Here is a 110539-nt window from a genome sequence, read left to right as displayed (position 1 = left end):
TCGCCGTGGCCCGGCGCGTCGAAGGCGACGGCGCTCAGCCCGAGCGCCCGCAGCCGGGGCACGTACGGGGCGAACCGGGAGGCCCGGGAGCGCCAGCCGTGCAGCAGCAGGACCGGCCGCTCGCCGCTCCCCCAGCGGTAGCCGACCACCGGTTTGCCGCCCACGGCGAGCCGCTCGGTGACCGCCCGCCCGTGCACCTCCCGCTCCGAGTCGCGCACCCGGCTGCGCCGCACCGGGTGCGTGAAGAGTTCGAAGGCGGCCCGCCCGGCCAGGCCGGGAGCGATCCGGGCCGTGGGGTTGAGGGTCGTACGGATCAGTGCCTGAACCGGGTCCATCGGATCTCCCTGCTCTCCGCGCTCCTTGTCACGCCTCGCTCGCGTCGAGATATTAGCACGATCGTTCGTGCAGTTTTCAGAGGCTTTCCGAGGCCCCCGAGGTCCACGCACTACCCTGGGCGGCACGCACGACGAGCAGAACAGGGGCGGACGATGGCCGGACCGACCACCGACGGACGGGTCCTGCGCGGCGAGGAGACCCGCCGGGCGGTGCTGCGCCGCGCCGTCTCCATCGCCTCCGTCGAGGGCCTGGACGCGCTCTCCATCGGCCGCCTCGCCACCGACCTCGGGCTCAGCAAGAGCGGCGTCTTCGCCGGCTTCGGCTCCAAGGAGGAGCTGCAGCTCGCCACCGTCCGGGCCGCCCGCCGGATCTTCGCCGACGCCGTCGTCGCCCCGGTCGCCGACGTCCCGCCCGGCCTCGCCCGGGCCCGCGCCCTCTGCGAGAGCTGGCTCGCCTACTCCCGCGCCCGGGTCTTCCCCGGCGGCTGCTTCTTCTACGAGGTCACCGCCGAGTTCGACGCCCGACCCGGCCCCGTCCGGGACGCCCTGGCCGGCTGCGCCCGGGAGTGGTCCGACACCGTCGTCGAGGCCCTCGACGCCGCCCGGGCCACCGGTGGCCTGCGCCCCGACACCGACCTCGGGGACCTCGCCTTCGCCCTGATCGCGGTCCTGGAGACGGCCAACTCCCAGGCCGTGCTGCACGACGAGGACGCCCCGTACGAGCGGGCCGGCCGCCTGCTGCTGCGCCTGCTGCGCGCCGAGGCCACCGACCCGGCCGACCCGGCGCTCGCCTAACGCCCCGCCAACACCCCTTCGATGAAGGCCGCCTGGGCCAGCAGCCGCTCGTCGCCGCCCGCCGCGCCGACCACCTGGAGCCCCAGCGGCAGCCCCTCCGCGGTCCGCCCGGCCGGCAGGCTCAGCGCGGGCCGCCCGAGGAAGCTCCACGGCAGCGACATCACCGCGTCCCCGGTGCTGTGCAGGCCCTCCGGCGCCCCGCCGGTCGCCGAGGGCGCCAGCCACAGGTCCACCCCGGCCGCCGCACCCGCCGCGGCCACCCGTTCGACCAGCCGCTCCCGGAACCGCAGGGCGGCCTCCCGGTCCTCGGCCGCGACGGCCCGGCCGGCCCGGATGCCCGCCACCGTCTCCGGCCGGTAGAGCCCGCCGAAGCGGGCGAACCAGTCGGCGTGGCCGCGGGCCAGCTCGAAGCGGTTGACCGTCTGCAGCCGCCGGGTGATCCCGGCGAAGTCGGGGAACAGCTCGACCCGGCGCACCGTGAACCCGGCCCGCGCCAACCGCGCCAGCTGCTCCTCGAAGGCCTGCAGCGCGGCCGGTTCGGCGTACTCCAGGTACGTGCCGTCCGGCACCCCGAGCACAGGTCCGGGCGCCTCGCCCCGCTCCGGCCGCCAGTCGTCGCAGAGCAGCGGGGCCACCAGGGCGGCGCCCGCCAGGTCGGCGGTGAAGGTCCCCAGGGTGTCGAAGCTCGGCGCGTTCGGGATCACCCCCGCGATCGGGATCCGCCCGTACGTCGGCCGGAAGCCAACCACCCCGCAGTACGCGGCCGGGCGGATCACCGAGCCGACCGTCTGGGTGCCGATCGCCAGCGGCACCAGCCCGGCCGCGACCGCCGCCGCCGAACCGCTGCTGGAGCCGCCCGGGGTGTGCCCCGGGCGGTGCGGATTGCGGGTCGGACCCGGGGCGCTCGCGGCGAACTCGGCGGTCACCGTCTTGCCCGCGACCAGCGCCCCCGCCGCCCGCAGCCGGTCCACCACCACGGCCTGCGGCCCGGCCAGCACCCCGGGCGGCAGCGCCGAACCGCCGTGCGTGGGCAGCCCGTCCACGCGCACGATGTCCTTGACGCCCACCGCCACCCCGTACAGCGGCGGCCGCCCGTCCCGCTCCGGGTACCGCGCGGCCAGCTCCCGCGCCTGCGCCCGCAGCCGCTCGTGCCGGCCGGGCTCCGGCACGAACGCGTGGATCAGCGGGTCCACCCGCTCGACCAGCGCGCACAACCGGTCGACGTACTCGGAAAGTTCCGGCACACCGGCCCGCAGCCCGGCGGCCTCGTCGGTCAACGGCCGCGGCCGGACGAGGGGTTCCTCCATGCCGAGCACGGTAGCGCCGTTTACGGGTGCTCGGCCGCCAGGTACGGCGCCTCGCGCAGGAAGTACGCCCCACAGGTGTGGCAGCACAGCTCCGGGGTCTTCCCCCAGTCCACCGCCGACCGCACCCGCGCCTGCGGATCGAGCTCGCGGCCGCACATCGCCACGCTCTCCTCACCCCGGACCACGTGCCACAGCCGCACTCCGCCGGCCTCGCCGCCGGCGCCGTACTCGGCTCGCATCTGGTGCATCATGCCCCCCATCGTCCGGCCGCCGCGCGCGCCCGGCAACCGGAGGACGGCAGACCGTCCCCTGGTCGAAATCCGGCCACAGCAGCACGGTAGGGTGCGCGGTCGCGACCAGTGCCAGCGGCTCGGCCATGGCCTCAATTCGCCTGATTTCAGCCAAATTCATCCAAAAATGGGGGCCCTTCACCATGCGCACTTCCCGACTCCTGGCCGCGTCCACGCTGGTGGCACTCTCGCTCGGCGCCACCGTCGGCGCCGCCACCGCCGGTGCCGTGGGCATCACCGCCTCTCCGAGCGCCGGCGCCACGGCCACTCCGTCGGCCTCCGCCCCGCCGAGCGCCGGCGCCACCACCCCCGGCAGCCCGACCCCGACGGCCACCGCCAAGCCGACGAACCTGCCGACCCGGCCGGTGCCGACGCCGACCGTCGACAACCGCTGCCACGGGGGCGTCTACCAGAGCAACCTGCTCAAGGTCACCGGCACCGGCCTGTACGGCACCACCCTGGTCAAGGGCGGCCAAGCCGCCGAGATGACCATGACCTGGGAGAACAAGAGCGGCGTCGACCTCCCCGTCGTCCACAACTCCCTCTACGTGACCGATGAGTTCGGGGACCGTCCGGTCCAGTGGAGCACCGAGTTCTTCGACGTCCAGCTGGACACCGGGTCCGGCTGGAAGCCCGCCAAGCTCGACGACCGCGCCCTCCTGGCGCCCGATTTCAAGCTGGCCAAGGGCGAGAAGATCACCTACAAGGTCCGGATCGCCGCCACCGCCAAGGCCCCGGTCGGTCACTACGGCGCGAACTACGAAGCCGGCTCGGACGCCTTCGACAACGACAAGGTCCCGACTCCGGCCAACAACAAGCCGCAGGCGTGCACCCAGTTCCTCGACGACTACCTGGGCGAGTTCAACGTGGGCGAGGCCGGTGCCACGACGGCCACCAACGCCCCCGCCACCAACGCCCCGGCCGCCACCGCCTCCCCCTCGCCCTCCGGCGGCCCGCACCTGGCCGAGACCGGCTCCAGCTCCAGCACCCTGCCGATCGCCCTCGGCGGCGCGGCCGTCCTGGCCGTCGGCGCCGGCACCCTGGTCGCCCTGCGCCGCCGCAAGTCGGCCACCCGGAGCTGACCCCGCCCCGGTCGACCCCGAGGGGCGCGGGCCCACAGCCCGCGCCCCTCGTCGTTTCCGGCCGCCGGCCCCGCCTGCCCTAGGGCGTGTCTGACAATTCGAGTCGGATCAGGGCGCGGCGTTGGGGTGCGTGCATCGCAAGGCGGAGGAGGGAGCCACTGCGGTGGGGGCACCTCCCGGCCGAAGGCTGGGGGCCATTGGCGACCGACGACAACGCGGCGAGGTGCGTGCCCCGGCGTCGCGCACCCGGCGGGAATTGTCAGACACGCCCTAGGACGCCGCGCGCAGCAGCGCCCCGTCCTGCCACTTGAGGATCTTGTCGAAGCTGACGATCGCCCCGCGCAGCGGGTGGTTGCGCAGCTGGACGTGGTCGGTGAGCGCGTGGATGAGGAAGAGGCCGCGGCCGGATTCGGCGGTGAGGTCGGGAAGGGTGTCCAGGTCGACCGGGCGCAGCGTCGGGGTGCTGGGACGGCAGGGCAGGACGTGGGTGTCGTACGGGTGGCCGTCGCGGCGGGGACGGTGGGCGGCGAGGACGCGGGCCGGGACGGTGGCGCGGCCGCGGCGGGTGCGGCGGGGAGCCCGGCCGGCCACCGCCGGACGGGCGGGCGCCGGGGCGGCCGGGCGACGGGCGGCGGCCGGAGCGGGAGCGGGAGCGGGAGCGGGGGCTGGCAGGCCGGGCCCGGAGTCGGTGACCTCGATCCGCAGCCGGTCGCCGCAGATCGAGGCGGTGACCTGGAAGCCGTCGTCGGGCCGCCCGGTGGCGCCGTGCTCGACGGCGTTGGCGCAGGCCTCGGTGAGGGCGACGCCGAGGTCGTCCGCGATCTGCGGGTCGACGCCCGCGGTCGCCATCGCACCGAGCAGGATGCGCCGGGCCAGCGGGACGCTGGCCGGGTCGCGCTTGAGGTGCAGAGTCCACCAGATGTCCACGGGAGGTCCCTCCTGGCTGCGGCTCCACATACAACTAGGTATCTCCGGGCGATTCGCGGGTGAACCGTGCCCGGGGGCCGCTACCGCCCGTTCGGCGGATGGACCGGGGGACGGGGTCTGTGCCGGGCGACGCGTACGCCCCCTCGCACGCCGCCGCCGAAAGGGGCATTCGTAGGGATTTCCCACCCTGCCCGTGTCGGCGGCGTACGCAATGAGAGGATGGCCCGGCCATGACTGCCCTCGCCGCCGCCCCGCTCCCGGGCGCCCCCGGACCGGCTCAGCCGGTGGGGTCCGCCGCCTGGGACCTGCGGCTGGCCCGGGCGGTCCCGTTCGCGCTGGTCTGCACCCTGATAGCGGCCGCCGGGCACGCCCTGGCGGGGGGCGGGAACGTGCCGCCGACCGCGTTGGCGCTGGGTTTCGCCGCGGTGCTGGCCTTCGCGGCGGTCTGCGGCGGGCGGGAGCGTTCGCTGGCGGGCATCGCCGGGGCGCTGGGTGCCGGGCAGCTCGCGCTGCACTGTCTCTTCCATGGCTTCAACGGCTTCAACGGCTCCATGCCGGGCATGCACCACGGCGGCCCCGGGCCGCTGACCGTGCCGCAGGTGGCCGGTCGGCTGATCTGCAACGAGGCGCGCCCCGGCACGCTGCTCGGCCTGTCCGGCGGCCCGTCCGCGGAGCAGCTGGTCTCCTCCGCGGGCCTGGATCCGCACGCGTTCGCCGCCGCGCCCTGGTGGCAGGCCGGTGTCCTCGGCATGACGCCGTCGATGCTGGCCGGGCACCTGGGTGCCGCGCTGGTCGCGGGCTGGTGGCTGCGGCGCGGCGAGGCGGCGCTGTGGCGGCTGCTGCGGGTGGCCGCCACGGCGGCCCGGGAGCACTGGGCGGCGCCGTTGTGCACGGCGTTCGCGCTGGTGGCCGCGCTGCTGCGCGGTCTGTTCGGCGTGGCGGGCCCGGCCCGCCGGTTCGGTGCCCGGGGCGGGGAGAGCCTGTTCCCGACGGGTGCGGTGCTGCGGCACAGCGTGGTGCGGCGCGGTCCGCCGTGCGGGGCCCTCGCGTACTGACCGGCGTCTCCCGGCGGCCCTGCGGCCGCGTCGGGTGCCGGTGTGCGCACCGTCCGGCCGTTCCCCCGACCACCGGGGCGGCCCGAGGCTCTGCCCCCACCTCCCCACGCGCGGCCCCCGCGGTACGGATCGTGTCCGTCGCCCGGTACCGGCTGCCGCCGAGCTCCGATCGGAGACCCGCATCATGCGTTCCCTTCCCACCCGTCGTCTCGCCGCCGTCGCCCTCACCGCCGCCGCCTCCGTGGTGGCGCTGGCCGGCCCCGCCTTCGCGCACGTCACCGTGAACCCGGGCGCGGCCGCCCAGGGCGGCTACACGGCCGTCGACTTCCGGGTGCCGAACGAGAGCGACACCGCGGGCACGGTGAAGCTGGAGGTCAACCTCCCGCTGGACCACCCGCTGGCCTCGGTCCGGACCCTGCCGCTGCCGGGCTGGACCGCCGCGGTCGAGAAGGCCAAGCTCGACAAGCCGATCAAGGTGCACGGCAACGACGTCACCGAGGCCGTCTCCAAGATCACCTGGACCGCCGACGCCGGCACCAAGATCGCCCCCGGCCAGTTCCAGGAGTTCCGGGTCTCGCTCGGCCCGCTGCCGACCGACACCGACAGCCTGGTCTTCAAGACCCTCCAGACCTACGACAACGGCGACATCGCCCGCTGGATCGACGAGTCCAAAGACGGCCAGCCCGAGCCGGCCAAGCCCGCCCCCGTCCTGAAGCTCACCAAGGCCGCCGAGGGCGACGGCCACGGCGTCACCGCGTCCCCGGCCGCGGGCGCCCACGGGGACAGCTCCGACCACGCCGCCGCCTCCGGCGACGCCAAGTCCAGCGACTCCACCGCCCGCACCCTGGGCGTGGTCGGCATCGTGGTCGGTGTGATCGGCACCGCCGTCGGCGTGCTCGGCCTGCGCCGCAAGAACGGCGGCTCCGCCTCCTGACCCCCGCGCCGGCGGCGCCGCACCCGCAGGACGGGTGCGGCCCCGCCGGCGGCCCACCGCGCACGATCGGAACTCGCATGCCCCGCACCACCCGCACCACCCGCCTGGCCGGCGCGGCCGCCCTGGCGCTGGCCGCCGCCCTGACCCTCTCCGCCTGCGGCTCCTCCGGCGGCGACTCCACCGTCGCCAAGGTCACCCGGCAGAAGGAGGACACCCCGTACCAGGGCACCAAGCTCGCCAAGAACTTCGAGAAGCCGGACCTCCAGCTGACCGACACCTCCGGCCGGCCCTTCGACCTGCGGCAGCAGACCAACGGCAAGGCCACCCTGCTGTTCTTCGGCTACACCAGCTGCCCGGACGTCTGCCCGACCACCATGGGCGACATCGGCGTCGCGATGAAGGCGCTGCCCGAGGCGGACCGGCAGAAGGTCAACGTCGTCTTCGTCTCCACCGACCCGCAGCGCGACACCCCCCAGGTGCTGCGCACCTGGCTGGACTCGATGGGCAGCGACTTCATAGGCCTCACCGGGGACCTGGCCAAGGTGAAGACCGCGGCCAAGTCGCTCGGCATCATGATCGAGGACCCGGTGGTCAACGGGGACGGCACGGTCACCTCCACCCACGGCGCGCAGGTGCTGGCCTTCCTCCCCTCGGACGACAAGGCGCACGTGCTCTACATGAGCGGCACCGAGGAGAAGACCTACGAGCACGACCTGCCGCTGCTCGCCAAGGGGGTCGCGGCGTGACCTCGGTGCAGACCGGAACCGGCCGCTTCCGCCGCACCGCCCTGCTCGGTGCCGTCGTCGCGACGGCCCTGGGCGGCGGCGCCATCCTGGCCGCCTGCGGGACGGGCGGCGGCACGGGTGGGCAGGACGGTGCCGCCGGGGGCCCGGCCAGGCTCAGCGTCGCCGACTCCTACATCCCGCTGCCCCCGGCCGGCGGCATGGCGGCCGGCTACCTGACCGTTCGCAACGACGGCGGGCAGGACGAGCTGCTCAAGGTGACCAGCCCGGCCGCCGGGTCGGTCACCATGCACCGCTCGACCGCGTCGACCATGGAGCAGGTGGACAGTCTCGACGTCCCCGCGCACGGCACCCTGCAGCTCGCCCGGGGCGGCAACCACCTCATGATCATGGGATGGCAGAAGACCCCGGCCCTCGGCGACGAGCTGGAGCTCGACCTCACCTTCGCCAAGTCCGGCACCATCTCCGTCAAGGTTCCGGTCAAGGAGCTCACCTACCGGCCCAGCCAGAGTTAAGGGGACCGCCACCATGCAGTCGGCCGGCCTGGAGAAGGCCACCCACCGCCGGATCGCCGGGGTGCTCGGAATGCTCGGCGCGCTGCTCGCGCTGATGCTCGCGGGCGCCGGTCCGGCCTCCGCGCACGCCACCCTGGATTCCACCGACCCGCGGCAGAACTCGGTCGTCGCCACCGCCCCGCAGGCGGTGACGCTGACCTTCAGCGAGTCCGTCTCGCTCTCCGGCGACTCCGTCCGGGTGCTCGACCCGGCCGGCCAGGCCGTGGACACCGGCAACCCGGCGCACGCCGACGGCAAGGGCAACACCGCCCGGGTCGGGCTGCGCGGCGGGCTCGCCAACGGCACGTACACGGTGGCCTGGCGGGCGGTCTCGGACGACTCGCACCCGGTCGGCGGGGCGTTCACCTTCTCCATCGGCGCGCCCTCGGACACCTCGGTGTCGGCGACCGCGCTGCAGGGCGCGGAGGCCGACGGCCTGGTCGCCTTCCTGTACGGCACCGGGCGCACCGTCGCGTACACCGCGTTCGCGCTGCTGGTCGGCGTCGCCGCCTTCGTCCTGATCTGCTGGCCGGCCGGCACCGCCCGGCGCCGGGTGCAGCGGCTGCTGATGACCGGCTGGACGGCGCTGCTGGTCTCCACCGTCGCCGTGCTGATGCTGCGCGGCCCGTACGAGCGCGGCTCGGGGGTCGGGCAGGCCTTCGACCTGTCGCTGATGCGCGCCACGCTGGACGAGCGGATCGGCACCGCGCTGGCCGCCCGGCTGCTGCTGCTCGCGGCGGGCGGGGTGTTCCTGTCGCTGCTGGTCGGGCAGCTGGGGCAGCCGCCGCGGCCGGTCGTCCCGAAGCCGCGGGACGAGGACGGCTCCGAGGGCTCCAAGGGCTCCGAGGACGCCGACGGCCCCGCCGGTCCCGCGGTGTCCGAGGAGGACGCCGAGGCCGCCGAGCTGCGCGAGCTGGAGCGGCGGGCCGCCGAACGGCCGCAGCGCGAGGTCCGGCTCGGGCTCGGCGTGGCCGGGCTGGTGCTGGCGGTCGCCCTCTCGGCGACCTGGGTCGGCGCCGACCACGCCTCGGTGGGCATCCAGGTCTGGCTGGCGCTGCCGCTCGGCATCCTGCACCTGCTCGCCATGGCGCTCTGGCTGGGCGGGCTGGCCGCGCTGCTGGTCGCGCTGCGCGAGGGCGTCGGCGCCGAGGTGGTGGACCGCTTCTCCAGGATCGCCTTCGGCGCGGTGGCCGTGCTGGCCGTCACCGGGATCTACCAGTCCTGGCGGGGCCTGGGCAGCTGGGGCGCGCTGACCGGCACCGAGTACGGGCGGCTGCTGCTGGTGAAGAGCGGCTGCGTGGTCGCGATGCTCGGCGTCGCCTGGATCTCCCGCTCCTGGCTGGCCCGGCTGCGCTCGGCCCCGGCCGAGTCGGTGGAGGTCGCACCGGCCGAACTGCCGGAACCGGTCGCCGTGGCGACGCACAGCGAGGACCCGGTCCGGCAGGCGCAGCTGGAGCGCCAGCGGGCCGCCCTGCGGAGCGCCGGACGCGACCGGGGGCTGACCCCGACCCGGGCCGGGCTGCGCCGCTCGGTGCTGGTCGAGGCGCTGGTCGCGGTGGCGGTGCTGGTGGTCACCACGATGCTCACCAACTCCCCGCCCGGACGGGTCGCGGGCGAGCTCAAGGCCGGGGCGGCCGCCGCTCCGGCGGCCGGCGGGGCCCCGGTGGCGCCGCAGACCGAGCCGGGCCGCACCGTCGAGCTCAAGCTCCCGTACGACACCAAGGGCCGGACGCCGAACGCCAAGGGCACCGCGACCGTCACCCTCAACCCCGCCCGGACCGGGCCGAACGAGGTGAAGCTCGCGCTGGACAGCGCGGACGGGCAGCCGGTGGACGTCCCCGAGGCGGAGCTCGCCTTCACCCTGCCGGACCGCGACCTCGGCCCGCTGCCGGTCGCGCTCACCCCGGAGGGCACCGGCCGGTGGAGCGGCACCGCGCAGCTCCCGCTGGCGGGCAACTGGGTGGTGTCGGTGCAGATCCGCTCCTCCGACATCGACCAGACCACCCCGACCCAGCAGTTCAGGATCGGGTGAGCGGGATGACGGACACCTCCACGGAGCACGGTCCGGCGGAGCCCGGCTCGGCGGAGCCCGGCCCGACGGACCACGGGCCGGGTCCGGCGGGGCCCGCGGGCTTCACCCGGCGGGCGCTGCTCGGCACCGCCGGGGCCGGACTGCTGGCCGGCGCCGGCGCGGGCGTCGCCGGGGCGGTCGCCCTGGACGGACGGCCGGGCGGGACGGCGGACGCGGCGGGCCCGTCCGGCGGGACGCTGGGCTCCGCCCGGGTGCCGTTCCGCGGCGCGCACCAGGCCGGGATCACCGACCCGGCGCAGGCCAGGGTCCAACTCGCCGCCTTCGACCTGGCCGTGGGCGTCGGCCGGGACGGGCTGCGCACCCTGCTGCAGCGCTGGACGAAGGCGGCCGAGCGGCTGACCGCGGGGGAGCCGGCCGAGGAGTTCGACGACCAGGTCGCGCTGGACGCCGGGCCCTGCTCGCTCACCGTCACGGTCGGCTTCGGCGCCGCCCTGTTCGACAAGGCCGGGCTGGCCGACCGCCGCCCGCCCGGGCTCGAACCGCTGCCCGCCTTCCCCGGCGACGCGCTCGACCCGGCCCGCGGCGACGGCGACCTGTTCGTCCAGATCGGCGCGGACGACGCCCTGGTCGCCGTGCACGCCCTGCGGGTGCTGCAGCGGCTCGCGGCCGGGACGGCGGCGCTGCGCTGGCAGTCGGCCGGCTTCGCCCGCACCCCCGGCGCCGCCGCGCGGCCGGTGACCGGACGCAATCTGATGGGCCAGATCGACGGCACCAACAACCCCCGGCCGGACGAGGAGGGCTTCGCCGCCACGGTGTTCTGCGCCGCCGGCGGCGACCAGCCGGGCTGGCTGGCCGGCGGCTCGTACCTGGTGTTCCGGCGGATCCGGATGCTGCTGGACCACTGGGAGGCGCTTCCGGTGGACCGGCAGGAGCGGGTGATCGGGCGGCGCAAGTCGGACGGCGCCCCGCTCGGCGCGCCCGCCGGGGCCGGCGAGCGGTCCCCGGTCGACCTCGCCGCGCAGGGCCCGGACGGCACCCTGGCGATCCCCGCCGACGCGCACATCCGGGTCGCCGCCCCGGCGGCCAACGGCGGGGCGGCCATGCTGCGCCGCGGCTTCTCGTACCACGACGGGCTGCTGCCGGACGGCTCCCCGGACGCCGGGCTGCTCTTCCTCGCCTTCCAGGCCGACCCGCGCAAGGGCTTCACCCCGGTGCAGCGCAAGCTCTCCCGGGGCGACGGCCTCTCCCGCTTCCTGCGGCACGAGGCCGGCGGCCTGTACGCGCTGCCACCGGGCCCGCCGCCCGGCGGCTACCTCGGACAGCAGTTGTTGGAGGGGTAGTTCCCCCGGAGTCACCGGGACGCACCGCCGCGGTTCCGGTCGGTGGAACGCTTTCCTGCCGGGGCCGCGGAGTCGTTAGGGTGATTGCTTCGGCACACTCCGCCCGCGCAGCACCGAGATTCCCACGGAGGCATCATGTCGGCCACCCGCTACACCTACCTCGGACCGGCCGGCACGTTCACCGAGGCGGCCCTGCACACCCTGCCCGAGGCGGCGACCCGGGAGCTGGTGCCGCTGTCCTCGGTGGCGCTGGCACTGGACGCGGTGCGCGGCGGGGAGGCGTCCGGGGCGTTCGTCCCGATCGAGAACTCGGTGGAGGGCGCGGTCACCGCGACCAACGACGAACTCGCCTCCGGCGCACCGCTGATGATCTACCGTGAGGTGCTGCTGCCGATCACCTTCGCGCTGCTGGTGCGACCGGGCACCGAGCTGTCCGGGATCAAGACGGTGACCAGCCACCCGGTGGCCCAGCCGCAGGTGCGGCGCTGGCTGGCGGCCAACCTGCCGGAGGCGAAGTGGGAGTCGGCCGCCTCCAACGCGGACGGCGCCCGGCTGGTCTCCGAGGGCCGCTACGACGGCGCGTTCGCCGGGGAGTTCGCGGCGCCGATCTACGGGCTGGAGCCGCTGGTCAAGGAGATCGCGGACGCCAAGAGCGCGGCCACCCGGTTCGTACTGGTCGGCCGTCCGGGCCGGGTCTCCTCGCCGACCGGCGCGGACAAGACCTCGATGGTGGTCTGGCTGCCGGACGACCACCCGGGCGCGCTGCTGGAGCTGCTCCAGGAGTTCGCGGTGCGCGGGGTCAACCTGATGCGGATCGAGTCCCGCCCGACCGGCGAGGGCATGGGCAGCTACTGCTTCCTGATCGACTGCGAGGGCCACCTGTCCGAGCGCCGGGTCGGCGAGGCGATGATGGGGCTCAAGCGGATCTGCCCGCAGGTGCGGTACCTGGGCTCCTATCCGCGCGCCGACCGGCAGGAGTCCACCCACCGGCGGCCGGGGACCTCGGACGAGGATTTCTCCTCGGCGGCGGACTGGCTCTCCCGCGCCCTCGACGGCCGCGGGAACATCTGAGGCCCGCGGGGCATCCGCGACCTCCGCAGCCGTCCGGACACCCTGATTGCATCTTTTGTCTTTCCGACCTTTTCCGACTGTTTTGGATCGGGTCGATCGGGCGGGGCGGACGGCCCCGTCCGTCGTCCACAGGCGGCCCGGGGCCGGGGGCCGCTGTCCACAGGGCTCCCCGCTGTCCACAGCCCCGAGTTATCCACAGGCCGGGGGAGAGTCGACAAACCGGTATAGCCATTGCCCAGAACTGGTCGGACCATCGGTTTGCGTCGCAGAGATGACCAATCGGACCAGAGTCACCCGGTTGCCAGCAAATCACCCGTCCGAGTGCTTCAATTCCCTCACTCGGGAAGGTTGATTGAGGTTTGAAACCTCAATTCCCTGGTTCGTTCACACGGAGGGCCATCCTCCCCCTGGATCCACAGGCCAGGGGTCGGGCCTGTGGATAACCCGGCGGCGGAGCGTTCCCCACAGAAGTTATCCACAGGATCGGGCGAGTTATCCCCAGGGGAAATGCCGTACTGGTGGAGGAACGGTCGCCCGGTACGCTTGGGCCTGTGATTGACCTTCGCCTGCTCCGTGAGGACCCTGACCGAGTGCGCGCCTCGCAGCGCGTCCGTGGCGAGGACGTCGACCTGGTCGACGCCCTCCTCTCCGCCGACGAGCGGCGCCGGTCCTCGGGCAGCCGCTTCGACGAACTGCGCAACGAGCAGCGGGTGCTCGGCAAGCAGGTCGCCCAGGCCAAGGGCGACGAGAAGGCCGCCCTGCTGCAGCGCACCAAGGACCTGGCCGCCGAGGTCAAGGCCGCCGACGCCGAACAGGGCGCGGCCAAGGAGGAGGCCGACCGCCTGCTCCGCTCGCTGGCGAACCTCATCGACCCGGCCGCCCCGGTCGGCGGCGAGGAGGACTTCGTCACCCTTGAGGAGATCGGCACCCCGCGCGACTTCGCCGCCGAGGGCTTCGAGCCCCGCGACCACGTCGAGCTCGGCCAGATCCTCGGCGCGATCGACACCGAGCGCGGCGCCAAGGTCGCCGGTGCCCGCTCCTACTACCTGACCGGCGTCGGCGCGCTGCTGGAGCTCGCCCTGGTCAACATGGCGATCGCCCAGGCCACCGCGGCCGGCTTCACCCCGATGATCACCCCGGCCCTGGTCCGCCCGGCCGCCATGGACGGCACCGGCTTCCTCGGCCAGGCCGCCGAGAACGTGTACCACCTCGCCGAGGACGACCGGTACCTGGTCGGCACCAGCGAGGTCCCGCTCGCCGCGTACCACATGGACGAGATCCTCGACGCCGACAAGCTGCCGCTGCGCTACGCCGGCTACTCGTCCTGCTTCCGCCGCGAGGCCGGCACCTACGGCAAGGACACCCGCGGCATCATCCGCGTCCACCAGTTCGAGAAGGTGGAGATGTTCGTCTTCACCACCCCCGAGGACGCGGAGAACGAGCACCGCCGCCTGCTCCAGTGGGAGAAGGACTTCCTCAACGCGCTGGAGCTGCCGTACCGGGTGATCGACGTCGCCTCCGGCGACCTCGGCGCCTCGGCCGCGCGCAAGTTCGACATCGAGGCGTGGATCCCCACCCAGGGCAAGTACCGCGAGGTCACCTCGACCTCCAACACCACCGAGTACCAGGCCCGCCGACTGGCGATCCGGATGCGCGAGGAGGGCAAGACCCGCCCGCTCGCCACCCTGAACGGCACCCTGGTCGCCGTCCCGCGCACCATCGTGGCGATCCTGGAGAACCACCAGCAGGCCGACGGCTCGGTCGTCCTGCCCGAGGCGCTGCGGCCGTACCTCGGCGGGCGGACCGTCCTCGAACCGGTCAAGTAACCCGGCCAGCACCACCCAGCACCACCCGCAACTCCCGGGAGACGTAAGGCCCATGAGCACCATCAGCCCCAGCCTCGCCTCCCCCGGCGGTGGCGGCCTGCCCTACCGGCTGGTCGCCACCGACCTCGACGGCACCCTGCTCACCAGCGGGGAGACCGTCTCCGAGCGCACCCGCGCCGCCCTGGCCGCGGCCACCGGCGCGGGCGCGCTGCACATCATCGTCACCGGGCGCTCGGCGGTCTGGGCCCGCCCGGTCTTCGACGAGATCGGCTACACCGGGATAGCGGTCTGCGGACAGGGCGCCCAGGTGTACGACGCCGGCGCGCACAAGCTGCTCACCTCGCTCACCCTGGACCGGCGGCTCGCCGCGCTCGCGATCGAGAAGATCGAGACCGAGACCGGCCCGCTGGCCATCGCCGCCAACCAGGACGGCCTCGACGGCCAGGTGCTGGCCGGCCCCGGCTACGAGCTGCTGATCGGCTCCGACCTGCCGGTCGTCCGGGTCGATCGCGGCGGGCTGTTCGACGCCCCGCTCAGCAAGCTCTACATCCAGCACCACGCCCTCACCGACGACGCCCTCGCCGAAGCCGCCCGGCGCGCGGCCGGCGACCTGGTCGGCGTGGTGATGGCCGGCGCCGGCGTCGTCGAACTGCTCCCGCTCGGCCTGTCCAAGGCCACCGGCCTGGCCGTCGCCGCCCGCCGCCTGGGCGTCCGCGCCGCCGACACCATCGCCTTCGGCGACATGCCCAACGACGTCCCGATGTTCGGCTGGGCCGCCCACGGCGTCGCCATGGCCAACGCCCACGAGGAACTCCTCGCCGTCGCGGACGCCGTCACCACCAGCAACGACGAGGACGGCGTCGCCGCGGTCCTGGAGCGCCTCTACCCGCAGCGCTGACGCCTCCGGCGGGGAGGCGCCCGGCCACCGGGCACCGGCCACCCGCCGCGATCTCCTGCCCCGCGCACAGGTCCCCGCGCCCCTGGTGGGGCGCGGGGATCCGTGTCCGGGGGTACATCCAGGGTTCATGGGCTGGTCAGGGGTGGGTTGTAGGATGACCGGGCAAGCGGTTGTAGGATGACCGACGACCGGTGATGACGTGTGCGGTGGAAAGGGAGGTCCGGCATGAGCGGCGGTTTGCAGGCGGCCGGGCGGCGCTCCCTGGTGGACACCGCGATCGAGCAGCTGCGGGCGCAGCTGGCGGGTGGGGCGTGGCCGGTGGGCTCGCGGATTCCCACCGAGCACGAGCTGGCCGAGCAACTGGCCGTCGGACGGAACACCGTGCGAGAGGCCATCCGGGTGCTGGTGCACGCCGGGATGCTGGTCTCCCGGCAGGGCGAGGGGACGTTCGTCCGCTCCACCAGCGACCCGGCGTCCGTCCTGCGCGGCGTCCAGCGCTCGGGCATCCGGGACGTCCTGGAGGTCCGCGCGGCGCTGGAGACCGAGGGCGCCCGGCTGGCCGCACTGCGGCACACCCCCGAGGACATCCGGCGGATGCGCGCCGCGCTGGCCCGTGAGGCCGAGGTGTTCGCGGCGCACCCCGAGCGGGCGAGCCGCGAGGCCACCGTCGAGCACGACCTGGAGTTCCACACCGCCGTCGTCGAGGCCGCGCACAACCCCGCGCTGGCCGAGGTGTACCGCTACTTCGGCGCCTCCGTGCGCGAGGCGATGACCTCCGCCTTCGGCGACCACGACATGCCCGAGGCGGTCGTCGCGACCCACGAGGCGCTGGTCGACGCGATCGAGAGCGGTGACCCGGACCGGGCCGAGGCGGCGTGTCGTGCGCTGCTCGCCGGCCCGACCGCGGCCGTCGAGCAGCTGCTCGCGGCCATCGCGGCGCGGAAGTAGGACGGCGCGAGCCTCCCTTCCGCCGTCCGCATCCACGCACCTTCACGAAAGAACAGCACATCCATGGCCGTCACCCGTGCCCAGCAGCCGGTTGTCACCACGTCCGCCCCGCTCCCCCTCCGCGCCCGGGCGGCCCATCCGCTCCTGCTGCTGACCGGCATCCTGCTGGTCGCGCTGAACATGCGTGCCTGCCTGGCGGCGGTCTCCCCGATGGTCGGCGAGATCCAGCGGACCTTCGGCCTGTCCGCCACCGCGAGCGGGCTGATCACCACCGTCCCGGTGCTGTTCCAGGGCGTCGGCGCCCCGCTCACGCCGCGGCTGACCCGCCGCTTCGGCGCCGAGCGGGTGGTGCTCGGCGCGGTGCTGGTGCTCGGCGCGGGCGTGCTGCTGCGGGTGCTGCCCTCGGTGGCGGCCCTGTACGCGGGCTGCGTGGTGATCGGCGTGGCCATCGCGGTGCTGAACGTGTCGATGCCGGGCCTGGTGAAGCGCGAGTTCCCGGACCGCGCGGCCACCATGACCGGCGTCTATTCGACCACCATGCTGGTCGGCGCCACCCTCGCGGCCGGCACCTCCGTCCCGCTGGAGCACGCGCTGGGCGGCGGCTGGCGGGCCTCGTTGGGCGCCTGGTCGCTGCTCGCGCTGATCGCGGCGGTGGCCTGGCTGCCGCAGGTGCTGCGCTCGCGTCAGGAGCGGCAGGGGGCGGTGGCCGTGGCCGCCGCGCCGGCCAAGCCGATCGAGGGCATCTGGAAGTCCCCGCTGGCCTGGCAGATCAGCCTCTTCATGGGCATCTCGTCGCTGCTGGTGTACACCCTGGTCGCCTGGATGCCGACCATCCTGGCCGACCACGGCATGGACCGCGGCCAGGCCGGTCTGGTCTTCGCCTTCTCCAACCTGGTGCAGGTGGCGGGCGCCTTCCTGGTGCCGCTGATGGCCGGCCGGATGACCAGCCAGCGCGGGCTGGCGCTGACCATGGTCGCCCTGAACGGGCTGGGCATCGCGATGCTGCTGGTCGCGCCGGTCTCCGCCGCGTGGGTGTCGGCGACCATCCTGGGCGTGGCCCAGGGCGGTTCGCTGGGCCTGGGCCTGGCGTTCATCGTGCTGCGCACCCGCACCGCGGCCGGTGCCGCCCAGCTGGGCGGGATGTCGCAGGCGATCGGCTATCTGGTCGCGGCGGCGGGCCCGGTCGGCGCGGGTGCGCTGCGCCAGCTGACCGGCGGCTGGGAGACCCCGCTGGTGCTGATGCTGGTGCTGGTCCTGGTGGTCGGCGCGGCCGGCTGGGGCGCGGGCCGCAACCGCACCCTCTGAGCCGCTCGCCGGCGAGAACGCGGCAGTGGGCCCCGGACACCCTCAGGTGTCCGGGGCCCACTGCCGTACCGGGTCCACTGCCGTACGGGGGCTCAGTGCCGTACGGGGCTCAGTGCCGGGCCGGGCTCACTCCTCGCCGGCCAGCGTCATCCCGGCCAGCTTCACCGAGGCGAACACCGTCGCCGCGACGGTGACCACCAGCAGCAGCGGCACCGCCGCCGCGAGCGAGACGTCGGAGCTGATCGCGTTCTGCCCGGCGACCGCCTCGGCCACCGAGCGGCCCCACTGCTGGATGCTCAGCGTGCGGGCGCCCTCGACGAAGTTGCCGACCGTCGACTCCCAGATCAGGGCGTACGCGAGCCCGGCCACCACCGCGTGCCGGGTGACCACGCCGAGCAGCAGGAACAGCGCGCTGTACGCGGCGCCGGCGACCAGCACCGCCACGGTGTAGCCGAGCGCCACGCCGTCCTGGGTGCCGACCAGCAGCAGCCCGGCCAGCAGCGTCGGGACGACCGAGAACAGCCAGGTGACGCCGATCGCGACGACCAGCTTGGTGGTGACGATCCGCCACCGGGGCAGCGGCTTGGCGAGCAGGTAGACGATCGAGCCGTCGTCGATCTCGTTGGCGATCACCCCGGTGCCGACGACCAGCCCGAGGATCGGGATCAGGGTGCCGAGGCCGAGGGCCCCGAGGATGTTGCCGGCCGTCTCGTGGGGGTCGGCGCTGGACACACTGGCGATGGCCGCGACGATCAGCAGCAGGGCGGGGACCACCAGCAGCAGCAGGCCACGACGGCGGCCCAGCAGCCCGCGCAGGGTCAGCCTGGCGACGGTGGGGTTCATGGTCGGTCCGCCCCTTCCTGGGCAACGACGGTTCTGGCGGCGGCGCTCACGTGCCCGCTCATGCGGAGACCAGGTAGGAGAAGACGCTCTCCAGCGATTCGTCCGCCGGGGAGACGGTGTACAGCCGGATGCCGGCCTCCCGGGCGACCCTGGGCAGCAGGGTGGTGAAGCCCTGGAAGTGCACCGCTTCGATCCGCAGCGCCCGCTCCCGCTCGTCCACCTCGATGCCGGTGGTCGAGCCGTCGGCGATCAGCGCGGCGGCGAGCCGGCGGTCATCGCTGGAGCGGACCAGGTAGCGGTGCGGGCGGTCGGTCATCAGTCGGCGGATCTTGCGGAAGTCGCCCGAGGCGGCGTGCCGTCCGGCGACCACCACCTCGATGTGCCGGGCCAGCTGCTCGACCTCCTCCAGGATGTGGGAGGAGAACAGCACGGTCCGGCCGTCCGCGCCGAAGCGGCGCAGCAGGTCCATCAGCTGGAGCCGCTGGCGCGGGTCCATGCCGTTGAAGGGCTCGTCGAGCAGCAGGACGGACGGGTCGTGGACCAGTGCGGAGGCCATCTTGACCCGCTGCTTCATGCCCTTGGAGTAGGTGCCGGTGCGGCGGTCCTTGGCGTAGGCCATCTCCACCAGGTCCAGCGCCCGGCCGGCGGCGGCGCCCGGCTGGGGCAGGCCGTGCAGTTCGGCGTTGGCGAGGACGAACTCCCAGCCGGTCAGGTAGTCGTACATCGACTCCCGCTCGGGCACCAGGCCGATCTGCCGGTACACCTGCTGGTTGCGCCAGATCGGCGCGCCGTCCAGGGTGACGGAGCCGCTGGAGGGGGCCAGGAAGCCGCTCATCATGTGGATGAGGGTGGACTTGCCCGCCCCGTTGGGGCCGAGCAGGCCGGTGATGCCGGGGCCGATGGACATGGTGATGTCGTTGACCGCGACCACGTTCCCGAACCAGCGGGAGACCTTGTCGATGCTGATGGTGGCCATGCCGCCCTCTCAGACACTGCAGTTGAATTAGACACGGCGGTAGCGGCGCAGCAGCAGCCGGTACGAGCCCACCACCATGGCCACCGCGACGAGCGCGAACACGGCGAGGCCCAGGCCGCCCGGCGCGTGCCGGCGGTCGAATCCCTCACCGAGGCCGAACAGTTCGTTGACCAGGGACTCCACCAGGTCGGTGGGCGAGATCAGCGACATCCACTGCGCGGTGTCGGAGCCGGTCGTGCTGGGGTTGCTGATCCCGACCGCGGCGGCGCCCAGGGCGGCGCTGACCGCCAGGTAGCCCATGATGGCGGCCACCCCGAAGCCGCGGCGCGGGGTGGCGGCCGCGATCACCAGGGCGACCGAGGTCGGCACCAGCGCGTACAGGACGGCCGCGACCAGGCCGTACAGGAAGTGCCCGGTGTTGTGCCCGAAGTCCATCCCGCCGAGCAGCGCGCCGATGTACAGCACCAGCAACGGGGCCGCCATCAGCAGCAGTTGGGCGCAGACCATGGCGCCGAACTTGGCCCGGACGTAGTCGGTGCGGGTGATCGGGCGGGAGAAGTAGAGCGGGACGGTCTGGTAGCGCAGGTCCCGGGAGAGCAGTACCGGCGCCTGGGAGGCGAGGAAGACCGAGACCACCAGGCTGAGCATGGAGAGGTAGCCGGCGTACTCGACCGGCAGTTCCTCGCGCTTCATCACGACCGAGAGCGCCACCATGATCAGCGCGGGTACGGTCACCACGCCCAGCACCAGCATCGGCAGCACCTTGGACTTGCCGGAGCGGCCGAGGCCGTACGCGGCGCGCAGGCTCTGGGTGAAGAGCGCGCGGGTCGCGTAGGAACGGCCGAGCCGGGGGCCGGTGTAGCCGCGGTAGCCGATGTCGTGGATGACGCCGGTGTCGGCGGACCTGGTCTCAGGAGGCAGCGCCATCGTTCGTCCCTCCCTTGCTCTGCTCGGTGTCCTGGGAGTCGGTGAAGAGTTCGGCGACCCGGTGCCGGCGCTGTTCCAACCGGACCAGGCCGAGGCCCAGTTCGGCGACGGCGTCGCGGATGGTGTCGTACGTCGACTCGTCGGCCAGCCGGACCAGCAGCTGGTGCGAACCCTCGGACTGGACGGACAGGCCGACCGCGGCGAGCCGCTCGCGGACCGCCGGGCCCGGCTCCAGGCCGTGGTCCTCCGGGTGGTCGCCGACCTCGACCGCGAGGACGGCCGTCGCCTCGGTGAAGGAGGCGGTGGAGGAGGAGCGCAGCAGCTTGCCGCCGTCGATCACGACCAGGTGGTCGCAGGTCCGCTCCAGCTCGCCGAGCAGGTGGGTGGTGACCAGCACCGAGATGCCGAAGTCGGTGTGCACCCGGCGGATCAGCCCCAGCATCTCGTCCCGGCCGGCCGGGTCGAGGCCGTTGGTCGGCTCGTCCAGCAGCACCAGCTTCGGGTCGTGCACCAGCGCCTGGGCGAGCTTGACCCGCTGCTTCATGCCGGTCGAGTAGCCGCCCATCGGGCGGTACCGCTCCTCGTAGAGGCCGACGTGCCGCAGGGTGTCCGCGGTGCGCTCACGGGCGGCGGTGGCGGGCAGGCCCGCCATCCGGGCCATGTGCACCACGAACTCGGTCGCGGAGACGTCCGGTGGCAGGCAGTCGTGCTCGGGCATGTAGCCGACCTGCGCGCGGATCTCGGACCCCTGGGTGGCGACGTCCAGGCCGAGGACCTCGCCCCGGCCGGAGGTCGCCGGGGCGAGCCCGAGAAGGATCTTGATGAGAGTGGACTTGCCCGCGCCGTTGGCCCCGACCAGGCCGACCACACCCGGCCGCACCTCGACGGTGAGCTGGTCGAGCGCGGTGACCCGGGGAAACCTCTTGGTGAGGCCGTCCGTCTTGATGACAGCTGTGGACACGCCGACCACCGTAACGGTCTTGTGCGGTACGGGCCATGAGCTCGAATGACGAGCCCGTCTGCTGCTGCGGTATGACGTCGGCCCCCCGCTCCCCTAGGGGTTCGGCAAAACCGGAACCCGCCTGTACCCTTTGTCGAACTCTTGACGTACGTGCCACATTCTTTGCCAACGGGGGTGCCGGAACAGCGTGCCGGCACGGGAGGGGATCGATCGACATGTCTGATCGGGCGACCGCGTTCGACCGGATGATGAACCCTTGGGCCTACGACGCGGACGGGAACCTGACCGACCGGGCCCGCGCCCAGGAGACGGCCCGCACGCAGCTCAACTCGGCCTCGGCACCGGGCGGGGGAGGCGGCGGGGGCGGGGCCGGCTTCAGCGCCGACCCCAACGCGCTGACCACCGCGGGGAACAACTCCGACCAGATCCACGCCCGCCTCAACACCGACGGCCGGGGCGCCGACGAGGCCACCACCAAGGTCTCCACCTCGCTCGCCAACTGGAGCACCGGCAAGGCCGCGGCGGGAGCCGCCGGCACCTGGGACCAGTGCGTCGCCGCGCTCGGCGGCACCATCGGGCAGACCACCCAGGCGCTGCGCGCCACCGCCACCAACTACCGCCAGAACGAGTCGGCCGTCCAGCACGACCTCGGCGCCTGAGAGAAGAGCAGCGATGGTCGACTTCCACGAGCTCAGCACCGCCGACTTCGGCGTCCTGGACACCGCCGCCACCGCCTGGACCACCGTGGCCCAGAAGCTCAAGTCCATGGACGACGACTGGGACAGGACGGTGATCGCCCAGGTCAACTCCGCCTGCTGGACCGGCCCCTCGGCCGACCAGGCCCGCCCCGGCCTGCAGCGCACCAACGAGCAGCTGACCGCCGCCGTCACCGAGGCGAACGCCTTCGCCTCGATCTTCACGGAGGCGTCGACCGAGTTCAAGGCGGCGAAGACCAAACTGGACAAGGCGGTCGCGGAGGCCCGCACGGCCGGGCTGACCGTCACCGACAACGGCACCGTCAGCTGGCCCCCGGCCGACAACGCCACCCGGCACGACTACGAGGCCCTCCGGGACTACCAGAAGGAGTGGGGCGACAAGGCGGAGGCCGCCCGCAAGGCGATCGACGCCGCCGTCGCCGAGGCCGCCGCCGCCGACGAGCGGATCGCCTACGCGCTGCGCGCCGACAGCATGACGGACGGGCAGAAGTCCTTCAACGGCAAGGCCATCGGCGGCGGCCCCGAGGCCGACGGCAAGCGCGCCGCCCAGCTCGCCGCCAAGGGCGGGGACATCACCGAGCCCGAACTCACCGAGCTGAACTCGCTGCTGGCCTCGCACGGCGACGACCCGAAGTTCGCCACCAAGTTCTACCAGGACCTCGGCCCGGACGGCCTGATCAAGTCCTGGAACGGCATGGTCGGCGACCCGGCGTACCCCCGCGACGACAAGTCCCCGCGCTGGAAGGCCTACCAGGACCTCCAGAAGAACCTGGGCCTCACCCTCGCCACCGCCACCCGCACCACCAACGAGCCGCACCTGTCGGACGAGTGGTCCGCCGCGCTGCGCAAGGCCGGATCCCAGCCGGTCTGGGACAAGCCCTACCGGGCCTCCGGCCTCGACTACGTGCCGTACGGCTACCAGGTGCTCTCCGGCATCCTGATGAACGGCAACTACGACGCCCACTTCATCAACCCGATCGCCGAGCACGTCACCCAGCTCGACACCCAGGACAGGTACTGGCCGGCCCCGATGCCCGGCTCCAAGATCCAGGGCTTCAACCTGACCGGGGGCGACGAGGCGGGCTCCGGCTTCCGTCCCACCACCGCCGTCCTGGAGGCGCTCGCGCACAGCCCGGAGGCCGCCAACACGTTCTTCACCGAGCAGCCGACCGCGTACAACCAGGACGGCACGGTCAACCAGGGCGGCAAGCCCAAGCCCTCGGACTACTTCGACTACTACGCCCACGACAAGGACTGGATCCCGGACACGACCTCGCGGGACTCCAAGGTGTGGGACGCGAGCAAGCAGGCCGGGCCGGCCGCCTTCGGCCGCGCCCTGGAGGCCGCCACCACCGGCCACCCGTACGACGAGCCCGGCCCCGTCCCGCCGGAGCGGCACACCACCGAGCAGGCCGACCTGATGAAGCGGGTCGTGGACACCTTCGGCCGGCACGGCGACGACGGGGGGCTGGACGACATCAAGGGCGACGGCAAGCTCGCCGCCATGCGGGGCAGCCTCGGGCACATGACCGCCGAGTACATCGGCGACGTGCAGAACGCGCTCGCCCTCACCCACGAGCTGCCGGTCAACGGCTCGCCGGCCAACCTCGGCAAGTCCTCCGTGGAGGGGCTGATGGACGCGCTCGGACGCGATCCGGAGTCCTACGGCGCCGTGGTCAACGCCAACCAGGCGTACACCACCGCCCTCATCCGCGGCCACATGGACGGCGGGCAGACCGACTTCGCCCGGCTCAACGTCGACATCAACAACATCGCCCACGCCGGCGGGATCACCAGCGGCATCCTCAACGAGGCCCGGGTCGACGAGGTGCACTACAAGCACGCCGAGTCCGACAAGGAGTTCAACGAGGCGCTGGAGAAGAACGTCGGCTACGGCAAGGACGCCTTCAGCGCCGTCATCGGCACCGTGACGGACAAGATCCCGCTGGGCGGCGAGGTCGCCGACCAGATCATCGACTCGATCGCCGAGAGCGTGATCGAGGCCAACAAGCAGGACACCACGGCGGCCGGCGACCAGACGGCGCGCGACGAGAACGCGAGTGGACAGAACCAGGCGGTGGGCAGCGTCAAGCAGGCCGTCAAGGACGCCGGCGGCACCTCCGGGATGAGCCGCGAGGACGTCAACCGCCTCGCCGAGAGCGCCGGGATCAACGTGATGAACGGCTACAGCAACGGGGTCGTCAACAACCACGTCAACCACGCGAAGGGCGGCGCGTGAAGGACCTCGCGGCCCGGTGGGGCCGCTTCCTGACGAACCGGTGGGGTTGGCGCCTCGACAGCCGGTGGTGGCTCCCCCGCGTGCTGGTCCTCGCGGTGGCGGGGGCCGGGACCGTCGGCTACCTGGACTGGCGGGGCCACCGCCCCGCCGACCCGCCCGGCCGGGCCGCCCACCTCTGCCGAATGCCCACCGGCGCCGGCACCCCACTCGCACGGCTGCTGCCCGACGGCGGCCAGGACGTGGAGGAGCGGACGAAGGCCCTCATCGGCCAGGACCCGCAGACCTGTGTCATCCGGGTCGACGGACGCAACGTGATCACCTTCACGTCCGTCCGGCGCCAGGGCGAGCTCGCCCTCACCGCCGAGGGCGCCAAGCACCCGGAGGCGCGCGGCTTCGACATCGCCGGCCTCGGCACTTCGTGGCCGGGCGGCGCGGCCGTGGCCGCGAGCTGCCTGGGCGGGAAGTACACCTCGAACGACTACGTGCAGCTGGAGGTCACCGCCGGGGAGGCCGCCCGCGCCTCCGGCGACGGCGGCCGGGCCGACCTCGAAGAGCTCACCCGGGCCGCGCTGGTGGAGGCGAGGAAGGACCGGTGCTCATGAAGCGTTCCCAGGCGCTGCTCGCCGGCGGAACGGCGCTGCTGCTCGGCGGCGGCCTGCTCGGCTGGCACCTGTACCTCGACCACGGCGCGTACCGGCCACCGGCCGTGTCCCTGTCGCACGGGGAGTGCCGGGGTCTGCTGGACGACCCGGCCGTCGCCGAGCTGCTCGGCCGGGCCCCCCGGGTCTTCGCGGTCACGGAGTACACGTCGGCGACGGCCGAGGTCAAGCCGTCCCTGCGCTGCCGGATCTCCGGAGAGGACGGGCGGTCGCTGACCGCCGACGCGGAGTTCGGGGACGTGCGGTCCGGCGGCGACACCCTCGGAGCGGCCGCCTTCGGCTGCTCGGTGAACGGCCGGACCGAGGCCTACCGGGCCGTCCTCAGGATCACCGTGAAGGACGGCGGGCACCTTCCCGACGGACCCGGCCGGAAGCGGATGGGAGAACTGGCGGGCGGCTTCGCCGAGCGGGCCGCCGAACGGCAGCTCGGCTGCGCGGGCGGCGCCGAACGGCTCGAAGTGATGTGAGCCGGCCGGCGCCGCTCCCGGCGCCCGTCAGCTGTGGGCCCGCTCCCACAGCTCGGTGACCTTGCCGGAGGCGTCGATCGCCACCTTGTAGTCACCGGCCGAGCAGGGGTACGAGCCCTTCTCGTTGTGCGGCGCGGCGAGGCACTCGTTGACGTGCTTCACCAGGTCGGCCAGGTTGACGTCCTTCGGCGGGGCCAGCACCGAGCTCAGGTGGCCCTTGGCGGTGGGCGCGAACGGGGCGCTCCTGTCCGCGCCGACCGGCTCGAAGACGACGTCGTTCACGCCGCAGGCGTCCTTGGTGTCCTTGTAGACCAGGGTCGTCGCGCTGGTGCCCTTCGCCGGGTAGACCCACTTCTGCCCGGCGGGCAGCGGCCCGTGGGTGCAGAAGCCCTCCGGCTCGCCGTCGGCGGACGGCGTGCCCGTCGCGGCGGGCTTGCCGGTCCCCGCGGGCCTGCCGCTCGGCGCCTGGCTCGCGGCGCCGGCCGGGGCGGCGGTGGGCGCGGCGGAGGCGGCGGTGGTCGCCCCGCCTCCCGCGCCCTGGTCCGCGCTGTCGTCGGGGCCGCAGGCGGCCAGGCCGAACGCCGCGGCGGCGACCAGGGCGGTGGCGAGAAGTCTCCTGGAACCGGAGCTGGAAGAAGGCATGACGAAGGAACCCCCGTGGTGACGCATGATCAGTTCGGTATGCGGCCGACAGACTAGCGCCCCGGGCCGACGCCCGCCCCGCCGACGGGGCTCAGCCCAGCCGGGCGAGGCCCTCGGTGGCGATCTCCTCGAAGACGGCGAGGTCGTTCTCGAAGATCGAGTCGGGGATCGGCCAGTGGATCACCAGCTCGGTGACGCCCAGCTCCCGGTAGGTGCCCGCCCAGTCGACGAAGGCCTCCACCGACTGCAGCGGCTTCTCCGCGGTCGAGCCCTGGAGCAGCACCTTCTCCAGCGTCGCGACGTCCCGGCCCCGCTCCTCGCAGGCGGCCGTCAGCTTCTCGATCTGCCGCGCGATCACGCCGGGCGCCTGCTCGACGGGCACGTCCGCCGGGCCCTTCGGGTCGCCGTACGTCACCCAGCCCTGCCCGTGCTCGGCGGCCAGCCGCAGCCCGCGCGGGCCGGTCGCCGCCACGTAGAACGGCAGCCGCGGCCTCTGCACGCAGCCGGGGATGTTCCGCGCCTCGACCGCCGAGTAGTACGTGCCCTCGCGCGTGGTGGCGTCGCTGCGCAGCAGCTCGTCCAGCAGCGGCACGAACTCCCCCAGCCGGTCCGCCCGCTCCCGCGGCGACCACGCCTCCTGCCCCAGCGCCGTCGCGTCGAAGCCCGTCCCGCCGGCCCCGATCCCCAACGTGAACCGGCCGCCGGACACGTCGTCCAGCGTGATCAGCTCCTTCGCCAGCGTCACCGGGTGCCGGAAGTTCGGCGAGGTCACCAGGGTGCCCAGGCGCAGCCGCTCGGTGGCGCAGGCCGCCGCCGTCAGCGTCGGCAGCGAGCCGAACCACGGCTCGTCCTGGAAGGACCGCCACGACAGGTGGTCGTAGGTGTACGCGGTGTGGAAGCCGAGGTCCTCGGCCCGCCGCCAGATCTTCTGCCCCTCGCTCCACCGGTGGACGGGGAGGATCACGGTACTCAAGCGCATACCGGCGACCCTACGGCAGCCGTCAGCGGCCGGGCCTGCTCGTCGGGGCCGCCGTTCGGGCCGGTGCGGACCGGCTCCCTGTCGGATTCAGCGCCGCAACCAGCTCAGCAGGGTCGTCGCCGTGAACACCGCGCCCGACGCCAGACAGACCGCGCGCGGGGTCAGCCACCCCGGGCCTTCCAGGGGCCGGGACTGCGGGACCGGAGCCAGCAGCGCGTCCGCGAAGGCCTGGGCGGTCGGCGGTCGGTCCGCCGGCTCGACGGACATCGCGACCCGTAGCAGCAGGGCGATGTTCGGCGGGAGCTCCGTTCCGGCCGGGAGTGCCGGCAGCGTCGAGGCGGTGGACCGGCCGGTCATCAGGGCTGTGGCGCGTCCGCCCGGGCCGAACGGCTTCTGCCCGGTCAGCAGCTCGTAGGCCACGACGGCCAGCGCGTACACGTCGGCCCTCCCGTCGAACCCGCCGGTCTGGAAGGCCTGTTCCGGTGCCATGTACGCGGGCGTGCCCGTGGTCACCGTCAGCCCGGATGCGTCGGCCAGTTGCTTCGCGCTGCCCAGATCCGCCACCAGCACCGCGGCGGGCGCGGGGCCGGTGGCGAGCAGCAGGTTGGACGGCTTGACGTCGCGGTGCACCACGCCCGCCTCGTGCAGGACCTGGACCGCGTAGCCCGCCTCCGCGGCCAGCCGCAGCGCCTCCTGCGGGTCGCACTGCCCGACCCGGTCCGCCAGGGTGCCGCCGCGTACGTAGTCCATGACGAAGTAGGGACGGTCCTCCTGCACCCCGACGTCGTGCACCCGGACCACCCGCGGGCTGGCGATCCGGCGCAGCAGCCTCGCCTCCGCCAGGAACCGCTCGCGCACATCGGCGTTGGCGGCCCAGTTCTCGGCCAGCACCTTCACCGCGACCTCGGTGTCGAGCTCCGGATCGTAGGCCTTCCAGACCGTGGCGAAGGAGCCGGCTCCGAGCCGCTCCAGAAGGAGGTAACGGCCGAGCTTGCGCATGTGGCAGCATTCTGCCGGAGTCGGGGGGAGTGCGGAACTCCCGTTCGACGGACGGGATGGCCGGGCGGGACGACACGGGGGGATCCGGATGTTCGAGGAAGGCGAGCTGGAACGGCTCGTGGCGGCTGCTCGGGCGGGGGACCCGGGGTCGATGGAGTACCTGCTGGCCAAGCTGCGGCCGGTGGTGCTGCGCCGCTGCTCGCGCTTCCTGCCCCACCACGCCGACGCGGAGGAGGCAGCGCAGGACGCGCTGCTGTCCATCAGCACGCACCTGGGCGAGTACGGCGGCCGCGGCTCCTTCCAGGGCTGGGTGACGGTGATCGCCTCGAACGCCGCCCGGTCCACCTACCGCTCGATGCGCCGGCGCGCCGAGGACAGCCACGCCGACCTCCCCGAGTCCGTCGACCCGCGCACCACCAGCGTCATCGCCGGGACCCGGCTCGACCTGATGGAGGCGCTGGCCGCGCTGGAGCAGCAGCACCCCGTCCTGGTGGAGGCCTTCGTGCTGCGCGACCTGGGCGACCTGACCTACGTCCAGGTGGCCGAGGAGCTGGGCGCCCCGTTGAGTACGGTCAAGGACCGTATCGACCGGGCCCGCCACTTCATGCGCGAGCGCCTGGTCACCGGTCCGTGAACGGCGGTCCCGCGGCGGGCGGCGGCCGCGTCGTCGTCCGGCTCCGGTCCGCCGTCGCCGCCCTGGTGGCGGCCGCCGCGCTCGGGCTGGCGACCGGCCGGTTCGTCCTGCCACCGCCCCCCGGCACCACCGCGCACCCGGCGGCACGGTCGGGTGCCGCGGTCGGCGGGGCGTCCCCGGGCGCGTCCGCTCCCGCGACGCCCGGCGGGTCCGGCCCGACGCCCGCCTCCTCGGCCTCCGGCTCCGCCTCGCCGACCGGTGCGACCGGACCGGTGACGACCGCGAACCTTCTGGAACCCGCGGCGTTCGGCCCGGACATCGGCATCGGGCGGATCCACGTCACCGACCGGTACGGCGACGGGGCTTACGCCAACGCGGCCTGCTCCGGCGAGAAGACCCTCACCCAGACCCTGGGCGGGCATGGTGCCCACTTCCGCGGACTGATGACCAGCCCCCGCACCAGCCCGGACGACCCCACGCGGGCCGCCGACCACGTCGACCAGGTCGCCCGCGAGGTCGCCGCCGAGACCCCGAGCCCTTCCCGGGCGCAGAACTTCGCCGAGCGCCTGCTGCTGGAGGAGGTGCCCTGCCAGGAGGCAACGCCAGGGCACTGGGTCTACGGAAGGACCACGACGCTGCAGCTCGCCCCGGACGTCACCGCGAGCTGGATGGGCTCCTACCAGGGATCCCTCAACACCAGCGGCACAGCGCCCGAGGGCAAGGAGCCCTGCGGCGGCATCGCCGTGCTGCGCAGCGGCAGCCACTACGGGGTGCTGGAGGTCGATGCCTGCCTGGGGACGGCCGCGATGGACCGCGTCGTCAGGACCGCTCTGTCACAGCTGTGAAACAGCCGGTCGGGGGGCCGACTTTCCGTCCTTGGGCGGCATCTCCCCGGTTGTACGAGGACGCAGCAGGCGTCCCGACCAACAGGGGGACCAGATGACCGAGAACCAGGCCGTCCAGCAGAAGTCCGTTCGCCGCAACCGGGTCGCCGCCGCGGCCTGCTTCGCCGCCGCACTGATCACGGTCGGCGTCGTCGGCACCCAGTCGGCCAGCGCCGACGGGGCCGCGCGCAACGCCGCGCACCCCACCGCGGTCGCCGCCCACCCGGTCACCGCCGCCCACCCGGCCGCGGTCGCCGCCGGACTCGGCTCCGCCGACCTCGTCCAGAGCGAGGACTTCCCGCAGGGCCTGAACCCGGTCGGCGCGACCATCGCGCTGACCGGACGCGAGGGGCTGTCCGCGTGCTCCGGCGAGGAGACGATGCGCGACCTGACCAAGGACAAGGCCACCGCGTACGCGTCCGTGACCTGGACCTTCGACACCGACGGCCGACTGTACGAGTCGGCCGCGAGCGCCTCCACCGGGACCGAGGCCGCCACCTGGGAGCAGCAGCTCGTCGCGCTCGTTCAGGACTGCCAGGACGAGCCCGCCGGCCACTGGCACTACGGCGCGGCCCACACCCTGACCGTCACCGGCGGCACCGCCCGCTGGTACCCGGCCTACAACGGCGACGGCACCGTCAGCGGCGGGGTCGCGGTCCTGCGCAGCGGCACCAGGGTCGCCGTCGTCGAGCTCACCGGCCGGCGCACCGACGCCCCGACCTACGTCGAAGGCATCGCCGCCGCGGCACTGAACCGCCTCTCCTCCTGAACGACGGCCCCGCTCCGCCCGCGCCGCCGGGCGGAGCCGGCCCCGAACCACCCGGCACGCACGTACGACGGCGCGGTCGGGGCCAGGAGCATCCGAGGCTGCGTGCGGACCCCGCGGGTCCCCTTCCACGTCGCCGCCACCGGCCCGCACGGGCCGAGGCCGACGGCCGCCGCGCGGGCGCCCGCGCGGCGGCGCTACGGGTGCGGGCGGGTGCGCTGGGCGGGCAGGGACGGGGCGCAGGTGCGACGGGCGAGTTCGGCGAGGGTGTGGAAGAGGACGTCGCCGAGCAGGACCGGGTCGCGCGAGGCGTCGGACGCCCGCGGGTCGCGGGTGTCGGGGCGGGCGGTCGGGGGCGGCTGGTCGCGGAGCTGGCGTGTGGGCATGGCTCTTCCTGCCGACGGGGTGGCCGTGGGCAGTCATGCCCGGCGCGGCCGGCCGGGCACCCCGGGGCCGGGGGGATCGGCCGGAAACGGCGTACGAAGGGCTTGATCACGGCGGGGACGGCCGGTGGCCGCGGGGCCGGGCCGGTGACCCTGCCGCGCCGATGGGCGAAGATGGACCGGTGACCGAACCCCGTACCGCGCCCCGCCTCATCGCCACCGACCTGGACGGCACCCTGCTCTGCTCCGGTGGCACCGTCACCGACCGCACCGCCGCGGCGCTGGCGGCGGCCGAGGCGGCCGGGGTGCAGGTGGTGTTCGTGACCGGGCGGCCGCCGCGCTGGATGCAGCAGGTGAGCCCGCACATCGGCGGCCACGGGGTGGCGATCTGCTCGAACGGCGGCGCGGTGGTGGACGCGCGGCGCGGCGAGCTGCTGGAGACCTTCCCGCTGCCGGTGGAGACCACCCTGGCGGTGGTCGAGGCGCTGCGGGCCAAGCTGCCCGGCACCGCGTTCGCCTTCGAGCACCCGGGCGGCTGGGCCCGCGAGCCCGGGTACGCGGTGCCGATGTGGGGCGACGAGCTGGAGCACGAGGTCGGCACGGCGGAGGAGCTGCTGGGGGCCGGTGGGTCGGTCCGGGGCCTGTTCAAGCTGCTGGCCAAGCACCCGGACCTCGATCCGGACAAGTTCCTCGCCGAGGCCAGGGAGGCGGCCGGGCACCTGGCCGAGATCACCCGCTCGGCGGCGATCCCGCTGCTGGAGATCAGCGCGCCCGGCGTCACCAAGGCCAGCACGCTGGCCCGCTGGTGCGCCGGGCGCGGGATCGACCGGAGCGAGGTGGTGGCCTTCGGCGACATGCCGAACGACCTGGAGATGCTGGCCTGGGCCGGCACCGCGTACGCCGTCGCCAACGCGCACCCGCAGGTGCTGGCGGCGGTGCCGCTGCACACCCTGAGCAACGAGCAGGACGGCGTCGCGGCGGTGCTGGAGCGGCTCCTCGGCCGGTAGGACATCGGGAACCGCTCCGGCCGGGAACGGCCGGAGCGGTCGGAACGGTCGGAACGGTCGGAACGGTCGCAGCGGTCGCAGCGGTCGCAGCGGTCGAACCGGCCTAGCCGAAGCGGCCGTTGACGTAGTCCGAGGTCCGCTGGTCGCGTGGGCTGCCGAAGATCTGCTCGGTCGGCCCGGCCTCGACGATCCGCCCGGGGGTGTCGTGGGTGGCCAGGAAGAACGCGCAGGTCTGCGAGACGCGCTGGGCCTGCTGCATGTTGTGGGTGACGATCACGATGGTGAGCCGCCCGCGCAGTTCGGCGATCGTCTCCTCGACCCGCCGGGTGGAGGTCGGGTCGAGCGCGGAGCACGGCTCGTCCATCAGCAGGATGTCCGGCGAGACGGCCAACGACCGTGCGATGCACAGGCGTTGCTGCTGGCCGCCGGAGAGCGCCCCGCCCGGGGTGTGCAGCCGGGTGGACACCTCGTCCCAGAGCCCGGCCCGGCGCAGGCTGGTCTCGACCAGGTGCCGGCGCTCGTCCTTGGACACCTTGATCCCGGCCAGCTTGAGCCCGCTGGAGACGTTGTCCTGGATGGACATCGCCGGGAACGGGTTGGGCCGCTGGAACACCATGCCGATCCGGCGCCGCACCTCGGCGGGCCGGCGGCCGGGCCGGTAGACGTCGTCCCCCTCCAGCAGCACCTCGCCGGAGAGGGCGGCGCCGCGCACCATCTCGTGCATCCGGTTGAGGATCCGCAGGTAGGTGGACTTGCCGCAGCCGGACGGGCCGATCAGCGCGGTGACCTCGCCGGCCGGCATCGCCAGCGAGACCCGCTCCAGGACCTTGCGGCTGCCGAACCAGGCGGAGACGTCGCGGGTCTCCAGTCCGGCGAGCGGCTCGTCGTCGGGGTGGCCGTCCGCGTACCGCCGGTCGGCGTACGGAGCGGGGGCGACCGGGGGGAGGGTGATGGTGTCGGCGACCGGGTCGGCCGGTGAGGGGGCCGCCGGCGGGGTTTCGGTCAGTGGTGCGTCGGTCATCGGAACGGTCCTCCGGGCGCGCGTCAGTAGAGGTTGGGCAGCAGGGCGGCGGCGTTCTCGTAGACCGCCCAGAGCAGCGCGCCGACCACCGGCGCGAGGCTCAGGTACGCGGCCGAGCGCCGCCAGTACCGGGCCAGCAGCAGGGCGCCGGCCACCGCGCCGAGCAGGCCGAGCGACCACAGCTGGAGCGTGGCCAGCGCGCCCTTGTCCGCGGCCAGTGCCTTGTCGTACGGGACGGTCGCGGGCCGGCCGCCGGGGTTCTGCTGCGGGTCGCCGTCCAGCCGGGCGCCGATCAGCACGGTGGAGCCGGGGATCCAGTCGGAGTCGCCGGTGACCAGCACCATCCGGTTGCGGGCCTGGTCGACGATCGGGTGGTCGCCGTCGCCGTACACGTTGACGGTGTAGGTGAACGTGCCCTGGCCGGTGGTGGCTTCGATCTTGTCGCCGACCCGCAGCCTGGACAGCTCGGCGAACGGCGCGCCGAAGGTGGCGCCGCGGCCGAAGACCACGGCGACCCCGCGCTGGCCGGGCAGCGCGGTGTCCCGGCGGTGGCCGGGGCCGCGCATCAGGTCCCGGCCGGTGGTGCCCTCGACCACCACGGCCCGGTGCAGGCCGATCGCCGGGATGTCCAGCAGTGCCACCGGGTCGCCGTCGGCGGCCGCGCCGGTCGGGGCGACCGCCCGGGCCAGCTGGTCGCGGAAGGTCTTGTACGCGGTGGACTGGTAGTGCTTCTGCTGGACGTGCGAGAGCGTGAACAGGTACCCGACGAAGCCGAGCACCAGCGCCGCGGCCAGGCTGACCGCCCAGGCGCCCTGGAGGAACCGGCGCCGCCCGGGGGAGACGGCGGGCCGGGCCGGGGCGGCGGGCCCGACGGGGGCGGCCGGCTGCTCCGGCGCGCTCACCGCGACCGGCTTCTCCAGCACCGGGGCCGTCACGAGGTACCGCCCGAGCCGTTGCGGCGGCGCAGCAGCCGGCGGCCGAGCAGCGGCGGGACGAGCACCACGGCGAGCAGTTCCAGCGCGGTGAGGGAGGACAGCATCCAGTCCTCGGGCTTGCCGCTGACCTCGACCACGTTGGCCGCCACCTCGGTGGCGGCGCCGCCGCGGCCGCGGGCGACCACCTGGCCGGTCTGCGGGTCGACCACGTCCTCGGTGGCGTCGCCGGCGCCGGGCGCGTTCGGGTCACCGCCGGCCGCGCCGCCGGCCGCGTTCGGGTCGCCGGCACCGCCGGCCGTTCCCGCGCCCGCACCGGTACCGGCGCCACCCGCGCCGCCGCCGGTACCGCCTCCGGAGCCACCGGACCCGCCGGTGCCGCCGGAACCGCCCGCCGCACCGCCGGAGCCGCCGGCCGCGCCGCCGGAACCGCCCGCGCCCGAACCGGTCTTGACCGGCTGGCCGTTCTGCACGGTGCAGTCCAGCGGGGTGCCGGCCTTGTCGCAGGGGCTCGGCATCGGGGCGTTCTTGAGGACGGTCAGCTCCCCGGCCGAGTTGAAGGTCGGGTTGGCGCAGTTGGAGAGGGTGTTCGGGTCGACCGGGCTGGCGTTGCCGGGGATGTTCCTGGTCTGCAGCAGACCGCCCTTGACCAGGCCGCGCGGGATCGGCGAGTAGCCGAGGTCGTCCGCCTTGCCCTGGCCCTCGCACAGCACGTACGAGAGGAAGCGGCTGAGGGCGGAGCCCTTGTCGTTGTTGAAGCGCGGCGGCGGCGGGTTGGCCGCCCCGGCCCGCGGCACGATCAGGTAGCTGTAGCTGGAGATCGGGTAGGCGCGCGGGTCGTCCATGGTGTAGACGCCGTCGAGGTTCTGCTGCAGGTAGTTCGGGTCGTCCGCGGGGGTGCCGTCGTCCACGCCGCGGATCTTGGCGGCGGTGAGCGCGACGGCGACGTTGGAGGCGGTCGGCAGCGAGTAGTAGCCGGCCTGGTTGAGCACCTTCACGACCGGCCAGTTGCTGCGTTTGGCGAACGCGTACTCGTCGTAGCCGATGGTGCCGACGTTGCCCGGGGACTTGATGTAGCCGGCCACCACGTCGGAGCCGTTCTGCGCGACCATCCGGCCGGACGGCGGGAAGAACTCGGTGTAGTCGCCGCAGCTCACCCCGTTGACCGCCTTGCAGTAGGACTCCCACTGGTCCTTGTGGGTGTGCTCCATCCAGCGGGTGAACTGCGCGGTGGCGCCGGAGCCGTCGGAGCGGATCACCGGGGTGATCTGCAGGTTGGGCAGTGCCTTGCCGTAGTCACTGGTGACCTTCGGGTCGTTCCAGTTGGTGATCTTGCCGGTGAAGATGTCCACGATGGTCTGCGGGGAGAGCCGCAGGTCGCGGACCTGCTTGCCGCCGACCACCAGGTTGTACATGAAGGTGGTGCCACCCGCGGTGATCGGCACGTAGGAGTAGCCGTAGACCGGGTTCTCCCGCTCGCCGCCGCCGTTCGCGTGGCCGTTCTGCCCGAGGCCGGTGTCCGGCGAGGAGCGGAACGGCACGTCGGAGGCGGTGAAGTCGTCCTGCCCGATCGACCACTGGGTGCGGCCGGCCGCCGAGCCGACCGGGTTGAAGTTGATCTGGATGCCCTGCGGGGACACGTCCTGGCGCCACTGGTCGATGGCGGGGCCGGCCCAGCTGGAGCCGTCCGCGCTCAGCGAGATCGAGGCGGCGTGGGCCGGGGTCTGCCCGATCAGCAGGGAGGCCGTGGCGAGCGACAGGGACATGGCCCCTGCCAGCAGCCGGGCCGTGGAGCGCCTTGCGGCCTCCCGGAACATGTGAACTCCTCGGGGACGGAGGGTGGTTGGTCCGGACATCAGTGCTTCGCCTGCGAGTGGAGGGCGTACGGACGGGCGATGGCGCCGAGCGCGGCCGCCTCCTGTCGACGGGCGTCCCGGTCGATCCGGCGCTTCTGGGCCCGGGTCAGCTGCCCGGGCCGGCGGCCGCCGAGCACGCGCGCGGTGACGAACAGGACCAGCACGACGCCCATCAGCGTCAGGCCGGCCGCGAAGCCGCGCGCGATCATGCCGTCGTACGGCTGCTTGACGTAGTTCCAGATGTAGAGCGGCAGCGAGACCTGGTGCCCCTCGAAGGGGTTGCCGTTGAACTGCGAGGTGAAGCCGGAGGTGAGCAGCACCGGCGAGGTCTCGCCGACGCCGCGCGCCATGCCGAGCACCACCGCGGTCACCAGGCCGGGCCGGGCGGTCGGCAGCACCACGTTCCACACCGTGCGCCACTGGCTGCCGCCGAGCGCGTACGAGGCCTCGCGCAGGGTGCCGGGCACCAGCCGGATGACCACCTCGGCGGCCCGGGTGACGATCGGCATCATCATCACGGTGAGCGCGAGCGAGGCCGCGAAGCCGCTCTTCTCGAAACCGAAGGTGATGATCACGACGCCGAGGATGAACAGGCCCGCCACGATGGACGGCAGCGCCGTCATCGCCTCGACCAGGGTCCGCACCGGGCGGGCCATCCGGCCGCCGACCTCGGACATGAAGACGGCCGCCGCGATGCCCAGCGGAACGGCGAACAGGGTCGCCAGGCCGAGCTGTTCGAGCGAACCGACGATCGCGTTGAGCGCGCCGCCGGAGGTGAGCTGGTCGAGCGGGCCGGTGTGCTCCATCGACTCGGTGAAGAAGTTGAGGTGCTGGGCCGCCTCCCAGCCGCGGCTGGCGACGTAGCCGATCTGGTCGGCGATCAGCGCGACCACCAGCAGCCCGGAGCTCCAGGCGACCACGGCGACCAGCCGGTCCCGCACCATCATCGGGTTCCACTGGAGCCGGCCGAGCAGGTAGTAGCCGGCCAGGAAGAGCAGGTACCAGCAGAGCAGGAAGCCGAAGGCGCCGCTGAACGGCAGCACCCGCTCGTACAGCACCCAGTCCAGTGCGAGCGAGCCGGCCGTCGCGCCCGCCACGGTGAGGACGTCGTCGCGGGTGACGCCGCCGATCCGGAGCTTCTTCTCGGGGCCCGGGGCCCCGGCCGCGGCGGGCCCCGGGGGCGCGGGCTCACCGGCGGGCCCGGACACCGCGACCGGCGGCAGGTCGAGCGTGGTCATCGGATGGTCCCTTCACGGTTCGGGTGGCTGCGTGGGCCGGTCGTCGCCCCGCGGGCGGGCGTCCGTGGACAGGCCCTGTCCCCGCGGGCGGTTCGGGGGTTCGTCATGCTCAGTCCGCCGTCGCGGCGCCGGAGCGCGAGCGGTTGATGACGACCCCGGCCAGCACGTTGACCAGCAGGGTGAGCGCGAACAGCACCAGACCGGCGGCCATCAGCGCGGAGAGCGACAGCGAGTCCGACTCGCCGAAGCGCAGCGCGATCAGCGCGGAGATCGAGTTGGCGCCGTTCTCCAGGATGTGGGTGATGGCCTTGAAGTTCGGCGAGATGATCAGCGCGACGGCGATGGTCTCGCCCATCGCGCGGCCGAATCCCAGCATCACCGCGCCGATGACGCCGCCCTTGCCGAACGGCAGGACCACGGCGCGGACCATCCCCCAACGGGTGGAGCCCAGCGCGTACGCGCCCTCCCGCTCGCCCTGCGGGGCCTGGGAGAAGACCTCCCGGCTGAGCGAGGTGACGATCGGAATGATCATCAGGGAGACCACCACGCCGGCGATGAAGGTCGAGGAGGTGTACGAGGTGCCGATGTCGCCGATGCGCACCTTGAGGAAGGGAATGGCGTCGCCCAGGTGGTTGGCCATCCAGCGGACGAAGCCGATGATCCGCGGCTGGAGGAAGAACAGGCCCCACAGGCCGTAGACGATGCTGGGGATCGCCGCCATCAGGTCGACGAGCGAGATCAGCGCGGCGCGCAGGCGCACCGGGGCGTACTCGGAGATGAAGATCGCGGTGCCGAGTGCCACCGGGACGGCGATGACCAGCGCGATCACCGCGATCAGCAGACCGTTGGGCAGGACGGCGGCGATGCCGAAGTTGTGGGCGGCGGTCTGCCACTTCTGCTCGGTCAGGAAGGACCAGCCGACCGCGCGCAGCGCGTCGGTGCCGCGCAGGACCAGGAAGAAGGCGATCAGTCCCATGATCGCGAAGACCGAGAGGCCGGCCAGCCGCAGCACACCGCGGAACACCCGGTCACCCGGGGTCGCGGGGGCGGTGATGGTGCGCGGGACGTCCTGATCGGGCCCGTGGTCGGGTTGGCGTGGCGCCCCGGCGTACGGTGCCGCGGGCTCGGCGGCGGATGTCATGTGTGCTCTCCGTGCTCGGGAACGGGCGTGCTCGGTGAGGGTCCGGGGCGCTGCCTCGGCGGGAGGAAGCGCTCGGCGGGGCCGGAACGGCGGCCCCGCCGAGCGCGGGTTCCTACTTGCGGCGCAGCCGCGACCACTGGGTGCGGGCGCCGGTCAGCACCTTCGCCCCGGCCGGGGTGCCGCCGAGGAACAACGCGGCCGGTCCGCCGACCAGCAGCACCAGGCCGGCGATCAGCGCGACGGGCAGCAGCAGCCGGGCGGTGCCGGGCCGGTCGGGCACCGGGGTGCCGACCGGGGCCGCGGCGAGCGGGCCGCCGGAGGGCGCGGCGCTCGCGCCGGGCTTGCCGCCGGCCGCCGCACCGGGGGCCGCGGCGCCGCCGGCCGTGCCGGTCCCGGTGGAGCCGGTGGAGCCGGTGCCGGAGAGCCCGCCGCCGGACAGGCCGCCGGAGGAACCGAAGCCGGTGCCGCCGGAGTTGCCGTCCGCGCTGGTGGTGCCGGTGCCGGAGGTGCTCACCGGGCTGGTTCCGTCGACGGTGCCGCCGGAGCCCGAGCCGCCGTTGCCGCTCTCCGGGGTGCCCGGTTCGGGGTTCCCGGCCGGCGGGGCGGTCTGGTTGCCGGGCAGCTTGCCGTCCTGGGCCTCGACGTGCTGGACGGCCTGCTGGGCCTGCTGGCGCTGGGCGTTGTTCAGGGCGAGGAAGCCCTGGGCCAGCTGGCCGGGCGCGATGCCGTAGGTCTGCCCGGTGGTGGTCACCGTCTTGAGGAAGCGGGAGATCACGGCCGCCTTCGCGGCGGGCACCCCGCCGGTCGGGACCATCGCGTACTGGACGTAGCTCAGCGGGTACGCCCGCTGGTCACGGGAGAACGCGGTGTCGGGCGTGCCGTAGGGCAGCTGCTGGACCCCGGTGGCGGGGTCGGTCGGCATGTCGGCGACGGCGGCCTGGAAGCCGGCCGTGGACGGCGACACGTAGGAGCCGGCCGGGTTGAGCAGCGTGGCCTCGGGCAGCGAGAACGCCTTGGCCTGGGCGGTGTCCATGATGGCGAGCATCATGCGCTGGCCGGCCGGCTGCGCGGCGCAGGCGTCGTGCCCGCCGTTGGCGTTGTAGGTCGGCTGCTGGCAGTTCGGGCGGTTCTGGACCTGGTTGCGGGCGACCCGGGAGAGGCCCTCGGTGGAGGGCACCCACTCGAACTGCTTCCAGTGCGCCGTGTCGGCGCCGTCCTGCGGCGTGCTCGTCCCGGACATGTCCTGGGGCTGGAAGGCCTCGGCCGGGTAGCCGGTGAACCGGGGCTTCAGGTAGAAGCTGTCGACGTGCATGCCCCACGGGTCCGGCTCGCCGTCGAGGAAGCGGGCGGCGTCCGGGTCGGCCGCGATCCACGAGGTCAGCAGGTAGGTGAAGTCCGTCGTACCGCCGGGGACACCGGGGAAGATCGTCAGGGCTCCGCCGCAGCTGGTCGGCCAGCTGATCCCGTTCTCCGGGGTCTCCGGGTTCAGCTGCCTGAACTCGGGGTCGGTGAAGAGGCAGATCGGGTTGCCGGCCACGGACGGGATGTCGGCACCGGGCGACGCGTAGGACTGGGTCAGCAGTTTGGCCAGCAGCCGCGCGTTCAGCTTCATGTCCTTGATCTGCCGACCGGTGTTCGGGTCGTCGACGACGAAGGTCACGGAGATGCCGGTCGTCGCCAGCGGGGCGTAGACGTACGGCCGCGGGGGCGGTGACGTGTCCGGCCGGGCCGTCAGCGCGAGGTCGATGCTGCTGCTGCCGCCCAGGAAGGCCGACCGGGCCTGCGGCTCGCCACCGGCCGGGATGTAGCCCACGGTCATCGGGGACTCGCCCAGGCACAGGCCCGAACGCCACTGCTGCATCGCCCGGTTGGCCATCTCCAGGCCGGCGGCGCCGAAGTCCTGGGCGCTCGCGACGCAGGAGTCCGGGGTGGGCGCGAAGGAGAGCGGGACCACGGTCCGGTTGAGCCAGGCGCACTGCTCGCTGGTGCGGTTCTTGGTCTTCGAGTTGATCCGGCCGGGCTTCATGACGCCGTCCGAAGCGGCGTTGTAGAACCTGTCCTTGTCCATCCGGTGGTCGTTGCAGTCGGCCTTGCCGCCGCGGATGTTGTACAGGTCCGTCGGGTCGCCGCCGTAGTTCGGCTCGACCACGATCGAGCAGGGGTGGGTGGCGTCGCAGCCGAGCGTGGTGCTCTCCTTGGCGCTCCACACCTCGATGGAGGCGGTGCCCGAGCCGTCCGGGCCGGTCGGGGCCAGCACCATGTTCGTGGGCCAGTCCGGCGTCTCCGTGTGCACCGGGCGGGCCGGCTGCTCGAAGCCCGCCTCGCGGTCGCCGCCGTAGAGGGTGCTGCCGTAGCAGTCCGTCACGGCGGGGTCGGTTCCGCGACACTGGTAGACCCGGACCGCGTACAGGTTGAGGGTCGACTCCACGGGCGTGGTCGTCACCGGGCCGCCGCTCTGGGTGACGGTCGGCGTGAAGCCGCTCCAGGAGACCTGGAGCACCTGGTTGGTCAGGTTGGCCGTCTGGGAGACCGTCACACTGCCCTCGTCGCCGTACGTTCCGGCGGCCGGGATCCACACCTTCGGACCGGTCACGGTCGTCGAGGAGTCGGCGTGAGCCTGCGGCGCCGCGCCCAACCCGATCGGAATGACAGCGAGCGCCGCCACCACCGCCTTGGCGAGGGCCAGGGCCGGTAGTCGACGGCGCCACCTTCCCCGACCTCTTCGGTCGGGTACGCGGGTTCTCATGCGAGGCCTCCGGGAGATGCGGGCCGCCGAGGGAGCGGCGCGAGGGCGTCGGATCGCGCTGGGGACGGACGATTCCGTGCGTACTATTCGGCCAGCCGGACATGGCGGGATCCGGTCGGCCAGGTGTACGAGACCACAACGCGGCGACTCCGTACCGGAGTTGGAAGATCCGCATGCGGCGGGCCCGCGCCGAGGCGCGGGCCCTCCGATCTGCGGCCGGGTGGAGCGGGGATCAGCTCGCCGGGGTGAAGGACAGCGCGAGCGAGCCGATCTGCTGGCCGCCCTTGAAGTACGTGGTGCCGAGGTTGGTGTCCAGGTAGTTCGCGCCGGCCGCGTCCACCTGGAAGCTGGAGGAGTTCAGGGTCTGGGTGGTGCCGGTGCGGCCGATCACGTTGTTGCCGCGCGGGTCCAGCAGCGGCACCGGGGTGGTCGAACCGTTCGGCACGGCGGTGAAGTAGCCCTTGGCCACCGAGAAGTCGAGCTGCTTGAAGGTCACGCTCTTGCCGGTCGAGAGGTTGATGAAGAGCAGACCGCCGCCGAACTGCACGTGCCCGTAGAAGCCGGGGATGTTCGCGGCGCCGTCGGTCACCGGGAGCGTCACGGTGAGGCCGGTGTCGGCGTCGAGCTTCGGGTCGGCCGGCTGCAGCGGGATGACCAGGATGCCGTTGAGCGCGGCGTCCGCCAGGAAGCTCACGTCGGTGGTGATCACGGCCTGGCCGGAGGCCGGGGTGGCGGTGGTGTCGGCGACGGCCGCACCGCTCACACCGGTCAGGGCGAGGACGACGGTGGCACCGGTCGCGGCGAGGCGGGCACTGATGCGGGACATGCCGAACTCCTTGGGAGAGGGAGAGGAGAGGTGATCGGTGGTGCGGTTCGAGGAAGCTCGTGCGGGGTGGCGCCGCCGCGGGGCGGAACGCGGCCGGCGGCACGGCCGGTGAGGGTGCCGGAGGGACGGTCCCGGCTGTACGGCCGTGGTGCGCCCTGCTCCCCGGTCCGGGGGTTCGGCCGGGCCGGCGGCCGCAGGGGCGAGGCCCCTGCGGCCGCCGGTGCGGTGCGGGTTCGATCAGGAGTGGGTGACGCTGCCGCAGGCGAAGGGCGAGAGCGGCAGGAAGCCGTAGCTCTGGATGTCCGTGGCACCGTTGGTGCAGATCCAGCCACCGGCGCCGAAGATGGCGCGCAGGGCGGTGCCGTGGGCGTCCGTGGCGTTCCACTCGGCGTCACGGAAGACGTTGTAGACCACGCGGCCGTACTGGGTGGCCACGAAGGTGTCGCTGATGACCTTGTTCACGGTGTCGACCGGCGCCTTGCCGTCGATGTTGCGGATGGTCAGCGGGCCCTGGACGTCGGCGCCGGTGCCCTTGCCGAAGTACACCTGGCCGATGTAGTGGGCGACGGAGTAGGGGACCAGCGCGTTGGCGTCGTTCAGCTGGGTGTCGCTGCCCTGGTTCTCCTGGACGCTGCTGTTGACGCAGGCGCCCGGGGTGAGCGGGGTGACGCCACCGTTGATGGCGGTCAGGAAGAAGGAACGGGTGCCCGAGCCGGTCTGCGGCAGGAAGGGCTTGATCGTGACGTTCGGGAGCGACGCGCTGATCTGGTTCCACTTGGTGACCGTGCAGGAGTAGATGTCCTTCAGGTTCGCCGTGGTGAGGTTCGCCGGGGCGTTGCCACCGGTCTTGGCGGCCCAGGAGACCGCGTCCTGCGCCAGCGCGACGAAGTCGTCGGTGGTCGGGTCGGTGGCCACCGGGCCGCGCGAGGAACGGGCGAAGTCCACGGTGGCGCTGGTGTTGGCGTTCAGCGCGGTGATGCCGGCGCCGGAGCCGTTCGGGCGGGTGATCGCGGTGGCACCGGTCTTGGTGGTGATGGTGCCGGCCGGGATCGCGTCCCAGCTGTAGAGGCGCGGGGAGGTGGAGCTGGTCAGCGACGCGTTGTAGTCGGCGGCGAGCTGGTTCAGCACCGACTGGGTCGTGTCGGAGCCGACGCCCACGATGTCGATGGCGCGCGGGGTGACACCGGTGGCCGGGTCGGCGACGGCGGTGCCGCCGACGACGGTGGCGAGGGAGGTCGCCAGCGCGGCGACGGTGAGCAGCTTGGCAGCGGTCTTACGCATGTTCCTCTTCCTCCGGGGGAGAGACGTACATCGCGTGAAACCCGTACTCCGTTCGGGAGTTCGGGGCCGTGTGGCCGCGTCCGCTGCGGCCTCGCCGGCAGTGCCGATCCTGTCCGCCGGGGAGGTTCCGCCGGAAGAGAGGTCGAGCCCGGCCGGTGAATGTCGACTCATCGGTTCGGCGAGGTTTAGCCACTGGTCAGCGTGCACGTGACAGGGGCACTGCCGGGGCTCCGAGCCCGGTCGACGTTCTTCTCCAGGAGGCTGCTCGGAGTGTTGCCGGAAACCTGTCCTTCACCGGAACAGCACGGACGGAGATCCGATGGAGGATCCCCTTCCGGGAGCGGGATCCGATGGAGGATCCCCTTCCGGGAACGCCGGAATGACGGTCCGTCATCCGACTCGGACCGTCATCGACTCAAACGCTCACAGCGGCCAGCGGCCGTCCCGCCCGGACCGTCGCAACTCCTGCCCCACCCACTGGAGTCCGGCCAGGAACCCCTCGACCCCCGCCTGGCACTGGTCCCGCCGCAGGTACCCCCGCGCGCTGCGGGCCACCGGAACGGCGTCGGCCGCCCCCCGCCGGGTGCTGCGCACCGGCAGGTAGGCGGCCCAGACCCACTGACGCCCCTCGGACTGTCCGACCGAACATCGCAGCGCGGCCCGCTCGATCAGCAGTTCCCGGACCGACTCGGCGAGTTCCTCCTCGCTCCGGTAGGTCCGCACCCCGACCCCGAGCGGCCGACCGTTGGCGGCCCGCAGCGCCCAGCCGAGGCAGCGGTCGGCCGCCGGCACGATCAGCAGCCGCGGACCGCGCCGCTCAGCGGCCATCGGTGCGTCTCAACGGCACCGCGGGTTCCGGGAGTTCGCGCGGCGGCTGCTTGGAGAGCAGCACCACGAACCGCCGGAAGGCGTTCTGGCAGGTCGCGTACCGCTCGTACGCGCGGCTGGAGCGCACCTCGGGCAGGGCCCGCGAACCCGGGACGACCCAGATCCAGCCGATGCCCTCCCGCACGTGGGTGATCCGCGCGGTGAGTTCGACCGCCACGACCCGCAGGCCGTCGAAGGCCCGCTCGGCCTCGCCGGCCGTCTCGAACGCGGCCGGGGTGATCGCGACCACCCGTCCGTTGGGCGCCTTCAGTTGCCAGCGGTAGCGCCCGTCCGCCGCCCGTTCGGCGCGGAACCCCCCTCGACTTGCCCCTGCTGCGGTGTAGCCGCGGCCGGCAGCGTTCACTGCCCCCTCCGTCCGGTTGCCCTCCGGATTCCCCTCCGAGCGGAGTAAAGCTATGTGTGCACACGGAGCCCCCGAAAGCCCAGAACGTTCACAACTTGCGCCGTTGGTCGGGAAGTTCTCTCTCGTTTAACTTTCACGCGTCTCGATCGGGAACCGCTCCGGAACCGCTCCGGAACCGGCCCGGAACCGACCGGCAACCGGCCGGGAACCGCCCTGGGACGCTCAGAGCCGGGCGGTCCAGCGCACCATCGTCCCCTTGCGGTACGGCCCGCTCTCGTGCCAGGCGTCGCCGCCGAGCGCCTCGGCGCGCCGGGTGAGGTTGAGCAGGCCGCTGCGACGGCCGCCCCGCGGGATGCCCACCCCGTCGTCGGTCACGGTGAGCAGGACGCCCGGCCGCCCGCCCCGGTCCAGCGACTCCGGGTCGCCACCCACCGGGCGGCCGTCCTCGTCCAGGTGGGTGGTGGCGTCGATCTCCACCCCGACCCGGGAGGCGCGCGCGTGCCGGGCCGTGTTGGAGAGCATCTCGCGCAGGGCGGCCAGCAGTTGACGGCCGGTGTTCTCGCCGACCAGGCTCTCCACCGGCCCGACGAAGCTCACCGCGGGCTTGAAGCCGAGCGCGGCCGCGGCCTGGCTGGCCTCGCGCAGCACCCGGGTGCGCAGGGTGTCCGGCGCGTCGCCGTGGTTGTCGTGCTGGAGGGCGTAGATGGTGGTGCGGACCTCCTGGATGGTGGCGTCCAGCTCGTCCACCGCCTTGCCGATGCCGACCTTCACCTCGGGGACGACCGCCCGTCGGGCGGCGCTCTCCAGCATCATCCCGGTGGCGAACAGCCGCTGGATCACCAGGTCGTGCAGGTCGCGGGCGATCCGGTCGCGGTCCTGGAAGACGGCCAGGCGCTGCTGGTCGCGCTGGCCCTCGGCGAGCCGCAGGGCGAGCGCGGCCTGCGAGGCGAAGGTCTCGGCGAGCTGCTTCTCGCTGTCGGTGAACGGCACCGCTCCGCAGGGGCGCCAGACGCAGAGCCCGCCGAGCACCCGCCCGGCGGCGACCATCGGCACCGCCATGGACGGGCCGAAGCGGCGGGCGAGCCGGATCACCACGGTCGGGTCGCTGGACATGTCGTCCAGGTAGACGCTCTCCCCCGCGAGCAGCCGGGCCGCGAAGCTCTCCCTGGGCAGCAGTTCGCCGCGCACGAACTCGGCCAGCTCACCGGAGGCGTGGGCGACCCGCATCTGCCCGTCGCCCTCGTCGCCGTCCTCCGGGCCGGTCGGCAGCAGGATCATGCCGAGCGCGGCGTCCGCCAGCTCCCGCACCTGCTCGGCCGCGACGGTCAGCGCGGTCTCGGCCTGCTCGGCGGAGAGCAGGGCGGTGGTGACGGCGGCGGCGCCGGCGATCCAGCGTTCGCGGCGGCGGCCCTCCTCGTACAGCCGGGAGTTCTCGATGGCCACACCGGCCGCCGCGGCGAGCGCGTGCACCACCTGCTCGTCCTCGGGCGTGAAGGCCCCGCCGCCCTTCTTCTCGGTGAGGTAGAGGTTGCCGAACACCTCCGCGCGGACCCGGATCGGCACGCCCAGGAAGGTCCTCATCTGCGGGTGGTGCGGGGGGAACCCGGAGGAGCGCGGGTCGGCGCCGAGGTCGGTCAGCCGCAGCGGCTCGGGGCGGTCGATGAGCACGCCGAGGATGCCCCGGCCGGCGGGCAGTTCGCCGATCTCGCCGGCGGTCCCGTCGTCGACCCCGACGTGGATGAAGTCGGCCAGGCCGGTGCCGCCGGGGGCGATCACGCCGAGCGCCGCGTACCGGGCGTCGACCAGTTCGGCCGCGCCCACGGCGATCCGGTGCAGGGTGGCGTGCAGGTCCAGCCCGGCCCCGATCGAGACCACCGCCTCCAGCAGCCGCTGCATCCGGTCGGTGACCGCGGCGGCCGACTGGAGGCGCTCGGCGACCTCGGTGACCAGGGTGTCCAGCCCCAGCGAGGCGATCTCGGGCACCCGATGGGGTGTCGGCTCGGGCGTGGCCTCGGGGAGGTCCGGCGTGGGGTCCATGGAGAAAGCCTAGTTTGTACGCTTTTCAGCCGAAGGGCGGCGCGACGGGCAGCACGACGGGCAGTACGACGGGCCGCGCGGCTACCGGCCCACCGGCTCCAGCAGTCCGTCCGCCTCCCGCTCCCGCCGCCACATCGCGTGCAGCCGCCCGTCCGGGTCGGCGACCAGCTCGGACCAGCGGCCCCGCTCGGCCACCCGCCCGCCGTCCAGCACCAGCACCTCGTCCACCGTGGTGTCGTCCAGCCCGGCCAGCCGGTGGGTGATCAGCACCGTGGTGCGGCCCTCGGTGGCGGCCAGCAGGTCGGCGGTCAGGGCGTCCGCGGTGGGCAGGTCGAGGTGCTCGGCGGGCTCGTCCAGGACCAGGACGGGGAAGTCCGCGAGCAGGGCCCGGGCGAGTGCCAGCCGCTGGCGCTGGCCGCCGGAGAGCCGGGCGCCGTGCTCGCCGACCATGATATCCAGGCCGTCCGGCAGTCCCTCGGTCCACTCCAGCAGCCGGGCGCCGGCCAGCGCGGCGCGCAGCTCGTCCTCCGCCGCTTCCGGCCGGGCCAGCCGCAGGTTCTCCCGCAGCGAGCTGTCGAAGACATGGGCGTCCTGGGCGCAGAGCCCGATCACCCGGCGGACGGACTCGCCCGCCAGCGCGCGGCTGTCCACAGCCTGTGGACGGCCGTCGGCGAACCGCACCGTCCCAGCGCTCGGCTCCAGGAAGCGCAGCAGCGCCTGGGCGAGGGTGGTCTTGCCGGAGCCGGACGGGCCGACCACGGCGATCCGGCGCCCGGCGGCGAGGTCGAGGTCCACCCCGGCGAGCGCGTCCACCGCCTGCCCGGGGTGGCGGACGGTCAGCCCGCGCACCGCGACCGGCAGCGGCTGCTCGGGCAGCGCCACCGGTTCGGCCGGCTCGGTGACCGGCACCGGAGCGTTCAGCACCTCGTCCAGCCGGGCCCGCGCGGCGCGGCTGCGCTGGCGGGCCTGGACGGCGAGCGGCATCCCGGTGACGGCCTCGAAGGCGGCCAGCGGGGTCAGCACCACCACGGCCAGGCAGACCGGCGCCAGCACCCCGTCGCGCACCCCCTGGACGCCGACGGCGGCCGCGGCGGTCACGGTCAGCCCGGTGAGCAGGGCGATCAGCCCGGTGCCGAGTGCCGTGGTGGCGGCCGAGCGGGCGGCCAGCCCGGTCAGCGCGGCGTCGGCGGTGCGGACGGCGGCCAGCCGGCCGGGCAGGGCGCCGGCCACGGTGAGCTCGGCGGTGCCGGTGAAGGCGTCCACCACGGCGGTGGCCAGGCGCCCGCGCGCCGGGGCCTGGCGCCGTTCGGCACCGGCCGACCAGCGGGCGGCCAGGGCGGGCACCAGCACGCCCGCGAGCAGCAGCCCGAGGCCGAGCACCAGCCCGGCGGCGGGCAGGAAGGCGGTCATCGCCACCGTCGAGGCCAGCGCGACCAGGCCGGCCACCGCGGCCGGCAGCCGCCAGCGCAGGTAGTGGTCCTGGATCGCGTCCACGTCGGCGACCAGCCGGGAGAGCAGGTCGCCGCGCCGGAAGGCGGGCAGTCCGGCCGGGGCGAGCGCGCTCAGCCGCCGGTAGACGGCGGCCCGCAGGGTGCCGAGGGTGCGCAGCACCGCGTCGTGCGAGACCAGCCGCTCGGCGTAGCGGAAGACGCTGCGGCCGATGCCGAAGGCCCGTACCGAGGTGACGGCCATCATCAGGTAGAGCACCGGCGGCATCTCGGAGGCCCGGGAGATCAGGTAGCCGGAGGTGGCCATCAGGGCGACGGCGCAGCCGAGGGCGAGCGCGCCGAGCAGGATCGAGAGCGCCAGCCGGGGGGTGGTGCCGCCCTCGGGGCCGGTCTCCTCGGCGACGGCGGGGGCGGGGGTCGGCTTCCCGCTGTGCTTCCCGCCGCGGTGACCGCCGTGCTTCCCGTCGTAGTGACCGCCGCGGTGACCGCCGTCCGTGAGCGGGGCGGGCGGGGCGGCGGGCCCCGCCAGCCGTACTCGCCGGTCGGCGGCGGCCAGCAGGGCCGGCCGGTGCGCGACCACCAGCACGGTGCGCGCCGGATCGGCGGCCAGTGCCCGGACGGTGTCCACGACGGCCGCCTCGGAGGCGCCGTCCAGGTTGGCGGTCGGCTCGTCCAGCAGCACCAGCGGCCGGTCGTCGGCGAGCAGCACCCGGGCGAGGGCGAGGCGCTGGCGCTGCCCGGCGGAGAGCCCGGCGCCGTCCTCCCCCAGGACGGCCGCCAGGTCGGTCACGAAGTCGAGCGCGTGCGCGGACCGCAGCGCCGTCCACAGCTGCTCGTCGGTGGCCTGCGGCCGGTAGAGCCGCAGGTTCTCGGCGACCGTCCCGGCGAACAGGTGCGGATGCTGCGGCACCCAGGCGATCTGCCGCCGCCAGCTCTGCGGGTCCAGCTCGGCCAGGTCGTGGACGCGGCCGTCGGCGGCGGTGATCCGGACGGTGCCGGAGTCCGGGGCGGTGAGGCCGAGCAGGACGGCCAGCAGGGTGGACTTGCCGGCGCCGCTGGGGCCGGTGAGCGCCGTGCTGGAGCCCGGGCTCAGGGTCAGCCCGGCGCCGTCCAGGGCGGGCTCGGTGCGCCCGGGGTGCCGGACGACCAGGCCGTCGGCGGCGATCTCGGCACCCGCGAGGTCCGGCGCCGGGGTGGTGCCGGCGGCGGGCAGCGGGGTCTCCAGCACCCGGAACAGCTCGTCGGCGGCGGTCAGCCCCTCGACGCTGGAGTGGTAGAGCGCGCCGACCTGGCGGATCGGGAAGTACACCTCGGGGGCGAGCACCAGGATCAGCAGCCCGGTCTCCAGGTCGAGCGTGCCGTCCACCAGCCGGAAGCCGACGGTGACGGCGACCAGCGCGACGGACAGGGTGGAGAGCAGTTCCAGGGTGAAGGAGGAGACGAAGGCGATCCGCAGGGTGCGCAGGGTGGCGCGGCGGTAGTCGGCGGTGATCCGGGCGATGGTGGCGGCCTGGGTGCGGGCCCGGTTGAACACCTTGAGGGTGGGCAGCCCGGCGACCACGTCGAGGAAGTGGTGGGAGAGCCGGGCCAGGGTGTTCCACTGCCGGTCCATCCGGGACTGGGTGGCCATCCCGATCAGCACCATGAACAGCGGGATCAGCGGCAGCGTTCCGGCGATGATCGCGGCCGAGGTGAAGTCGGCGCCGACGATCCGCAGCAGCACGATCACCGGGACGACCACGGCCAGCGCCAGCTGCGGCAGGTAGCGGGCGAAGTAGTCGTCCAGCGCGTCGATGCCGCGGGTGGCGAGGGTGGTGAGTTCGCCGGTGCGCCGGCCCGCCAGGTAGGACGGGCCGAGCGCGGTGGCGTGGTCGAGCAGCCGGCGCCGCAGGGTGGACTTCACCCGGGCGACGGACCGGTGCGCGGTGAGCTCGGTGAGCCAGCCGACCAGCCCGCGCCCGACCGCCGTCAGGGCGAGCAGCAGCAGCGGCGTGGTCAGCTCGCCGAGCGTCGCCCCGCGCTGGAAGGCGCGGACGACGATCTCGGCGATCAGACTCGCCTGGGCGACCACCAGGGCCGCGCCGACCGCGCCGAGCAGCACGGATCCGACGAGGAAGGCCCTGGTGGTGCGGGCGTACCCGAGGAGTCGGGGGTCGACCGGCTTCATGGCGTCAGGCCTGGTCGAGCGGGGCGGCCGGGTTGTGCCCGGGGATGTGCTGGACGCCGATCCGCTTGCGGAACACCCAGTACGTCCAGCCCTGGTAGAGCAGCACCAGCGGGGTGAAGATCGCCGCCACGACGGTCATCACCTTCAGCGTGTAGGGCGAGGACGCGGCGTTGCCGACGGTCAGGCTCCAGTCCGGGTTCAGGGTGGAGGGCATGACGTCCGGGAAGAGCGCCAGGAAGAGCATCCCGACCGCGGCCACGATGGTCGCCCCGGAGAGGCTGAACGCCCAGCCCTCGCGGCCGAGCTGGTTGGCCGCCAGGGCGCCGAGCAGGGCGACCACCGCGACGATCATCGCGGCGAGGCTGCGGCCGTTGCCGTGGTCGGCCTGGGTCCAGATCAGGAAGGCCAGCGCCAGCACGGCGGTCACCAGACCGGACAGCAGGGCGGCCCTGCGGGCCCGCTCGCGGATCTCGCCGACCGTCTTGAGCGCGGCGAACACCGAGCCGTGCAGGGTGAACAGGGCGAGCGTCACCAGGCCGCCGAGCAGCGCGTACGGGTTCAGCAGGTCCCAGAGGGTGCCGATGTAGTTCTTCTGCGCGTCGATGTCCACGCCGCGCACGATGTTGGCGAAGGCCACGCCCCAGAGGAAGGCCGGGAGGAGGGAGGTCCAGAAGATGGCCTCCTCCCAGTTCCGCTGCCAGCGGGCGCCGTCGCGCTTGGCCCGGTACTCGAAGGCCACCCCGCGGACGATCAGGCAGACCAGGATGACCAGCAGCGGGATGTAGAAGCCGCTGAAGAGCGTCGCGTACCAGTCCGGGAAGGCCGCGAAGGTGGCGCCGCCGGCGGTCAGCAGCCAGACCTCGTTGCCGTCCCAGACCGGGCCGATGGTGTTGATCAGCACCCGTCGTTCGGCGGTGTTGCGGGCCAGTGACTTGGTCAGCACGCCGATCCCGAAGTCGAAGCCCTCCAGGAAGAAGTAGCCGATCCACAGGACCGCGATCAGCACGAACCAGACGTCGTGGAGTTGCATGTCAGATCCTCAGTTCCCCGGTGTCCCGGCGCCTCAGTAGGCGAAGGCGAGCGGCTTGTCGGCGTCCTCGTCCGAGGACGGTCCGCGCAGCGACGGGTCCTTGGTGGGCGGCTGCTCGGTCACCACCGGGCCGGCCTTGGCGTACTTGACCAGCAGCCGGACCTCGATGACCGCGAGGATCGCGTACAGCGCGGTGAAGGTGGCCAGCGCCCCGATCTGGGTGCCGACGCCGACATTGGGGGAGACGGCGCTGGCCGTGGTCATCAGGCCGAAGACGGCCCAGGGCTGACGGCCCATCTCGGTGAAGATCCAGCCGAAGCTGTTGGCGATCAGCGGGAAGCCCATGGTCAGGATGCCGATCCGCCAGCTCCACTTGGTCAGCAGCGGCCCCAGCTCGCGCTTGGGGGTGAGCATCAGCCGGGGCACCTCGGTCTCGCCGGTGCGGAACTCGGGGCGCAGGAAGAGCTTCCTCCGGGTGGTCCACAGGCCGATCAGGCCGGCCAGGAAGGAGGTCATCCCGAAGCCGATCATGAGGCGGAAGCCCCAGTAGGTGACGAAGATGCTCGGGATGTAGTCCTTGGGGTCGCCGCCGTGCTGGGCGGCCTCGGCGGCGGCGGTGTCGTTGATGCCGGGGACGGAGGAGCTGAAGTCGCTGTGGGCGAGGAAGGAGAGTATTCCGGGGATCTCCAGGGCGACCGAGTTGTGGCCCTTGCTGACGTCGCCGACCGCGAAGACCGAGAACGGGGCCGGCGCCTGGGTCTCCCACAGCGCCTCGGCGGCGGCCATCTTCATCGGCTGCTGCTCGAACATGACCTTGCCCAGGGTGTCGCCGCTGAGCGCGGTGCCGGCGCCGAAGACCACCGCGAGCACCAGGCCGAGCCGCAGCGAGGTCCGCATCGCGGCGGTCTTCTTCGGGTCGGCGGTCTCCGGCTTGCGCTTGGCCTTCCAGAGGTGGAAGGAGGCGATGCCGACGACGAAGGCCGCACCGGTGAGGAAGGCGGCGGTCAGGGTGTGGAAGACGACCACGAGGGTGGTGTTCTGGAACAGCACCCGGACGACGTCGGTCAGTTGGGCCTTGCCGGTGACCGGGTCGATCGCGTAGCCGACCGGGTGCTGCATCCAGGAGTTGGCGGCCAGGATGAAGTAGGCGGAGAGCACGGTGCCCAGGGCCACCATCCACATGCAGGCACAGTGGATCTTCCTCGGCAGCTTGTCCCAGCCGAAGATCCACAGGCCGATGAAGGTGGACTCGAAGAAGAAGGCGATCAGCGCCTCCATCGCGAGCGGGGCGCCGAAGACGTCACCGACGAAGCGGGAGTAGTCGGACCAGTTCATGCCGAACTGGAATTCCTGGACGATTCCCGTGACCACGCCCATCGCGATGTTGATGAGGAAGAGCTTTCCCCAGAACTTGGTGGCGTGGAAGTACTTCTCCTTGTCCGTCCGCACCCAGGCGGTCTCCAGACCGGCCACGATCGCGGCCAGGCTGATCGTGAGCGGGACGAAGAGGAAGTGGTAGACGGTGGTGATGCCGAATTGCCATCGCGCGATGGTCTCGTGAGCGATTGCCAGTTCCACGTCGCCCTCTCTCCCAACCTGCCCGCGTGACGACGGGCATCTTCCGGACAAACTTCATCTATAGCCGTAGACCGTTGCTCAACTACGCAAGCTTGTCCGCTTGTGAACGTGAACACGTTCACAAGGAGCAGTATCCACCATCCTTACGGGGGAACTGCAGGTGGGGTGGGATTGACAGCCCGGTGCGCTGCGCCGCGGCCCGCGGTGCGGTCCGCACAGTCTGCGGACCCACCGCGGACCGGGGCAACGAACGACGGGGCGGACGGCCGGACCGTGTTGGCCGAACCGGCGCTTGACAGGCCCGCGACCCGGTCGCCCCGGCCGGATCCGCGTGCTACCGGCGCCTCGCTACGCGCGGCCGAGCAGCTCGGTCCCCGGGGCGGAGTCGGCGCGGGCCGTGAAGAACCCGGTGAAACCGGCGAGGAACTCCTCCCGGGTGATCCGCCCGTCCCCGTCGGCGTCCAGCCGGCGGAAACCGTGCGACAACTCCGCCGGGTGCACCCGCGACCCGCCGAACACCGTGCGGTACTCGTCGAACTCCAGGAAACCGCTGCCGTCGGTGTCCGCCGCCGTGAACACCGCCCGCAGCGCGGGCAGCAGCCCCCGCTCCAGGTAGGCCTCGTCCCGGTCCAGGCCGGACAGGGTGGCCGCGACGAACTCGTCCCGGTCGACCCTCCCGTCCCCGTCGGCGTCCATCACCGCGCGCAGCTGCTCCCACCAGCTGTCGAAGGCCTCGTACACCCGGGCCTCACCGGCCTCGTCCAGCTCCAGCTGCCAGCACACGTTGTGCGCCATCGCCCGCAGGTCGTGCACGGTGATGAAGCCGTCGCCGGTCTGGTCCAGCACCTCGCGGAAGAAGCGGTCCAGCCGGGGCCCGCGGCCGTCCCGGTGCGGGTGGCGGCGCTTCGGCGGCCGGGACGGCTCCGGCGAGCGGTAGCGCAACCGGTCCGGGAGGAGGGGGACGACGGCGCCGGCGCCGCGGTGCAGCACCGCGGACAGCAGCGCGGCCCGCCGGGTACGGACCACCCCGAACCGCTCCCGCACCGCCGGCGGCAGGTCCGCCACCGTCAGCTCGCGGATCACCCGGGCGACCACCAGCCGCACCACCCGCCACCCCGCGTCACCGAGGAACCGGAGCCGGCGCGGCCGGGGCGCCTCCCGCAGCAGATCGTCCAGCAGGTGGCGCGCCGCCTCGGTGAACTCCAGCCGCTCCCGCGCGTACCGGGCGAAGTAGGCCGGCAACTCCCCCACGGTTTCCGGGATCTCGCCCTTCGGGAGGCCGAAGGCGGCGACCGCCTCCCGGAACTCCGCGTACGCCTGCGCCATCTCCTGCGCGTCGTACGGGTCCCCGCCCAGCCGACGCATCGCGACCACGCCCTCGAAGAGCGTCAACAGCACCCACGCCCTGGTCGCCGCGTCCCCGGCGTCGTATGGCCGCCCGTCCGGCCCCGTCCCCCGGATCCGCTTGTGCGCCCGCTCCAGCCGGGCGACCTCCCGGTGCAGCGACTGCGCGTCCTGGTAGAACAGCCGCCGCCCGCTGCCCAGCGTGTGCTCCACCCGCCGCCACGGGTGCGCCCGGTACGTCGAGTGCTCCGCCATCCCCGCCGACACCACCGGGTCCGCCGCCTGCAGCACCAGCAGCCGCCACGCGACCAGCAGGATCCGCCACTCCGAAAGGTCCCGCTTGAACGACGCGGACCGCTCAGCCACGAGCACGCTCATGGACACACCCCACTTCCCGTCCAGTGTGATCAGCCCGCGCGAGTCCGCACGGGCAACGGCTGGACGGTCGCACACGGCCGAGGGGCCGGCCGGATGAACGCGATTGATTCACTCGATCGAGGAGTTTCGGGGCCGGAACGCCGGAACCGCAGGACGGGCCGGGGCCTGTCCTGCGGTTCCGGGGTGGTCGCGCCGTCCTCCCGAGCGGGCGCGACCGGGGTGGGTCAGGAGGTGGGGCGGGTGGCCGGCTTGCGGCGGGAGACGTAGAGGGCCGCGGCGCCGAGGCTGATCGCGAGGCCGGCACCGAGGGCGAGGTACGGGGTGGCCGGGTTGGAGCCGGTCTCGGCGAGTTCGGTGGTCGAGCCGGTGGTGGCCCGGCTGGTCGACGTGGTCGAGGTGCTCGACGTGGTCGAGGCGGTCGACCTGCCGGTGGTGCTGGTCTTGGCCGTGGTGGTGGTGTTGGAGACCGGGGTGACCGCCGCGGGCTGCTCCGCCGGCTTCTCGGCGGGCTTCTCGGCCGGCTTCTCGACCGGCTTCTCGGCGGCCGCCCTCGCTTCGGCGAGGGCCTGGTCCGCGGCGGCCTTGGCGGCGGCCGCGGCCTTGGTGGCCTGGTCCGCCGTGTGGATCCGCCGGAACGCCTCGACCCGGGCGTCGTCCAGGGCGTTCCCGGCGGCGGTCACGGCGGCCTTGGCCTTCGCGTCCGCGGCGATGGCGGCGTTGGCGGCGTCGATCGCCTTGAGCATCCGCTCCCTGGCCTTGGGCAGGTCCTCCTCCTTGGCGGAGCCGTACGCCAAGGAGGCCTCCTCGGCCTCCTTGTTGGCGGCGTCCTTGGCCGCGGCGGCCTTCACCGCGGCGGCCTTGGCCTCCTGGTACTTGCCCTGGTAGGGCTGCGAGTCGTTGAGGAAGGCGGAGGCCTCGGCCCGCACCGTGGCCTCGTTGGCGACGGCCGCCGTCCAGGCCTTGGCGGCGTCGGCGGCGGCCCGCTCCAGTTCGGCGATCGAGCCGTTGTCACTCCGGGTCTGCGCCGCGGAGGCCGACTCCGCGAAGGCGGGTGCCGCGGAGAGCACCACGGCGGGCGAGACGACGGCGGCGACGAGGGCGGCCGAGACCAGCGAACGGCGGAGTTTCACAATGACCCCTTTCGGGCCTGCAGGAAAGCAAAAGCCTCGACCGGAAGGGTTTCCGACGGCCGGGCAGCACCGATCATAGGCATACGCATTCTTGACGCTCCATGCCGGATTCCGGCAATGACCGGGCACCGTGTCTTCCTGGTTCGCCGGGGAATTGACGAGTCGACAAAGTCGGGGCCGGTCCGCTGCGCAAAGGCCGGAATTCCCGACATTCGGGCGAACCCGCAGGAAATCCGGTCAGTGCTGGCAGGGCAGTTCGACGCGGAAGGTGGCGCCCTCGCCCGGGGCGGTGCGCAGGGTGAGGGTGCCGCCGTGGGCGCGGGTGAGGGCGGTCGCGATGGCGAGGCCGAGGCCGGCGCCGCCGCCGTTGTCGCGGCTGCGGGAGGGGTCGACCCGGAAGAAGCGGTCGAAGACCCGCTGGGCCTGCTCCTCGGTGAGGCCCGGGCCGGAGTCGGCGACCTCCAGCAGGCAGACGCCACCGGGGTCGGTGCCCACCCCGATCCGGACCGGGGTGCCGGGCGGGGTGTGCTTGACCGCGTTGCCGACCAGGTTGGTGACCACCTGCCGCAGCCGGGCCTCGTCGCCGATGACGGGCGCGGCACCGGGCGCGCCCGTGCCGGCCGGGCCGGTGAGCGCGACCGGTCGGCTCGGGTCGAGGGCGGTGAGGTCGTGCAGCGCGTCGGCGGCGAGGGTGCGCAGGTCCATCGGGGCGAGGTCGAGCGGGCGTTCCTCGTCCAGCCGGGCGAGCACCAGCAGGTCCTCGACCAGGGCGCCCATCCGGTCGGCCTCGCTCTCGATCCGGGTCATGGTCCGCTTGACGTCGGCCTCGGCGGGCAGCGCGCCCATCCGGTACAGCTCGGCGAAGCCGCGGATCCCGGCCAGCGGGGTGCGCAGCTCGTGCGAGGCGTCGGCGACGAAGCGCCGCATCCGGGCCTCGGACTCGGCGCGGGCCGCGAAGGCCGCCTCGATCTGGGTGAGCATCCCGTTGAGCGCGACCGACAGCCGGCCGACCTCGGTACCCGGGGAGAGTTCCGGCATCCGGTGCGACAGCTCGCCGGCCGCGATCCGCTCGGCGCCCTCCTCGATCCGGCGCAGCGGCCGCAGCCCGGCCCGTACGGCGAAGAGGCCGAGCGCGGCGATCACCACCAGGACGCCGCCGCCGATGGCCTGGAAGGAGGTGCGCAGCTTGCCGAGCGTGGCGTCGATGTCCTCGCGGGAGACCGCCACCATGACGTGGGTCGGGGTGACCGCCGGCGAGGCGTACGCGCTGGGGTTGGCGGCCTGCCCGCGGGGGGTCTGGAGCGGCAGCACCAGGACCCGCCAGCGGTGCTGGCCGCGCTGGTCGGGCAGGTCGAAGGGGACGTCGGGGGCGGTACGGGTCGGGTCCAGTCCCTCCAGCTGGGGCGCCGGGTCGCTGTCCGAGACGGGCTGGCGCATCAGCGCCTGGACCTTGCCGTCCGAGGAGAGGTACTGCACCAGGTACTGGCTGGGCAGGCTGACCCGCCGGCCGGCGACGGCGGGCCGGCCTGCGGTCTGCGCGGTCAGCTGGCCCGGGGGCTTGCGGGAGAGCGGCGGCCCGTAGCGCTGGAGCTGTTCGTCCAGCTGCTGCACCAGCTGGCTCCGGACGGTGCCGAGCACGAAGGTGTCGCTGACCGCGAGCCCGGTGGTGACCAGGGCGAGCACGAGGACCAGCAGCCGGGCGCGCAGCGACATCCGGGCGGAGAAGCGGGCGAGCACGAGCGGACCCGGTCAGCCCTGCGGGGGGCGGCGCAGGGCGTAGCCGATGCCGCGCACGGTGTGGATCAGCTTGGGGCCGTGCGCCGGGCCGGAGTCGAGCTTGCGGCGCAGGTAGGAGATGTACGACTCGACGATGGAGAGGTCCCCGCCGAAGTCGTAGGCCCAGACGTGGTCGAGGATCTGCGACTTGGAGACCACCCGGCCGACGTTGGCCATCAGGTAGTACAGCAGCTTGAACTCGGTCGGGGAGAGCGAGACCGGGGTGCCGCCCCGGGTGACCTCGTGGGCGACCGGGTCGAGGCTGAGGTCGGCGACGATCAGCCGGCCGTCCTCGGCGGGCCCGCCGGCCCGGCGCAGGATGGCGCGGATCCGGGCGATCAGCTCCTCCAGGCTGAACGGCTTGGTGACGTAGTCGTCCGCCCCGGCGGCCAGGCCCTGCACCTTGTCGCCGACGCCGTCCTTGGCGGTGAGGAAGAGCACCGGCAGGTGGTCGCCGGGGTGCCCGTGGGCCGGGCCGGCTATCTGTCCGCGGCTGGTGCGCTCGCGCAGCTTCTCGACGACGGTGAAGCCGTCGAGGTCGGGGAGCATCACGTCGAGCACGACCAGGTCCGGACGCTCGGCGGCGACCAGTTCGAGCGCCTCGGTCCCGCTGGCGGCGGAGGCGACGCGGAAGCCGGAGAAGCGCAGCGAGGCGGAGAGCAGCTCGCGGATGTTGGGTTCGTCGTCCACGACGAGCAGGAACGCTTCGCCCTGGCCCCCGGCCACCGTGGAGCCGCCTGGTGTGGTGACAGTGCCTTGCACGGGGCTTTCGCCTCCCGGTCGGACGATGACGTTCAGCATGAGGCTAGCCCCCGGAGGCTATGCGGCATGGATGAATGTTGGATTAACACCTTATCGGTCGGTTTTTGGACGATCGGCGCACAGGGGTGGGCTCGATGGTGTGCGCACGGGCGTGGACACGACGGACGCGCGCCGGACGGGGGCCCCGCCCGCCCGGCGCGAGGAGCCTCACACCCGCGCACGGCTCCGGATCGGCCGCCCCTGTGTCCACGGCCGGAGCCTCTCCGGGTGGCGCACCCGCCGGACGCGGGTGATCAGGCTCCCGGCGCGGCCGGGGCCTGCGCGGTCCGGATCCGGCGGTGGGCGGAGGCGGCCAGTCGGCGGCAGGCGGCCGGGCTGCGGCCGACGATCGCGGCCACTTCGACGAAGGGGTGGCCGAAGACGTCGTGCAGGACGAAGGCGACCCGTTCGGCCGGGGTCACGGCCTCCAGGGCCACCAGGAAGGCCGTGCTCACCGTCCCGTCCGGGGTGATCCGGTCGGCCGGGTCGGCCGCCGGGTCGGCCGCCGGGGCCGCCGGGTCGGCCGCGGGGTCGGCCGCGGGGTCGGCCGCCGGGTCGGCCGCGGCGTCCGTCCACTCCCGGCGCGCGGGCAGCGGCCCGGGGATCCACCCGCCGACGTGGCGCTCCCGCCGCACCCGGACCGAGCCGAGCCGGTTGAGGCAGATCCTGCTGGCCACCGTGGTCAGCCAGCCGCCGGACGAGACGATCGCCTCCCGCTCCCGCCGGGGCAGCGCGTACCAGCGGGCGTACGTCTCCTGCACCACGTCCTCGGCGTCGGCCGGCGAACCGAGCAGCCGGTACGCCAGGTCGATCAGCCGGCGCCGCTCGCCCATGATCGCGCCCGGGCCCGGCTCGGTCGTGGTGCCGCCCCCTGCTTCCCGCACCGTGTCCCCACCCCTTCGACTCGACGGCTCTCCGCTCCTCCTATGACAGCGCGGCGGCCCGGGATGTGACGCCTTCCCGCTCATGTCACATTTCGAGCGGCTGTTCTGTCCTGTCCGTCGTACCTGTGCAACGGAACGGAGAACCCGATGAACGACTTCCAGGCGATCGCCGACCGCGTCGAGATCACGGCCCTGCAGGCCGAGTTCACCGACGCGGTGATGATGCGCGACCGCGCCCGCCTCGCCGCGCTGTTCACCCCCGACGGCGTGCTGCGGATGCCCGACGTCCCGATCGAGCTGACCGGCCCGGAGCAGATCCGGGCCGGCGGCGAGAAGCTCCAGGAGCAGTGGGACTTCTTCATCCAGAACACCCACCCGGGGGCGGTCGTGATCGACGGCGACACCGCGACCGGCCGCGCCCACATGTACGAGCTCGCGCGCCTCAAGGACGGCCGGCAGGGGATCAACCACGCGATCTACCACGACCGGTACCGGCGCACGGCGGACGGCTGGCGGTTCACCGAGCGGGTCTACGAGACCCGGTACCTGGACACCAGCCCGCTGCCCGGCTCGGCACCGGACCCGGCCCGGCCGGCCCCGTGGACCGGCCCGACGGACGCCGGCCGCTGAGGCCGCGGAATCCCCTCGTTTTCCCTCCTGCTATGATTTGCAGCGAGGCGAAGGCAATGCTTTCGAGCAATTGCCCGGCCCGATCATTTCGGTGGTCATAGCGAGAGGGAAACGCCCGGCTCCATTCCGAACCCGGAAGCTAAGCCTTTCAGCGCCGATGGTACTGCAGGGGGGACCCTGTGGGAGAGTAGGACGCCGCCGAATTCTTCTTACGGCCCCTGCCGTGTCCGACAGTGACACGGCAGGGGCTTTTTTCATTTCCCCTGCCGCTTCCCCTGCCGATCCCCCCACCGTTTCTCCCGCCATTCCCCCCGCCGTTTCGCCGCCCGCGGTTCCGGTGCCGCGGCGCGCCCTCCGACGCATCCAGCATGTGAGATACGGAGTCCCGGAAGAGCCGCTTTGCGGGTATCTGAGAGGATGGCGAACATCGAAACGGACTTGCGTCTCGCTACCTGAGACTGCAATATCATGCTATGGACAACACTAGCGGCGTCGGCGTTCTCGACAAGGCCGCTCTGGTGCTCAGCGCACTGGAGTCGGGCCCCGCCACGCTGGCGGGGCTGGTCGCCGCCACCGGTCTGGCGCGCCCCACCGCCCACAGACTCGCCGTCGCACTCGAACACCACCGCCTGGTCACCCGGGACATGCAGGGCCGCTTCATCCTCGGCCCCCGCCTGTCCGAACTCTCCGCCGCCGCCGGCGAGGACCGACTGCTCGCCACCGCGGGCCCCGTCCTCACCCACCTGCGCGACGTCACCGGGGAAAGCGCGCAGCTCTACCGCCGCCAAGGCGAAATGCGCATCTGCGTCGCCGCCGCCGAACGACTCTCCGGCCTGCGCGACACCGTCCCCGTCGGCAGCACCCTGCCGATGAAGGCCGGCTCCGCCGCCCAGGTCCTCCTGGCCTGGGAAGAGCCCGAGCGCCTCCACCGAGGCCTCCAGGGCGCCCGCTTCACCGCCACCGCGCTCAGCGGCGTCCGCCGCCGCGGCTGGGCCCAGTCCATCGGGGAGCGGGAGCCGGGCGTCGCGTCCGTCTCCGCCCCCGTCCGCGGGCCGTCCAACCGCGTGGTGGCCGCCGTCTCCGTCTCCGGCCCCATCGAGCGCCTGACCCGCCACCCGGGCCGGCTGCACGCCCAGGCCATCATCGAAGCCGCCAACCGGCTCACCGAGGCCCTGCGCCGCAGCTGACGGAATCCGGCCGACGGACACGACGGCCGACGGACACGAAAGAACGGGCCGCGCCCGAGGAAGAGACCTCCTCGGGCGCGGCCCGTTCCGTCGTTCCGGCCGTCCGTCCCCGTCCAGGGTTCGAGTCCTGCGGTTCGGGTCCTACGGTTCGAGTCCTACGGTTCGAGTCCTACGGTTCGAGCCGGTGCGGGCCCCGGAAGAGGAATGTCGCCTCACGGATCGACGGCAGGCCCAGCGCCAGCATGAGCAGCCGGCCGAGCCCCAGACCGAACCCGCCGTGCGGCGGCGTGCCGTAGCGGAAGCAGTCGAGGTATCCGGAGAGCGGCCCGGTGTCCATGCCCTTCTCCCGGGCCTGGGCGACGAGACGGTCGTACCGGTGCTCGCGCTGGGCGCCGGTGGTGATCTCCACGCCGTTCCACAGCAGGTCGAAGGACTCGGTGACGGTCGGGTCGTCCTCGGGCCGCAGGTGGTAGAACGGCCGTACGGCGGCCGGGAACCGCGTGACGAAGACGAACTCGTGCCCGGTCTCCTCGGCGATCAGGGCGCACAGCGCGCGCTCGCCCTCGGGGTCGAGGTCCTCCTTGGCGCCCTCCCGGTCCCAGCCGGTGGCGCGGAGCCGGGCCAGTGCCTCGGCCATCGTGATCCGGGGGAACGGCAGCCCGGGGACCGTGACCGCGGTGCCGAAGTGCTCGGCGATCGCCGCACCGTGGTGTTCGGCCACGGCCGCCAGGACGCGGTGCAGCATCCGCTCCTCGAAGGCCATCACGTCCTCGACCCCGTCGATCCAGGCGATCTCGACGTCGACCCCGGTGAACTCGGTGGCGTGCCGGGAGGTGAAGGACGGCTCGGCCCGGAACACCGGCCCGATCTCGAAGACCCGGTCGATGCCGCCGGCGATGGCCATCTGCTTGTAGAACTGCGGGGACTGGGCGAGGTAGGCGGTGCGGCCGAAGTAGCCGACCTCGAACACCTCGGCGCCCGACTCGGAGGCCGTCCCCATCAGCTTCGGCGTGTGCAGCTCGGTGAAGCCCTCCTCGGCCGCCACCTCGCGCATCGCCCGCTCGACGGTCGTCTGGACGTCGAAGACCAGGTGCTGGGAGGGGCGCCGGATGTCGAGGAAGCGCCAGTCCAGGCGCTGGTCGATACCGGTCTTCTCGTCGATCGGCAGCTTCGGCTCGGCCGGTGAGACCACCTCCACCCGGGACGGGACGATCTCCAGCCCGCCGAGCTTGACCTGCGGGTTGGCGACGACCTTTCCGGTGATCTTCACGGCGGACTCGACCGTCACGCCCTCGAAGGCGGCCTCGACGGCGTCGCCCTCCCCACCGCGGAGGTGGGTGACCTGCACGAGACCGGTGTGGTCCCGGACCAGCACGAACTGGATGCGCCGCTGGAGTCGGAGCGTGTTCACCCACCCGTAGACGGTGACCGTCTCTCCGAGGTGCGCGTGGAGCTCTACGACAAGGGTGCGCGTCATGACAGGGGACCCCCTGGGGTGCGGGCGCGTTGGTCGCGCCACGTCGACGGGCGGTAAACGGCCGCCCTGGGCGCGTTCACCGTAGAGGATCAAGCCCGCGGGAGTCGCCCGGTTTTCCGCCGTGTCCGGGCGGGCGGACAGCGCCCGGCGGCCCCTCGCGAGGCGCAAGGGGCCGCCGGAACGATTCGGTTGTGACCGGCTCGGTTGTGTCCGGCTCGGCTGTGTCCGGCTCGGCTGTGCCCGGCCGAATGCCGCGGGGCCGCCGGTGCGGCCGCGGGGCCGTCAGTGCAGCCGCGACTGCCAGTCGGCGGGGACCTTGCCGGCCGGGCCCGGGGTGGGCTGGTCGGCCGGGTGGGCGGTGGGCGGTGCCAGCGGCGGGCCCTCGTAGTACGCGCCGGTCTCCAGGTTCCAGAACCAGTCCTCGCCGGGCTCGAAGCTGACCAGGAACGGGTGGCCGGCCCCGCGGGCGTGCTTCGTCGCGTGCTGGGCCGGGGAGGAGTCGCAGCAGCCGATATGGCCGCAGGCCGCGCAGCGCCGCAGGTGGAACCACCACCCGCCGCCGGCCAGGCACTCCGCGCAGCCCTCGCCGCTGGGCACCGCGGTGGGGTCGATCCCCGGGATCGGCTCGCCGGTCATACCTGCCTCCTCGGCTGGGCGGTCCGTCCCCACCAGCCTGGCCCGGTCGCGGTGGTGCTGCCAGTCCGGCGGGCGGCCGCGGTGGTGCTGCCGGTCCGGGGGAGGCGGCGGTGCGGGGGAGGCCGCGGTGCGGGTCGGCCGCCGTCCGGACGACCGCGGGCCGGCTTCGTCCTACGCTGGCTGGAGGGGATCTCGGGGACCCGCCGGCCACTACCCCACGGAGTCGCCATGGCCACCACGAAATGGTTCTTCGAACCCAGCCACACCGGTGCGGAGTTCCGCGCGAGACACATGATGGTCACCTACGTGCGCGGCCAGCTGAAGAACGTGCACGGCTTCCTGGAGGTCGACCCGGACGCTCCGGAGCAGGCCAGGGTCGAGGCGACCATCGACGCGACCCAGGTGTACACCGGTTCGCCCGAGCGGGACGCGCATCTGCGCAGCGCCGACTTCTTCGACGTCGAGCACCACCCGACCTGGAGCTTCGTCGGATCACAGGTCCACCAGGTGAGCGCGAGCGGCTTCGAGGTCACGGGCCGGCTCACCATCCGCGGCGTGACCCGCCCGGTCACCTTCGACGTGACCTACCTCGGGCAGTGGGACACCCCGTGGTGGGAGGACGGGCGCGACCTGGGCCCCCGGCGGCGCGCCGGATTCACCGCCAGCACCCGGATCAACCGCCAGGACTTCGGCGTGAGCTGGAACGACGTGGTGGACCGGGGCGGCACGGTGGTCGGCAACCTGGTCGACGTCGAGGTCGACGTCGAAGCGGTCCTGGAGAGCGCTCCCGGGACCGGAGACGCCGCCCCCGGGACCGGAGGTGCCGCCGCCTGACCGGACGCCCGCAACCTTTCGGCCCGCCCACCGCATCACAGTGAGTGCAGGACCACGGGAGGGGGCGGCGCCGCACACGGATCGGTCCGCATTGCGTACGGACCACCCAATTCCCCCGCATTCATTCAGTGCGTACACGACCCGCCCTGCCGGAGCCAGTCCCCCGCCTGTTGCACAGCCGTGACAACCGGGCCCGAAAAACCGTTCGGCCGGTGACTTTCACCGGTTAGCATTCCGGAATGGATTCGAACCACCCCCCGATATGGAGTTCCGCCGAGGACGCGGCCCCCCAGCCGCCCCGCAAGGCGCCGCTCCGGCTGGCCCGCTTCGGTGCGACCTTCCTGGGGGTGAGTGTGGTGTCCGGCGTGCTGCTGGCCGGCCTCGCCCTGCCCGTCGCCGGCGGCATCGGGCTGGCGGCCAAGAACACGGCGGAGGGGTTCGAGGACGTCCCCTCCGACTTCAAGACCCCGCCGCTCACCCAGGCCACCCAGATCTTCGACGCCAAGGGCGGGCTGATCGCCAAGGTCTACGAGCGCGATCGCACCGTCATCACCGCCGAGCAGATGTCGCCGTTCATGCGGCAGGCCCAGGTCGACATCGAGGACGCCCGCTTCTACGAGCACGGCGCCGTCGACCTCAAGGGCGTGCTGCGCGCCATCAGCAAGAACGCGGAGAGCGGCACCGCCTCCCAGGGCGCCTCCACGCTGACCCAGCAGTACGTGAAGAACGTCAACGTGGAACAGGCCGGCGACGACCGGGACGCCGTCCTGGAGGCCCAGCGCAAGACCCTGGGCCGCAAGATCCAGGAGCTCAAGGTCGCCATCAAGCTGGAGGAGGAGGTGCCGAAGGAGCAGATCCTCACCAACTACCTCAACATCACGTACTACGGGAACGGCGCCTACGGCGTGGAGGCCGCCTCCCAGCGCTACTTCAGCAAGAGCAACAAGGACCTGACCGTCGCCGAGGCGGCCACGCTCGCCGGGCTGGTGCAGAACCCGTCCCAGTACGACCCGAAGCTGCACCCGCAGGCCGCGCAGAACCGCCGCGACACCGTCATCGACAAGATGCTGGAGAACAAGCACCTCACCGCCGAGCAGGCGAAGGAGGCGAAGGCCACCCCGCTGGGCCTCAACTTCAAGGCCCCGCAGAACGGTTGCATCACCGCCCAGGCCGGGATGGGCTTCTTCTGCGACTACGTGCGCCATGTGGTCAAGCAGGACCCGGTCTTCGGCAAGAGCGCCGACGAGCGCAAGAAGTTCTGGAACCAGGGCGGCCTGAACATCTACACCACGCTGGACCCGGACAAGCAGGCCGCCGCCCAGAACGCGGTGAGCACCAACGTGCGGGTCACCGACACCGTGTCCGCCGCCGCCTCCATGGTCGAGCCCGGTACCGGCAAGATCCTGGCGATGGCCCAGACCCGCCCGTACGGCCTGGACACCAACCAGAACCAGACCGTCGTCAACCTCAACGTCGACGCGGCGATGGGCGGCGGCAACGGCTTCCAGCCCGGCTCCACCTTCAAGCCGGTCGTCGCGGCCGCGGCACTGGAGGCCGGCCTGCCGGCCACCCAGGAGTACTCGTCCCCGAACAAGCTCGAGTACCCGACGATGAAGACCTGCGAAGGGACCTGGAAGAACGACGCCCGCCCCAAGACGGTCGTCCCCAACGAGTCCGCGAGCGAGAAGGGCCCGTACCAGCTGAAGATGGCGATGGCGCTCTCGGTCAACACCTACTTCGTCCAGATGGAGCAGGAGATCGGCCTCTGCGCGGTCAAGCAGATGGCCAACAAGCTCGGCATCACCACCAAGGCCAGCGGCAAGCCCCTGGAGGAGGTCCCCGCGATGGCCCTGGGCGTCGAGGAGATGAGCCCGCTGACCATGGCCAACGTCTACGCGACCTTCGCCGCCCAGGGCACCCACTGCGCCCCGGTCGCCATCAACCGGATCACCACCGTCGAGGGCAAGGACGTCCCCGTCCCGGCCGGCCAGTGCGAGAAGGCGTTCTCCGAGTCGACGGCGCGGGCGCTGAACACCGTCCTGAACGGCGTGACCGAGAACAACGGCACCGGCGCGGCGCTCAACCTGGAGGACAACCGGCAGATCGCCGGGAAGACCGGCACCTCGGACCGCAAGCGGGCCGCCTGGTTCAACGGCTACACCCCGCAGCTCGCCACCGCCGTCTGGATCGGCGGCCCCCAGGGCGGCGTGGAGATGCGCAACATCACCATCAACGGGAAGTACCGCCCCGAGGTCTTCGGCGCCGACGGCCCCGGCCCGATCTGGCGGGACGCCATGAACCAGGCCCTGCGCGGCACCCCCAAGCAGTCCCTGCCGATGGCCGACATCCCCGACCCGGCGCCCAAGACCAACCCGAACAGCACCGGGACCGGGGCCCCCACCGGCCCGGCGCCCGGCGCGGGCCCGGCGACCGCGCCCCAGCCCGACCCCCAGCAGCCCGACCCCCAGCAGCCCTGACCGCGCGTCCCGCGCATCAACCCGCCCCGCCGAGCATCAGCTCGGCGGGGCGACGTGCTGCTCCCTCAGCCAGGCCACCGGACCGTGCTGCCGTCCGGCGCCGTGTAGCCCGTGAAACGGCCCGCCGGACCGGCCTCGACGGTGAACCACTCCCGGCGGGGCCGGTTCCGGTCGAGCCATGTCCGGTGGGCCGCTTCGATCACCGTCCAGAGGTCGCGCGGGCCGCTGAGGGTGACGGTGCCGCCCCGCGCGCGGGCGGTCGAGCCGTCCGCGGTGTCGCGGAGGACATGGCCGTCGCGGACGACGGTCGGGCCGAGGTGAAGGTCGGCCCAGAACGCGAACCCCGGGTCGTCCAACACGCGGGCGCAGGTCTCCGTGATCCGGCTGTCGCCGTGCTCCTCACACACTTCCCGGTCTGCTTCCGTTCCGTCTCGCAGCGGCATGAAGCCGGCCGGACGGTGCAGGTACCGCCCCACCGCGCGCCCGTCCGGCAGCTTGGTGAGCCTGGCCACCGCGCCGCCGATCGGAACGACCAGAAGACCACCGGGCGCGCACTGGTCGAGCCACGCCCGGGGCAGCCGGCGAACACCGCAGGTCGCGATGATCCGGTCGTACGGCGCGCCGCCCGGGTACCCGTCGGCTCCGTCGGCCACCGCGACCGTCGGACCGAAGCCCGCCTCACCCAGCCGGGTACGGGCGGTGGCCACCAGGCGCTCGCCGCGATCGATGGTCGTGACGTGCCGGTCCCCGGCGAGTTGGCAGAGCAGCACGGCGTTGTAGCCGGTGCCCGTGCCGATCTCCAGCACCCGGTCCCCGGGGCTGACGTCCAACGCGTCGAGCATGTCGGCCATCAGGCTCGGGAGCGTGGACGAGGACGTCGCCACCCCGCTCACCCCCTCCGGGCCGGCCACCTCCGCGTGGATGCCGTCGACCTCGGTGACCAGCACCCGGTCCGCGTACACCTCCCGCAGCCAGCCGTCGCCTGCCCGCCAGGGACGGTGCACGCCGTCCTCCTCCCGGAAGAACGCGGGAACGAACGGATGCCGCGGCACATTGAGGAACGCCTCCACCACCCGCGAGGACAGCACAGTGCTCGCCCGCTCGATCTCCGAGGCCAACGCGATCCGGGCCCGCAGGAGTTGGTCGTCGTAGGGCACGGTCGTCATACCCCGTCGATCCCTTCCAAGTAGTCGCAGATCGCGGTCGTGATGGGCAGCCCGGTCGCCTGCTCGATGAACCCGTACTGCCCGTTGGGATTGACTTCGAGGAACGTCCATTTCCCCGAGGGCGATACGACGAAGTCGAAGGCCCCATAAGGGAGTCCGAGCCTGCCCAGCATGCGGCGCACCGCACTCGTCACCGCTGCCGGAGGATCACAGACCTGATAGGTCAGATTGTCGTAGTCGCTGCGCCAATCGACTTCTGCTGCTGACGAGTTCGCGTGGATCTCCGCAGCGAACAGCTGCCCGTCCACAGCGGTGAGACGCACTTCATGGGCCTTGGGAACCCACTCCTGGAACAGGTTCGCCGTGGTGGAGATCGATGGATGATCGGTCCCGCCTTCCTCCAGCACGTTCGCGTAGACAGCGACGGACCGACCACCGACAGTCCCGCGGATCGGCGTGAAGGGCTTGTACACCACCGGACCCCCGATGCCCTCCGCGAACTCCCGTGCAGCCGAAGGGCTGTTGGTGATCAGCGTGCGTGGCACTCGAAGCCCGGACTCGGCCGCCACCCGGAGCTGGAACGGCTTGTACTCGGCATCGGCGGCACGGCCCGGCGGCGGCAGCCACCGGCAGGACAGCGCCGACAGCAAGCCTCCGAACCCTCGCCGCGCCTCCGCGGAGGCCACGCTGCGGGCCTCCGCGGACATCTCGGCGGGGAACTCCGGTGCGGTCGGGCGGCGGTAGTAGACCGACCGGACGGTGGAGAGGTCCAGCGTGCGCCTCTCGGTGGCCAGCGTCCCGGCCCAACCGGACGCCCCGTCGAGGCCGGCCACCACGGCCAGCCTCGACGGGAACCACGCCGTGTCCGCCCGGAAGACGGGGGTTCCGCGCCGGTTCAGCTCCTCGATCACGAGGTCGGCGGTGGGATCGAAAGTCCCCGTCAGCACGAGGACGGCATCGGCGATCGACATCTCAGTCGTTGCTGCTTCCCGGGTCGTCCGGCGCGTCCATCTGCCCGGAGGGTTGCGTCGGACCGTAGGTCTTGGGCGGGTTGCTGGTCATGTAGACGCCGGGCGGGAGGCCCTCGTACGTGCAGGTCTGCGTCTCGTCGTCGTAGCCGATGCCGGCGGCCAGGATCCCCCCGGCCCCGGTGACCGGGACGAGGAAGCGGAAGGCGAACGGGCTCCCGGGCCCGTTCTCGCCGTCCAGCCCGGGCATGAGCGTCGCACCGGCGACGCCCATCGGCAGCCGGGACTCGGCGCGGTCGAAGACCGGGACGCCTCCCGGCCGGCTCAGAACGGTGGTGAGCGTGTGTACCTCCGCGTCGTCGCACTCATCGAATCGCCGGCCACGGATAGCCTGCGATGTCGGACGAAAAGCAACGCTAGACCATTGGATTCCGGACATCCAGGCCTATTCGAGTTCCCGCATAAATTCCCCGGCTCATACTACGAGGACCGCCGGAAATCATCTGACCATTGTTCGAGCAGGCATCGGGCATCATCCCCGACATGCGACTCCCTGCGAAAGAAATCAAACAGCTGCCGATAGTGATCGATATCCTTGGGATCACGCAGGACGAGCCGCCCGGTGAACAACTCGATCGTCACGAGCTGCGCCCCGTAGACCGTGAAGGTGTGAAAGGGAACGTCGGCCACCCGGGCAGACAGCGGGATAATGCCGACATTGACGTTCGGGAGCTGAGAAACGGAGGCGATTCGGTCCAGCTGGACGGCCATGATCGGCGAGGCGCACAGTTTCCAACGGACAGCCGATTCGGTCAGCAGGAAGTCGAATCGCTTGCTCTCGTCGTAGAGAACGGCCTGGCGTTCGAGCTTCAGAGCGATGGTCCGGGACACATCGCCTTCGATGGGGTCGATCGGAGGACTCATGGCCGTACGCATGTACTCCGGTGTCTGAAGCAGACCGGACGGCATCGCGGGCAGGAAGTAGCGGATGTGCTGGGCGCCGCTTTCGAGAGCAGCCAGTTCGCGTTGCCGCACATGCAGGCCACGACGGACGGAAGCACGGACGTCCTCGTATTCGGCATTGGCCACGCTGGCCAGGTCGAGCAGTTCCTGGGCCAGGTCAGCGTCCATGCCCACCGCGGCGATGATCTGCTGGACGTCGACGACCGTGGGGAGAACCTTCCCGGTCTCGATACGGGAGATCTTGCTCTGACTCATCCCGCACCGCACGGCCAGACGCTCACCGGAAAGGCCGGAGGCACGTCGAAGATCCTTGAGCGCCGCTGCAAGGTTTCGACGTTGCTCTCCGGCCCTACCGGGATCGAGGGTCAAGCTGTGCTGTACTCCGTGAACGGGACCGAGAGGGACAGAGCGAGATCACGCCAGCGCCGGTACTGCTCCAGATCAGGATCCTCCAGGAGATCCCGCGCGATCTGCGTGCCGTCGGAGCGGTACTTCATGTCGACCACTTTCCTGCTGTCGAACATCCAGAAGTCCTGCTCCGGAAGCCCGGGATTCTCCCGTCCGGTGAGGTCCAGGATCCGGATGTCCTCGCCGGCCTCGACGTTGTACGCGTAGGCGGCGAACTCGTAGCGCAGGTAGTCGGACAGCGGCCTGGTCAGGACGTGGACCCGCCCGATCCACCGCCCGGTCGCACAGTAGTTCCGAACTCGGACAAGCCACGGATCGTCCGCAGGAATATGCAACTCGCCAGTGGCCAGGAATTCCTGAAACTCCTCGTCCTCACCGGGCATGGCATAGGAATTCAGGGTCTCCAGCCGGAACGCCTCACGCTCGAACGAGTCGAAGAACGGGCGCCAGGAGTCACCATCCAAGAGCACGGAACGCCTCCCGCAACACGTCTTCGGGAATCTCCACCACAGACTCCCCCGCGGGCGTCCGCCGCTCCACGGTGTACCCCTGGACGGCGATGGTGCCCCGGTCAGTGGTGTAGATCGTCGGGCAGTCGTCGTTGCGGCAGTTCGGGTCGCCGCCTGCGATCCGTGTGAGCTCCATCGTCCCCTCCACATGCTGTGCGGGTTGGTGACCAGAACCCTAGGGAGCCTGCAAGTCGGCGGGCAAGGATCATTCACGTTTCCGCATAGACAGGGCGCGGAGGGGAAGGAAGGCCTGGCTCCCGATGTCGGCCTGTACGCCGGGTTCTGTCTCCCGGGTCGTCCGCTCATCGGACAGCCTGCCGGGGAGGATGTCCGGAGGACGCAGGTGTTCGAAAGCGAGAATGCGCCTGCCCCACAGTCTCGTTGACCGGCGGCTCCTTGCGGGGAGCAAGGAGCCGCCGGGGGAGAAGCTTCGGCGCGGGAAGTCGGAACGGCCGACTTCCCGCGCCGAGTTGGTGGGCGGGGCGTCAGCCCGCCTTGGGGAAGGCGGCCTTCAGGGCGGAGCCTCGGGTGAGGACGGCGACGGGGACCAGGGCGAGGGCGGAGAGGCCCTGGAGGATCGCGTACCAGACCGGGCAGAGGCCGGGGATCGCGTCGACCGCGATGATGGCGATCGGCATGACGGTGGAGAGGGTGCGGACCCGGTCGAAGGCCTTGAAGGAGCCGCCGGCGGCGCGGGTGGCCAGCCGGTGGAGGACCGGGGCGATGGCGAGGAAGATCACCCCGCGGATCCACATGAACGGGGTCGTCGGGTGGCCGGTGGCCGCCATCACGGCCACTGTGCCGAGGACGACGGCGCCGGCGGCGCCGAAGAGCACGATGCACTTCTTCACCGTGGTGAAGGTGTCCTGGTCGGTCGTGGTCGCCATGGTTCTTTCCCCTCCGTGTCGTTGTGGGAACGACGCTACGGAGCGGACGGGCCGCCGGGTATGGGCCCAGCCCCACGAAGGGGTGGGCCCAGCCCCACCCCCCGGAGGGAACACCGGCGGCCCCTTGCGGGAGGCAAGGGGCCGCCGACGCGACTGCCGTGCGCGGGAAGTCGGCATGGCCGACTTCCCGGAGCGCGGAGTGACCGTCCGATAAAGACGATTACCTGACGACCGCGGCGAATTCCTCGAAGCTGATCTGGCCGTCGCTGTTGTCGTCCGCGAACTTGAAGAGCGCCTCGGCGTTGGCGTCGCTCACCTTGGGGTTCTCCTGGAGGTGGGCCTTGAGCTCCGCGGCGCTGATGTAGCCGTCGCCGTCGGTGTCGATCTCGTCGAACTGGGACTTCTTGTTGTCTGCGCTGCTCATGGGATTCCTTTGATAGGAGATTCTTCCGCGGTTCCGAAGCATAGAGCACAAATCCACGAGTTCCGTCGAGGTCAATTGCGGATATTTAATGACCATAATTTGATAACTGCTTCCGTGTTCGGCTCACTCCACACCCGCGAGGCTCGGCCACGCGGCGAAGGCGGGCACCAGGGCTGCCGGAGACCCGGGATCAGGAGCCCCAACGCCCCACAACCTGCGGATCCGCGGCGGAAATTGAGCGGCGGGTTCCCACTTGTCATGACTATGGTGGCCCGATGACATCGGTCAAGCAGTTCCAGGTCACCTTCGACTGCGCGGACCCCGAGCGCGTCGCCCGCTTCTGGTGCGAGGTCCTGGGGTACGTCCCGCCGTCCCCGCCGGAGGGGTTCGACACGTGGGACGACTTCAACGCCACCCTGCCGCCCGAGGAGCGGGGCGCGTGGTTCGCCGCCAGTGACCCCACGGGCGTGGGCCCGCGCATGTACTTCCAGCGCGTCCCCGAGGGCAAGGCCGTGAAGAACCGGGTGCACCTCGACGTGCGGGTGGGCACCGGACTCGTCGGCGAGGAGCGCGTGGCGGTGCTGGAGGCCGAATGCGCCCGGCTGGTCGCGCTCGGCGCGACACGGGTGCAACTGCTGGTCGCCGATGACAAGAACGAGTCCTGCCTCGCGATGCAGGACGTCGAGGGCAACGAGTTCTGCCTCGACTGAGCGTGCTTGCCGGGATCCGGCAGGCAACTCGGCCGGGATCCTGCGGAGTTCGGTCGGCGCAGGGCTGTGGGTGGCGTGGCTGGTGTGCTCGGGAGTGGACGTGAACGAACGTCCGTGACCTGGGGGGTGGGGGAGTGTCTCCACTGGGCTTGAGCGTGGCCACCTGGTGGTGGATCGTCGCGCTGACGACGGTGCTGTTCTGGGCGCCGGCGGTGCCGCCGCAGCCGACGCGGACGTACCGGATCATGGTGTCCCTGGCGCCGGTGGCCGGAGCGCTCTTCCTGTGCCTGACCGCGGGCATGATGGTGTACTTCGTGATCCAGCCGTAGGCACCGCACGCATCGACCGGTGGCCCCTTGCGAGACGCAAGGGGCCACCGGCACGAACTACCGCTACTTGCGTAGGAAGTCGGACCGGCCGACTTCCCGCGCTTCCCAGGTCTCCTTGAGGAGCTCGTACTCGACTTCGCCGTGCTCGGACCCGGGGATCGACTCCGGCCAGTCCCCGAAGTAGCTCCGGAGGAACGACAGTCCCGACTTCTCCATCACGCGCCGGGACCCCGTGTTCACCGCCATGGTGTTCGCGGTGACCCGCTCCACCCCGAGGTCGGCGAACCCCTTGCCGATCAGGGCCAGCGAACCCTCCGTGGCGTAACCCCTGCCCCAGGCCGACCGGTTCAGCCGGTAGCCGAGTTCGACCACGGCGGGATCGTGGTCGTCGAGCGGGCGGAGTTCGAACCAGCCCAGAAACGTACCGGTGGTCTTCTCCTGGGCCGCCCAGAAGCCCCGGGTACCCGAACACGAGTGGACGTGGAGGAGGCGGGGCAGGGTCCGCGTGCGGATCGCCTCGCGGTCCGCCGGCTTGCCGCCGTTGATGAAACGCATGACCTCGGGGTCGTTGTCCAGCGTGTAGAGGTCGTCGACGTCAGCCTCGGTGAACGGCCGCAGGAGGAGACGGTCGGTCTGCAGGAAGGGATGCATCCAGCGATCTTCATCGGGTACTGCCGAACCCGGCCATCGATTTTTCGGCGGCCCCTTGCGGAGGAGCAAGGGGCCGCCGGAACGGTTCGCTAGGCGTGGCAGGTGGCCAGGCGGTCGAACTCGCCCGCCTTCGCGCCCTGGAGGAAGGCGGCGAACTTGCGAGCGGTCGTACGGACGATGACGTCGCCCTCGTCGGACTCACGAAGTTCGATCACCCCGCCGGCGGGACGGACCTCGATGCATTGAGAGTTCGCAGCCGAGTAACTTGACTTCTGCCAGGTGGAGTTAGGCATTTTTTCTTTCCATATCCTTCTTGATGGATTGAATGAACTCTCGGGAATCCTCCTCCGAGAGCGCCGCTGAATCGATCCCGTCAAGCAGGGAGCGGAACTGGGCGATATGAGCTGGCGCGTCGAAAATCACACTGTCGAGGCCTGAGTCCATCTGTACGGTGTCGAGCTCGGGGATCGGGCCTTCAACGTAGGTGAAGTTCTCATGGTTGACCGGAAGAGTGTCCACCTCGAACAGTACGACTCGGATCGAGATACTCGACCGTTCGGAGTCCTCAATGAGGCCACCGAGCTGCTCGGCTTGAATCTTGGGGCCACTGAACTGCATGCGTAGCGCAGCCTCATGGATGAAGGCCGAGTACGGAGTCTCACCAGAACGAACCACGTTCTGCCGTCGTATGCGGAAGGCCGCCCTCAGGTCCACTTCGTGCCGAGGGAGGAGTGGGAATCCTCGGGCAAAGACCGCAGAAGCATAATCAGTGGTTTGGAGCAGCCCCGGAATGAAGGCCATAGTGTAAGTGGAGAGCGCGTGGGCACGATTCTCCATCTCGGCCATCTCAAGGAAGTGCTGCGAGAGGTTTCCGCGGTACTCCTCCCACCAGCCGCCCTTGTCCCGGTCCGTGATGATGTCCGCGAGCGCGTCGATCAAGGGCTCGTTGACGCACATGCACAACGCGGCGATCGTGCGCAGGCGTTCGACGCTGATGCCGGTCTTGCCGCTCTCCATCTGGGTCACGTGGGCGGGGTTGATGCCCAGTGCGCGGGCGAGTTGGCTGCCGCCGAGACCGGCCTGTTCCCGCATCCTGCGAAGTTCGGCACCCAACCTCAACTGGCGGAGCGTTGGGTTCGATCGAAGGGCCATGGGACCAGTCTGCCAGCCCCGTTCGGGGGAACTTCTCGCCGATCGCCACAAATCTGTGGTGACGCGCGCTATCGTCATCCTCAGAACGATCCGATGGATCGTCAGACACGCTTTGGTTCAGCGCAGTAGGCGCCTGCTGCCCTCCCGCCGAAGAGCAACCACCCCCTGGCCTGGCTCACGGCTTCCCCCTCCACACTCATGCCTCTCGGAGGTTCCTGTGTGCACCCTGAACACCCCCTCCCTCACCCTCACCCGGCAGGCCCTGCGGGACGTCCTGACCCGCGCCGCCTGGGACACCGAGACCATCTTCAACGCCGAACTCGCCCTCGGCGAACTCATCGTCAACGCGTGGCGGCATGCCCACACCGCCTCGCCCGTCGTCTACTTCTCCCTTGACGACCGCACCCTCCGGGTCTGCGTCGCGGACGAGAGCGCCGGCCTCCCCCACGAACGCCCGCTCCCCCTCCTCGCCGAGACCGGCCGGGGCCTCCAGCTCGTCTCCGGGCTCACCCACCGCTGGGGCGTCGACCCCCAGAAGCGCGGCAAAACGGTCTGGTACGAGCTGGACTCCGTCGCGTGACCCGCGAACCGGTCGCGCCGGACGACCCCCGGATGCGGGACTTCACCGCCGCGCACATCACCGTGCTGCTCGGGGAGCTGCACCGGCGCGGCCTCCCGTACGGGCTGCTCTGGGGCTCGGCCTCCGCCGGTGAGACCATCCTCGACGGCCGTCTCCTGGTCGACTTCGGCAACGCGCCCGTGAGCACTCTCCTCAACCTCCTCCACCTGCTCCGGGAGCTGGACCGGGAATCGGTGTGGAACCGGTGAGGCACCTCGTACCGCGCTGAGCACATGCGAAGGCCCTCGCCCACCGAAGGGGCGAGGGCCTCGCGGTCGTCCGTCGGCTCCGGGTCAGCCGCCGGACGGGTTCCTGGGAGCGCCGCCAGCGGCCCCGGCACCGCCACCGGCCCCGCCACCACCGCCGAAGCCACCGAAGCCGCCCGCACCGGCGGCGCCTTCGACGAGCTGGCTGGCCGTGTAGCCACCGTTGGCGTCGGGGGTGCCGACGACGGTCACGCTCTGGCCGGGCTGCAGGTCTCCGACCTTGCCCTCCTTGTTGAGCTGGACCTTCGTCGCGTCGCCGGTGGTGACCTTGATGGTGTTGCCGTTGGTGTCGGTCAGGTACACCGTGTTGCCGTCGACGGCCTTGACCGTGCCCCGGGCGAAGCCGGCCTGCCCTCCCTTGCTCTGCCCGCCCTGGCCTGCCCCTTGGCCCGCCCCCTGCCCGGCGCCCTGCCCCTGCCCCTGCCCACCACGCCGGGAGCCGTTCTGCCCCTGCCCGTAGCCGCCGCCCGAAGCCGCCGCGGCGGCGGCCGGCCGGGCGGAGGACTTCCCGCCGCCCGGGGTCCCGTTGTTCTGCTGGTACCAGACTCCGCCCGCGAAGGCCCCGGTGGCGATCACGCCGCCCGCCAGCACCAGGCTGAGCCAGGGCAGCTTCCGCCGGGGCGGCGCGGCCAGTTCGGCGCTCACGTCGCGGGCGTCCGGCGGGGTGGCGAGCAGGGCGACCTGCTCGGCCGGAGTGCCGGCGTCCGGGCTGACCCTGGCGATCTCTTTGCTCATGACAGTGGAGTCCTACTCGTGCCGGAGGGCGTCGATCGGCCGCAGCGAGGCGGCCCGGTTGGCGGGGTAGCTGCCGAAGAACAGCCCGATGGCGACGGCGATGGCGAACGCGCCGAGCACCGATTCGGGGATCACCACCGGCGTGATGCCGACGATGCTGAAGTGCGAGCCGGCGATCCCGGCCGCGACGCCCAGCCCCGCGCCGATCACCGACAGCAGCGTCGACTCGGTGAGGAACTGCCCGAGGATGACCGCGCGCGGCGCGCCGAGCGCCTTGCGGATGCCGATCTCGCGCGTCCGCTCGGTGACCGTCACCAGCATGATGTTGGTGATGCCGATCCCGCCGACCAGCAGCGAGATCGCCGCCACCGCGCCGAGCAGCACGGTGAAGGTCTTGGTGGTGCTCTCCCGCGCCGTGAGCAGCGAGGCCTGGCTGGTGATCCGGAAGTCCGCCTTGGTGGGGTCGGCGATGGCGTGCGTGCCGAGCAGCACCCGGGTGATCTCGGACTGGGCCGCCGTGGTGCTGTCGGCGTTCGAGGCCTGCACCAGGATCTGGTTGACCGGGCCGAAGCCGGTGAAGGCGTTCTGCACCGTCGGGAGCGGGGCGATGACCACGTCGTCCGGGTCGGTGAAGCCGCTGCCGCCCTTGGCCTGGAGCACGCCGACCACGGTGAACGGCGTGCCGCCGAGGACGACGGACTTGCCGACCGGGTTCTCGGTGTCGAACAGCTGCTTGGCGGTCGTCGCGCCGAGCACCGCGACCTTGCGCGAGGCGAGCACGTCGTCGTCGGTGAAGTACTCGCCGTGGGCGACCTTCTGGTTGGCGGTCTCGAAGTACGACGGGTAGGTGCCGACGATCGAGCCGGGGCTGTACGAGATGTTCCCGTACAGCGCCGTCCCGCTGGTGGTGACCACCGGGGCGACCGACTTGATGGCGCCCGAGTCGCCGTCGCTCGCCAGCGCCTTGGCGTCGGCGACCGTGAGCTTCTTGACCGCGGAGGTGGCCCGGGAGCCGCCGTTCGCCGAACCGGAGCTGACCGTCAGCGAGTTGGTACCGAGCGAGGTGATCGAGTCCTTGACCGCCACGGACGAGCCGTTGCCGACCGCCAGCAGCAGGATCACCGAGGCCACGCCGATCAGCACCCCGAGCATGGTGAGCGCCGAGCGCACCTTGTTGGCGGCCAGGCCGCCGACCGCGAAGCGGAGTGTCTGCCAGAGGATCACGCCGACACCTCCGCGACCGCGGCCTCCGCGAACGCCGCGTCCAGGAAGGGCGGCGGCCCCTCCACGGGCGCCTGCCTCAGGTCGCTCACGATCTGCCCGTCGACCAGCCGCAGCACCCGCTTGGCGTGCCGGGCGACCTCGTCCTCGTGGGTGATCAGCACGACCGTGCGGCCGGTGGCGTTGAGCCCGTCGATCAGGGCGAGCACCTCCTCCGTCGAGCGGCTGTCGAGGTTGCCGGTCGGCTCGTCGGCGAGCAGCATCGCGGGCGCCGTCACCAGTGCCCGCGCCACCGCGACGCGCTGCTGCTGGCCGCCGGAGAGCTCGTTGGGCTTGTGCCCGGCCCGCTCGGCGAGCCCGACCAGCGACAGCGCGGCCATCGCCCGGCGGCGCCGTTCGGCGGTGCGGACGCCCGCGTAGGCGAGCGGCAGCTCGACCTGGGCGAGGGCGGTGGTGCGGGGCACCAGGTTGAAGGACTGGAAGACGAAGCCGATCCTGCGGTTGCGCACCAGTGCGAGCTGCTGCTCGTCCAGGTGTCCGACGTCGGTGCCGTCCAGCAGGTAGCGGCCGGCGGTCGGGACGTCCAGGCAGCCGAGGATGTTCATCAGGGTGGACTTGCCGGAGCCGGAGCTGCCCATCACGGCGACGAAGTCGCCCTGCTCGATGTCCAGGTCGACGCCCTGCGGCTCGCCGGTCTCCGGGTCGGAGGGGCCGCGCAGCGCGTGCACGGTGGCGTCGCCGTGCCCGTACGCCTTGGTGAGCCGGCGGATCCGGATCACCGGGACGGGATGCGCGGGGACGCGCTTGTCGATGACGTGACGCATGATCGGTCTCAGCCCTTGCCGCCGCGACCGGCCCCGCCGCCGGTGCCACCTCCGCCGCCCGGGAAGACCCCGCCGCCCGCGGCTCCCCCGGCCCCGCCCCGGTTGCCGCCGAGGCCCGGGAAGGAGGCGTTCGGGAAGCCGTTGCCGCCACTGGTGGTGGGGAGTTCGACCTTGTCGCCCTCCTTCAGCCCGGAGACCACCTGCACCGTGCTGTCGCCCTCGACCCCGACGCCGACGGTGACCCGCTCGGAGGCGCCGTCCGGCTGCACCAGGGTCGCGGTGCGCGACGTTCCGGTGCCGGAGAGCGCGGAGGTGGGCAGCGAGAGCGCGTTGTCGGCCTCGCCGGTGATCACCTGGACGGTGGCGCTGAGGCCGGTGCGCAGCGTGCTGGTGTCGCCGGTGATCTGGAGCGTGGCCGCGTACTGGACGGCCGCGGAGCCGGCCGCGCCGCCGGATCCGCTGCCGGTGGGCAGCGAACTGACCGACAGGACGGTCGCGTTGAGCTTGGTGTCGGACTGGGCGTTCAGGGTGACGGTGGCCGCCTCGCCCTTCTTCAGCTTGAGCGAGTCGAGCTCGGAGAAGTTCGCGGTGACCTGCATCCCGGTCGGGTTGGTGAGCACGATGAAGCCGCTCGGAGCGGACGTCGAACTCGCGCCGCTGCCCGTGGACTTGGTGGCGGAGGACGAGGAGGCGCCGGAGCCGGTGGGCCCGACGGTGTCGCCGACCTTGCCGGAGACCGAGGCGACCGTGCCGTCCACCGAGGCGGTCAGGGTGGTGCCGGTCAGCGCCGCCCGGGCGTTGGCGAGGTTGGTCTGCGCGGTGGCGACCTGCTGCTGGGCCTGGGCCACGGCCGCGTCGTCGACCTTGGTGGTGGTGATGGTGGTGGTCTGCGGGGCGGGCGTACTGCTCCCGCCCGCCCCGCGGCCACCGCTGCCGGCCCCGGCGCCCGGAGAGGCGGCGGAGGTGGCGCCCGGCAGCTGCTCGGTGGTCGTGGTGGTGACCCCGGCCTGGGCCTTGGTGAGGTTGGCCTGGGCCGTGGTGAGCGCGGCCTGGGCCGCGTCCGCCTGCTGCTGGGCCGCCGTGGTGTCGACGGTGGCGAGCACCTGACCCTTCTTCACGGCGTCCCCGACCGCGACCTCGACCGCGGTGAGCCTGCCGCCGGTGGTGAAGTCCTGGGCCGCGTCGGTCGGTGAGACCAGGGTGCCGGATCCGGACACGGTGGCCAGGACGGTGCCCTTGGCCACCGTCGCGGTACGGGCCACGGGCTTCGCGGAAGCCGGGCCGGAACTGCCGCTGACCGTGGCGTACACCAGGGCGGCACCGCCCAGCAGGGCCACGCCGAGCGCGGAATTGACGAGGACGGCGCCTCGCCGCCGTGGGAGCACCTTCATGCCGGACAGCTTCCCGGGGCCCTCTTGCGTCGTCCTGGACGCCGGCTGGGAGAAGCCTGACCGGCCGGATCCGGGCATTGCGGACAGAGCACCCCTCCCGTGCGGGCGTCTTGGCGGCCCCGTGGGCGGCCGTTGACGGAACTCCCAGCGGGCTCCCAGCGACCTCCAGGCATCCGGCAGGACGTTCTGAGGGCGTTCTCACGGAGTCGGGCGGGACCGGCGGCAGCCGCCCGGAACGCCGCAGGGTACGGAACCCGCGGCAGCCGTGCGGAACGCCGCAGGGGCGCACCGGAGAACCGGCACGCCCCTGCGGCCACCAACAGGACGTCAGAGCGACTTGCGGAAGGCCTCCGCCACCGACAGGAAGATCGAGTTGCCCTCGGCCTCGCCGATCGACACCCGCACGCCCTCCGGGAACGGCCGCACGATCACGCCGGCCTCGGCGCACGCGGCGGCGAACTCCGGCGAACGCTCGCCGAGCCAGAGCCAGACGAAGTTGGCCTGCGAGTCCGGGATCTCCCAGCCCTGGGCGCGCAGTCCGGCCACCACCCGGGTGCGCTCCTCGACCAGTGCCTCGACCCGCTCCAGCAGCGCCTCCTCGGCGCGCAGCGAGGCGATGGCGGCGTCCTGGGCGATCCGGCTCACGCCGAAGGGGGTGGCGACCTTGCGCAGCGCGGCCGCCACCGGCTCGTGCGCGATGGCGAAGCCGACCCGCAGGCCCGCCAGGCCGTACGCCTTGGAGAAGGTGCGCAGCACGCACACGTTCGGGCGGTCCCGGTAGAGGTCGATGCCGTTGGGCACCTCGGGGTCGCGGATGAACTCGATGTAGGCCTCGTCCACCACGACCAGGACGTCGCCGGGGACGGCGTCCAGGAAGCGCTCCAGCTCGGCGCGGTGGATCACGTTGCCGGTGGGGTTGTTGGGGTTGCAGACGAAGATCAGTCGGGTGTTCGGAGTGACCGCGGCGAGCATCGCGTCCAGGTCGTGGTCGCCGTTCGCCTTGAGCGGCACCGGGACGGGCGTCGCCCCGGAGACCGTGGCGACGATCGGGTACGCCTCGAAGGAGCGCCAGGCGAAGACCACCTCGTCGCCCGGGCCGGCCGTGGCGAGCACCAGCGACTGGGCGATGCCGACCGAGCCGGTGCCGGTGGCGATGTGCTCGGCGGGCACCCCGAAGCGCTCGGCCAGCACCGAGGTCAGCTCGGTGACCCCCATGTCGGGGTAGCGGTTGAGCGAACCGGCCGCCTTGACCGCGGTCTCCAGGACACCGGGCAGCGGCTCGTAGGGGTTCTCGTTCGAGGACAGCTTGTAGGCGTCGGCGCCGGCCGGCTTGCCGGGCTTGTACGTGGGGATGCCGTCGAGGGTCGGCCGCAGCCGCGGGCCCTGCGCTGACGTACCACTGCTCACGGTCGTACTCCGTTTCCAGTTGCGGAACTCTCCGGTGCGCTCGCCCGCCACGGACGGGGTCGCCTCCGTGCCCGGGACCTCGTGACGCGCCCGGACTCCCCGGTCGGGTGCCTTGCACGATACCGACCGCCCTCACCCGTAGGAGTGAGATGCCCGGTCGGGTTACAGGCGCAGATCAGCCATTCTGCCCGGTTCCTTTGGCACATGTCAGAGGTAAGAGGCCTGGTTTCAGGCGGGTATCGAAGGGGCGCACCCCGGCTCACTCTTGGAGAAACGTATCTCTGGGGGCTTCCGATGCGCCGGTCACAGACCCTTGTCAGGAGCCATACGATCGGTCCGCCATGACAGCAGCAGCCAACCAGAGCGGTCGGCGTCCCACCACCTCACGGCGTCTGGAACGGGCCGGCATCCGGGATGTGGCAGCAGCCGCCGGAGTGTCGATCACCACTGTCTCCGATGCGCTGAACGGAAAGGGCCGCCTGCCCGACGAGACCCGCAGCCGGGTGCGCGAGGTCGCCGAGCGCCTCGGCTACCGCCCCTCCGCGGCCGCCCGCACCCTGCGCACGGGACGGTCCGGCCTGATCGGCCTGACCGTCACGACCTACGGTGAAGAGCCGTTCACCTTCACCGAGTTCGCGTACTTCGCCGAGATGGCCCGGGCCGCCACCAGCGCCGCCCTGGGCCGCGGCTACGCGCTGGTGGTGCTGCCCGCCTCCTCCCGCCACGACGTCTGGGGCAACATCGCCCTGGACGGCACCGTGGTGATCGACCCGCCCGACCAGGACCCCCTGGTGAGCGAGCTCTACCGGTCCGGCGTGCCGGTGGTCAGCGACGGCAAGCCCGGCAACTGCCCGGTCACCGCCTGGGTCGACAACGACCACGAGGCCGCCGTGCTCGGCATCCTCGACCACCTCTCCGAGGCCGGCGCCCGCCGGATCGGCCTGCTCACCGGCACCAGCACCGACACCTACACCCGGCTCTCCACCGAGGCCTACCTCGGCTGGTGCGCCAAGGTCGGGCAGGAGCCGGTGTACGAGACCTACCCGGCGCACGACCCGGCCGCCGGCGCCGTCGCCGCCGACCGGCTGCTCGCCCGCCCCGACCGGCCGGACGCCGTCTACGGACTGTTCGACCCCAACGGCACCGACCTGCTGGCCGCCGCCCGCCGCTACGGCCTCCGGGTGCCGGACGACCTGCTGCTGGTCTGCTGCAGCGAGAGCGACGTCTACGCGACCACCGAGCCGCCGATCACCACGCTCTCGCTCAAGCCGCGCAAGATCGGCACCACGGTGGTCAACCTGCTCATCGACGCGATCGAGGGCGTGGACTCCGGGACGGGCGTCGACATCGCCCGGCTCTTCCCGCCGCGGTTCCGCACCGCCGGCACCGGGCCGCCGCCCGGCACCCTGATGCCGACCGAGCTGATCGTCCGCGCGTCCTCCCAGCGCCGGAGTCCGCGCACCACCGTCAGCCCGCCCCGGGCCCCGGGCGAGGTATAGACCACCACGCCGCAGCGGCCCCGAGGCCGGGCCGCGCGGCCCCGCCACAGCTGACGAGACCATGCCGAGCCGGGACAAAACGGACCTTGCGGGACCGCCCGGCTGACGCTCCGGAGGATTGGATACCCACCAGGTGACGACGCCGGGAGAGTGGTCTTCCTATGATGGGCGAATGACACCCGAGGACCGCTTCCCCGGGCCCGAGCACCCCCACTCGGTCCCCCGCCACCAGCCGGACCTCGACGTGCTGCCGTACGGCACCTATTACGAACCCGACGCCGCCACCGGCTACCCCGCCGCACCCTACGAGGGGGAGGGCCACGACGGGGAGACCTACAGCGGCTACGGCGGAGCCCGCTACCTGGAGCAGCACTGGCCCGCCGACGGCCAGGGCCACACCGTGCACGCCCAGGGCATCGGCATGGACCAGGCCCCGGCCTTCTCGCAGCAGGGACATCAGGAACACCAGGGACAGCAGGAACACCAGGGACAGCAGGAGCACCAGGGACACCAGGGGCAGGGCGGCTACGAGGACGGCCCCGGGTACGAGGAGCGCACGGGCTACGCGGGCGGGGAGCAAGGCGGCTACGAGAGCCGGGAGCAGGCCGGCTACGACGGCCAGGACCAGACCGGCTACGACGCGCGGGAGCAGGGCGGCTACGACGGCCGGGACCAGACCGGCTACGAACCCACCCTGCCCGACCAGCCCTCCCCCGCACTCGGGCTCGACGGCCGCGACGACCCGCCGACGATCGAACTCGGCCCGCCGCTGCCCGACCCCGCCGCGCCCACCTACCCGTACCCGGCCCCCGGCCCCGGCGAGCCCCCCGGCCCGGTCTACGTCGTCGGCGACGTGCACGGCTACCTGGAGGAGCTGCGCGCCGCGCTGCACGGCCAGGGCCTGATCGACGCCGACGGCCACTGGTCGGCCGGCCGCGCCCGGATCTGGTTCCTCGGCGACTTCACCGACCGCGGCCCCGACGGCATCGGCGTCATCGACCTGGTCATGCAGCTGGCCGCCGAGGCCGCCGCGGCCGGCGGCTACTGCCGCGCCCTGATGGGCAACCACGAACTGCTCTTCCTCGGCGCCGCCAAGTACGGCGACGAGCCCGTCCAGTCCACCGCCGGCACCGCCTCCTTCCTCGCCGCCTGGCGGCTCAACGGAGGCCAGCAGAGCGACCTGGACCGGCTGGAGGCGCACCACATCAGCTGGCTCTCCCGGCTGCCCGCCATGGCGGTCGAGGACGGCCACCTGCTGCTGCACTCCGACACCACCGCGTACCTGGAGTACGGCGAGTCCATCCCCGACGTCAACGACGCGGTGCACGGCCTGCTCGCCGACGGCAGCGTGGACGAGTGGTGGGACTGCTTCCGCCGCTTCACCAAGCGGTTCGCCTTCCGCGGCGACGCCGGCCCGATGGCCGTCCACGAGCTGCTGGACACCTACGGCGGCAGCCGGATCGTGCACGGGCACAGCCCCATCCCGTACCTCACCGGCGCGGTGCACAACGACGACGGCCAGCCGCCGCACATCCCCGGGCCGTACGTGTACGCGGACGACCTCGCGGTGGCGATGGACGGCGGCGTCACCATGGAGGGGCGGCTGCTGGTCGCCCGGCTGCCCATCGGCTGAGGCGCGCGGCCGCTCCATCGGCCGGATCGCCCTCCGGCTGCCGACCGATCGTCAACCGACCATCGCCGTAGAACAGTTGTTCCCGGCGCTCGGGCGGTCGCACGCGCGCGTCCCGGGGCGCGAAATTCCGGAAACCGACTGTCAGCCCGGGCGCGCCCGCCCCTACCATGAGGCACACCACACCCGGCCGCCCGTCCGGCGGCCCGCCTCCGCGCCCGTTTCGGCGTCCTGAGGGCCGCGCGCCCCCGGGGCGGAGCGAACGGGGTCCGCACGAACGGGGTCCCCATGTCCAACCCCCCGCCACTGCTCGCCGAGGACCGCCCGGAGTACGAGCGCCTCCTCACGGAAGCCCTGCGCGACCGCGCCGTCCTCACCGCCCTGCGCGCACCCGGCGCGCTCACCACCGACCAGCTGCGCATCCGCGCCCTGCGCGACGCCGACCGCGTCAACGCCGCGGCCGCCACCGAGTACACCCACTACACCCGGCTGCGCGAGAGCCTGCACAGCACGCCCCCGCCGCCGCCCGGCAGCGAACCGGCCGCCCCCGGGCTGCTCAGCCAGCTGCGCTCCGGGGGCGGCGGTGCCGGACTGTTCCCCGTCCTCACCGTGCTCACCCCGATCCTGGCCTGGGCCGCCGCCCTGTTCCTGCTGCTGATCGGCTACCTGCTGCGCGCCGCCGGTCCGAACCTCGCCCTCGCCCGCTCCCTGGTCACGGCCGGGTGGGTGGCCCTCGCCGCCGGGGTCGCCGCGATGGCCATCGGCGTCATCGGGCTGCTGCTCACCGCCCTGCGCGAAGGCGCCGCGACCGCCCCGGCCGGCACCGACCCGGAGCTCGCCGCCGAACTCGGCGACGCCCACCGCGAGTGGCGCGGCGCGCTGCGCGAGCGCGGAATCCTCCCGTACCTGCTCGACGCGCTGCCGCCGGTGCCGGGCCCGGCCGCCCGGCCCGACCACGACGGCCCGGGCCACGAGAGCCCCGACCACGACGGCCCGGGCCACGAGGGCCCCGACTTCAGCAGCCCCGGCTACACCTCGCCCGCGTTCACCAGCCCCGGCCCCGAGGGGCTGACCGACCCCCGGGGCCGCACGACCCGCCCGGCCGCCTTCACCCCGCCCGACTTCACCGGCCCCGGGTACACACCGCCCGACTTCACCGGGCCCGACGAGGTCCGCTGAGCCCTCCGCGACGCCCCGGGTGCCCGGGGCGCTTCCGGGGGACATCCCCACCCCCGGTCCGGGTGCGACCACCATCGCCCCGGACTCCGCCGCCCGCCAGGCTGGAACCCACAGGAGGAGAACGACCGGGGGAGAGCGGCGATGAGCACCGGACCCGTCCGATCAGCACGCACCGGAGCGGCGCTGCTGCTCACCGCCTTACTCGCGGCCCTGCCGGGGCTGCTCCTCACCGGCGGACCGGCGGGTGCCGCGGCCGTGAGCGGCACGGCGGCGAGCACCACACCCGCGAGCGCCACGTCGGCGACGGGCAGTCCGGTCGCCGACCCGGTCGACTTCACCGGCGCCGGCGGCACCGTCCTGCACGGCCTGCTGCTGGCCGCCCCCGCCGCGACGGCCGGCACCCGCGGCCCCGGGCTGGTCATGGTCCCCGGGGCCGGGCCGGGCCCGCTGGCCGAACTGCGGGCCGCCGCCGAGGCGTACGCCCGGCACGGCGTCACCACGCTGGTCTTCGACAAGCGCACCGACGGCTACTCGATGACCCACCGGGACTACGGGCAGCTGGCCGAGGACGCCCTGGCCGCCGTCCGGCTGCTGCGCGCCCGGCCGGAGGTCGCGCCGGACCGGGTCGGCCTGTGGGGCCTGTCCGAGGGCGCCTGGGTGGCCTCGCTCGCCGCCACCCGCACCACCGAGGCGACGTACCTGGTCACCGTCGGCGCGGTCGGCCTCACCCCCGCTCGCCAACAGGCCTGGGCGTACCGGGGCTACCTGCGCCACGCGGGCGTCCACGGCTCACTGATCGACGCGCTCTCGGACACCTCCGTCCGGCAGCTCACCGCCGCCGGACTCTTCCCGCAGGCCGACTACGATCCGGTGCCGGCGTGGGAGCGGGTCCGGCAGCCGGTCCTGGCCGAGTGGGGCACCCTCGACCGCGAGGCCGCCCCCGAGGAGAGCGCGACGATCATCCGCCGGGCCCTCGACCGCGGCGGCAACACCCACTACACGCTGCGGACCGTCCCCGACGTCCGGCACAACCTGCACCTCACCGCGGACGACGGCTACGACCGGCCCGACCGGCTCCCGGCGGACTACGCCGAGGCCGAGTCCGCCTGGATCCAGCGGCTCGCCACCGGCCTGCCCACCGCCTCCACCGACCCGGCCCCGCAGCAGGACACCCGCAGCCGCGCGCTCGATCCGCTCCCCTGGTACGAGTCCACCTGGGTCGAGGCCGTCGCCACCCTGCTGTGCCTGACCGGCTTCGCGGGCTACGCGCTGACCGGCGCCGCCCGCCGCCTGCGCCGCCGGCCGCGCCCCGCCGCCCTGCCCCGGGCCGCCCGCTGGGCCGCCCTCACCGGGACGGCCGCCCTCCTGGGCGCCCTCGGGTACCTGCTCTTCCTGACGGTCACCGCCGCGATGTTCCCCGGCCCGGTCCTGTTCGGCCGCCCGGTGGTCTGGCTGGCCGTCCAGCTGCTCGCGCTGTTCGCGCTCGGGGCGGCCGCCGTCGCCGCGGCCGGCGCCCGGCGGGAGCGGGCCGCCCTGGCCGCCGCCCCGGCGGCCGACCGGGTCCGGCTGGGCGCACTGCTGCTGGCCGGGGTGGTCTTTCTGCCCTGGGCCCTGTCCTGGGGGCTGCTGCTGCCCTGACCTCGTCACTGCGGCGACCGCCCGCTCCCCCGCCCGGGGGAGCGGGCGCGCCCGGTTTCAGCCCGGGTGAGGACGCCCCCGCCCGCGCGCTCCGGGAGGGTCGGAGCGGTGGCGGACGGACGGCGTCCGCCCGGGCCGGAGGCGGAACCATGGGCGCACGGACGATCGCGGCACGACTGCACGGCACACCCGCACCGGGCACACCGCGCTGGGCGGTCCGGACCGGTTACGCGATCACCCTGGCGGTCCTGCCCTCCTGCCTCTGGCGGATCGGCGGCTTCATCCTCGGGCTGCCGCTGCTCGACCACGGCCCGACGCCGCCGGAGCAGGACCCGGCCTCGTTCGACGGCGGCTGGGCGTACATCCTGGCGCTCAGCGTGGTCAGCGAGGCGCTGGCGCTCCTCTGCTTCGGCCTGGTCGCCCGCTGGGGCGAGGTGTGGCCGCGCTGGATCCCCGTCCTCGGCGGCCGCCCGGTCCCGGTGCTCGCCGCCGTGGTCCCGGCCGGGCTGGGCTCGGCGGCGCTGATGGTCTTCCCGTACGCGATGGTGATGTTCTCGCTCGGCCTGACCATCCGGGGCGACCGGCACATCGGGCTGATCACCCACGGCTGGCAGACCGTCGCGTTCTGGGTCGGCTACCTGCCGCTGGCCGCCTGGGGACCGCTGCTCGCCGTGCTCACCGTGCACTACTACCGTCGGCGCAGGGCGGGTTGAGGCGCCTCCCTGCTCCGGCGCCTTCCCTGCCCCGGTCCCTTTCCCTGCCCCGGTCCCTTTCCCCGCTCCGGCGCCTTCGCCGTTCCGGTCACGCCGGGTACGGCGCGGCGGCCCGCGCGTTCTTCAACGCGCCCGCCCACCAGGACAGCTGGTCGAGCAGGACCTTGGCGTAGCCGGGCGCCTGCGGGTCGTTCGGGCGGCCGTCCGCCCAGGCGGTGAAGTAGTTCGGGAAGGCCAGGCCGTCCCGGATGGTCACCGCGTGCAGCTCGGTCAGCACGTTCTCCAGGTGCAGCACGGCATGCCGGCCGCCGGCCGCGCCGCCGTAGCTGACGAAGGCGACCGGCTTGGCCGTCCACTGGGTGAAGTGCCAGTCGATCGCGGCCTTCAGCGAGGCCGGGTAGCTGTGGTTGTACTCCGGCGTGACGACGACGAAGGCGTCGGCGCCCTCCAGGGCCTCGGTCAGCTTCGCCATCCCGGCCGGGCGCGGATACCCGTCACCCGCGAACTTCGGTGAGGCGGCGGGAAGTTCGAGCGGCAGATCGATCTCGGCGAGGTCCACCGTCTCGACCTCGAAGCCGCCGTGCGAGGCGGCCTGCTCGGCCACCCACGAGGACACCACCGGGCCGAACCGGCCCTCCCGGACGCTGCCGAGGATGATCACCAGCTTGTGCGTGTTCGTCTCCATGGCGACCACTCTCCGCCCGCCGCACGGCCGCAACCAGGCCGTGCCCAGGCTGGCCCCCGCAGGGCCACCCTCCACGCGACGATCAACCGTACGCTCGCCATATGGGCACACCACTGGGGGACTTCATCCGCGCGAAGCGCGACAGCATCCAGCCGGAGACGCTGGGCCTGCCCGACCACGGCCGCCGCCGCTCACCCGGCCTGCGCCGCTCCGACCTGGCCGTCCGGGCCGGGATCAGCGTCGAGTACCTGACCCGGCTGGAGCAGGGCCGCGACCGCAACCCCTCCACCGCCGTGGTCAACGCGCTCGCCGACGCCCTCAGTCTCGACCCCGCCGAGCGCAACCACGTGCGCTACCTCACCAAGATCACCGGCGGCGCGTGCGCCGGCCACGCCCGGCCCGTCCCCGCCCCGCGCGAGCTGCGCCCCACCGTCCGCGAGACCCTGCGCCTGCTCGAACCGGGCATCGCCGCCGTCACCAACCGCCTCGGCGACGTCCTCGCCCACACCAGCGGCTACGCGGCCGTCCTCGGCGCGGCCGGACTGCTCGACGCCCCGGCCCCGAACCTCACCCGCTACGTCTTCACCGACCCGCGCGCCCGCACCCTGTTCGCCGACTGGGACGACATCGCCGACGAGCAGGCCTTCGACATCTGGCTCGGGCCCTCGGTCGAGTCCGCCGAATGGCTCAGCACCGAACTCGCCCCGCTCGCCGGCCCCGAGTTCACCCGGCGGATCGGCAACCACCTCGTCCCCCGCCGGGGCCCGCTCCGCCTCCGCCACCCGTCCGGCCCCGAACTCCGGCTCCACCGCGAGACCCTGGACCTCACCGACGACGCCCAGCAGCTCCTCGTCCTGCTCCCCGCCGACGACGACACCGCCGCCCACCTCGACCGCCTGCTCGCCCCGGAGCGGCCCCGGCTGCGCGCGATCTCCTGAAACCCCCACCGGCCACCCCGCCGGCACCGGTCACTCCGCCGGCACCGGTGACTCCGCCGGCACGCACAACGGCGTCGCCCGGTCGACCGACTCCGCGACGGCGTCGGTGGCCGCCCGCACGAAGGCGCGGACCCGGGCGGTGGTGTTGCTCTCCAGCCAGACCGGGCCGCGCTCGATCGGGGGCGCGTCGTGGATCGGCACGTACGCGACGTCCGGGCGCGGGTAGTAGCGGCGGGAGTGTTCGCCGACCGGGAGGACGCCGCGGCCCATCGCGACCAGGCTGAGCATCTCGGAGAAGGTGCCGCCGGACGGCCCCTTGGGCACCGGGCGGCCGGACGGGGTCCGGCCGGGGGTGCGGTCGCGCTTGAAGCCCGCCGAGGTGACCTCCGGGTACTGCACCACCGGATGGTCCGCGAGCACCTCCAGCGACACCGACCGCTCGCCGGCCAAGGGGTGTCCGGCCGCCACCGCGAGGACCCGCCGCTCGGTCAGCAGCACCGGCCCGCGGGCCATGCCGTCGAACGGGTAGGAGGCGATCAGGACGTCGATCGAACCGTCCACCAGGCTCGCCCGGGAGTTGGAGAGCTGCACCTCCCGCACGTCCACCCGGCAGTCCGGGTGCCGCTCGCCGAACAGCGCGACCGCCTTGAGCAGCACCGGCGCCGTCCACTCGCCGAGGAACGCCACCCGCAGCTCCCCGGTGACGCCCCGGTTCGCGTCCTCCGCCCGGCGCAGCGCCGCCTCCATCGCCGCCACCACCGGGGTCAGGTCGTCCGCCAACTGCCGCCCCACCGGGGTGAGTCGGACCGACCGGCTGGTGCGGTCGAACAACTGCCCGCCGATCCGGCGCTCCAGCTTCTTCACCACCTGGCTGACCCGCCCGGTGGTCAGGTGCAGCCGCTCCGCGGTCCGGCCGAAGTGCAGCTCCCCGGCGAGCGCGAGGAAGACCTCGATCTCCAACCGCTCCAGCATCCCGCCCCGTCCCTCGATCGTTGAATCCGGCTCAACGATCCTACGGCGATCGCGCATTGATCACCCGCCCGGCCGAGAGGATCGTTGAACCCGTCCCCGACAGCCCCACCCGAGCGGAGCCGATCACCCATGCGCGTCGTAGCCTTCGACCACCTGGTCCTCAACGTCGCCGACGTCGAGCGTTCGCTGGCCTTCTACGCCGGCCCCCTGGGCCTGGAGCCCGTCCGCGTCGACGAATGGCGCGCCGGCAAGGTGTCCTTCCCGTCGATCCGGGTCAGCGCCGGGACCATCATCGACCTGGTCCACGGCCCCCGGCACGAGTCCAACGTCGACCACTTCTGCCTCACCGTCGAGCCCCTCGACTGGCAGGAGGTCATCGACGCGGGCACCTTCACCGTCCTGGAGGGCCCCGTCCCCCGCTACGGCGCCCGCGGCACCGCCACCTCCGTCTACGTCCAGGACCCGGACGGCAACACCGTCGAACTCCGCTGGTACCCCCAGGACGCGGCCAACTGACCGTTCACCCCCGGCGCACGGCCAACAGACCGTGTGCCCGCCCCGGGCCCACGGGGGTGGCCCGGGGCGGGCACACCGGGAGCGCCGCGCCCGTCAGTTCCGGCCGGCGAGGTGCTCGACCAGCCGGTCGAAACTGGAGTTGAGCCCCGCCTCGGCCTCCGGGCCGCGGAACATCTCCGGCACCCCGGTCTGGTGCAGCACCACCCGGGTGCCGCCCCCGTCGAGCCCGGTGAAGGTGAGGGTGGAGCACATGCCCGAGCCCTCCTCCACCATCGCGAAGAACTCGCCGACCCGGATCTCGGTGATCTCGGGATCTCCTCCGTGGTCACGTCCGTCGCTCGCACAGGGGTAGACCCCGGGTGTCCCGGAAACTCATCGCTCGCCGTGAAGGTTTTCGACGACTTCTCCCGACGACCTCTCCCGTTGGTGTTCTCCACCGGCGTTCTCCATCGAGGCCGGGAGGTCTTCATCGAGGACGGCTTCAGCCGTGAATCCGGCCGGGCGCGACGACGACCAGCGGTCGGCCGAGCAGCAGCTCCGCCGCCGGAGTGTGGTTCCCGGTCGCGGAGGCTCCGGCCATCGCCGAGGCGGCCGTTGTCGGGTCGGTGCCGGGCGGCACCACCAGCAGGAGGAAGTGGTCCTGGAGGCCCCGGGTGACGCTGATCGTCGCGTCGCTGCCGGCGAACCAGTTGATCCTCACCACCAGGCCGTTCGCGGCGACGGACCGGGGCACACCGTCCCAGGCCTCGGTGTCGAGGCCGACCCGCAGGATGCGCCCGAAGTGGGCGCCGAGCGCGGTGATCAGGTCCGGCAGTTCGGCGAGGACCTCGTTCGAACGGGGCCACCAGGCCCCGTCGAAGACACCCTCCCGCGACATCGTCGGCTCCAGCTCCAAGCGCGGCAGCAGCGGGGCACCGGGCGCCGTCCACGGCCCGGGGGAGGAAGGAATGGGGAGGGGGATCGGCATCATCTGAGGCCGCCCGTCCGGTCCACGAGGGACCCGTCATGACCCAGGGCGACGTCGACGCTGATGCCGGTGTCCGGAATGTCCTCGGTTACTCCCCACGCTACTCCGCCGTAACCTCCCCCGGGCCGACCACCGCAGGAGTAGCCTCGGAGACATCCAGGGCATCCCGCATCCCGGTCCCCGTTCCGGCTTCGTTCTGGGTGCAGGACAGCCCGGCAGACCCCGCCCCGGCGGGCGGCCGGAGACGGGAACGGTGAATGCCGTGACCACTCGCACGCCCCAGCCCGCACGGCCCGGCCACGGCCTCACGGTCGCCGACGCCATGGAACCCTGCGACTACCAGATCGCCGACGACAGCACCGTCGACCAGGCCGACGACATCCTCCGCGGCGCCCACCTGGACTACCTCCTCGTCCGCGGCCACGACGGCCGGTGCGAAGGGCTGGTCACCCGCACCGGACTCCACCCGTTCCTCACCCGCTCCTGGTACACCGAGCGGACCGCCGTCAGCGCCACCACCCACCAGCGCGGCCCGTTCGCCTGGCCGACCATGGGCCTGACCCTGGCCTCGATCGCCATGCGGATCAAGCACCTGGCGGTCTGGCCCGTCGTCGACGAGGACGGCTACATCCTCGGCGTGCTCACCGCGGACCGCGCCACCGGCCTGCTCACCGCCGCGCCCGCGTGACCCACGGCACCCGGCCGGCCCCGCACCAGGCACCTGCCGACCCTGCTCCGGGAAGCCCGTCCGGCTCCCGGAGCAGGGTCGACGACGCGCATGGTCAGTCGGCGAGCGGAAGATAGACCCGGTTGCCCCGGGCCGCGAACTCGGCCCACTTCTCGGCCATGCCCGCCAGAGCCTCGGCATCGAACCCGCTGGAGACGGCCGTCGATCCGTCACCGTGCTCGTCGCGGATCTTCTGGGAGATCTTCATCGAGCAGAACTTCGGGCCGAGACCAACACCTCGTCGCTGGACCGACGCCCCGATGGGCCCACCCACGCGACCGCAGGACTGGCCTGGCGCGCCGCCGCGACGGACAGTGCCGGGTCAGGCCGATCAGCCCGCGAACAGGCCGGGAACACCGATCCGACCACCGTTCCGGCCAAGGGCGTGGCGCTGTCTCGAACGGCCTTCCGGCTACCCGGGACAGCGCCACGCGTGGACGAGCGTCAGTCCGTCGGCGGGAAGTGGACCCACTCCTGACGCGCGCCGCCCATCACGGCGAGGGCTAGTGCCGACGGCGAGCTGCGGCTCGTCCGCTGCGCCTCACGAGGATGAGGATTGAGCCTCCCAGCACGACGGCGGCCGCCGAACCGACCGCCATGACGATCGACTTGTCGGAGCCGGTGGCAGCGAGTGCTTGCCCCGACTCGTGCGGACGCACGACCGGCACACCCTGTTCGTGACCGCCATTGCCGTTGCCGTGGTCGGCCGGAACGTTGCCGTGGTTGCCCTGTTCGTGACCGCCATTGCCGTTCCCGTGGTCGGCCGGAACGTTGCCGTGGTTGCCCTGCTCCTTCCCGTGATCACCTTGCTCATGGCCGCCGTGACCCTGACCACCGTGACCGCCTGGAGACTGGGGCGGTCCGGCCGGACCAGCAGGACCGGCCGGACCGGCCGGACCAGCAGGACCTGATGGGCCGGCCGGACCAGCAGGACCGGCAGGGCCGGGTGAGCCGTTGGCCCCCGGCGAACCGTTGGCACCCGGGGAGCCATTCGCCCCTGGCGAACCGTTGGCACCTGGCGAACCGTTGGCACCCGGCGAACCGTTAGCCCCTGGCGAACCATTCGCACCCGGCGAGCCATTAGCCCCCGGCGAACCGTTGGCACCCGGCGAGCCATTGGCACCCGGGGAGCCATTCGCCCCGGGCGAACCGTTAGCCCCTGGCGAGCCGTTGGCACCCGGGGAGCCATTAGCCCCCGGCGAGCCATTGGCCCCCGGCGATCCGTTAGCCCCTGGCGAGCCATTCGCACCCGGCGAACCATTCGCACCGGGGGCGCCAGGAGCGCCATTGGGACCAGGTGCACCGGGGGCGCCGGGAGCACCGTTGGGCCCGGGGGCGCCCGGAGCGCCCGGGGAGCCCGCCACGCCCGGAGCACCATTGGGACCGGGTGCACCGGGGGCACCGGGCGAACCATTGGCACCGGGGGCACCGGGAGCACCGTTGGGGCCGGGAGCACCCGGAGCACCCGGAGCACCGTTGGGGCCAGGAGCACCCGGAGCACCGGGCGAACCATTGGCACCGGGGGCACCGGGAGCACCGTTGGGGCCGGGAGCACCCGGAGCACCCGGGGAGCCCGCCACCCCCGGAGCACCGTTAGGTCCAGGTGCCCCCGGGGAACCGGCAGCACCGGGAGGACCGGCGGGCCCACTCGGTCCGGGCGGGCCGCTCGGTCCGGGCGGGCCGCTCGGTCCGGGCGGGCCACTCGGTCCGGGCGGGCCGACGGTGCAGGCCGCCCTCGTGATGGTGTTGTCGTCCAGAGTGACAGCGCCGTTGCGCGCCAGGGCACGGCCTTCGATCACCGAGGCGTGGTTCACGCTGATGGATGTGAGGGCCAGGATGTTGCCCTTGAAGAAGGAGTCGACATCGATGGTGGCAGAGCTGCCGACCTGCCAGAACACATTGCAGGGCTGTGCTCCGTTGACCAGGCTGACGACGCTCGACGGAGCCGTGATGAGGGTGGAGCCGATCTGGAAGATGAAGACGGCGTTCGGGTCGCCCATCGCGTCGAGGGTGACGGTCCCGGTGAGGTTCAGCGACGAACTCGCCTTGTAGACGCCGGGCGTCAGCGTCAGCCCTCCGATGTCGCCGGGCGAGGTCAGGATGGCCGTGGGGGCCCGGCCGGCGGCATCGTTGTAGGCGATGACGAGGTCGGACTGGGCCTGCGCCGCCTGCGCGTCGTTGACGTGCTGAACCCCGTTCACGGCTCCGGGGGGAAAGCCCGTCACGCTGGTGCCCGGGAAGAGCCCCAGGTCGCCGTTGATGACGCTGGGGCCGGTGTTGGTGACGGTTGAGCCCGCCAGGATCGCATAGCTGGTATCAGTCCCCAGCCCCACCGGTGCGGTTGCGGCGTGCGCGGGGCTGGGGACCAGGCCGGCCGTCGCGAGCAACGTCAGTCCGGACAGCAGGACGGACGCCCCCGCGAGTCGAGTGCGTCTACGCCCTCGTCCCGGTGGAGCGGACAACATGGCATCGACTGCCATAGGACAGGACCCTTTCTTGTCGCCGTTGAACTCCGTCACCCGAAGAGGGCATTCGGAGCGCCGCTGGTGGTTTCCGGTCAGGCCTCACGCCCTCGCACTCGCGCCGGAGGGCTTTCGACGATCGGAGCCGACCAGGGCAGGTGATGGAGAGTCACCAACTCACTACACCGTGCAACAACAACATGGAAAGAAGAGAGTGATAAAGATGCAACAGAGTGACGCACCAGCGCCGATCGGGGAATGGCCCCCATCCCTCAGCGTCATTCGTCTACGTACCAAATGGCGGGTTTGTCCCTCCACTGGCAGCCGACGGCCGGCAGCTGTCGGCCGGGGGGATGGGGGCTACCCGGGTCGCCGCCAACGCCATAGCAGTACCGTTTTTTCCTCTTGGCCGCGCCCGGGCCGGTGAATCACGTATCGCCCCGTGATCCCAATCGTTGGCCCGATCATGAACGACCTAACGAATCCGCAGGAAGAGGCGCTCACTGCGGCCGCCGGTGACGCCGGCACGGTGGCCGAGCGCTGCCGTGCCGCAGGTGGCCTCCTCAGGGTCACCCTCGGTGAACTGCGCGCGGAAGTCGGCTACCGAAGACTCGGCAAGTACGTCCTGGAAGAACTGGCCGAACGCCTTACCGAGGAGGGGCTCGGTTGGTTCCCGGCGTGGCGGCTCTCCCCGAGGGAGAACGGCGAGCCGCGGAAGGAACACGACCTGTGGGTGTTCCTCCGGGACGGCGGCCTGCGCTGCCAGGTCATCGACGCGGTCCAGGCTCCCGACGGCTCCGACGTCCCCGCGGTCCTGAACGGCCTGCTCACCGGCCGTCCCCAGAATCTCTCCCCGGAGCGCAAGCTCGGCCTCATTCGCGAAATCCTCGGGCTCTGACCTACACCCGAGAATCCGCCCACCGGATTCCACCCGCGCACCCGAACGTGCGCGGCGCTGTGCCGGACACCGCCGTCGGGGTCCCAGCACAGCGCCTCGGCACCTGCCGTCAGTCGGCCAGCGGGAGGTAGACCCGGTTGCCCTGGGCCGCGAACTCGGCCGACTTCTCGGCCATGCCCGCCAGGGCCTCGGCGTCGAACCCGCTGGAGACGGCCGTCGATCCGTCACCGTGCTCGTCGCGGATCTTCTGGGAGATCTTCATCGAACAGAACTTCGGGCCGCACATCGAGCAGAAGTGCGCGGTCTTGGCGGGCTCGGCGGGGAGGGTCTCGTCGTGGAAGGCGCGGGCGGTCTCCGGGTCGAGGGCCAGGTTGAACTGGTCCTCCCAGCGGAACTCGAAGCGGGCGTCGGAGAGGGCGTCGTCCCAGGCCTGGGCGCCGGGGTGGCCCTTGGCCAGGTCGGCGGCGTGGGCGGCGATCTTGTAGGTGATCACGCCGGTCTTGACGTCGTCCCGGTTGGGCAGGCCCAGGTGCTCCTTGGGGGTCACGTAGCAGAGCATCGCGGTGCCCCACCAGGCGATCATCGCGGCGCCGATGCCCGAGGTGATGTGGTCGTAGCCGGGGGCGACGTCCGTGGTCAGCGGGCCGAGGGTGTAGAACGGCGCCTCGTCGCAGATCTCCTTCTGGAGATCCATGTTCTCCTTGATCTTGTTCATCGGGACGTGGCCCGGGCCCTCGATCATCACCTGGACGTCGTGCTCACGGGCGATCCGGCCGAGCTCGCCGAGGGTCTTCAGCTCGGCGAACTGCGCCTCGTCGTTGGCGTCCGCGATCGAGCCCGGGCGCAGGCCGTCGCCGAGCGAGAAGGTGACGTCGTAGGAGGCCAGGATGGAGCAGAGTTCCTCGAAGTTGGTGTAGAGGAAGTTCTCCTGGTGGTGGGCCAGACACCAGGCCGCCATGATCGAGCCGCCGCGCGAGACGATGCCGGTCTTGCGGCGCGCGGTGAGCGGGACGTAGCGCAGCAGCACACCGGCGTGGACGGTCATGTAGTCGACGCCCTGCTCGCACTGCTCGACGATCGTGTCCCGGTAGACCTCCCAGCTCAGCTCCTCGGCCCTGCCGTCCACCTTCTCCAGGGCCTGGTAGAGCGGCACGGTGCCGATCGGCACCGGGGAGTTGCGCAGGATCCACTCGCGGGTGGTGTGGATGTTGCGGCCGGTGGAGAGGTCCATGACGGTGTCCGCGCCCCAGCGGGTGGCCCAGGTCATCTTCTCCACCTCCTCCTCGATCGAGGAGGTCACGGCGGAGTTGCCGATGTTGGCGTTGATCTTCACCAGGAAGTTGGTGCCGATGACGGCCGGCTCCACCTCCGGGTGGTTCACGTTGACCGGGATGACGGCCCGGCCGCGGGCCACCTCGGCACGCACGTACTCCGGCGCCAGGCCCTCGCGCAGCGCCACGAACTCCATCTCCGGCGTCACCACACCCCGCTTCGCGTAGGCGAGTTGGGTGACGGCGGCGCCACCGCGACCGCGCAGCGGGCGACGCGGCCGGCCGGGGAAGACGGCGTCCAGGTTGCGCAGGTTCCCGCCGCGCGGCGAGGTGTGCTTGATCCCGTCGTCCTCGGGGCGCGGCTCGCGGCCGTCGTACTCCTCGACGTCGCCGCGCTGGCGGATCCAGGCGTCCCGCAGGGCGGGCAGGCCGCGCCGCACATCGGGCTCGAAGGACGGGTCGGTGTACGGTCCGGAGGTGTCGTACAGCGGGACGGACCCGCCGTTGGTGAGCCGCACCTCGCGGTACGGAACGCGCAGGTCGGGGCGCGACCCCTCGCGGTAGGACTTGCGCCAGGCCGGGGTCGGGTAGCCGGTGCGCTCGCTGCTGGGGGCGCCCTGGGCAGACTGCGGCTGTGCTTCGAACGTGGTCATCTGACCTCTACTCCCTACGCCGGCATTACCCGGTCAGGTTCCTGCGGTCGACGCAGCCGTCGGTCCGTCCGTCGACGTCCCGGTCAGCGTCCTCTCAGCCCGGTGCTCCGAGCTCCCGCGTCGCAGGCGGTGTTGCCTGCACACGACGCCCAACACGGTAGCGAGCCGATCGCCGCAGGTCCAGAGCGCCCCACCCCGCCCGGTCGGCCCGCCCGGTCACCCGGCCCGGTCGAGCGACCGACGTCGTCGTCGACCTCTTCGGCTACTACCGCAACCAGTAGCCGATCGGATACCGGAGAACGGCCGAGGCCCGGTCCCCCCTCTCGCGGGGGGCCGGGCCTCAGGGCGGCGTTACGGGGTGGTGGGTCAGCTCTTGGCGGCCTTCTTCACCAGGACCACCACGGCGGCGGCGATGCCGACCACCACCAGCAGCTTGATCACGATCGAGAGCAGGGCGCCGACGACGCCGAACACGAAGGCGACGATGTTCCAGGCCAGCACCAGGACCAGCACCGGGATGACGATGTTGCGCACCCAGGAGGGCAGCGACTTCCAGAGCTCAGCCATGTCGGTTCCTCTTCTCCCCTCGGGTCGGCCGCCGTCCGGTGCCGCATCCCGCTTGCTTTCGGTCCTTCGATCGTACGGTGGCGCGAGTGCCGGAACGAGGCCCAACGGCCCGGAGAGAACCCCGAGATCACCCCGAGCCCGACCCCCCGGGTGACCCCCGAGAATTCGTCCGGCGGCGTACAACCCCCGGCGTTCCCAAGCGTCCAACCAGTGCCGGAAGAACGCCTGTCCGGTGCCATCGACCAGGGGGGAACCTGATCATGCGGGCCAGAACAGCCGTGTCCACCGCCGCTCTCGCGGCGCTCAACCTGACCGTGGCGGCGCTCGCCGCGGTCCCGGCGACCGCGGCACCGGCGGCCGTGACCGCCGCCGCCGACGTGACCGCACCGGCCGGGTTCGTCGGGATGTCCCCGACCCGGATCCTGGACACCCGCTCCTTCGACCAGACCCCGTCGCACGACCACTTCGGACCGCTCAAGGAAGGCGAGTACTACAGCACCCCGGTCTCGCAGCGCTGCGGCAACCACCCGCCGATGTACTGCGGTTCCGCCGTGCCGACCGACGCCACGGCCGTGGTGGTCAACCTCACCGTGACCGACCCGACCGCCGACGGCTACGTCACGCTCGCCGCCAAGGCCGGCCCGGCCGGCACCAAGCCCGCCACCTCCAGCATCAACTTCAAGGCCGGCCAGACCATCTCCAACCTGGTCACGATCGCGGTCGGTCCGGTCGGCCGGGGCGCCCCGTGGATCAACGTCTACAACAACGCGGGCACCGCCCATGTCGTGCTCGACGTGGTCGGGTACTACCGGACCGCGGCGACCGACAAGTACGGCCCGCTGACCCCGACCCGGATCGCCGACAGCCGCAGCGACGGCACCGGGCGGCTCGGCGGCGACGCGGTACGCACCTACCAGGTCGCCCGCCCCGAGCTGGGGACCGCGGACGCCACCTCGGTGGTCCTCAACGTCACCACCACGGACGGCTCCTGGGACAGCTTCCTGACCGCGTACCCGAGCGGGACGCAGCGGCCCGCCTACGGCTCGAACGTCAACTTCCCGGTGGGATCGACGGTCGCGAACCAGGTCGTGGTGCCGGTCGGCGCGGACGGGCGGATCGACGTCTACAACCGCGCCGGCTGGGTGCACGTGATCGTCGACGTCGTCGGCTACTACGGCCCGTCCGGAACGGGCCTGTTCAGCGCGCTCACGACGCCGGTCCGCAACCTCGACACCCGGATCACCGGTGGCAAGCTCCAGCAGGGGGCGACCACGGCCGTCCAGGCGGTGCCCACGGACGGCTCCGTCCCGAACGTGCTGGGTGTCGAGGCCAACGTCACGATCACCGACGTGACCGACTCCGGCCACCTCACGGTGTTCCCGGGCGGGGGCCTGCCGCCGAACACCTCCACCGTCAACGTCGAACCCGGGCAGACCGTCGCCAACTCGGTGACCACCGGGGTCACCGGCGGGGGCACCTACTCGGTCTTCAACCACGGCGGCCCGGTGAACGTCGTCGCCGACCTGACCGGCTACTTCGTCACCGGCTGACCCGGCACCGCCCGCCCGTCGTCCGCCCGTCGTCCAGGTACCGTGCGGACGGCGGACGGCGGACGGCCGCACCCGCGCGGCTTCAGACCGGCCAGCGCTCTCCGCGCCAGGCGGCGTCCCAGAACATCCACTCGTAGCGCGAGGTGGTCACGAAGTGCTCGACCACCTTGCGGCGCTCGGCCGCGGACAGCTCCTCACCGAGCCGGTCGGTGAGCGCCAGCACCCGGCGGACCACCGACTGGAAGGCCTCGTCGCCGTAGGTGGCGATCCACTTGGCGTACAGCGGGTCGGGCGAGCCCTGGGCGAGCAGCGCCTCGCCGACCCGGGCGTAGATCCAGTAGCAGGGCAGCACCGCGCCGACCGCCTCGGCGAAGGAGCCGCCGTAGACGGTGGCCAGCAGGTAGCTGGTGTAGGCCCGGGTGGTGGGCAGCACGGGCTCGGCGGCGGCCTCCTCGGCGCTGCCGCCGAAGGCGGTCAGGAACTCGGCGTGCATGCCCTGTTCGGCGGCGAGCGCGCCGACCGCGTCGTCGGCGAAGGCCCGGACGTCCTGCTCGCCGGGCGCCTTGGCGGCGCAGACGGCGAGCGCGCGGGCGTAGTCGCGCAGGTAGTGCGAGTCCTGGACGACGAAGTGGCGGAAGGCCGCGCGCGGCAGGGTGCCGTCGGTGAGCCCGGCCAGGAAGGGGTGGGCGAGGATCTCGGCGTACACCGGCTCGATGGCCGCCCAGAGTTCTTCGGTCAGCGTCTTGGTGCTCATGACGCCGACCCTAACCGGCGGGGCGCTCAGTCCTCCGGCGGGGAGAACACCACCAGGACGCGCAGTTCCTCGGTGATGTGGTGGAACCGGTGCGGGGTTCCGGCCGGCACGTACACCACCGTGCCGCGAGCGACCGTGGCGGTCTCGGCGCCGACGGTCAGCTCGGCCCGGCCGCTGATCACCTGGTAGATCTCGTCCTGGTCGTGCGCGGTCTGGGTGTCGGTGTCGCCGGGGGCGAGCGCGTACAGCCCGGCGGACATCCGCGGTTCGCGCAGGAACCGCAGGTACGCACCGTCGTTGGCCGCCCGTTCGGCGTCCAGTCCGTCCAGCCGGAAGAGCTTCACCGCCGCCGTCCTCCCTCGTTCTCGGGCCCGTTCGTCCACCTCCCGGACCAGGGGCATTCAACACCACCCCGCCGTCCGGTGGTTCCGCCGGGACGGGGGTACCTGTCAGGCTTGGGCGGCATGAAGGGTTTCGTCATCAAGACACTGATCAACGCGGCGGCCATCTGGGTCGCCGCCTGGATCGTCAGCGGCATCCAACTCGCCGAGGGCAACGCGGACTGGCAGCACAAGGCGCTGACGGTGCTCGGCGTCGCCGTCGTGTTCGGCGTGGTGAACTGGCTGATCAAGCCGGTGGTCAAGCTGTTCTCGCTCCCCCTGTTCATCCTCACGCTGGGTCTGATCACCTTCGTGATCAACGCCCTGATGCTCCTGCTCACCTCCTGGGCCTCCGGGAAGCTGAGCCTGGACTTCCACGTGACCAACTTCGTTTCCGCGCTGGTCGGTTCGCTGATCATCAGCCTGGTCTCGTGGGGCCTGCACCTGGCCCTGGACGACGACTGACCGGCGGCGCGCGGACAGCTGAAAGGGGCCCGCACCCGGGTGTTCCACCGGGTACGGGCCCCTTCGCCGTTCTCGCCGCGCGGCCTGCCGGCGCCGGACCGCTCACCCCGCGTTCTCGCGCCCCTTGAGCAGGTCGGCGAGCTGGGCGTCGATGTCCCGCCCGGTGAACTCCTGTCCCATCGGCACCAGCCGGTCGGTGCGCGCCAGGAAGGCGATCAGCGGCGCGGACGAGGCGCACAGCAGGGCGTCGCCGTCGGGGGAGCGCAGCACGATGCGGACCTCCGAGAGCTCGTCGCCGACCGGGCGGATGTGCACGTCGCCCTCGCCCGCCGGCCCGCTGATCCCGTCGAGCAGCAGCTCCCGCGCGAAGTACCAGGTGACCGGGGCGTCTCCGGGGAGGTGGAAGGTGAGCCGGACGGCGTACGGATCGTCGGCCTCGTACGCCAGGTCCACCGGGAGGCGGAAGGAGAGCTCGTGCGAGACCACGAGGTTCATCACCAGGTGACCCTGGACTGTGCTGTGCTGCATGGCGCCAGTACCTCTCGTTCTGCCCGCGCCGTCGGTCTGCTGGCCCGATGGCGGCCGGACATGTTTTCGACGGTTTTTGTGACGGTTTATGCAACCAATCCACGTTCGATCATCATCGTCCCGTTTGGGGATGTAGCGGACAAGGTGTGCTTTTTCAAATGGTGAACGAGCCGGAGCTGGTCCAGACCAAGTGGCGTCAGGAAATGAACGCCGGGCTCATCGCCCCCACCCCGCGCCGCAGTTGGCGGGCGGCGGGCCCCAGCCGGTCGGCCTGATCGACCGGGAGCGACAGGGCCATGGTGGCGACCACCGGGCCGATGGTGATCGGGACGGCCGCGCAGACCGTGCCGAGCACGTACTCCTGCCGCTCCAGCACGGGCATGGTCGGCCGCAGCGAGGCGAGCCGGCGCAGCACCGCGCTCTCACCGGTGAGGGTGGACGGGGTGAGCCCGGCCGGCGGGTGGCGGGCGAGGTGGTCACGGCGTTCCTCCTCGGGCAGTTGGCCGAGCAGGCACTGGCCGATGGCGTGCGCGTGGGCGGTGGCCCGGAAGTCCGCCCAGGGCTCGACGGCGGGCCGGCTCGGGTCCTCGACCACCTCCACCACGTGGACCTCGCCGTCCCGGTAGAGCGCGAAGTAGACGGCGGCGCCGAGTTCGTCCCGCAGGGACTGCATCCGCGTCCTCAGGTCGGGGTCGCCGGGCCGGGCGCCGGTGCGGGCTATGCCGTCGAGCGCCTCCCCGTGGAAGAAGCGCCCCTCGGAGCGCCGCAGGTAGCCCTCGTGGGCCAGGGTCCGCAGCAGGTGGTAGGCGGTGCCGAGGGGCAGTCCGGCGGCCCGGGCCAGCTGCTTGGCGGTCGCTCCGTGCCGGAAGCCGCCGACCGCCTCCAGCAGCCGCAGCGCCCGCTGGACGGAGCCGATCAGGGTGGGCCCGCGGTCCGCGGCCGCCCGCCGCGACCCGGCCGCCCCGGACTCCCGCGCGATCCGGGGCTCCCGGGCGGTCCCGAACGGCCGCGTCCGCTCGGACGGCCGTGTCCGCTCGGCCGGCGGCGGCTTCCCGCAGGGCTGCGTCTTCCCGAGCGGCTGCGTCTTCCCGAAAGGCTGTGCGATCCGATCCATGCCACCCAACCCCCAGCCCGAGTCCCTCGTACAGGTCCGTGCCCAGAACGGGCATGCGGAGCGAAACCTCCGATTTGCCCGATAGCTGCTCATTGCAGCACAGCGGGGCCCCGAACGGATGCACCCGACCGGGTCGGCGTTTCGACCCGTTCCCGGTGCGTTTCGCCCTGTTCCCCGGGTTTCGCCCCCGCCCCGGCGCGGGAGAATCCCGCACAACGCGCCAGTCCCGGAGGTGGCCATGGGCCCCGAGAACCGCACTCCGCCACCGCGCCCCGTCGTGAAGCGCACCGCGCGGGCGATCCTGCTGGAGCTCGACCCGGACGATCCGTACGGCCCGGCGTCGATCGTGCTGATCCGGCGGGTCCGGCCGGGCTCGCCGCACCCGTACTGGATCACCCCCGGCGGCGGGGTCGAGCGCGAGGACCGGACGGTGGTCGAGGCGCTGCACCGCGAGGTGGACGAGGAGCTCGGCGGCAAGGTCGTGGACGTGGTGCCCGCCTTCGTCGACACCATCAGCCACACCATGCCCCAGCCACCGGCCGGGGGGACCGCCGTCGACGACGGCACCCCGCCGCACCCGCACGGGGTCAAGGTGCAGCACTTCTTCGTCTGCCGGCTCACCGAGATGGACCTCAGCCGGCGGCACGGGCCCGAAGTGACCGACCCCAACGGCGAGTACGAGGTGGTCCGGCTGCCGTTCACCCGCGAGGGCGTCACCTCGGTCAACGTGGTCCCGCCCCGGCTGCGGGCGTACCTGGCGGCCAACATCGAGGGCATCCGCGCGCTCCTCGCACCCGACCTCGGGTGATCAACCCGCGGTCGGGTCGCCGACCGGGTCGTGCCGGATCCGCTCGGCCGGCACCCCGGCCCCCAGCAGTGCCCCGACGCCCGTGCGCACCATCGCGGGCGGCCCGCTGAGCACCGCCTCGCGCCCGGTCCACGGGCCGAACCGGCTCACCACCTCGGGCAGTTCGCCGGTCAGCGGCCCGCCGGGCAGCAGGCCCCCGGGCAGCAGGACACCCGCCGGGGCGCCGCCGGACAGCACCGGACGGACCGTCAGCCACCGGTTCCGCGCGGCCAGTTCGCGCAGCTCGCCCAACGCGTACAGCTCCTCGGCCCGGCGGGCCCCGTAGAACACCTCGACCCGGCGGCCGGACACGCCGTGCTCGACCGCCTCCTCGACCAGGGCGCGGATCGGCGCGATGCCGGTGCCCCCGCCGAGGCAGAGCAGGTCCGCACCCGCCGCGTGGTCGACGGTCATCGAGCCGGCCGCCGGACCGAGCCGCAGCACGTCCCCGGGCGCGGCCCGGTGGACCAGCGCGTTGCTCACCCAGCCCGCCTGGACGGCCTTGACGTGGAAGGTCAGCAGCCCGTCCGGGCGGGGCGCACCGGCGAAGGAGTACTGCCGCCAGACCCTCGGCCACCAGGGCGTCTCCAGGGCGGCGTACTGCCCGGCCCGGAACGGGTACGCCTGGTCCGGGCGGACGGTGATCGCCGCGACGTCCCGGGTGCGGCGCTCGTGCCGGACGATCTCGCCCTGCCACCAGGGCGGCGAGGTGCGGGCGTCCTCCTCGGCGGCCTCGATCACGGCCGAGGAGATCATCCGGTAGGCGCGGCGCCAGGCCGATTCGGCCTCGGCGCCCCAGTGGCCGCCCGCGTACCGGGCCAGCGTCGCCACCAGGCACTCCTCCACCGCGGCGTCGTACCCGGTCAGCGTGCCGTACCGACGGTGGTCACGGCCGAGCCCGGTCAGCGTGGCGCGCAGGGCCACCGGCTGGTCGATCTCGCGCACGACGGCCAGCAGGGTGCGGAACAGCCGGTCGCGGTGGACGTCCATGGCGGCGGGGAAGGAGGGGCGGAGCTCGGGGTGGCGCAGGAAGAGCAGCGCGAAGAAGTGCGCGGTGGCCCGGTCGGCGTCCGGCTCGACGGCGGCGAGGCCGGCCCGGACCAGCGCGACCTCCCGGCTGGTGAGCGGCGGTCGGCCGGCGGTCCCGTCCTGGCCGACGGCGGGGAGTCCGGCAGTGGGGAGCGCGACGGCGGGCGGTGCGGCCGGGAGCTGCCCGACGGGGGTCCGCACGCCCCAGGCCTCGCTCCACCGGTCGCCCGGCCCGGCCCAGTTGAGGCCGGGCGCGTCGGCGAACAGCGGGCGGAAGGGGGTGGGGTCCGGAGCGAGGACGGGGCCGGAACCGGGCGCGGTGCCGGAACCGAAAACGGGAACGGGGGCGGGCACGGCCGGGGGGTGCGGCGGCCGGGCCGGGATCACCGGCCGGACGGGCTCCAGCAGCGACACCGGCGGCAGCACCGCCGTCGGCGCCTCCGCCGCCGCCAGGGGCGGCAGGTCCGGCGGGTCCGGCGGGTCCAGGGGCGTCGGCGGCCGGACGGCGACCTCCCGCGCCACCTCCCGCGCCGGGGCCCGCGCCGGGGCCCGCCCGGACGCGCCCGCCGGCAGGCCCGGGACGGAGGCGGCCCCCGCCGAGCCGTGTCCGGTGCGGACCAGGACTGTCCCGCGGGACTTCACCGCTACGTTTCGAGTACCCAAGAAAATCGTTTCGCCTCCGGCCGGCTGCGCCACCACTCGGCTTGTCCCTACTGGCGCCAGGGCAGCGTGGCACGGCCGGAGCGCTCCTCCGACGAATCGCGCGAAGCCCGGACATCCGGGCCGGGGACGCGCTACTCTCCCCGGTCCGCAGTCGCCCTGGGTGCCCCTCCGCGCACCCAGGGCGACCGCGCCCGTCCCTTTCGGCGGCCGGGATCAGAGCTGTCGCAGCAGCATCCCCGGTTGCTCCACGCAGTCGGCGACGAACCGCAGGAAGCCGCCCGCCGTCCCGCCGTCGCAGACCCGGTGGTCGAAGGTGAACGACAGCTGGGTCACCTCGCGCACCGCCAACTCCCCCTGATGGACCCAGGGTTTGGCCACGATCCGGCCGACCCCGAGCATCGCCGCCTCCGGGTGGTTGAGGATCGGGGTGGAGCCGTCCACGCCGAACACCCCGTAGTTGTTCAACGTGAAGGTGCCGCCGGTCAGTTCGGCCGGGGTGAGCGCGCCGCCGCGCGCCGCCCCGGTCAACCGGGCCAGCTCCTTGCCGAGTTGTTCGGTGCTGCGGTTCTGCGCGTCCCGGACCACCGGGACGACCAGCCCGCGCTCGCCCTGCGCGGCGAAGCCCAGGTGCACCGCCGAATGCCGGACGATGCCCGAACCGTCCTCGGTCACGGAGGAGTTGAGCTCCGGGAAGCGCGCCAGCGCGACGGTGCAGATCCGCGCCAGCAGCGCCAGCACGCTCACCTTCGGCCCCGGCGTGGCGTTCAACTGCCTTCGCAGCACCATGAGTTCGGTGGCATCCGCATCCACCCAGCAGGTCGCCGCCGGGATCTCCCGGTGGCTGCGGCTCAGCTTCTCGGCCACCGCCTTGCGCAGTCCGCGCAACGGGACCACACCGTCCCGCACGGCCGGCCCGGCGGGCGCCGGAGCGGCCACCCTGGCCGCGACCGCCCGTTCGACGTCCGCACGCATGATCAGTCCGTCCGGCCCGCTCCCGGCGAGCGCGGTCAGGTCGACCCCCTGCTCCCGGGCCAGCCGCCGCACCAGCGGCGAGATCACCGGCACCACCGCGGGCCCGGTCGGCACCGCCGGAGCCCGCACGGCCACCGCACCGGCCACCGCACCCACCGCAGTACCGGCCGAAGCACCAGCAGCGGCACCGCCACCGGACACGACCGGGGCCGGCACCGCGGCCGGCCCCCCGACCCGGCGCCGGCGCCCGCCCCGGCCCGGCTCGGCGACGCCGAACCCGACCAGCGGCCGCTCCACCTCGGAGGCCGCGGGAGCGGCGACGACGCCCGGCTCGTCCGGAGCCTGCGGACCGCTCCCCGACGACGGCCCCACCGCGACCGTCACCAGCGGCGCGCCCACGGCGATCTCCTCGCCCACCTCGCCGTACCGCGCGGTGACCACCCCGCCGTACGGACAGGGCACCTCCACCACGGCCTTGGCGGTCTCCACCTCCACCACCGGCTGGTCGACGGCGATCACCTCGCCGACCTCGACCATCCAGCGCACCACCTCCGCCCCGGTGAGACCCTCACCGAGGTCGGGCAGCCGGAACTCGCGCACGACGGGCATCATCCTCGGTCCTCCCACTGGAGCCGGGCGACCGCGTCCAGGATCCGGTCCACCCCGGGCAGGTGGTGGTGCTCCAGCATCGGCGGCGGGTACGGGATGTCGAAGCCGGTGACCCGCAGCACGGGCGCGGCCAGGTGGTGGAAGCAGCGCTCGGTGACCCGGGCGGCGATCTCCGCGCCGGTGCCGCCGAAGCCGCTCGCCTCGTGCACCACCACGGCCCGGCCGAGCGAGCGCACCACCCGGCAGACCGTCTCGTCGTCGAAGGGCACCAGGGTGCGCAGGTCCAGCACCGCGAGGTCCCAGCCCTCGGCCTTCGCCGTCTCGGCCGCCTCCAGGCAGACCGGCAGCGAGGGGCCGTAGGTGATCAGCACGGCGGAGGTGCCGGTGCGCCGCAGCACCGCCCGGCCGATCGGTTCGACCGGCGTCGCCGGGTCGAAGTCGGCCCTGCCCCAGTAGAGCCGCTTGGGCTCCAGGAAGACCACCGGGTCGTCGGAGGCGATCGAGGCGCGCAACAGCCCGTACGCGTCGGCCACCGTCCCCGGCGTGACCACGTGCAGGCCGGGGGTGCTGGTGTAGTACGCCTCGGAGGCGTCGCTGTGGTGCTCGACGCCGCCGATGCCGCCGCCGTACGGGATGCGGACGGTGATCGGCAGCGGCAGCCTGCCGGCCGTGCGGTTGCGCATCTTGGCGACGTGCGAGAACAGCTGCTCCAGCGCCGGGTAGGCGAAGGCGTCGAACTGCATCTCGACGACCGGGCGCAGCCCGTACATCGCCATGCCGATCGCGGTGCCGAGGATGCCGGCCTCGGCCAGCGGGGTGTCCAGGCAGCGCTCCGGGCCGAACTCGGCGGTGAGCCCGTCGGTGATCCGGAAGACACCGCCGAGCGCGCCGACGTCCTCGCCGAGCACGTGCACCGCCGGGTCCTCGCGCATGGCGTCCCGCAGCGCGGAGTTGAGCGCCTGGGCCATGCTCGACGGGCGGACGTCGGCGGGGCGCCGCGCGGCGGCCCCGCCGAGGGTGGGCGCGGGCGACGGGTGGGAGGTGCTCACCGGTCCGCCACCTCCGCCTCGGCGGCCAGTTCTTCGGCCAACTGGGCTGCCTGCTCCCGTAGTTGCGGCGTCGGTTCGGCGAAGACGTGGGCGAACAGCGCCATCGGGTCCAGGGCCGGGTCGGTGTGGAACTCGGCCCGCATCCGGGCCGCCAGCGCCTCGGCCTCGTCGGCCGCCTCCCGCACCAGCCGGTCGTCCAGCACGCCGAGCCCGCGCAGCGCACGCTCCATCAGCAGGATCGGGTCGTGCTCGCGCCAGGCGGCCACCTCGGGCTCGGTGCGGTAGCGGGTGGCGTCGTCGGCGTTGGTGTGGGCGTCGATCCGGTAGGTCAGCGCCTCGACCAGGGTCGGGCCGCCGCCGGCCCGGGCCCGCTCGACCGCCTCGGTCAGCACCGAGTGCACGGCGGGCGCGTCGTTGCCGTCCACCAGCCGGCCCGCCATGCCGTAGCCGACGGCCTTGTGGGCCAGGCTCGGTGCGGCGGACTGGGCGCTGAGCGGGACGGAGATCGCGTAGCCGTTGTTCTGCACCAGGAAGACCACCGGGGCGCCGAGCACGGCCGCGAAGTTCAGCGCCTCGTGGAAGTCGCCCTCGCTGGTGCCGCCGTCGCCGAGCATCGCCAGCGCGACCACCGGCTCGCCGCGCAGCCGGGCGGCGTGCGCCAGCCCGACGGCGTGCGGGGCCTGGGTGGCGAGCGGGGTGCAGAGCGGGGCGGTGCGGCTGGCCCGCGGGTCGTAGCCGGTGTGGGCGTTGCCGCGCAGCAGGGTCAGCGCCTCCAGCGGGTCGACGCCCCGGGAGACCACCGCGAGGGTGTCGCGGTAGCTGGGGAAGAGCCAGTCGTGCTCGCCGAGCACCAGCGCGGCGGCGACCTGGCAGGCCTCCTGGCCGGTGGACGCCGGGTAGACGGCGAGCCTGCCCTGCTTGGTCAGGGTGGTGGCCTGCTGGTTGTAGCGGCGGCCGACGACCAACCGGCGGTAGAGCTCGCGCAGCAGGGCCGGGTCGTACTTCTCCAGGGCCGGGGTGCCGAGCGCCCGGACGGGGGACGGGTCCGGGAGGAGGGGCGCCGGGTCGGTGCGCGGAGCGGTGGCCCCGGGCAGCCAGCCGGGCACGCTCGTGTGGTGTCTGTGGTCGAGAACGGTCATCTCGGGGCACCTCCAGGGGTGGCGGGGGCTCCCTACCGATTGTTCGGTCGTCTGTTCATCTTGACCAGAAGCGTGACAAGGTGGTGGACATTCGGCCTGTTCGGCGGTCGACTGGTGGCAGTGTGTCCAATCGGTGGGGGTGGGGGGTCATGTCTGCTGAACAGATGTCCAGACTCGATCAGGTCGACCGGTCGATCCTTCGGCTGCTGCAGCAGGACGGTCGCGCCTCCATCCGCTCGGTGGCCGAGCGGGTGCACGTGTCCCGGGCCAACGCGTACGCCCGGATCTCCAGAATGGTCGAGGACGGCATCATCCGCGGCTTCACTGCCAGGGTGGACCACGAACGGGCAGGTCAGACCGCGTCCGCGTACGTCACCCTGAAAATCGTCCAGAACTCCTGGCGGACGGTGCGCGAACGGCTGCTGGAGCTGCCCGGGGTGGCGCACATCGCGCTGGTCGGCGGGGACTTCGACGTCCTGCTGCTGGTGCACACCGCCGACAACCAGGCCCTGCGGGAGCTGGTGCTGGGCAGCATCCAGTCCATTCCCCAGGTGCTCGGCACCCGGACCATGCTGGTCTTCGAGGAGACCGACCAGGTGCCGCCGATCTGACCGGTCGGGCCGCCGATCCGACCGGCCGGCCCGCCGGTCCCACCGATCGGCCCACCTGTCGGCCCGCCGCGGCGGGCCGGGCCGGTCAGCGCGCCCGCAGCCCGTCGAAGGCCAGGTGGACCACCGCGTCCGCGACCCCGTCGGCGGCCTTGAGCCCCGGCCGGTACCACTCCACGATCGAGTTGATCATCCCGAACAGCAGCCGGGTGGCCAGCCTGGGCTCCACGTCCGCGCGCAGCGCGCCGTCCGCGACCGCCGCCCGCAGCAGCTCGGCCACCTGGTGGTCGAAGTCCCGCCGGCGCTCCAGCGCCCACTGCTCGGTGGCCGTGTTGCCGCGCACCCGCAGCAGCAGCGTCACGTACGGCAGTTCCTCCAGCAGCACCTCGGCGGTGCGCCGCACCACGTGCTCCAGCCGCTCCACCGCCGGGCCCCGGACCGCGGCCGGCTCGACCAGGATCGCGAACAGCCCGTCCAGCGCCCGCCCGACCGCCAGCCGCAGCAGTTCCTCCTTGCCGCGCACGTGGTGGTAGATGGAGGACTTGGAGATCCCGGCCGCCCGGGACAGGTCCTCCATGGAGGTGCCGTCGTAGCCGCGCTCGTTGAACACGTCGACGGTCACCGCGAGCAGTGACTCCACGGTGTAGGCAGTGCGCGTGGTGTGATCGGCCATCCTCCGAGTATCCCCGGCCGCCCCCCGCGTTACGCGATCGGGTCCGACTGGTCCACACCAGCCCGGAAAGGCAGGCCCTAGAATCTCCGGACGATCCGTCCACGTCCAGAGCACTGGGGTCCACGGCTGATGAACGCAATACCGGCAGTCGCCTCCGACATGCCAGAGCAGCGCAGCGAGGAGCCGGCGGACACCGGGCGCACCTGGCAGGAACGCGGTCGCGACCTGGTGGTCCGCTACGGACCGGCCGTCTGGTGCTACGCGGTGCTGAAGCTGATCGGCTTCACCGTCTTCATGAAGCTGCTCTCCTTCGCCGGTGACTACGCCAAGAAGCCGGCCCGGTTCGGCGGCGGCGCCAACCCCTGGGACGTGCTGGCCACCTGGGACGGCTGGTGGTACCAGCAGGTGGCGCAGTTCGGCTACCACCCGGCGCTCGTACCGATCCCCAACGGTCCGATCGGCTACACCATCGAGCAGAACTCGGCCGCCTTCTTCCCGCTCTACCCGGGCCTGATGCGGATGGTCTCGGAGGCCACCGGCCTCGGCCTGTACGGCGCCGGAATGCTGGTCTCGGTGGTGTCCTCGCTGTTCGCCGCGGCCGGCA

107 protein-coding genes, 1 rRNA gene and 3 pseudogenes (2 of these 111 only partly in view) are annotated in these 110539 nt (G+C 72.8%); 45 read left to right on the top strand and 66 right to left on the bottom strand.

Going from position 1 to position 110539, the window contains the following annotated elements; genetic code table 11:
• A protein-coding gene (locus tag ACZ6EM_RS12575) for an alpha/beta hydrolase (RefSeq protein WP_465772337.1) crosses the window boundary here: on the bottom strand, positions 1–335 show its start. The gene continues 532 nt to the left of window position 1, outside the view; only the first 335 of its 867 coding nucleotides appear in the window; its start codon is at positions 333–335; its stop codon lies beyond the left edge, outside the window.
• A 153-nt stretch (positions 336–488) separates the two neighbouring features.
• Between ACZ6EM_RS12575 and ACZ6EM_RS12570 the strand changes: the two genes are divergently transcribed.
• The gene (locus ACZ6EM_RS12570) at positions 489–1130 is read left to right on the top strand and encodes a TetR/AcrR family transcriptional regulator (RefSeq protein WP_401045205.1); all 642 of its coding nucleotides are present in this window, start codon (positions 489–491) and stop codon (positions 1128–1130) included.
• On the opposite strand, the gene ACZ6EM_RS12565 is transcribed toward ACZ6EM_RS12570, so the two are convergent.
• Together ACZ6EM_RS12565 and ACZ6EM_RS12560 are read right to left on the bottom strand one after the other, a co-directional pair.
• Positions 1127–2437: an amidase gene (locus tag ACZ6EM_RS12565; protein ID WP_401045203.1), complete on the bottom strand. Its 1311-nt coding sequence runs from the start codon at positions 2435–2437 to the stop codon at positions 1127–1129. The two genes, ACZ6EM_RS12570 and ACZ6EM_RS12565, sit on opposite strands and share 4 nt — an antisense overlap.
• Before the next feature lie 20 nt (positions 2438–2457).
• Positions 2458–2688, bottom strand: coding sequence for a hypothetical protein (locus ACZ6EM_RS12560; RefSeq protein WP_359898022.1), 231 nt, complete (start codon positions 2686–2688; stop codon positions 2458–2460).
• A 182-nt stretch (positions 2689–2870) separates the two neighbouring features.
• On the opposite strand from ACZ6EM_RS12560, the gene ACZ6EM_RS12555 reads away from it, so the two are divergent.
• Positions 2871–3809 (top strand): LAETG motif-containing sortase-dependent surface protein, encoded by a 939-nt coding sequence (locus ACZ6EM_RS12555; RefSeq protein WP_452180971.1) that lies wholly within the window; start codon positions 2871–2873, stop codon positions 3807–3809.
• Between the two features lie 270 nt (positions 3810–4079).
• Here ACZ6EM_RS12555 and ACZ6EM_RS12550 read toward each other — a convergent pair whose 3' ends face one another.
• Positions 4080–4736 (bottom strand): ATP-binding protein, encoded by a 657-nt coding sequence (locus ACZ6EM_RS12550; protein ID WP_465772336.1) that lies wholly within the window; start codon positions 4734–4736, stop codon positions 4080–4082.
• Positions 4737–4966: 230 nt separating this feature from the next.
• On the opposite strand from ACZ6EM_RS12550, the gene ACZ6EM_RS12545 reads away from it, so the two are divergent.
• The 11 genes from ACZ6EM_RS12545 (at position 4967) to ACZ6EM_RS12495 (ending at position 17442) form a co-directional block, all read left to right on the top strand.
• On the top strand, positions 4967–5791 hold the full coding sequence (locus ACZ6EM_RS12545; RefSeq protein ID WP_401045716.1) for a hypothetical protein: 825 nt from the start codon (positions 4967–4969) through the stop codon (positions 5789–5791).
• A 184-nt stretch (positions 5792–5975) separates the two neighbouring features.
• Entirely contained in the window at positions 5976–6725 is a 750-nt protein-coding gene (locus tag ACZ6EM_RS12540; protein ID WP_465772335.1) for a YcnI family copper-binding membrane protein, read from the top strand.
• A 77-nt stretch (positions 6726–6802) separates the two neighbouring features.
• Positions 6803–7471 carry an SCO family protein gene (locus ACZ6EM_RS12535; protein WP_359898031.1) on the top strand — a complete coding sequence of 223 codons (669 nt, stop codon included), beginning with the start codon at positions 6803–6805 and terminating at the stop codon, positions 7469–7471.
• A complete protein-coding gene (locus ACZ6EM_RS12530) occupies positions 7468–7983 on the top strand; it encodes a copper chaperone PCu(A)C (protein ID WP_359898035.1) in 516 nt (171 codons plus the stop codon). The genes ACZ6EM_RS12535 and ACZ6EM_RS12530 overlap by 4 nt, the downstream gene beginning before the upstream one ends.
• A gap of 13 nt (positions 7984–7996) precedes the next feature.
• The gene (locus tag ACZ6EM_RS12525) at positions 7997–10054 is read left to right on the top strand and encodes a copper resistance CopC/CopD family protein (RefSeq protein ID WP_465772334.1); all 2058 of its coding nucleotides are present in this window, start codon (positions 7997–7999) and stop codon (positions 10052–10054) included.
• Between the two features lie 5 nt (positions 10055–10059).
• Positions 10060–11394, top strand: a complete 1335-nt coding sequence (efeB, locus tag ACZ6EM_RS12520) for an iron uptake transporter deferrochelatase/peroxidase subunit (RefSeq protein WP_401045725.1) — start codon at positions 10060–10062, stop codon at positions 11392–11394.
• Between the two features lie 135 nt (positions 11395–11529).
• On the top strand, positions 11530–12465 hold the full coding sequence (gene pheA / locus ACZ6EM_RS12515; RefSeq protein WP_359898039.1) for a prephenate dehydratase: 936 nt from the start codon (positions 11530–11532) through the stop codon (positions 12463–12465).
• Positions 12466–13016: 551 nt separating this feature from the next.
• Positions 13017–14291 (top strand): serine--tRNA ligase, encoded by a 1275-nt coding sequence (gene serS, locus ACZ6EM_RS12510; protein WP_359898041.1) that lies wholly within the window; start codon positions 13017–13019, stop codon positions 14289–14291.
• Positions 14292–14343: 52 nt separating this feature from the next.
• On the top strand, positions 14344–15189 hold the full coding sequence (locus ACZ6EM_RS12505) for an HAD family hydrolase (protein ID WP_380553312.1): 846 nt from the start codon (positions 14344–14346) through the stop codon (positions 15187–15189).
• A 225-nt stretch (positions 15190–15414) separates the two neighbouring features.
• A complete protein-coding gene (locus tag ACZ6EM_RS12500) occupies positions 15415–16137 on the top strand; it encodes a FadR/GntR family transcriptional regulator (protein ID WP_359898045.1) in 723 nt (240 codons plus the stop codon).
• Positions 16138–16200: 63 nt separating this feature from the next.
• Entirely contained in the window at positions 16201–17442 is a 1242-nt protein-coding gene (locus tag ACZ6EM_RS12495; protein ID WP_465772333.1) for a CynX/NimT family MFS transporter, read from the top strand.
• 126 nt (positions 17443–17568) lie between these two features.
• Here ACZ6EM_RS12495 and ACZ6EM_RS12490 read toward each other — a convergent pair whose 3' ends face one another.
• Genes ACZ6EM_RS12490 through ACZ6EM_RS12475 form a run of 4 tightly spaced genes read right to left on the bottom strand, consistent with a single transcriptional unit; the run spans position 17569 to position 21149 of the window.
• Complete coding sequence (locus ACZ6EM_RS12490) at positions 17569–18285, bottom strand: ABC transporter permease (RefSeq protein ID WP_401054197.1); 717 nt, start codon at positions 18283–18285, stop codon at positions 17569–17571.
• A gap of 58 nt (positions 18286–18343) precedes the next feature.
• Positions 18344–19261, bottom strand: coding sequence for an ABC transporter ATP-binding protein (locus ACZ6EM_RS12485; protein WP_401054196.1), 918 nt, complete (start codon positions 19259–19261; stop codon positions 18344–18346).
• Between the two features lie 27 nt (positions 19262–19288).
• Positions 19289–20188 carry an ABC transporter permease gene (locus tag ACZ6EM_RS12480; protein WP_401054194.1) on the bottom strand — a complete coding sequence of 300 codons (900 nt, stop codon included), beginning with the start codon at positions 20186–20188 and terminating at the stop codon, positions 19289–19291.
• Positions 20172–21149 carry an ABC transporter ATP-binding protein gene (locus tag ACZ6EM_RS12475; RefSeq protein WP_465772332.1) on the bottom strand — a complete coding sequence of 326 codons (978 nt, stop codon included), beginning with the start codon at positions 21147–21149 and terminating at the stop codon, positions 20172–20174. Before ACZ6EM_RS12475 ends, ACZ6EM_RS12480 begins: the two co-directional genes overlap by 17 nt.
• Before the next feature lie 215 nt (positions 21150–21364).
• Between ACZ6EM_RS12475 and ACZ6EM_RS12470 the strand changes: the two genes are divergently transcribed.
• The 4 genes from ACZ6EM_RS12470 to ACZ6EM_RS12455 are packed head-to-tail and all read left to right on the top strand — an operon-like array spanning position 21365 to position 25230.
• Complete coding sequence (locus ACZ6EM_RS12470; RefSeq protein WP_452180396.1) at positions 21365–21808, top strand: hypothetical protein; 444 nt, start codon at positions 21365–21367, stop codon at positions 21806–21808.
• 13 nt (positions 21809–21821) lie between these two features.
• A complete protein-coding gene (locus tag ACZ6EM_RS12465) occupies positions 21822–24104 on the top strand; it encodes a hypothetical protein (RefSeq protein WP_465772331.1) in 2283 nt (760 codons plus the stop codon).
• Positions 24101–24706 (top strand): flagellar basal body-associated FliL family protein, encoded by a 606-nt coding sequence (locus ACZ6EM_RS12460; protein WP_401043673.1) that lies wholly within the window; start codon positions 24101–24103, stop codon positions 24704–24706. The genes ACZ6EM_RS12465 and ACZ6EM_RS12460 overlap by 4 nt, the downstream gene beginning before the upstream one ends.
• Entirely contained in the window at positions 24703–25230 is a 528-nt protein-coding gene (locus ACZ6EM_RS12455; protein ID WP_465772330.1) for a hypothetical protein, read from the top strand. The genes ACZ6EM_RS12460 and ACZ6EM_RS12455 overlap by 4 nt, the downstream gene beginning before the upstream one ends.
• A 27-nt stretch (positions 25231–25257) precedes the next feature.
• Here ACZ6EM_RS12455 and ACZ6EM_RS12450 read toward each other — a convergent pair whose 3' ends face one another.
• From ACZ6EM_RS12450 to ACZ6EM_RS12440, 3 genes are all read right to left on the bottom strand, one after another.
• Positions 25258–25872: a hypothetical protein gene (locus ACZ6EM_RS12450; RefSeq protein ID WP_465772329.1), complete on the bottom strand. Its 615-nt coding sequence runs from the start codon at positions 25870–25872 to the stop codon at positions 25258–25260.
• A 91-nt stretch (positions 25873–25963) separates the two neighbouring features.
• The gene (locus tag ACZ6EM_RS12445) at positions 25964–26851 is read right to left on the bottom strand and encodes an LLM class flavin-dependent oxidoreductase (protein ID WP_401043666.1); all 888 of its coding nucleotides are present in this window, start codon (positions 26849–26851) and stop codon (positions 25964–25966) included.
• 87 nt (positions 26852–26938) lie between these two features.
• Positions 26939–27850, bottom strand: coding sequence for a serine/threonine-protein kinase (locus ACZ6EM_RS12440; protein ID WP_465772328.1), 912 nt, complete (start codon positions 27848–27850; stop codon positions 26939–26941).
• An 88-nt stretch (positions 27851–27938) separates the two neighbouring features.
• Here ACZ6EM_RS12440 and ACZ6EM_RS12435 point away from each other — a divergent pair, with 88 nt between their 5' ends.
• From ACZ6EM_RS12435 to ACZ6EM_RS12425, 3 genes are all read left to right on the top strand, one after another.
• Positions 27939–28484 (top strand): RNA polymerase sigma factor, encoded by a 546-nt coding sequence (locus ACZ6EM_RS12435; protein ID WP_401043662.1) that lies wholly within the window; start codon positions 27939–27941, stop codon positions 28482–28484.
• A complete protein-coding gene (locus ACZ6EM_RS12430) occupies positions 28481–29329 on the top strand; it encodes a hypothetical protein (protein ID WP_401043660.1) in 849 nt (282 codons plus the stop codon). The genes ACZ6EM_RS12435 and ACZ6EM_RS12430 overlap by 4 nt, the downstream gene beginning before the upstream one ends.
• Positions 29330–29423: 94 nt before the next feature.
• Positions 29424–30137 (top strand): hypothetical protein, encoded by a 714-nt coding sequence (locus tag ACZ6EM_RS12425; RefSeq protein WP_401043657.1) that lies wholly within the window; start codon positions 29424–29426, stop codon positions 30135–30137.
• A gap of 194 nt (positions 30138–30331) precedes the next feature.
• Here the strand turns inward: ACZ6EM_RS12425 and ACZ6EM_RS12420 are convergent, their stop codons facing one another.
• Complete coding sequence (locus ACZ6EM_RS12420; protein WP_359898072.1) at positions 30332–30520, bottom strand: hypothetical protein; 189 nt, start codon at positions 30518–30520, stop codon at positions 30332–30334.
• A gap of 161 nt (positions 30521–30681) precedes the next feature.
• Here ACZ6EM_RS12420 and ACZ6EM_RS12415 point away from each other — a divergent pair, with 161 nt between their 5' ends.
• A complete protein-coding gene (locus ACZ6EM_RS12415) occupies positions 30682–31524 on the top strand; it encodes an HAD family hydrolase (protein WP_465772327.1) in 843 nt (280 codons plus the stop codon).
• A 103-nt stretch (positions 31525–31627) separates the two neighbouring features.
• On the opposite strand, the gene ACZ6EM_RS12410 is transcribed toward ACZ6EM_RS12415, so the two are convergent.
• From ACZ6EM_RS12410 to ACZ6EM_RS12320, 19 genes and pseudogenes are all read right to left on the bottom strand, one after another.
• Positions 31628–32545: a phosphate ABC transporter ATP-binding protein gene (locus tag ACZ6EM_RS12410; RefSeq protein WP_401043653.1), complete on the bottom strand. Its 918-nt coding sequence runs from the start codon at positions 32543–32545 to the stop codon at positions 31628–31630.
• Between the two features lie 23 nt (positions 32546–32568).
• The gene (locus ACZ6EM_RS12405) at positions 32569–33480 is read right to left on the bottom strand and encodes a sortase (RefSeq protein ID WP_359898076.1); all 912 of its coding nucleotides are present in this window, start codon (positions 33478–33480) and stop codon (positions 32569–32571) included.
• On the bottom strand, positions 33477–35294 hold the full coding sequence (locus tag ACZ6EM_RS12400) for a phosphate ABC transporter substrate-binding protein PstS (protein WP_401043650.1): 1818 nt from the start codon (positions 35292–35294) through the stop codon (positions 33477–33479). Before ACZ6EM_RS12400 ends, ACZ6EM_RS12405 begins: the two co-directional genes overlap by 4 nt.
• Before the next feature lie 38 nt (positions 35295–35332).
• A complete protein-coding gene (pstA, locus tag ACZ6EM_RS12395) occupies positions 35333–36571 on the bottom strand; it encodes a phosphate ABC transporter permease PstA (RefSeq protein ID WP_359898080.1) in 1239 nt (412 codons plus the stop codon).
• A gap of 109 nt (positions 36572–36680) precedes the next feature.
• Complete coding sequence (pstC, locus tag ACZ6EM_RS12390; protein WP_359898082.1) at positions 36681–37712, bottom strand: phosphate ABC transporter permease subunit PstC; 1032 nt, start codon at positions 37710–37712, stop codon at positions 36681–36683.
• Positions 37713–37824: 112 nt separating this feature from the next.
• Positions 37825–40305 (bottom strand): hypothetical protein, encoded by a 2481-nt coding sequence (locus ACZ6EM_RS12385; RefSeq protein WP_465772326.1) that lies wholly within the window; start codon positions 40303–40305, stop codon positions 37825–37827.
• A gap of 385 nt (positions 40306–40690) precedes the next feature.
• The gene (locus ACZ6EM_RS12380) at positions 40691–41284 is read right to left on the bottom strand and encodes a hypothetical protein (protein ID WP_387693984.1); all 594 of its coding nucleotides are present in this window, start codon (positions 41282–41284) and stop codon (positions 40691–40693) included.
• A 237-nt stretch (positions 41285–41521) separates the two neighbouring features.
• Positions 41522–42565 (bottom strand): PstS family phosphate ABC transporter substrate-binding protein, encoded by a 1044-nt coding sequence (locus tag ACZ6EM_RS12375; RefSeq protein ID WP_465772325.1) that lies wholly within the window; start codon positions 42563–42565, stop codon positions 41522–41524.
• A gap of 423 nt (positions 42566–42988) precedes the next feature.
• Positions 42989–43393, bottom strand: a complete 405-nt coding sequence (locus ACZ6EM_RS12370; RefSeq protein WP_359914327.1) for a hypothetical protein — start codon at positions 43391–43393, stop codon at positions 42989–42991.
• Entirely contained in the window at positions 43383–43796 is a 414-nt protein-coding gene (locus ACZ6EM_RS12365; RefSeq protein WP_401053443.1) for a YegP family protein, read from the bottom strand. The genes ACZ6EM_RS12370 and ACZ6EM_RS12365 overlap by 11 nt, the downstream gene beginning before the upstream one ends.
• 222 nt (positions 43797–44018) lie before the next feature.
• On the bottom strand, positions 44019–45833 hold the full coding sequence (locus ACZ6EM_RS12360) for a sensor histidine kinase (RefSeq protein WP_401053441.1): 1815 nt from the start codon (positions 45831–45833) through the stop codon (positions 44019–44021).
• An 81-nt stretch (positions 45834–45914) separates the two neighbouring features.
• Complete coding sequence (cydD, locus tag ACZ6EM_RS12355; protein ID WP_465772324.1) at positions 45915–49448, bottom strand: thiol reductant ABC exporter subunit CydD; 3534 nt, start codon at positions 49446–49448, stop codon at positions 45915–45917.
• A gap of 4 nt (positions 49449–49452) precedes the next feature.
• On the bottom strand, positions 49453–50478 hold the full coding sequence (cydB, locus tag ACZ6EM_RS12350; RefSeq protein WP_465772323.1) for a cytochrome d ubiquinol oxidase subunit II: 1026 nt from the start codon (positions 50476–50478) through the stop codon (positions 49453–49455).
• A 33-nt stretch (positions 50479–50511) separates the two neighbouring features.
• Complete coding sequence (locus ACZ6EM_RS12345) at positions 50512–52056, bottom strand: cytochrome ubiquinol oxidase subunit I (RefSeq protein ID WP_401049480.1); 1545 nt, start codon at positions 52054–52056, stop codon at positions 50512–50514.
• Positions 52057–52404: 348 nt separating this feature from the next.
• On the bottom strand, positions 52405–53778 hold the full coding sequence (locus tag ACZ6EM_RS12340; protein ID WP_465772322.1) for an oxygenase MpaB family protein: 1374 nt from the start codon (positions 53776–53778) through the stop codon (positions 52405–52407).
• A gap of 224 nt (positions 53779–54002) precedes the next feature.
• Positions 54003–54908: an LAETG motif-containing sortase-dependent surface protein gene (locus tag ACZ6EM_RS12335; RefSeq protein ID WP_401049477.1), complete on the bottom strand. Its 906-nt coding sequence runs from the start codon at positions 54906–54908 to the stop codon at positions 54003–54005.
• Between the two features lie 237 nt (positions 54909–55145).
• Positions 55146–56645 (bottom strand): sensor histidine kinase, encoded by a 1500-nt coding sequence (locus tag ACZ6EM_RS12330; protein WP_452180487.1) that lies wholly within the window; start codon positions 56643–56645, stop codon positions 55146–55148.
• Between the two features lie 12 nt (positions 56646–56657).
• Entirely contained in the window at positions 56658–57446 is a 789-nt protein-coding gene (locus tag ACZ6EM_RS12325) for a response regulator transcription factor (RefSeq protein WP_465772321.1), read from the bottom strand.
• 302 nt (positions 57447–57748) lie between these two features.
• Positions 57749–58318, bottom strand: a pseudogene (locus ACZ6EM_RS12320) (sigma factor); the annotation flags it as partial.
• Between the two features lie 198 nt (positions 58319–58516).
• On the opposite strand from ACZ6EM_RS12320, the gene ACZ6EM_RS12315 reads away from it, so the two are divergent.
• From ACZ6EM_RS12315 to ACZ6EM_RS12305, 3 genes are all read left to right on the top strand, one after another.
• The gene (locus tag ACZ6EM_RS12315) at positions 58517–58999 is read left to right on the top strand and encodes a nuclear transport factor 2 family protein (RefSeq protein WP_380552482.1); all 483 of its coding nucleotides are present in this window, start codon (positions 58517–58519) and stop codon (positions 58997–58999) included.
• Positions 59000–59086: 87 nt separating this feature from the next.
• A 5S ribosomal RNA gene (gene rrf / locus ACZ6EM_RS12310) occupies positions 59087–59203 on the top strand.
• Between the two features lie 269 nt (positions 59204–59472).
• A complete protein-coding gene (locus ACZ6EM_RS12305) occupies positions 59473–60186 on the top strand; it encodes an IclR family transcriptional regulator (protein WP_030246527.1) in 714 nt (237 codons plus the stop codon).
• 169 nt (positions 60187–60355) lie between these two features.
• Here the strand turns inward: ACZ6EM_RS12305 and aspS are convergent, their stop codons facing one another.
• Entirely contained in the window at positions 60356–61663 is a 1308-nt protein-coding gene (gene aspS / locus ACZ6EM_RS12300; protein ID WP_401051966.1) for an aspartate--tRNA(Asn) ligase, read from the bottom strand.
• A gap of 282 nt (positions 61664–61945) precedes the next feature.
• The gene (locus tag ACZ6EM_RS12295) at positions 61946–62299 is read right to left on the bottom strand and encodes a UBP-type zinc finger domain-containing protein (protein WP_359905082.1); all 354 of its coding nucleotides are present in this window, start codon (positions 62297–62299) and stop codon (positions 61946–61948) included.
• 228 nt (positions 62300–62527) lie between these two features.
• Here ACZ6EM_RS12295 and ACZ6EM_RS12290 point away from each other — a divergent pair, with 228 nt between their 5' ends.
• Both ACZ6EM_RS12290 and ACZ6EM_RS12285 read left to right on the top strand, forming a co-directional pair.
• Positions 62528–63133, top strand: a complete 606-nt coding sequence (locus tag ACZ6EM_RS12290; RefSeq protein WP_401051962.1) for a YceI family protein — start codon at positions 62528–62530, stop codon at positions 63131–63133.
• A gap of 239 nt (positions 63134–63372) precedes the next feature.
• On the top strand, positions 63373–65610 hold the full coding sequence (locus ACZ6EM_RS12285; protein WP_452178408.1) for a transglycosylase domain-containing protein: 2238 nt from the start codon (positions 63373–63375) through the stop codon (positions 65608–65610).
• Positions 65611–65675: 65 nt separating this feature from the next.
• On the opposite strand, the gene ACZ6EM_RS12280 is transcribed toward ACZ6EM_RS12285, so the two are convergent.
• The 8 genes from ACZ6EM_RS12280 to ACZ6EM_RS12245 form a co-directional block, all read right to left on the bottom strand.
• Complete coding sequence (locus ACZ6EM_RS12280; protein ID WP_465772320.1) at positions 65676–66776, bottom strand: methyltransferase domain-containing protein; 1101 nt, start codon at positions 66774–66776, stop codon at positions 65676–65678.
• A complete protein-coding gene (tgmB, locus tag ACZ6EM_RS12275) occupies positions 66773–67747 on the bottom strand; it encodes an ATP-grasp ribosomal peptide maturase (RefSeq protein ID WP_452178407.1) in 975 nt (324 codons plus the stop codon). The genes ACZ6EM_RS12280 and tgmB overlap by 4 nt, the downstream gene beginning before the upstream one ends.
• Position 67748: 1 nt before the next feature.
• On the bottom strand, positions 67749–68018 hold the full coding sequence (locus tag ACZ6EM_RS12270; protein WP_465772319.1) for a hypothetical protein: 270 nt from the start codon (positions 68016–68018) through the stop codon (positions 67749–67751).
• Between the two features lie 206 nt (positions 68019–68224).
• The gene (locus ACZ6EM_RS12265; RefSeq protein ID WP_401046133.1) at positions 68225–69076 is read right to left on the bottom strand and encodes a helix-turn-helix domain-containing protein; all 852 of its coding nucleotides are present in this window, start codon (positions 69074–69076) and stop codon (positions 68225–68227) included.
• Complete coding sequence (locus ACZ6EM_RS12260) at positions 69073–69585, bottom strand: DUF6879 family protein (RefSeq protein ID WP_401046130.1); 513 nt, start codon at positions 69583–69585, stop codon at positions 69073–69075. Before ACZ6EM_RS12260 ends, ACZ6EM_RS12265 begins: the two co-directional genes overlap by 4 nt.
• On the bottom strand, positions 69569–69760 hold the full coding sequence (locus tag ACZ6EM_RS12255) for a hypothetical protein (protein ID WP_452186721.1): 192 nt from the start codon (positions 69758–69760) through the stop codon (positions 69569–69571). Before ACZ6EM_RS12255 ends, ACZ6EM_RS12260 begins: the two co-directional genes overlap by 17 nt.
• Before the next feature lie 349 nt (positions 69761–70109).
• Positions 70110–70511, bottom strand: coding sequence for a hypothetical protein (locus tag ACZ6EM_RS12250; protein WP_465772318.1), 402 nt, complete (start codon positions 70509–70511; stop codon positions 70110–70112).
• Positions 70512–70731: 220 nt separating this feature from the next.
• Positions 70732–70935 (bottom strand): EF-hand domain-containing protein, encoded by a 204-nt coding sequence (locus ACZ6EM_RS12245; protein ID WP_401056539.1) that lies wholly within the window; start codon positions 70933–70935, stop codon positions 70732–70734.
• 275 nt (positions 70936–71210) lie between these two features.
• Here ACZ6EM_RS12245 and ACZ6EM_RS12240 point away from each other — a divergent pair, with 275 nt between their 5' ends.
• Together ACZ6EM_RS12240 and ACZ6EM_RS12235 are read left to right on the top strand one after the other, a co-directional pair.
• Positions 71211–71645 (top strand): VOC family protein, encoded by a 435-nt coding sequence (locus ACZ6EM_RS12240; protein WP_401056537.1) that lies wholly within the window; start codon positions 71211–71213, stop codon positions 71643–71645.
• Between the two features lie 149 nt (positions 71646–71794).
• Positions 71795–71974, top strand: coding sequence for a hypothetical protein (locus tag ACZ6EM_RS12235; RefSeq protein ID WP_452178400.1), 180 nt, complete (start codon positions 71795–71797; stop codon positions 71972–71974).
• A 63-nt stretch (positions 71975–72037) separates the two neighbouring features.
• Here the strand turns inward: ACZ6EM_RS12235 and ACZ6EM_RS12230 are convergent, their stop codons facing one another.
• The 3 genes from ACZ6EM_RS12230 to ACZ6EM_RS12220 all read right to left on the bottom strand — a co-directional run bounded on the left by ACZ6EM_RS12230 (position 72038) and on the right by ACZ6EM_RS12220 (position 73777).
• Complete coding sequence (locus ACZ6EM_RS12230) at positions 72038–72625, bottom strand: GNAT family N-acetyltransferase (RefSeq protein WP_452178399.1); 588 nt, start codon at positions 72623–72625, stop codon at positions 72038–72040.
• An 89-nt stretch (positions 72626–72714) separates the two neighbouring features.
• The gene (locus ACZ6EM_RS12225) at positions 72715–72918 is read right to left on the bottom strand and encodes a DUF397 domain-containing protein (RefSeq protein ID WP_452178398.1); all 204 of its coding nucleotides are present in this window, start codon (positions 72916–72918) and stop codon (positions 72715–72717) included.
• Complete coding sequence (locus tag ACZ6EM_RS12220; RefSeq protein WP_452178397.1) at positions 72911–73777, bottom strand: helix-turn-helix domain-containing protein; 867 nt, start codon at positions 73775–73777, stop codon at positions 72911–72913. The genes ACZ6EM_RS12225 and ACZ6EM_RS12220 overlap by 8 nt, the downstream gene beginning before the upstream one ends.
• Positions 73778–73994: 217 nt before the next feature.
• Between ACZ6EM_RS12220 and ACZ6EM_RS12215 the strand changes: the two genes are divergently transcribed.
• Both ACZ6EM_RS12215 and ACZ6EM_RS12210 read left to right on the top strand, forming a co-directional pair.
• On the top strand, positions 73995–74357 hold the full coding sequence (locus ACZ6EM_RS12215; protein WP_452178396.1) for an ATP-binding protein: 363 nt from the start codon (positions 73995–73997) through the stop codon (positions 74355–74357).
• Positions 74354–74605, top strand: a complete 252-nt coding sequence (locus ACZ6EM_RS12210) for a hypothetical protein (protein WP_452178394.1) — start codon at positions 74354–74356, stop codon at positions 74603–74605. The genes ACZ6EM_RS12215 and ACZ6EM_RS12210 overlap by 4 nt, the downstream gene beginning before the upstream one ends.
• Positions 74606–74689: 84 nt before the next feature.
• Here ACZ6EM_RS12210 and ACZ6EM_RS12205 read toward each other — a convergent pair whose 3' ends face one another.
• The 5 genes from ACZ6EM_RS12205 to hisC all read right to left on the bottom strand — a co-directional run bounded on the left by ACZ6EM_RS12205 (position 74690) and on the right by hisC (position 80240).
• Positions 74690–75397, bottom strand: a complete 708-nt coding sequence (locus ACZ6EM_RS12205; protein WP_465772317.1) for a DUF5666 domain-containing protein — start codon at positions 75395–75397, stop codon at positions 74690–74692.
• 12 nt (positions 75398–75409) lie between these two features.
• Positions 75410–76621, bottom strand: coding sequence for an ABC transporter permease (locus ACZ6EM_RS12200; protein WP_401048274.1), 1212 nt, complete (start codon positions 76619–76621; stop codon positions 75410–75412).
• On the bottom strand, positions 76618–77442 hold the full coding sequence (locus ACZ6EM_RS12195; RefSeq protein WP_401048271.1) for an ABC transporter ATP-binding protein: 825 nt from the start codon (positions 77440–77442) through the stop codon (positions 76618–76620). Before ACZ6EM_RS12195 ends, ACZ6EM_RS12200 begins: the two co-directional genes overlap by 4 nt.
• Before the next feature lie 8 nt (positions 77443–77450).
• Entirely contained in the window at positions 77451–78833 is a 1383-nt protein-coding gene (locus ACZ6EM_RS12190; RefSeq protein WP_465772316.1) for an efflux RND transporter periplasmic adaptor subunit, read from the bottom strand.
• Positions 78834–79160: 327 nt separating this feature from the next.
• On the bottom strand, positions 79161–80240 hold the full coding sequence (gene hisC, locus ACZ6EM_RS12185) for a histidinol-phosphate transaminase (protein WP_359905131.1): 1080 nt from the start codon (positions 80238–80240) through the stop codon (positions 79161–79163).
• 341 nt (positions 80241–80581) lie between these two features.
• On the opposite strand from hisC, the gene ACZ6EM_RS12180 reads away from it, so the two are divergent.
• From ACZ6EM_RS12180 to ACZ6EM_RS12160, 5 genes are all read left to right on the top strand, one after another.
• Positions 80582–81739, top strand: coding sequence for a LacI family DNA-binding transcriptional regulator (locus tag ACZ6EM_RS12180; protein ID WP_359905133.1), 1158 nt, complete (start codon positions 80582–80584; stop codon positions 81737–81739).
• Between the two features lie 172 nt (positions 81740–81911).
• Positions 81912–83372 carry a metallophosphoesterase gene (locus ACZ6EM_RS12175; RefSeq protein WP_465772315.1) on the top strand — a complete coding sequence of 487 codons (1461 nt, stop codon included), beginning with the start codon at positions 81912–81914 and terminating at the stop codon, positions 83370–83372.
• 285 nt (positions 83373–83657) lie between these two features.
• On the top strand, positions 83658–84548 hold the full coding sequence (locus ACZ6EM_RS12170) for a hypothetical protein (RefSeq protein ID WP_465772314.1): 891 nt from the start codon (positions 83658–83660) through the stop codon (positions 84546–84548).
• 141 nt (positions 84549–84689) lie between these two features.
• On the top strand, positions 84690–86186 hold the full coding sequence (locus tag ACZ6EM_RS12165; protein ID WP_465772313.1) for an alpha/beta hydrolase family protein: 1497 nt from the start codon (positions 84690–84692) through the stop codon (positions 86184–86186).
• A 149-nt stretch (positions 86187–86335) separates the two neighbouring features.
• Positions 86336–86899: a hypothetical protein gene (locus tag ACZ6EM_RS12160; protein ID WP_401052376.1), complete on the top strand. Its 564-nt coding sequence runs from the start codon at positions 86336–86338 to the stop codon at positions 86897–86899.
• 88 nt (positions 86900–86987) lie between these two features.
• On the opposite strand, the gene ACZ6EM_RS12155 is transcribed toward ACZ6EM_RS12160, so the two are convergent.
• Entirely contained in the window at positions 86988–87584 is a 597-nt protein-coding gene (locus ACZ6EM_RS12155) for an NADPH-dependent FMN reductase (protein WP_401052374.1), read from the bottom strand.
• 101 nt (positions 87585–87685) lie between these two features.
• Here ACZ6EM_RS12155 and ACZ6EM_RS12150 point away from each other — a divergent pair, with 101 nt between their 5' ends.
• Positions 87686–88522, top strand: coding sequence for a helix-turn-helix domain-containing protein (locus ACZ6EM_RS12150; protein WP_452178387.1), 837 nt, complete (start codon positions 87686–87688; stop codon positions 88520–88522).
• Between the two features lie 30 nt (positions 88523–88552).
• Here ACZ6EM_RS12150 and ACZ6EM_RS12145 read toward each other — a convergent pair whose 3' ends face one another.
• Positions 88553–89494 carry a LysR family transcriptional regulator gene (locus ACZ6EM_RS12145; protein ID WP_465772312.1) on the bottom strand — a complete coding sequence of 314 codons (942 nt, stop codon included), beginning with the start codon at positions 89492–89494 and terminating at the stop codon, positions 88553–88555.
• A gap of 129 nt (positions 89495–89623) precedes the next feature.
• On the opposite strand from ACZ6EM_RS12145, the gene ACZ6EM_RS12140 reads away from it, so the two are divergent.
• Positions 89624–90010: a VOC family protein gene (locus ACZ6EM_RS12140; protein ID WP_452178385.1), complete on the top strand. Its 387-nt coding sequence runs from the start codon at positions 89624–89626 to the stop codon at positions 90008–90010.
• 93 nt (positions 90011–90103) lie between these two features.
• Here the strand turns inward: ACZ6EM_RS12140 and ACZ6EM_RS12135 are convergent.
• Positions 90104–90334: pseudogene (locus tag ACZ6EM_RS12135) on the bottom strand (SRPBCC family protein); the annotation flags it as partial.
• A 157-nt stretch (positions 90335–90491) separates the two neighbouring features.
• Positions 90492–90887 (bottom strand): DUF5994 family protein, encoded by a 396-nt coding sequence (locus ACZ6EM_RS12130; protein ID WP_452178384.1) that lies wholly within the window; start codon positions 90885–90887, stop codon positions 90492–90494.
• A 352-nt stretch (positions 90888–91239) separates the two neighbouring features.
• On the opposite strand from ACZ6EM_RS12130, the gene ACZ6EM_RS12125 reads away from it, so the two are divergent.
• Positions 91240–91665 carry a CBS domain-containing protein gene (locus ACZ6EM_RS12125; RefSeq protein WP_452178383.1) on the top strand — a complete coding sequence of 142 codons (426 nt, stop codon included), beginning with the start codon at positions 91240–91242 and terminating at the stop codon, positions 91663–91665.
• A 94-nt stretch (positions 91666–91759) separates the two neighbouring features.
• Here the strand turns inward: ACZ6EM_RS12125 and ACZ6EM_RS12120 are convergent, their stop codons facing one another.
• Positions 91760–91912, bottom strand: a complete 153-nt coding sequence (locus ACZ6EM_RS12120) for a thiamine biosynthesis protein ThiC (protein ID WP_401056382.1) — start codon at positions 91910–91912, stop codon at positions 91760–91762.
• A gap of 469 nt (positions 91913–92381) precedes the next feature.
• Here ACZ6EM_RS12120 and ACZ6EM_RS12115 point away from each other — a divergent pair, with 469 nt between their 5' ends.
• Positions 92382–92615: a hypothetical protein gene (locus ACZ6EM_RS12115; protein WP_465772381.1), complete on the top strand. Its 234-nt coding sequence runs from the start codon at positions 92382–92384 to the stop codon at positions 92613–92615.
• Positions 92616–93500: 885 nt separating this feature from the next.
• On the opposite strand, the pseudogene ACZ6EM_RS12110 reads toward ACZ6EM_RS12115, so the two are convergent.
• Positions 93501–94169 (bottom strand): annotated as a pseudogene (locus ACZ6EM_RS12110) (ice-binding family protein); the annotation flags it as partial.
• Positions 94170–94608: 439 nt separating this feature from the next.
• Here ACZ6EM_RS12110 and ACZ6EM_RS12105 point away from each other — a divergent pair.
• Complete coding sequence (locus tag ACZ6EM_RS12105; protein ID WP_465772311.1) at positions 94609–95064, top strand: hypothetical protein; 456 nt, start codon at positions 94609–94611, stop codon at positions 95062–95064.
• Between the two features lie 109 nt (positions 95065–95173).
• Here ACZ6EM_RS12105 and thiC read toward each other — a convergent pair whose 3' ends face one another.
• Both thiC and ACZ6EM_RS12095 read right to left on the bottom strand, forming a co-directional pair.
• Entirely contained in the window at positions 95174–96988 is a 1815-nt protein-coding gene (gene thiC, locus ACZ6EM_RS12100; protein ID WP_401047994.1) for a phosphomethylpyrimidine synthase ThiC, read from the bottom strand.
• A gap of 366 nt (positions 96989–97354) precedes the next feature.
• On the bottom strand, positions 97355–97555 hold the full coding sequence (locus tag ACZ6EM_RS12095; RefSeq protein ID WP_049653234.1) for a DUF5326 family protein: 201 nt from the start codon (positions 97553–97555) through the stop codon (positions 97355–97357).
• A gap of 260 nt (positions 97556–97815) precedes the next feature.
• Between ACZ6EM_RS12095 and ACZ6EM_RS12090 the strand changes: the two genes are divergently transcribed.
• Positions 97816–99105: a hypothetical protein gene (locus ACZ6EM_RS12090; RefSeq protein ID WP_401047997.1), complete on the top strand. Its 1290-nt coding sequence runs from the start codon at positions 97816–97818 to the stop codon at positions 99103–99105.
• A gap of 82 nt (positions 99106–99187) precedes the next feature.
• Here the strand turns inward: ACZ6EM_RS12090 and tenA are convergent, their stop codons facing one another.
• Positions 99188–99859, bottom strand: coding sequence for a thiaminase II (tenA, locus tag ACZ6EM_RS12085; protein ID WP_387694022.1), 672 nt, complete (start codon positions 99857–99859; stop codon positions 99188–99190).
• Between the two features lie 26 nt (positions 99860–99885).
• Positions 99886–100203: a cupin domain-containing protein gene (locus ACZ6EM_RS12080; protein WP_401047999.1), complete on the bottom strand. Its 318-nt coding sequence runs from the start codon at positions 100201–100203 to the stop codon at positions 99886–99888.
• A gap of 120 nt (positions 100204–100323) precedes the next feature.
• On the opposite strand from ACZ6EM_RS12080, the gene ACZ6EM_RS12075 reads away from it, so the two are divergent.
• Positions 100324–100704 (top strand): phage holin family protein, encoded by a 381-nt coding sequence (locus ACZ6EM_RS12075; protein WP_359905187.1) that lies wholly within the window; start codon positions 100324–100326, stop codon positions 100702–100704.
• 102 nt (positions 100705–100806) lie between these two features.
• Here ACZ6EM_RS12075 and ACZ6EM_RS12070 read toward each other — a convergent pair whose 3' ends face one another.
• On the bottom strand, positions 100807–101232 hold the full coding sequence (locus tag ACZ6EM_RS12070; RefSeq protein ID WP_359905190.1) for an SsgA family sporulation/cell division regulator: 426 nt from the start codon (positions 101230–101232) through the stop codon (positions 100807–100809).
• A gap of 196 nt (positions 101233–101428) precedes the next feature.
• Positions 101429–102346, bottom strand: a complete 918-nt coding sequence (locus ACZ6EM_RS12065) for an IclR family transcriptional regulator (RefSeq protein ID WP_401048003.1) — start codon at positions 102344–102346, stop codon at positions 101429–101431.
• A gap of 238 nt (positions 102347–102584) precedes the next feature.
• On the opposite strand from ACZ6EM_RS12065, the gene ACZ6EM_RS12060 reads away from it, so the two are divergent.
• Positions 102585–103154, top strand: a complete 570-nt coding sequence (locus ACZ6EM_RS12060) for an NUDIX domain-containing protein (protein WP_452178380.1) — start codon at positions 102585–102587, stop codon at positions 103152–103154.
• Here the strand turns inward: ACZ6EM_RS12060 and ACZ6EM_RS12055 are convergent, their stop codons facing one another.
• From ACZ6EM_RS12055 to ACZ6EM_RS12040, 4 genes are all read right to left on the bottom strand, one after another.
• Positions 103155–104864: a globin domain-containing protein gene (locus tag ACZ6EM_RS12055; RefSeq protein ID WP_465772310.1), complete on the bottom strand. Its 1710-nt coding sequence runs from the start codon at positions 104862–104864 to the stop codon at positions 103155–103157. It lies immediately after the preceding gene.
• Positions 104865–105098: 234 nt separating this feature from the next.
• Positions 105099–106466, bottom strand: coding sequence for a dihydrolipoamide acetyltransferase family protein (locus ACZ6EM_RS12050; RefSeq protein ID WP_465772378.1), 1368 nt, complete (start codon positions 106464–106466; stop codon positions 105099–105101).
• Positions 106466–107434, bottom strand: a complete 969-nt coding sequence (locus tag ACZ6EM_RS12045) for an alpha-ketoacid dehydrogenase subunit beta (protein WP_380545877.1) — start codon at positions 107432–107434, stop codon at positions 106466–106468. The genes ACZ6EM_RS12050 and ACZ6EM_RS12045 overlap by 1 nt, the downstream gene beginning before the upstream one ends.
• 77 nt (positions 107435–107511) lie before the next feature.
• A complete protein-coding gene (locus tag ACZ6EM_RS12040; RefSeq protein ID WP_452178378.1) occupies positions 107512–108654 on the bottom strand; it encodes a thiamine pyrophosphate-dependent dehydrogenase E1 component subunit alpha in 1143 nt (380 codons plus the stop codon).
• Between the two features lie 164 nt (positions 108655–108818).
• Here ACZ6EM_RS12040 and ACZ6EM_RS12035 point away from each other — a divergent pair, with 164 nt between their 5' ends.
• Complete coding sequence (locus ACZ6EM_RS12035) at positions 108819–109265, top strand: Lrp/AsnC family transcriptional regulator (RefSeq protein ID WP_359905204.1); 447 nt, start codon at positions 108819–108821, stop codon at positions 109263–109265.
• 85 nt (positions 109266–109350) lie between these two features.
• Here ACZ6EM_RS12035 and ACZ6EM_RS12030 read toward each other — a convergent pair whose 3' ends face one another.
• Positions 109351–109935 (bottom strand): TetR/AcrR family transcriptional regulator, encoded by a 585-nt coding sequence (locus tag ACZ6EM_RS12030; RefSeq protein WP_359905207.1) that lies wholly within the window; start codon positions 109933–109935, stop codon positions 109351–109353.
• A gap of 159 nt (positions 109936–110094) precedes the next feature.
• Here ACZ6EM_RS12030 and ACZ6EM_RS12025 point away from each other — a divergent pair, with 159 nt between their 5' ends.
• Positions 110095–110539, top strand: partial view of a hypothetical protein gene (locus ACZ6EM_RS12025; RefSeq protein ID WP_401050875.1) — the beginning only. The gene runs 794 nt beyond the window's last position; only the first 445 of its 1239 coding nucleotides appear in the window; its start codon is at positions 110095–110097; the stop codon falls past the right edge of the window.

The organism is Kitasatospora sp. NPDC041917 (assembly GCF_055589745.1).
Note: the sequence above shows the minus strand (reverse complement) of the source record. Positions and strands in the feature narration are given on the sequence as shown.

Coding starts and splice junctions, on each gene's coding strand:
- ACZ6EM_RS12140 (WP_452178385.1), top strand. CDS start 89,624: ATGCGCGTCGTAGCCTTCGACCACCTGGTCCTCAACGTCGCCGACGTC.
- ACZ6EM_RS12525 (WP_465772334.1), top strand. CDS start 7,997: ATGCAGTCGGCCGGCCTGGAGAAGGCCACCCACCGCCGGATCGCCGGG.
- ACZ6EM_RS12425 (WP_401043657.1), top strand. CDS start 29,424: ATGACCGAGAACCAGGCCGTCCAGCAGAAGTCCGTTCGCCGCAACCGG.
- ACZ6EM_RS12280 (WP_465772320.1), bottom strand. CDS start 66,776: ATGACGACCGTGCCCTACGACGACCAACTCCTGCGGGCCCGGATCGCG.
- ACZ6EM_RS12270 (WP_465772319.1), bottom strand. CDS start 68,018: ATGGGCGTCGCCGGTGCGACGCTCATGCCCGGGCTGGACGGCGAGAAC.
- ACZ6EM_RS12565 (WP_401045203.1), bottom strand. CDS start 2,437: ATGGAGGAACCCCTCGTCCGGCCGCGGCCGTTGACCGACGAGGCCGCC.
- pheA (WP_359898039.1), top strand. CDS start 11,530: ATGTCGGCCACCCGCTACACCTACCTCGGACCGGCCGGCACGTTCACC.
- ACZ6EM_RS12555 (WP_452180971.1), top strand. CDS start 2,871: ATGCGCACTTCCCGACTCCTGGCCGCGTCCACGCTGGTGGCACTCTCG.
- ACZ6EM_RS12250 (WP_465772318.1), bottom strand. CDS start 70,511: ATGGCGACCACGACCGACCAGGACACCTTCACCACGGTGAAGAAGTGC.
- ACZ6EM_RS12380 (WP_387693984.1), bottom strand. CDS start 41,284: ATGTCCCGCATCAGTGCCCGCCTCGCCGCGACCGGTGCCACCGTCGTC.
- ACZ6EM_RS12035 (WP_359905204.1), top strand. CDS start 108,819: ATGTCCAGACTCGATCAGGTCGACCGGTCGATCCTTCGGCTGCTGCAG.
- ACZ6EM_RS12130 (WP_452178384.1), bottom strand. CDS start 90,887: ATGTCGCGGGAGGGTGTCTTCGACGGGGCCTGGTGGCCCCGTTCGAAC.
- ACZ6EM_RS12290 (WP_401051962.1), top strand. CDS start 62,528: ATGGCCACCACGAAATGGTTCTTCGAACCCAGCCACACCGGTGCGGAG.
- ACZ6EM_RS12400 (WP_401043650.1), bottom strand. CDS start 35,294: ATGTTCCGGGAGGCCGCAAGGCGCTCCACGGCCCGGCTGCTGGCAGGG.
- ACZ6EM_RS12440 (WP_465772328.1), bottom strand. CDS start 27,850: ATGCGCAAGCTCGGCCGTTACCTCCTTCTGGAGCGGCTCGGAGCCGGC.
- ACZ6EM_RS12175 (WP_465772315.1), top strand. CDS start 81,912: ATGACACCCGAGGACCGCTTCCCCGGGCCCGAGCACCCCCACTCGGTC.
- ACZ6EM_RS12370 (WP_359914327.1), bottom strand. CDS start 43,393: ATGGCCGCTGAGCGGCGCGGTCCGCGGCTGCTGATCGTGCCGGCGGCC.
- ACZ6EM_RS12505 (WP_380553312.1), top strand. CDS start 14,344: ATGAGCACCATCAGCCCCAGCCTCGCCTCCCCCGGCGGTGGCGGCCTG.
- ACZ6EM_RS12040 (WP_452178378.1), bottom strand. CDS start 108,654: ATGACCGTTCTCGACCACAGACACCACACGAGCGTGCCCGGCTGGCTG.
- thiC (WP_401047994.1), bottom strand. CDS start 96,988: ATGACCACGTTCGAAGCACAGCCGCAGTCTGCCCAGGGCGCCCCCAGC.
- tgmB (WP_452178407.1), bottom strand. CDS start 67,747: ATGTCGATCGCCGATGCCGTCCTCGTGCTGACGGGGACTTTCGATCCC.
- cydB (WP_465772323.1), bottom strand. CDS start 50,478: ATGCAACTCCACGACGTCTGGTTCGTGCTGATCGCGGTCCTGTGGATC.
- ACZ6EM_RS12570 (WP_401045205.1), top strand. CDS start 489: ATGGCCGGACCGACCACCGACGGACGGGTCCTGCGCGGCGAGGAGACC.
- ACZ6EM_RS12315 (WP_380552482.1), top strand. CDS start 58,517: ATGAACGACTTCCAGGCGATCGCCGACCGCGTCGAGATCACGGCCCTG.
- ACZ6EM_RS12305 (WP_030246527.1), top strand. CDS start 59,473: ATGGACAACACTAGCGGCGTCGGCGTTCTCGACAAGGCCGCTCTGGTG.
- ACZ6EM_RS12415 (WP_465772327.1), top strand. CDS start 30,682: ATGGGCGAAGATGGACCGGTGACCGAACCCCGTACCGCGCCCCGCCTC.
- tenA (WP_387694022.1), bottom strand. CDS start 99,859: ATGAGCACCAAGACGCTGACCGAAGAACTCTGGGCGGCCATCGAGCCG.
- aspS (WP_401051966.1), bottom strand. CDS start 61,663: ATGACGCGCACCCTTGTCGTAGAGCTCCACGCGCACCTCGGAGAGACG.
- ACZ6EM_RS12030 (WP_359905207.1), bottom strand. CDS start 109,935: ATGGCCGATCACACCACGCGCACTGCCTACACCGTGGAGTCACTGCTC.
- ACZ6EM_RS12120 (WP_401056382.1), bottom strand. CDS start 91,912: ATGAAGATCTCCCAGAAGATCCGCGACGAGCACGGTGACGGATCGACG.
- ACZ6EM_RS12090 (WP_401047997.1), top strand. CDS start 97,816: ATGCGGGCCAGAACAGCCGTGTCCACCGCCGCTCTCGCGGCGCTCAAC.
- ACZ6EM_RS12420 (WP_359898072.1), bottom strand. CDS start 30,520: ATGCCCACACGCCAGCTCCGCGACCAGCCGCCCCCGACCGCCCGCCCC.
- ACZ6EM_RS12070 (WP_359905190.1), bottom strand. CDS start 101,232: ATGCAGCACAGCACAGTCCAGGGTCACCTGGTGATGAACCTCGTGGTC.
- ACZ6EM_RS12480 (WP_401054194.1), bottom strand. CDS start 20,188: ATGGCGCTGCCTCCTGAGACCAGGTCCGCCGACACCGGCGTCATCCAC.
- ACZ6EM_RS12295 (WP_359905082.1), bottom strand. CDS start 62,299: ATGACCGGCGAGCCGATCCCGGGGATCGACCCCACCGCGGTGCCCAGC.
- ACZ6EM_RS12230 (WP_452178399.1), bottom strand. CDS start 72,625: ATGCATCCCTTCCTGCAGACCGACCGTCTCCTCCTGCGGCCGTTCACC.
- ACZ6EM_RS12500 (WP_359898045.1), top strand. CDS start 15,415: ATGAGCGGCGGTTTGCAGGCGGCCGGGCGGCGCTCCCTGGTGGACACC.
- pstA (WP_359898080.1), bottom strand. CDS start 36,571: ATGACCACGCTCGACCTGCCGCCGGTCGCGGTGTCCGGGCCCGCCGGT.
- pstC (WP_359898082.1), bottom strand. CDS start 37,712: ATGACATCCGCCGCCGAGCCCGCGGCACCGTACGCCGGGGCGCCACGC.
- ACZ6EM_RS12220 (WP_452178397.1), bottom strand. CDS start 73,777: ATGGCCCTTCGATCGAACCCAACGCTCCGCCAGTTGAGGTTGGGTGCC.
- ACZ6EM_RS12360 (WP_401053441.1), bottom strand. CDS start 45,833: ATGGACCCCACGCCGGACCTCCCCGAGGCCACGCCCGAGCCGACACCC.
- ACZ6EM_RS12075 (WP_359905187.1), top strand. CDS start 100,324: ATGAAGGGTTTCGTCATCAAGACACTGATCAACGCGGCGGCCATCTGG.
- ACZ6EM_RS12155 (WP_401052374.1), bottom strand. CDS start 87,584: ATGGAGACGAACACGCACAAGCTGGTGATCATCCTCGGCAGCGTCCGG.
- ACZ6EM_RS12435 (WP_401043662.1), top strand. CDS start 27,939: ATGTTCGAGGAAGGCGAGCTGGAACGGCTCGTGGCGGCTGCTCGGGCG.
- ACZ6EM_RS12145 (WP_465772312.1), bottom strand. CDS start 89,494: ATGCTGGAGCGGTTGGAGATCGAGGTCTTCCTCGCGCTCGCCGGGGAG.
- ACZ6EM_RS12205 (WP_465772317.1), bottom strand. CDS start 75,397: ATGAGCAAAGAGATCGCCAGGGTCAGCCCGGACGCCGGCACTCCGGCC.
- ACZ6EM_RS12060 (WP_452178380.1), top strand. CDS start 102,585: ATGGGCCCCGAGAACCGCACTCCGCCACCGCGCCCCGTCGTGAAGCGC.
- ACZ6EM_RS12540 (WP_465772335.1), top strand. CDS start 5,976: ATGCGTTCCCTTCCCACCCGTCGTCTCGCCGCCGTCGCCCTCACCGCC.
- ACZ6EM_RS12410 (WP_401043653.1), bottom strand. CDS start 32,545: ATGACCGACGCACCACTGACCGAAACCCCGCCGGCGGCCCCCTCACCG.
- ACZ6EM_RS12340 (WP_465772322.1), bottom strand. CDS start 53,778: ATGAGCGTGCTCGTGGCTGAGCGGTCCGCGTCGTTCAAGCGGGACCTT.
- ACZ6EM_RS12065 (WP_401048003.1), bottom strand. CDS start 102,346: ATGGATCGGATCGCACAGCCTTTCGGGAAGACGCAGCCGCTCGGGAAG.
- ACZ6EM_RS12470 (WP_452180396.1), top strand. CDS start 21,365: ATGTCTGATCGGGCGACCGCGTTCGACCGGATGATGAACCCTTGGGCC.
- ACZ6EM_RS12495 (WP_465772333.1), top strand. CDS start 16,201: ATGGCCGTCACCCGTGCCCAGCAGCCGGTTGTCACCACGTCCGCCCCG.
- ACZ6EM_RS12245 (WP_401056539.1), bottom strand. CDS start 70,935: ATGAGCAGCGCAGACAACAAGAAGTCCCAGTTCGACGAGATCGACACC.
- ACZ6EM_RS12095 (WP_049653234.1), bottom strand. CDS start 97,555: ATGGCTGAGCTCTGGAAGTCGCTGCCCTCCTGGGTGCGCAACATCGTC.
- ACZ6EM_RS12450 (WP_465772329.1), bottom strand. CDS start 25,872: ATGCCTTCTTCCAGCTCCGGTTCCAGGAGACTTCTCGCCACCGCCCTG.
- ACZ6EM_RS12195 (WP_401048271.1), bottom strand. CDS start 77,442: ATGCGTCACGTCATCGACAAGCGCGTCCCCGCGCATCCCGTCCCGGTG.
- ACZ6EM_RS12255 (WP_452186721.1), bottom strand. CDS start 69,760: ATGGAGCTCACACGGATCGCAGGCGGCGACCCGAACTGCCGCAACGAC.
- efeB (WP_401045725.1), top strand. CDS start 10,060: ATGACGGACACCTCCACGGAGCACGGTCCGGCGGAGCCCGGCTCGGCG.
- cydD (WP_465772324.1), bottom strand. CDS start 49,448: ATGAAGCCGGTCGACCCCCGACTCCTCGGGTACGCCCGCACCACCAGG.
- ACZ6EM_RS12225 (WP_452178398.1), bottom strand. CDS start 72,918: ATGCCTAACTCCACCTGGCAGAAGTCAAGTTACTCGGCTGCGAACTCT.
- ACZ6EM_RS12050 (WP_465772378.1), bottom strand. CDS start 106,466: ATGCCCGTCGTGCGCGAGTTCCGGCTGCCCGACCTCGGTGAGGGTCTC.
- ACZ6EM_RS12240 (WP_401056537.1), top strand. CDS start 71,211: ATGACATCGGTCAAGCAGTTCCAGGTCACCTTCGACTGCGCGGACCCC.
- ACZ6EM_RS12445 (WP_401043666.1), bottom strand. CDS start 26,851: ATGCGCTTGAGTACCGTGATCCTCCCCGTCCACCGGTGGAGCGAGGGG.
- ACZ6EM_RS12465 (WP_465772331.1), top strand. CDS start 21,822: ATGGTCGACTTCCACGAGCTCAGCACCGCCGACTTCGGCGTCCTGGAC.
- ACZ6EM_RS12150 (WP_452178387.1), top strand. CDS start 87,686: ATGGGCACACCACTGGGGGACTTCATCCGCGCGAAGCGCGACAGCATC.
- ACZ6EM_RS12160 (WP_401052376.1), top strand. CDS start 86,336: ATGGGCGCACGGACGATCGCGGCACGACTGCACGGCACACCCGCACCG.
- ACZ6EM_RS12045 (WP_380545877.1), bottom strand. CDS start 107,434: ATGGCCCAGGCGCTCAACTCCGCGCTGCGGGACGCCATGCGCGAGGAC.
- ACZ6EM_RS12285 (WP_452178408.1), top strand. CDS start 63,373: ATGGATTCGAACCACCCCCCGATATGGAGTTCCGCCGAGGACGCGGCC.
- ACZ6EM_RS12190 (WP_465772316.1), bottom strand. CDS start 78,833: ATGAAGGTGCTCCCACGGCGGCGAGGCGCCGTCCTCGTCAATTCCGCG.
- ACZ6EM_RS12485 (WP_401054196.1), bottom strand. CDS start 19,261: ATGGCCACCATCAGCATCGACAAGGTCTCCCGCTGGTTCGGGAACGTG.
- ACZ6EM_RS12170 (WP_465772314.1), top strand. CDS start 83,658: ATGTCCAACCCCCCGCCACTGCTCGCCGAGGACCGCCCGGAGTACGAG.
- ACZ6EM_RS12535 (WP_359898031.1), top strand. CDS start 6,803: ATGCCCCGCACCACCCGCACCACCCGCCTGGCCGGCGCGGCCGCCCTG.
- ACZ6EM_RS12490 (WP_401054197.1), bottom strand. CDS start 18,285: ATGAACCCCACCGTCGCCAGGCTGACCCTGCGCGGGCTGCTGGGCCGC.
- ACZ6EM_RS12165 (WP_465772313.1), top strand. CDS start 84,690: ATGAGCACCGGACCCGTCCGATCAGCACGCACCGGAGCGGCGCTGCTG.
- ACZ6EM_RS12455 (WP_465772330.1), top strand. CDS start 24,703: ATGAAGCGTTCCCAGGCGCTGCTCGCCGGCGGAACGGCGCTGCTGCTC.
- ACZ6EM_RS12545 (WP_401045716.1), top strand. CDS start 4,967: ATGACTGCCCTCGCCGCCGCCCCGCTCCCGGGCGCCCCCGGACCGGCT.
- ACZ6EM_RS12375 (WP_465772325.1), bottom strand. CDS start 42,565: ATGCGTAAGACCGCTGCCAAGCTGCTCACCGTCGCCGCGCTGGCGACC.
- ACZ6EM_RS12560 (WP_359898022.1), bottom strand. CDS start 2,688: ATGATGCACCAGATGCGAGCCGAGTACGGCGCCGGCGGCGAGGCCGGC.
- ACZ6EM_RS12180 (WP_359905133.1), top strand. CDS start 80,582: ATGACAGCAGCAGCCAACCAGAGCGGTCGGCGTCCCACCACCTCACGG.